This is a genomic window from Bradyrhizobium sp. 63_E2_N1_3, from assembly GCF_052076005.1.
GTDB classification, from domain to species: domain Bacteria; phylum Pseudomonadota; class Alphaproteobacteria; order Rhizobiales; family Xanthobacteraceae; genus Bradyrhizobium; species Bradyrhizobium barranii.
In genome coordinates this window covers 7412440-7527782 of record NZ_CP197235.1, presented here as the reverse complement: position 1 = coordinate 7527782, position 115343 = coordinate 7412440, and the positions used below count along the sequence as shown (strand labels likewise).

Sequence of the window (115343 nt, the reverse complement as noted above, 5' to 3'; positions counted from 1 at the left end):
GAATCTATTTTTCGGCGGTGACGCCCGATCTCTATAAGCCGATGTACCGCGCCAAAGTTACAGCTTTCTTTGACAAGCTCTTAGATCAGAAATTCGCTGACAGGCCATTCATGCAGCATTACCTCGACCACTATTTCGACCTCTATTGGGACCTTCACCTTGGACTTGTTGGCAGCGATATTCCCCGTGAGGTTCGTGAAATAGGAGAGGCGTTCAATACGGTCTTTGCCTATCGGGATCCGTTGCTGCCAGTTACCTACCAAAACTATATGAAGGTTCGTGAGCTTCAGGATTTTCTCAAATCGTGGATCGGCAAACGCATCGACGATATCCAATCGGGCAAAATCAAAAATCCCGAGAGAACCATGGCTTGGCATTGGCTGAAGAATGCCCAGGACGGCGGTCATTTCAGCAAGAAGGACATGGTCATTGAGTGCCTCCACGATTTCGTCGCGCTAAGCCAATGGGGCAATGCGATTTTCCGGGTCATGTCGCTCCTGTCGGAAGACCGCGGCGACCAGGCCGTGCGAGCATCATTTCAGAAGACAATGAGCGGAAATTTCGACACTGCCGGAGGTGCGTCTTTCTCGCCACTTGAGCTATTCGTAATGGAATTGTTTCGCGTGATTTCGCCGAACGGTGGCAGCGTCTCCGCCATCCATGATGCGAGATTAAGCGTCCGCGGGGAGGCTCCGCAGCAAAAGCTCGGCATGCCGTTTGAAAGAGACAGCTATGTATCCACGCCGCATGCCAGCACCAGCCTGGATCCGGTTCACTGGACGGATCCGAATACGTTCGATCCGCAACGATATCTCCGCGTCCCGACCAGCGCGCAGATCAACGATGACAAGTGTCGGCAAATCGGCCTGGCACGGTGCCCGTTCGACATCACCAATTTCAAGGTCAAGGACGGACGAAACGCCCATATTACAAATAGCGGCTTCGGCACCTTATTTGTCGTTGCGGACGAACGAAGCTACCCGGTTTGTGACTATGCCGGCTTTGCTCCGTTCGGCTTTGGATACCGACGATGTGCGGGTGAACAACTGACAATTCTCGTATTTGAGGATTTTTTGCGAAAGGTCTGGCGCGACAAGATCGTGTTTCGGAAGCTTGATCTGGCAAATCCTGCTCGCGTACCAGTCGGACTGGACGCGGTGATCCAAGACGATATCGGGTTCTACAGATCCGCCTTGCGATAGCGTATCGCGCCGCTGGCACGCGGTTTTTAGCCGTCGCAAGCGGACTGGCGCCGGCGTGGGGAGATCCAGCAGGTCGCCAACTACCGGCAGCAGCCCCTGTCCTGTACACGCAATACAATATAGTCTATTAGACAGAACCAGAATGCGAAGTCGGTCGAGCAAATGCCAGGCAAATGCTATGGATCGAAAAGCGCGGTCGAGGACTCGGGGCTCTCTCCCCCGGGGGCGTCGCCGCTGTCGCGTTTGCCGGGACTTGCCGATGCGGCTGGCGTCCAAACCGGGGCGGCCCAAAAGCGCGGCCTTCTTCGACAGCCTTCTGACGCGCTTCAATCGGTACGCCAAAACGCTGCGCGCTCGGGAGACTCCTCGGTGCGGCAGGCGGCGCCTTGCGCCCCCCCCTTGGTGACCAATCCCGGCGATCTCATTGCGCGCGCACTCGAAATCCTCGCCGAGGAAGACGAAGCATGGCGGATGCGCAGGGGTCTCGATCTCACGCCGCGGAGCGTCCCGTGAATTCCCCGTCGCGCGGATTCGTCAATAGACGGCCGTGCGTTTTTGCGGAAGCTGCGGCAAAGCCCTCACCTATTCCGGCGTGTGACCGGTTTCTTCCGGCGCCTTCCCTGACGCTGCAAACGGATGAAGCTCAAGCTAAGGCAGCATGCATGCCTTCGATGCAGCGCGCACGGGACGGCTCGGAGCTGCGATGGGGCGAGGCGGATACGCCCGTGCCCGCTGCAGTGATTTCTCCGGGAACCCCGGCATCGGTCACGGTAGCGGTCTCTCCAGTGCGGCCGGGTCACGCTGTCACGGTAGAGTACCGGGTGAACGGAGGCCCGGTCCGCCAGGCAATCGGGCAATCCGCGCCGCGCGTCCACGGTGCGAACGGTCGGCTATTCCGGGCGCTCCTGCCGGGCCAATCCGGCGGAACGGTGGAGTTTCTGCCGGTGCTTGGCTTTGCCGGCCAGCCGATCTCTCCGCGCCTACGGGAGTCCGCCAAATGTCCCCGGTATCAGGTGGGTTGCGGAGCGGCCCCGGTCGAGACCGCTGCTCTACCTGCGGGCGAGCCTCGCTGGGACTGGGATGCCACGTTCCTCTGGGCCGGCACGGTGGCCATCCGTACGGAGGTAATAGGCGTTATGCCGGATGGACTGCGGGTCAACTTGCACGTCACGGAAGGACGCTTCGTTGGGCCGCGCTTCGAGGGGATCGTCCGGCCCGGCGGGATCAACTGGCTGCGCATCCGCAAGGACGGTGTTGGAATAGTCAATGTGACGGAGTGTCTGCAGACGCGGTCTGGTGCGCGGATCGACTGCTTGTATGATGGCATCCTCGACCTGGGTGCGGACGGCTACGCACGTGCCATCCGCGGCGACTTCGGTATACTGCCGCCGTTCGTTCTTGCTCCGACCTACGCGACCGCTGACAAAGAACTCGCTTGGCTCAACCGCGCCCAGTGTATTGGCGTTGGCAGGGTGGACATGAAGAAGCTGCGCGCCGCGTACGACATATACGTCGTAACAGCGGGGGCCGCAAAACATGTGGAGTGAAGACTCAATAGAAGCCGCACTCGTGGAGTGCGCGCCAACGGTGTTCTGAGCTCAAGATATTTGCGTTCGTGCGCAAGGACGAACGACATCTCGTTCCCGATGTATTAAATTAGGGGGGCCTTTGAGATGACAACCGATAACCCGCAAGTGCCTTGGACCGACGAGCAGTGGGCTCGCGTCAACAAAGTCGTTCAAGAGGAAGCTAGCCGCGTACGGATCGCGGCGACGTTCCTTCCGCTGCTTGGACCGCTGCCCGGAGATACCGACTTCGTGAGGGAGGAAGTTGTCCAGGTTGCTCCGCGGCCATTACGTATCCAGGACAGGGATGTCATCCAGTTGGCGACCTTACAGGTAAGAGTGTCCGTGCGGGGTGCGCAGATGGCCGATCCGGAGATGACCAGCGTGCTGGCCTTATTCCGGCGCGCTGCCAACGTACTGGCTCGTCTTGAGGACGCCGTCGTCTTCAGGGGATTGGTGCCAGACCCGGCATTCCTGGGACAGGATAGGTTTGCCCCTCCCATAAATGTCGGCCCACGGCAAAGGCTCTGGGAAATCACCGGCGGGGGGGTAAGCCGTGGACTTTGGACAAACTCAGCCGCCGTTCAGGCGCAGCAGGTTAATATTCAATTGCAGCAGCCAGACAGAGACGCGCGGCTGGTGGCCGGGATAGCCGACGCCATTGGCCGCCTGGAAGAGCGGGGCCACTTCGGACCGTTCGCGGTGGTTCTTGACCAGCAGATGTTTCTCGTCGCTCAGTCGCCAACGGAAGCTCTTGTATTGCCGCAAGATCGCATCCTCCCGTTCCTGGGCGGCGGTCCGCTGCTCCGCTCGTCCACGCTTGACGTCGCTCCCGGTCTGCGGTCCGGCGTGGTTGTGGCGCTTGGCGGCGAGCCAGTCGAGCTAGTCATCGCCACAGATTTATGCGTCCAGTTCCTGCAGGTCACAGCCGAGCCGAATTTCGTCTTCCGTGTGTGCGAGAAGATGGCGCTGCGCATCAAGGAACCCGATGCGATCATACGGCTGACGGCATAGGCGCCACGAAATTTCGAGGCACCGTAGCGATTGAGATTTTCCGATGATCGCGGCGTGTACGGAGAAATGTCTCGGGGTCGCTTGATCGCTACTTCACCTCGGCAAAAGACTAGGGAGGAGATGCAAATGAAAATCCCAATAGACATTGAAGTTTTGAAATCTGTCCTTCGGATCGATGACGAGGCCGCCCAGCAGAAAATTAATCAAACCAAAGCAGTGAGCGTCGATGATGAACCTCCAATCGTATCGAAGCGCCAGAAAGACGAGTTCACTGTGGAAGCGTCGACCAACCGCAGTGACGGTGTATCGGTCATTAATTTACTTGACGAGCACGGGGGGATCATCACTCCCCTCGCAGTTGATCTGAAAACAGGAAAATTCCGTCAACTTGAGCCAGACCCCAAACCCGCGGCTTCCGCTAAGGCCAATCCGCAGGCCGATCCAGGGCGCGACCTTGGGCTCGCGCTGCAGATCGGTAACAGGACTGCGGTCACAGCGTTTTTGAAACATCATCCCAAGGGGTTCTACGCCGACCTGGCAAAGGCTCAGCTTGAGAAGATCGAGACCGAGGAAGCCGCAGCCAAGAAACCGTGAGCTTTTCTACTTGGTCAAATACAGATGGCTGCTGACGTACGTTTGGCAACTTTGGGTGAATGAAGCTCATGCTTGAAAGGGCTCGGGAGATCGTCGAAACTGATCCGATGTATCGCGTCCCGCGCGCTCGGTGACGCCTCCAAAGCTGGCTAAAAGTCGGACTAAGTGGTCATGGCTCGGTGAAGCATGCCTACTAGGGTTATCGTCTTGGGCGGTGGTGTCGCCGGCATGAGTGCCGCGCACGAGTTGGTCGAGCGCGGCTTTGATGTCGTGGTGCTCGAGAGTGGCGATATTGCGGGAGGCAAGGCCCGCAGCATTCCCGTCTTCCACGAGGGCGAGGACACCAGCGGACATCAGGTCGCCGATGGCGCTGGGAGTTCGGTTCAGCATCGGGTGCCCGGCGAGCATGGGTTTCGATTCTTCCCAGGTTTCTACAAGCACGTAATCGAGACAATGCGCCGCATACCGTCGTTTGACGGGAGCAAGGTTGCGGATCACCTGGTGCCGACCACGCGACTGGAGTTCACGCAATACGACGAGCCCCCGTTCGTCGTACCCGCCGGCTTTCCGCTCTCGCCCCGCGATGCCGGCACCATGTTGCGGGACATCCTGCTGTTGTTCGAACACTCCACTGGCCTCACACCCGACGATCTGGCATTCTTCGGTGCGCGCGTCTGGCAGATACTCACTTCGTGCCACCAGCGCCGGCTCGCAGAATACGAGCGCACGAGCTGGTGGGAGTTCGTCGGCGCCGAGCAGCGGTCGGAGTCATACCAGAAGTTCCTCGCCACCGGCATTACGCGCTCGCTGGTGGCGTCCAAAGCGCGCAAGGCCAGCGCGCGCACCATCGGCGACATCTTTGTGCAGCTGGTGCTCACGATCCTGAACCCGATCGCGGGATCGACTGATCGCGTGCTCGATGGGCCAACGAATCTCGTCTGGATCGACCCGTGGCTTGCGTATCTCGAATCGAGAGGGGTGCGGTACGTCAAGAACGCGCGGGTCGAGGAGATCCTTTACGAGAACGGACGGATCACCGGCGTCGTCGCTCGCCAGCAGGGCCAGCAAGGTCAGCGCATCATGGTGCATGGCGACCACTACGTGGCGGCGCTCCCGCTCGAGGACATCGCCCCCCTGGTGAGCGACCGCCTGGCGGCAGCCGACCCGACGCTCGCCAACCTGCGCGCGCTGGCTCCGAACCTGGAGTGGATGAACGGCGTGCAGTTCTATCTGCACCGCGCGGTGCCGTCGGCGCACGGGCACGTGATTCACATCGACACCGAATGGGCGCTCACGAGCATCTCGCAGCTTCAGTTCTGGCGTGATGTGCCGTCTGAGCTGTTCCGAGACAGCGATGTGCACGGCATCCTCTCGGTCGATCTTTCTGATTGGACGGCGCCGGGATCGGACGGACGCCCAGCCATGCGGTGCTCGCGTGAAGAGGTGGTGCGCGAGACATGGAATCAACTCAAGCGCTCGCTCAATGATGCCGGTGATGAGGTGCTGCGCGATGAGGATTTGCATTCGTGGTTCCTCAGCGCAAACATTGAGAACGATCCCGCACGCCCGGGCTGGCTACGGAATTCCGAGCCGCTTCTGGTGAACCAAGTCGAAACCTGGGCCTTGCGTCCCGAGGCGACCACCGCCATTCCAAACCTTTTTCTGGCGTCGGACTACGTTCGCACGCATACCGACCTCGCGACGATGGAGGCAGCCAATGAGGCAGCTCGGCGCGCAGTGAATGGCCTGCTTGACGCCGTGAAATTCGACGGAAGCCGCTGTGAGCTGTGGCCGCTGCACGAACCTGAAATCCTCCTGCCATGGCGGCTGCACGATGCTGCGCGATACCAGGCCGGCCTGCCGTGGGACGCTTCACTCGCGCAGGTAGCTGCCCACGCCTTACGCGGTGCGTCGCCGCTGCTGGAGCTGGCGAGCTCCCTGCTCGAGCAGGTATCGCCGTTCACCCATGCCGTCGCCGACACGCTCGACTCGCACAGTGCCGCCGCGGATGATGTCGGCGCGCTTGATGCGGTCGACCCGGCGACGATGGCGCGCCGCTTGGTTGATGTGCCCACCCTGCAGGATGCGTTGATCAAGGTCGCGGATACTGTGCCATTGGCCGGCGAGATCGTAGGCCCGGCCGGCTTTCTGGACCGCCTGGTGTGGTATCGCGACATGCTGGCCGATATGCTCACAGAAGGTGTACCGACGTGGGAACCGCAGCGCCACCTGTATGGGCTCGTGACGGATTTCATGGGCCGGTCAGGCAAGGGCCTTCGTCCTGCCCTCTGCATCGCGACCGCGAGAGCGCTGGGCGGCCGCGCGGAGGATGCGTTTCCTGCCGCCGCCGGCCTGGAAATGCTGCACAATGCATTTCTCGTGCACGACGATATTGAAGACGGTAGCGACTGGCGGCGTGGCGTTGCGACAATGCATCGTCGTGCCGGGATTCCAATTGCCGTGAACACTGGCGATTCCATGAACGCACTCGCTATGCGCCTTTTCCGCAAGACCGGCGAGCGGCTCGGCCCGGTGACGGCGCTGCGCATCTTCGACGAAGTCGATCACATGGTCGTCGAGACCTTGGAGGGGCAGGCCAACGAACTAGGATGGGTACGAGACAATGATCTCACAGTTACGACAGACGATTATCTGCGGCTCGTGCTCAAGAAAACGGCCTGGTACAGCTTCATTCACCCCATGCGGATTGGTGCACTCGTTGCCAACGGCGAGGACCAGAATCTCGGTCGATTTGATCGGTTTGGCTATCTGCTTGGACTGGCTTTCCAGATCACCGACGATGTTCTTAACCTGGTTGGCGACATTGGGCGTTACGGCAAGGAGATCGACGGAGATCTCTGGGAAGGCAAACGGACGCTTCTGCTCGCGCACGCCCTGGGTCGGGCGAATCCCACTGACCGTGCGTGGATTAGCACCTTTCTGGCGCGGCCCCGCGAGCGACGTTTGCCGCGTGAAGTGCTGAGGCTACATCAGATCATCGCGGAGGGCGGGAGCATCCCATGGGCGCAGCGAGCGGCAGCCGAATTTGCAGAGGCTGCAGCGCGCGAATTCCACAACTCGGCGTTCGCCGGTGTGCCTGCAGGTCCAGACCTCGAATGGCTGCGCACTTGCATAAACTTCCTGACCCAGCGCGACGCGTAATCGGGTTCAGGTTGGAATGAATGGGGACATCGTAACCCGATTGCTCTTAGATCCCTTGATTGAGTCCCGCCAGGAAAGCTGCATCTGCGCGCGACCGCGGCACAGCCGTCCTACTGCAATTTTCCAGGGTTATAGTAGGTTGTCGCGGAACGTCTGCGCGACAACGTTCGGCAGCACCGGAGAATCGTATGGAGCGCCTCAGCAAGCCAATCGATGCGGACATCCCGTTGCTTGAGAAAAGCGCTGATCAGCTCGGCTATGTGGTGCCCGATCTTGAGCAAGCCATCAAGAGCTGGATAGACCAGGGTATCGGGCCCTGGCTCACGGTTGGTCCGGTGGTGGTCACTGATAACAAGTATCTGGAGAGGCCCTCACGCCCGCTGATCATGTTCGGATTCTGCCAGGTCGGCGGGGTGCAGCTGGAGCTTATTCAGCCGCTCGACAATGAGCCGTCAAGCTGGCGCGCCTTCCTTGCGGCCGGAAGGAGCGGTCTTCAGCACTGCGGTTTTTGCGTCGAGCCGCACGATTATCAGCGGTCCGTCGCGCAGACCAAGGCGTGTGGCGCGACGATCCAGCAGATGATGTCTTTTTCGGGCGCCCGCTTCACCTATTTTTCCCTGCCTGCTCGCGCCGGTCCTCTGATGGAACGAATTCGTCTTGGAGAGGTGGCGCCTGAAAAAGCTAATGCAGTGCGCAATTCCATCGCGGGGGGGTGCGAGATCGTAGAACTGATCGAGTTCCAGCCCCGTATCCGCGAGATGTTCGCAAAAGTTACGCAAGCAGCGGCCACTTGGGACGGCAAGGCCAGGCCCGTTCGTCACCTGATAGGGCCTGTCGCAAAGGCAGCAATCGGTTCGCACTTGCTCCGAACTATGCGATTCCGGTGATGTATTTTCGTGGCGGCGCGACGCACGGTATGTGGCGGCATGCTCGCCTTTGACGGCGGCGCATTGGCCTTGATCGCGATCCGCTGCACCGGCATCACGCCGAACGAGCGCGGCCGGTTTGCGAGGCTTGGCGGCCAAGCTCGATCCGCCGACATCGCGCGGCGATCCTTTGAAATCGATGGTTGCGGTCATGGCGGCGTCGATGCGCGCGCCTGTTCGAGCGATCAATTGCGCGACGTTTCGCTGCTCTCGCTCATGCCTTGAGCTGCTCCAGCAGCGATTTGGCCTCCTTCAAGTCCAGCGTGTCGAAACCCTCGGTGAACCAACCATAGACCGGGGCGAGAATATCGTGGGCCTGCTGTCGTTTGCCCTGATCGTACCACAGCCGCGCCATGCTCACAGCCGCACGCAGTTCCCAGGACTTTGCCTGCTGCTGACGAGCGACCGCCAGCGCATGTTCGAAATATTCTTCCGCTTTCGTTGCGTTTGGGTTGGGCGACGATAGCTCGATTTCGCCTGCCATGCGCTTGATCTCGGCCTCAAACCAACTTTCCTTGGTTGTTTCTACCTGGGTCATCGCTTCGCGAATGCAGTCCCGTGCATCATCGAAGTGGTCGAGTTCAGCATGAGCGCCCGCCAGATACGACAAGCAGAATGGCACTAGCGCTGTTGCCGCCGTTGACCGACGTGCTCTGATACCCGAGTCGATCACATGGACCGCGTCTGAGGCCTTCCCAGTGAGGGCCAAGACGCAACCTTGGACCACCATTCCGAGCGACCCCCAAAACAATGAACCTCTCTCGTCTGCCAGGGGGACAAGTTCATTAGCTTCGGCGCTTGCTGCCGCATAGTTTCCGCAGCAGATATGGGTAAAGGATGTATGGAACAGGGCATACATCAAAGTGGCTGCTTGGCCGATCTCGCGCGCTTCCTTGAGCGCCTGTTCAGCGTCTCTGCCTGCAGCCTCGGGGAAGCCAAGAAGCCATAGAGCCCAGGACCGATAGGATAGGGCTGCGACCCTAATGTCCTGGCCAAATCGAGCCGCCAGCGTACGATGCTCGGCGGGTTCGTAGATCGCGATCGCCTGATCGTAATGTGCCAGACTTTCTGCAAGGACGCCCGTACACGTCAGAGACGTAGCCATAATACGATGCCCAAGCATGAGCGGAACCATCGTTCCCTGCTTCTCGGCAAGCGCCAAGCACTCTGTCGCAAGGTCGAGGAGAGCGTCGCTTTTGAACTTTATATAGTTCGTGACCCAGAACCCATAGAGGACTGAAAACAGGAGCAACGGGTCTTCAGGGGGCTCTCCGAGTGACTCCGCTTGCTCGATGAAGGCGCGGGCTCGATCGAGAGATGCGATAGTCTCAGGGGCCGCGTGGCCCTTGGTGTTCATCAAGGCATTCACAAGCGCGACCTCCAGTTTGATCTGGTCGCCACGCAGCGCTGGTGTGCCCGGCAGCGTCGCAATCTGTGAAAGAGCGCGGATTAGCTGAACCGTCGCCTCTACTAGCGCTGAACGCGCTAGCGACCGCTGTCCCGCCTTGCCCCATAAGGCCGCCGCCCTCTCGATCAGCCCGGCCTCAGTGCAGTGATGTGCTAGCCGTTCCGGCTGGCTCTCGGCTGTTTCGGCGAATTGGCTTTCAATTGCTTCGGCAATGCGTGCATGGAGCGCGCGGCGGGGCTGGCGCAGCAACGTGCTATAGGACGCGTCCCGCACCAAAGCATGCTTGAATAGGTAAGTTGCATTCGGCGGCGAGCCTAACCTGAAAAGCAAACCAGCCTTTATGAGACGGTTCAGCACTGATCCCAGTTCCGCCGCTGGCACGCGCACCACCGCCGCCAGGAGAGCATGCGAAAACTCCCGGCCGATCGCCGCGCCAATCTGTGCCACTTCTTTGGCGGGGCCGAGCCGGTCGAGCCGCGACATCAATGAGGCGTGCAAACTTGCGGGGACTGCCCAGGCCGGGGACGGAATGACGGCAATCGTGCGTTCGACTGCGCCGTGGCCCTCCGCCTCCAGCACTGCCTTCGTCATCTCCTCCACGAACAGGGGGACGCCATCGGTACGTTCGATGATGTCCTGCCTGATGCCCGCCGGCAGCAGCTTGCTGCCGACTACGCCGTCGATCATGGCGCCGACTTGGTGTTTCGTCAGCCGATTGATCGTCATGGCGGTCACGTGCTGCCGCCCGATCCAGGGCGGATCGAATTCCGGGCGGAATATCACAATCATTAGCGCGCGAAGGGTCTCAATCCTGGCCACGATCCGGCCGAAAGCTTCTAGGCTCGTAGGATCGGTCCAATGCGCATCCTCAAAGATTATCAAGACTGGGCTTTGCCGTGTAAGCGCTTCTAATTGTGAGATGAGCGCTTCGAATGTTCGCTGCCTGTGCTGCTGCGGGGTCAATTTGAGGGCGGGATAGCGTCCATCATTCGGAAGCGACAGCATCTCGGCAAAGAGCGAAGCGTCCCCGATCGAGGTCGAGGTCTGAGCGAGCAGGGTATCAAGCTTGTCGAGCCTCGCGTGCAGTGTATCGTCGTGCGCCAGCCCGGCGGCACGTTCCATCTGCCCGATGATCGGATATAGCGCGCTGTCGGTGTGCTGCGGCGAGCAGACATAGCGCAAACGCGTATGCGGCTCTCCGGCGAGTCGTTCCAGAAGCGCGGCAGTGAGACGCGACTTGCCGATCCCAGCCTCACCGGCGATCAGGACCGCCTGGCCTTCACCTGTCTTTGCCCTGGCCCAACGCTGTAGAAGCAATTCGAGTTCTTCCTCCCGCCCGACGAGGGCAGTCAGGCCAGTTGCGTGTAGCGCCTCGAAGCGGCTCTCCACGGAGCTCGCCCGCAACGCCACCCAGGCCCGCGTTGGCGCGGCGATGCCCTTGAGGTCCTGCGGCCGGAGGTCTTGTAGCTCGAAGAGGTTTCCGAGCAGCCTTCGGGTGCCTTCGGCGATGACAACCGTGCTCGGCTCAGCGATCCCCTGCAGACGAGACGCCAGGTTCGGCGTCTCGCCCACCACCCCGCGTTCCTGGGCCTCGCCGGCACCAACGAGATCGCCAACCACGACCAAGCCTGTCGCGACCCCGATACGCACCCGGAGCGGCTCCTGGATACCCAGATTGCCGATCGCCTCGATGATCGCCAGTCCTGCGCGGACGGCACGCTCGGCATCATCCTCATGAGCGTGGGGATAGCCGAAATAGATGAGCACCCCATCGCCCATGTACCTGGCCACGAAGCCGTCGAACCGGGCGACCGTCTCCGCGACGCACTTATGATAAGCGCCGATTACCGAACGCAGATCCTCTGGGTCGAGCGTGGTCGAGAGCGCGGTCGAGCCAACGAGGTCGGTGAACATCACCGTCAGTTGGCGACGCTCGGCGTCGTCTCGCCGAGTTGGCTCGATATCCACGAGTGCAGAAGGTGCCGTTACGGCAGCCGAGACGTTGCTGAGATCGCGGATCGCATGCAGCATTTTCAACCGGTGGCCGAGCGAAACGCCAAGGTCTTTGAGATGTTGGTCGGTCAAGTCGGGGAGAACGGCCATATCAATGTCGTTCTCGGCGAACCTCTGCGCATACTCGGACATGCCGAGCTTTTTGAGCCAGTCCGCAATTTGTTGCACCGCGGTCACCGTGATCCGTGCGTCGCCTATCTAAGTGTTGGCCCGACGACTACAGAAAGAGATTACACAAGAAAGACCGCGAAAGCACGTCCTCACGGGCGCGGAATCGCGATACCAATCGAGCCCTGAATGCCCGCCCTGTGCGCTAGCGATTGGTATAGAGGACCAACAAATCAATGCATGACGTACCGACGCTCGACATGGAGCAGGCCCGGGCGCTATTCCGACAGTTTGTCGAATCCGTGCCCGCGCGGACCTCGGACCAGCGAATTGCTGATCGATGCGCTGGCGAAGATCGCCTGCCCGGGCCCCCCGGCAAAATTGATTTGCCGCTCGGGGCACCGGACCGTTCTCTGGAAGTCGACGACCTTGCTTCACGCAGTCGATGCAGATGAACACCGCATCGATCCAAGAGCGCAACTGCGTCCGCCCACACCCGCCGCAGTAGCGAACATGTTGCCCGCTAGACTAGGCAAATCCGCCGAGGCGCTTGGCGATGCGGTGCGGATGGCAAGTGATTTTGCTCAGCGCGTCGACATTGTCGAGCGCTGGGTCGGGTCGATGCTCGAAAGCGGCACGCAGGACTGCGCGATCGGCCTCTCGTCCCGGATGATGGTCGCCGCCGGCGGCCGCGCGCGGATCAAGGACTGTGTTGCAAAATCCGGCCTTAGCCAGTCAATTCCAGCGCCGGTTTGCGACGCAAGTCGGAATGGCACCAAAGCTGTTCGCACGCACCATCCGGTTCGACCGGGCGCTGGCGTCTCGTCGCAATACCCCGAGCCGTCGAGCCTCTGGTCCGTTATTTGCGCAATGATCTGAAGGCTGCGCGTACCTCATCTGAAAACAGCTTCGGCTCCTCCCAGGCGGCGAAATGTCCGCCACGTTCGACCTCGCTGAAGTAGGCGAGGCCGGGGTACATAATCTCGACCCAACTTCGGGGCGCAGCAAAGATTTCGCCGGGGAACGTCGAAAATCCCACGGGAACCGCGACCGCAGGAGGAGACTTGCCGGCCGCACGGGCTGCGGCCTGTCCGGCCTCCCAGTACCACCGTGCGGCCGAGGCCCCAGTGCCCGTCAGCCAGTACAGCGTGATGTTGTCGAGGATGCTGTCCCGGGTGAGATTGCCCGCGGGCTTACCCTCCACGAACGCTTGGGAAATCTTGTAGTAGCTGTCCGTGTCATGGTCGAGCATCCAGCTCGCGAGCCCGAGGGGTGAATTCAGCAGGGAGTAGCCGATCGTCTGTGGCCGCGTCGACTGCTCTAGGAAGTAGCCAAAGCCACTCGCCCTAAACGTCGCGGCCGCCTTCTGCGCCGCGCGTTCCTTCTCGGATTCTGCGGGCAGCTTGTCGGACATTGCCGCCACACCCGCGAGCAAGTTGACGTGGATGCCGAGAAGTCCCTTGGGTGCCTGGCGCCCCATCGCATCCGTTACTGCCGCTCCTACGTCGCCACCCTGGGCGACGTAGCGCGTGTAGCCGAGGCGATCCATTAGCCCCGTCCACGCACGCGCGATGCGCGCGGCGTCCCATCCGAGTTCGGTCGGCTCACCCGAGAAGCCGTAGCCTGGCAAGGACGGCAGCACCAGGTGGAATGCATCGTCGGGAGTGCCACCATACTTGGTCGGGTCAGTCAGGGGACCGACGGTATCGAGGAGTTCGATGACCGAGCCAGGCCAGCCGTGCGTCATGATCAGCGGCAGCGCGTTCTCATGCCGGGACTTGACGTGGATGAAATGGATCTTCACCCCGTCGATCACGGTCGTGAACTGTGGCAACGCGTTCAGCCGTGCCTCGCACTTGCGCCAGTCGTACTCAGTCGACCAGTAGCGGGCGAGCGCCCGCAGCGTCGCCAGTTGCACACCCTGCGACCGATCCTCAACGAGCTCTTTGGTGGGCCAGCGCGTGGACGCGAGGCGCCGGCGGAGATTAGCGAGGTCTTCACCCCGGACATTGACGCGGAAGGGAAGAATTGCGTCGGCTTTGGTCGTACCAAACGGGGACCCTCCTTGCTTCGATTGCGCGCGTGCGGCGACGAAATGTATTGGCAGCAAGCTGACGGCACCAGTTGCGACTGACCCTGCGAGGAGGCTGCGCCGGGTGGGTGAAGAGGAGATTGCAGTCATGTTCGGCCTCCTTGTTTACAAGCCCGCTCCTAGACTAGTGAACTGCGATGCGTCGCTCTGACCCACAAAAGGTTGGCCGAGACATAGGCCCGGTAGGCTCGCACATAGTCGCGGAACTCTCGAACCCACTCACGCACAGGGCTCTAACGCCTGATGTTTGCCGCTCGCCTTGACGATTTTACTCTACTTGCGAACGGCACGCCGCCAAATTCAGCGATCCTTGCTCGGCGCAGCTTGTTGAACCAGGGCCCCAGCGCTCGGCCATCGAAGTGATCCGCGATTAGCGCGCGACCTCCCTGTGATGCCCCAGGTTCGTCGGCATGGTAGTCAGCGAAAGTGAACTCACGGTCGGTATTGGCCCGAACGCGAAGCCCTGGAATCGAATCGGACCCAATTTGGCGCGACAAAGCGAGCGAAGGCTGGTGGGCCCGGCAGGACTCGAACCTGCAACCAGACCGTTATGAGCGGCCGGCTCTAACCATTGAGCTACAGGCCCCGCCGCGGGACGGCCGCGGATGTGCGGCCAGCAACGGTGCGCGGTTCGTTTACAGGGATGGAGGCGGGGGTGCAATGCTGGCTCCGGCGGACGGAAACCCCTGGCGCAGCATTGCCGGTGATTTTTGAATTACCGAAATTGACGATGGTGCCCTTATGCTCCTGTTTTGCCCGACGAGTCAAATCGGCTCGCGAAGGCCCTTTTTTCGCTTCCGTAACCCATTGTGATTACGTGGCTTTTCTACTGTGCATGGGGTTGTTTTCGCACATTGTGATTCCGGAGGGGCCTGCAGGTCCCTCCGAATGCTTTGCTGGCGCGCTACGGGCGCCGCGCAGGGCCACCCCTAGTCCACCGAAACCCCGGCGAACTCCACCACCTTCTTCCACTTCTCGGTCTCGTCGGCGACCAGCTTGCCGAACTCGGCTGATGTCATCGGCTTCGGGATGCCGCCGTTCTCGGTCAGCCGCGCGATGACCTTCGGGTCCTTGAGGACTTCGCCGACGGCCTTGTTGAGGATCTCGATCACTTCGGGCGGCGTGCCCTTCGGCGCGGAGATGCCGTAGAAGCCGACCGATTCGAAGCCCGGCACGGTCTCGGCGATCGCCGGCACGTCGGGCACGGTTGGCCAGCGCTGCGGCGAGGTGACGCCGAGGGCGCGGACAGTGCCGCCGCGCGACTGCTCGAGCGCGGAGGGGAGGTTGTCGAAGATCAGCTGCACCTTGTTGGAGATGATGTCGGGGAAGGCGATCGCGGAGCCGCGATAGGGCACGTGCACCATGTCGCATTTGGTCATCACCTTGAACAGCTCCGCCGACATGTGCACCGAGGTGCCGTTGCCGGACGAGGCAAAGGAGATCTTGCCGGGATTGGCCTTGCAGTAGTCGATGAACTCCTGAACCGTCTTCACCGGCATCGCATTGGAGACGACCAGCATGTTGGTGAGCTGCATGATGCTCGCGACCGGCACGGTGTCGCGCAGGAAGTCGTAAGGCAGCTTCTTGTAGAGCGAGGTCGAGATCGCGTTGTTGGGCGCGACGAACAACAGCGTATAGCCGTCGGGGGCCGCGTTGATCGCGGCGGCGGCCGCGATGTTGCCGCCGGAGCCGGCGCGGTTCTCGACGATGAATTGCTGGCCGAGGCGATCCGAGAGCGCTTGCGCCATGATCCGCGCCACGATGTCAACGGGGCCGCCGGCGGCGAAGCCGATCATCCAGTGCACGGGGCGGTCGGGGTAGCCGGCGGCGGAGGCGGGAGGGGAGGCGTTGAGGAGAGTTGAAAGAAACAGCAGCCCAAAAACAGTGTTACGCAAAATTCGCAACATGACGTCTCCCATTGTTCTATTGTCGTTGGGCTGCATGCTTTCACAAAAACCGCCCGCTGCCTACATCGCCGCAAGTCGATGTTGACGCGGGGCGGCCGGGACTCATCATGAGATTCGCAATCACAATTCTTCTCGGCGCGGCGCTGCTCGCAAATCCACTCGCAAGCCCCGCCGATGCTCAAACCGGAGGCAAGGCCATTCCGACCACCACACTCAGCCTGGGCACCGCGACGCCCGGCGGCGGCTTTCCGCTCTATGGCAACGCCTTTGCGGAAGCGATGAACGCGGCCGATCCGCAAATCACCATCGCGCCCCGCAACACCAAGGGCAGCAACGAGAACATTCCGCTGCTGGAGACGGGCAAGCTCGATCTCGCACTGGTCGCGGGCGAGCCGGCCTATGAGGCGTTTGCCGGCATCGGCCGCGTGCCTGTGCGGTTGAAGATACTCACCGCGATCTATTCCAACCCCGGCATGTTCGTGGTGCAGGCGGACAGTCCGTACAAGACCATTCGCGATCTCGTCGGCCAGCCCGTCGCGTTCGGCGCCAAAGGCTCGGGCCTGCCGATCCTGGCGCGCTACGTGCTCGATGGCCTCGGCCTGAAGCAGGACGAGGATTTCAAGGCGATCTATCTCGACCGCGCCGGCGATGGCCCCGCGATGGTCGAGGATGGCCGCGTCGCCGCGTTGTGGGGTGCCGGCATCGGCTGGCCCGGCTTTGCCGCGGTGGCATCGAGTGCGTCAGGCGCGCGCTTCATTGCGCCGACCGCTGAGGAGATCACGCGCATTCGCGCCAAGCATGCGTTCCTGAAGCCGCTCACCGTGCCGGCCGGCTCCTATCCGAAGCAGGCCGAGCCGATCGCCTCGCTCGGCTCGTGGAGTTTCGTCCTCACGCGCGAAGACCTGCCCGATGACGTCGCCTATCGTCTCGCCAAGACGCTGCACGGCGCCGAGGCGGCGTTCTGCAAGCAGCTCGCGCAGGCCTGCGAGACCACGGCGTCGAACACGGTCGCGGCGGCGCCGAAGCCGGAGCTGATCCATCCAGGCGTGAAAAAATACTTCCGCGAAATTGGTGTCATGAAATAGGACACGACTGCATCGACAATCGTCGTGCCCGGGCTTGTCCCGGGCATCCACGTTCTTGGCGCCGTACGAAAGATCGTGGATGGCCGGGACAAGCCCGGCCATGACGACGACCTCTCGCTACAGCATCACTTCTTCACCAGCGGACACGCCGGGTCCGGTGGACCAAACGCCTTCTCGCCCGAGATGGTCGTGAGGATCTTGTAATAGTCCCACGGATATTTGCTCTCCTCCGGCGTCTTCACCTGCACCAACCAGAGGTCGTGCACCATCAGATTGTCCTCGCGCAGTTTGCCGTTGCGGGCGAAGAAATCCTCGATCGGCTTTTCCCGCATCTTCGCCGCGACCTTGAGCGGATCGTCGGTGCCGGTCTCCTTGATGGCGTTGAGATAGTGCATCACGCTCGAATAGACGCCGGCCTGCCACATCGACGGCATCTTGTTCATCTTGGCGAAATAGCGCTTCGACCATTCGCGGGTCTTGTCGTCCATGTCCCAATAGAACGACGTCGTCAGCAACAGCCCTTGGGCGGCCTGCAGGCCGAGGCCGTGGATGTCGGTGATTAGCGCCAGCAGCGCCGCCATCTGCTGGCCGCCCTTGAACACGCCGAACTCCGAGCCGGTCTTGATCTCGTTCATGTTGTTCGGGGGACCTGCGGCAATGCCGATGATCTTGGCCTTGGAGGCCTGCGCCTGCAGCACGAAGGAGGAGAGGTCGGGGGTTGCCAGCGGCGGCCGCACCGAGCCCAGCACCTTGCCGCCATTGGCGGTGACGACGCTGGAGGCGTCGCGCTCCAGCGAATGGCCGAAGGCGTAGTCGTCGGTGATGAAGAACCAGCTGTCGCCGCCGCGCTTGACCACCGCATCCGCGGTGCCGACCGCGAGCGCGCGGGTGTCGAACACCCACTGGATCGCGTAGGGCGAGCAGAACTTGCCGTGGAAATCCGCCGTGCCGGTCGAGTGGGTGATGAACAGCCGCTTCTTCTCGTTGGCGATGTTCTGTACCGCGAGCCCGACCGCGGAGACCGGCACGTCGACGATCAGGTCGACCTGATCAACGTCATACCAGCGCCGCGCGATGCCGCCGCCGATATCGGCCTTGAGCTGGTGGTCGCCGATCACGATGCTGATCGGCTTGCCGAGCACCTTGCCGCCGAAATCGTCGATCGCCATCTGCGCCGCCGTCACCGATCCCTGGCCGGTCGGCGCGGAGGCGGGGCCGTTCATGTCGGTGAGCACGCCGATCTTGACGATGTCGTCGGAAACCTGCGCCGACGCCGTACCCGGCAGCAGCGCCGCCGCCAAGAACGTCGCTGCAAAGCCGGCCGCAACCGGCAGTCCAAATCTCGTTGGATTCACGCTTGTCCTCCCCTGATCCGGCTCGTTGGCCGGTGTTGCCCGGGTATGGCCCGGCTGAATTGGTTTCTTTTGCAACTATTTGGGGTCGGGCGTCAACGTCAGGCCGCGAAGCGGATCTGTCCCGCCGGCGAGGGATCGTAGCCGGTCAGTTCCTCGGCGCGCTGTCGCAGCCGCCTTTCGCTGAGGAACCGGATCAGGGCCTGCATCGGCGGGCGGAAATAGCTGCGCTGCCGCATTGCGAGATCAAAATTCTCCCAGACCAGCGGCACGAAATCGAGCCCGGCCGAGCGCGCCGCCGCACGCGTCGCGATTCCGCAATCGGCCTGTCCGGCGCGGACGATCTCGGCGAGATCCGGCCCGGTGAGGGCCGGCGTCTCGATCCGGCGCAGATCGCGGGTCGAGGCGCCGGCGCGCTTCAACAGCACGTCGAGCAGCATCTGCGCGCCTGTGCCCTGTTGTCGCATCGCCATCCTGACACCGAGCGCAAGCACGTCGGAGAGGCCGCGCAGCCGTTTCGGATTGCCCGGCGGCAGCACGAGACCCTGCTCGCGGCGCACGAATGCGACCAGCACCGCATCATGCAGGTCAGGCGCGTCACGCAGCGTCGTCGCACTGGCGTCGGAAGCAAGATTGCCGTCGGCCTCCAGGCTGTGGAAGTGCACCGCCGCCGCCATCACCTCGTCGCGTTGCAAGCGCTCGAGCCCGCGCGCGCTGCCCTCGCTCATCGATCCCAGGCCCGAGCCGGATTCACGCAGGCTCCAGTCCAAAAGCTCGTCCTGGCTGCCGCCCACGACCGGCGGCGGCTCCGCAGTCAGCATGCCGGCCGGACGCGCCAGTCCCGACAGGACCCAGAGGTCGAGCTCGTGCCGCGGGAAGAGCCACTTCCCGGTCACCTTGGTGCAGGGAATCGCGCCGGTGGTGACGAGTTCGTAGAGCTTGCGTTCGCCGAGCCGAAGGTAGTCGGCGGCTTCGCTGGTCGTCAGGAATTCCATCCTGCATTCCTATGCAAATTCTTGCTTCTTTTTGGCGTTCGACGCAGGTGGAATTCTGCATTTCAATTTACGTCCGCCAGGACCATGCCCGATCATCTCGCTGCTTTGCAACACATCCTCACGCGCGATCTCTGCTTTGGTGAACGATCCTGAAGCACCCGCGTGGCGCGGGCCTTGCGGCCATCGCGCTCGCAATTGCAATGGGCGCACCGCGCGGGCCGCATTGCCGAAATATCCCGAGTGGGGAGCGCAACGCGCAAACGCGTCACGAGTGTGGCGCAATCGATCATCATGATTGCGTCATAGCCAATGGGAACCCGATCATGGTCGTCCGCCGCCTGTCCGTTGCACTCGCGCTTCTCTGCGGCCTCGCCGCGGGCGTGGCGGCGTCATTTGCGGAGGACCGCGCGATCGTGCTGGCCTCGACCACGGCGACACAGGAGTCCGGCCTGCTCGATCATCTGCTGCCGATCTTCCGCGAGAAGACCGGCATCGAGGTGACGGTGATCGCGCGGCGTGCAGATGAAGTGCTCGACGGCGCGCGCAGGGGCGAAGTCGACGTCGTGCTGATGCACGCACGGCCGCAGGAAGAGAAGTTCGTCGCTGACGGTTTTGGCGTGAAGCGCTTTGACGTGATGTACAACGACTATGTGCTGATCGGACCGAAGAGCGATCCCGCCGCCGTGAAAGGCAAGGACATCGCCACCGCGCTGAAGGCGATCGAGGCCAAGGGCGCGCCGTTCGTGACGCGCGGTGACCGGTCGGGCACCCATGGCGCGGAGCTCGCGCTCTGGATCGTCGCCGGCATCGATATCGCCGCCGCCAAGGGCGCATGGTATCGCGAAGTCAAGCAAGGGATGGACGCAGCCCTCGACGCGGCGCGCACGGCGAACGCCTATGTGCTGTCCGACCGCGGCAGCTGGATCGCCTTCAAGGATCGCGGCGATCTCGACATCGTCGTCGAAGGCGACAAGCGGCTGCTTAATCAGTACGGCGCGATGCTGGTGAATCCGGAAAAGTTTCCGGACGTGAAGAAGGAGCTGGGGCAGACCTTCATCGACTGGCTGATTTCGCCGGAGGGGCAGGCGGCGATCGCCGGCTACAAGGTCGACGGACAGCAGCTGTTCTTCCCCAATGCGGCCAAGTCCGGCGGCTGAGCTTCGCGTTGCCAGCGGTTGCCAAACCGGACGATGCATGGTCCATCATGGCGCATGACCCAGCGCCTGCCGCCAGCACTGACGCCGCTCGACACTGCGCTCGCCGCGTTGCTGCGAGGCGTTGATCCGATCGCGACGATCGAGTTGCCCCTGACGGAGGCCGCCGGCTGCATCGCGGCAGGGACGCCGCCGCTTGCGGCCTGTCCGTCGTGCGACATCGCCGCTGCGGACGGCTGGGCGCTCTGCGCCAACGATATTGTCGGTGCGTCCGCCTATTCGCCGCTGCCTCTGACGACGGCGCCCGTTTGGGTCGATGCCGGCGACGCGATGCCGCCGGGATGTGATTGTGTGCTCGATGCCGACGCAGTCGAGGTGTCGGGTCCACTCGCCCAGGTGCTGGCGGAGGGCGTGCCCGGACAGGGCGTCAGGCGCGCCGGAAGCGACATCGCCGGGCGGGCGCCCGCCGTGGCGGAAGGGCATTTGATCCATCCTGCCACACTGCTGCTCGCGCGCACCGCCGGTGTTGAAAAGCTAAGCGTACGGCAGCCGCGGCTGGGCATCGTCAACGTCCCGGGTGCGGCTTTGACGGCGCACATGATTGCCGAGATCGCGCGCGCGGCAGGGCTGCAGGTGCAAGCGCGCGAAGCTGCCGCGCGAGATGCGGCATCGATCGCGGAAGCGCTCGGCGATCTCACTTGCGATCTCACTTGCGATCTCGTCGTGACGATCGGCGGCAGCGGCGCCGGCCGCCGGGATGCCGCGGTCAGCGCGCTGGCCCGGCATGGTGACGTGCTCGCCCATGGCCTCGCGCTCCAGCCCGGACGCACCGCCGCGGTCGGGCGGCTCGGACCGGTTCCAATCGTCGCCTTGCCCGGCTCGCCCGATCATGCGCTTGCCGCCTGGCTCGCGCTCGCGCTGCCGCTCGTCGATCGGCTGTCGGCGCGGCAGTTACGCCGACGCATGACCTTGCCGCTTGCGCGAAAAATCGCATCCAGTGTCGGCATCGCCGAAATCGCCCTGCTGGCCGAGGAACATCATGCGTGGCTCCCGCTTGCGGTGGGGGAATGGCCGCTTCAGGCCATTGCCCGGGCCGATGCATGGCTGCTCGTTCCCGCCAGCCACGAGGGATTTGCGGCAGGAACGCCGGTCGATGCCTATCTGATGCGGGAGTGATATGAGTTTGGCATGACGATGATCCCGCAATCCCAAGACCGTAGCACGCTCGAACAGGAGCAGTTCCTCAAGATCCTCTCGCGCGAGGACGCGCTGGCGCGCTTTGAAGCTGCGTTGTTCCCGCGCGCGGTCCCGAGCGAGACGCGCAAGCTTGCCGATGCGCTCGGCGCGGCGCTGGCCGAAGACATCACGGCGCCCCTCGACGTTCCGCCGTTCGACCGTTCCAACGTTGACGGCTTTGCCGTGCGCTCGGCCGATCTCGCCGCGGCCGGCGAAGGCGCGCCCGTTCGCCTTGCGCTGAACGGCGAGACCATTCACTGCGGCACCGCGCCGAAGCTGCAGGTGGCGACGGGAACCGCAACGCCGATCGCAACCGGCGGGCCGCTACCGCGCGGCGCCGACGCCGTCGTCATGGTCGAGCATACCCAGCCCGCCGGATCCGATGCGATCGACGTCCGGCGAGCCGTTTCGCCGGGACAGTTCGTGTCCTACGCAGGCTCCGACATCGCGCGCGGCGAGGCGCTGCTGCGCGCCGGCACGATCATCGGCTCGCGCGAGATCGGCATGCTGGCGGCCTGCGGCATCGCCGAGGTGACCGTCGCGCGCAAGCCGCGTGTTGCCGTGATCTCCACCGGTGACGAATTGGTTCAGCCCGGCGAGGCGCTCGCGCCGGCTGCGATCTACGACACCAACGGCGCCATCGTCGCCGCCGCGATCGACGAGAACGGCGGCGAGGCCGTGTTCCTCGGCGCCATTCCCGACGATGAGGCAAAACTCGAAGCCGCCATGCGCCGCGCGCTGGCGGACGCCGACATGCTGGTGCTCTCGGGCGGCACCTCGAAGGGCGCCGGCGACGTGTCCCATCGCATCATCGGCCGGCTCGGCCAGCCCGGCATCCTCGCGCATGGCGTCGCACTTAAACCCGGCAAGCCGCTGTGCCTTGCGGTGTGCGACGGCAAGCCGGTGGTGATCCTGCCGGGCTTCCCGACCTCGGCGATGTTCACCTTCCACGACATGATCGTGCCGGTGCTGCGCAGGATGGCCGGGCTGCCGCCGCGCTCCGATGCCAAGGTGAACGCGACCGTGCCGGTGCGCATCGTCTCCGAGCTCGGCCGCACCGAGTTCGTCATGGTCTCGCTGGTCGGCGGCAAGGACGGCCTGATCGCCTATCCCTCCGGCAAGGGGTCCGGTGCGATCACGTCGTTCGCGCAGGCCGACGGTTTTCTGCGCATCGACGCGCTCGCCGACCAGATGCCGGCCGGGACCGACGCCGAGGTGACGCTGTTCACGCCGCATGTGCGGGTGCCCGATCTCGTCATCGTCGGCAGCCATTGCACCGGCCTCGATCTCGTCACCGCACGGCTCGCGCATGCGGGGCTGACCGTGCGCTCGATCGCGGTCGGCAGCCTCGGCGGACTTGCGGCGGCGAAGCGCGGCGAATGCGATCTCGCGCCGATCCATCTGTTCGACGACAAGAGCGAGACCTACAACACGCCTTACCTCGTTGAGGGGCTCGAGCTCGTCCCCGGCTGGCGGCGGATGCAGGGCATCGTGTTCCGGAAGGGCGACAAGCGTTTCGAGGGGCTCGGTGCGAAGGAAGCCGTTGCCGCCGCGCTCGCGGACCCCGCCTGCATCATGGTCAACCGCAACCAGGGCGCCGGCACGCGCATCCTGATCGACCGGCTGCTCGGCGGTGCGCGCCCGGAAGGTTACTGGAACCAGCCGCGCTCGCACAATGCCGTGGCTGCGGCTGTCGCGCAGCACCGTGCCGACTGGGGCATGACCATTGCGCCGGTCGCCCATGCGGTCGGCCTCGGTTTCATTCCGTTCGCGGAAGAGCATTATGATTTCGCGCTGGTGACGGCGCGCAAGCAGCGGCCGGCGGTGCAGGCCTTTCTCGACGCACTCGGCTCGGATGAAGCGCGTACTGCGCTGGAGCGGGCGGGCTTCCGGCCTGCGTAGAGGCGACGACGCGGCGTTCAAGCCGCGCGACAGGGTGGGGGACGCGATGGCGAGGCCGCTTTCGGTTGCGATCGTCGGTGCCGGCATGGGCGGGCTTGCGACTGCTGCGGCGCTTCGGCGCGTCGGTATCGATGTGATGGTCTACGAGCAGGCCTCCCAGTTCGCCCGCATCGGCGCCGGCATCCAGATCGGCTGCAACGCGATGAAGGTGTTGCGCGAACTGGGGCTGGAGGCGCGGATGCGCGAGCACTCGTTCTATCCACGCTCCTGGAACAACCGCGACTGGAAGAGCGGCGACATCAAGTTCGACATGATTTTTGGCGAGAGCGCGGAAGAGAAGTTCGGCGCGCCCTATCTGCTGGCCCATCGCGGCGATCTCCATGCGGCGCTGGCGAGCGTGGTGTCGAACGAATTTGTGCGGCTCAATCACAAGCTCGTTGGCCTCGACGAGACCGGCGATGGTGTCCGGCTGAGCTTTGCCGATGGCACGCGTGCCATCGCCGATGCCGTGGTCGGCGCGGACGGCGTCCATTCGACGGTCCGCGATCTCCTGTTCGACACCTCGCCGGCCAAATTCACCGGCCGCATCGCCTATCGCACCACCTATCCTGCCGCGCTGCTCGGCGGCGCAGGGATCGACGACTGCACCAAATGGTGGGGCGAGGACCGCCACATCGTGATCTATTACGTCAAGCCTGATCGCAGCGAGGTCTATCTCGTCACCAGCCAGCCCGAGCCGGACTTTCGCATCGAGTCCTGGTCGGCGAAGGGCGACGTGCGCGACCTGCGCGCATCATTCGAAGGCTTTCATCCGCAGGTCACTCGGGTGCTCGCGGCATGTCCTGACGTGCACAAATGGGCGATCATGGACCGCGACGCGCTGGAGCACTGGGCCGACGGCAAGGTGACGCTGCTCGGCGATGCCTGCCATCCGATGACGCCCTACATGGCGCAGGGTGCGGCCATGGCGATCGAAGACGCCGCCGTGCTGTCGCGCTGCCTCGACGGTGTCGGCCGCGACGGCGTCGCCAATGCGTTCCGCCGCTTCGAGGCAACCCGCAAGGTGCGCACGACGCAGGTGCAGGAGACCTCGCGCGCCAACATCTGGCTCAAGGAGAGGACCGATACGAGCTGGGTCTACGGTTACGACGCCTGGTCGGTGCCGCTGGCGGCTTGAACTGCCTGCTCGCGCTTGCGCCGACGTTTCTTGTCAGGAGGCGGCATCCAGCGCGGCCAGCCGCTCGGCTTCGGCGATGTCCTCGACCGTGTTGGCGTTGAAGAATGGATCGAGCGGCGCGGTCGGCCACGTCACCGTCGCGAGCGGATAGCGCGCGGTCCAGCGGTCGATCTTGCGGAGGTCCTCGACGACCAGCGCGTGACGCAGCTCGTCGCGCAAGGCGACGCGCCACAGACCGATCACCGGATGCGACTGGTCGCCTGATGCGGCGACCGCGAGCTGGGCGTTCTCGCGCTCCCGCGCCTCGTGCAACTGCGCCACGAGATCGCGCGGCAGGAACGGGCAGTCGCCTGCGGCGCTCAGTACCCATTCGATGTCAGGCCGGTTCGCCGCCGTCCAGTCGAGCGCGGCAAGGATGCCGGCGAGGGGCCCGGGGAAGCCGGGTACGTCATCGGCGACAACGGGCAGACCGAACGCCGCGAAGCGTGCGGGATCGCCATTCGCGTTGAGGATCAATCCGCTGCATTGCGGCGTCAATCGCGCGATCACGCGCTCAAGGATGGTGCGGCCGCCGATGGTCCGCATCGGCTTGTCGCCGCCTCCCATGCGCCGCGCGAGGCCGCCTGCGAGCAGCACGCCCTGCGTGGCTGGAATGTCAGTCGTCACCACCTTCACCCTTGCGCTTGTGCTTCGCCGATTCCTCCTCGACGTAAGCAAGGTTCTGGTCGTAGACGATCCGCTCTTCGCCCGCGAGCACGATGAAGCGCTTTCCGCGCGTGCGGCCGACCAGCGTCAGTCCGACCTGGCGAGCGAGATCAACGCCCCAGGCGGTGAAGCCGGACCGCGATACCAGGATCGGAATGCCCATGCGCACGGTCTTGATCACCATTTCCGAGGTCAGGCGTCCCGTGGTGTAGAGGATCTTGTCGGAGGCATCGACGCCGTGGCGGTACATCCAGCCCGCGATCTTGTCGACCGCGTTGTGACGGCCGACGTCCTCGGTGTAGCAGAGCGGTTCGCCCTCTCTGCACAGCACGCAGCCGTGGATCGCGCCGGCCTCCAGATAGAGCGAGGGCATGGTGTTGATGGTCTGCGTCATCTGGTAGAGCCAGGAGGTGCGCAGCTCTGCCTTCGGCAACGCGACGCTCTCGACCGCCTCTAACAGGTCGCCGAACGCGGTGCCCTGCGCGCAGCCCGAGGTCTGGGTTCGCTTCTTCAGCTTGGCTTCGAAATTGGTGTGATGTGAGGTGCGCACCACCACGACCTGGAGGTCGTCGTCGTATTCGACCTCGGTGACCTCGTCATTATATTTCAGCATGTTCTGGTTGAGCAGATAACCCAGCGCCAGATATTCCGGGTAGTCGCCGATCGTCATCATGGTGACGATCTCCTGCGAATTCAGGTAGAGCGTCAGCGGCCGTTCCATCGGCACCTTGATCTCGACCTTGGCGCCGGTCTGGTCGGTGCCGGTCACGCGCTCTGTCAGGCGCGGGTCGTCAGGGTTCGGAACGATCAGGGGCACCGGGGCTTTGTCGATCTTCATCATGGCCGCGACGTTAGCATGACATTCGGGTCAAGCCGATATAAGCATGCTCACGACGATGGAGAAGGCGGTTCCGGCCGCATGACACGGCTGGCGGAGATCGAGTTGCGATGAAAGTCATCGGCCTTGCGGGCTGGAGCGGTGCGGGCAAGACCACGCTGTTGACGCGGCTGATCCCGCATTTCAACGCGCAAGGCCTGCGCGTCTCCGTCATCAAGCATGCCCATCACCAGTTCGACGTCGACGTGCCCGGCAAGGATTCCTGGCGCCACCGCGAGGCCGGCGCGGCCGAGGTGCTGGTTGCGTCATCGAACCGCTGGGCCCTGATGCATGAATTGCGTGGCGCCGAGGAACCGCGGCTGCCGGAGCTCCTGGGCAAGCTGTCAAGCGTCGATCTCGTCGTGGTCGAGGGCTTCAAGCGCGAGCCGCACCGCAAGATCGAGGTGCATCGCGCCGCCAACGGCAAGCCGCTGCTGTTTCCCGATGATCCCGGGATTGTCGGGATCGCGACCGACATCGCCATTGAAACCCGCCTGCCGACCGTCCATCTCGATGATATCGAGGCTGCCGCGGCGTTGCTGCTGCGTGCGGCGATGCCGGTCGAGGAAGCGGTGGCAAAAAGCGCCGCGATACGCTGACGAGGCACCATGGCGCAACTGTCGGACGATTGCTTTGCCTTCGGCGGACCGATGATGTCGGTCGACGAGGCCGTTGGTCTGATCACCACGCGCGTCAATGCGATCGCCGATATCGAGACCGTGGCACTCATTGACGCGGACGGACGCGTGCTCGCGCACGATATCGCGGCGCCCCTGCCGCTGCCGCCCTTCACGAACTCCGCCGTCGACGGTTACGCCGTGCGCAACGCCGACCTTCCGGAAAGCGCGGAACGGGCATTCCCGCTCGACGGCCGCATCCAGGCCGGCGGCCTTGCGCAGGCGCCGATCAAGGCCGGCCACACTGCGCGCATCTTCACGGGCGCGCCGATGCCGCCCGACGCGGAGACCGTCTTCATGCAGGAAGACGTTCGCCTCGATGAGGCCGGCAGAATCGTGCTGCCGCCGGGGCTGAAGCCCGGCGCGAATGTCCGCCCTGCGGGCGAGGACATTCCGCAAGGACACGTCGCGCTGCGGGCCGGCCAGCGGCTGCGGCCGCAGCATGTCGCGCTTGCTGCAGCATTCGGCCTGACCCGGCTCGACGTCGTCAGGCGCATCCGCGTCGCCGTGTTCTCGACCGGCGACGAGCTGGCTTCGCCCGGCGAGCCGCGCGCGGCCTCACAGCTGTTCGATTCCAACCGCTTCATGCTGATGGCGATGCTGCGCCGGCTCGGCTGCGAGGTCTCCGACCTCGGCATCTTGCGCGACGAGCGCAATGCGCTCGCGGATGGATTGAAGCAGGTTGCAGGCAGCCACGATCTGATCCTCACTACCGGCGGCGTCTCGACCGGCGAGGAGGACCACGTCAAGGCGGCTGTCGAGAGCATCGGCTCGCTGGTGCTGTGGCGGATGGCGATCAAGCCCGGCCGTCCCGTTGCGATGGGCATCATCGGCGGCACGCCGCTGATCGGCTTGCCCGGCAATCCCGTCGCCAGTTTTGTCACCTTCGTCCATGTGGTGCGGCCGACGGTGCTGGCGCTTGCGGGCAGTCTGCCGGAGCCGCTGTTGCCGATCCCGGTGCGTGCCGCGTTCACCTACAAGAAGAAGATCGGCCGCCGCGAATATGTTCGCAGCTCGTTGCGACGCGGAGAGGACGGTGCGTTGGAAGCGGTCAAGTTTCCGCGCGAAGGCGCAGGCCTGTTGTCGTCGCTGGTCGAGACCGATGGCCTCATCGAACTCGGCGACGACATCACGCGTGTCGAGCCGGGCCAGAGCGTGGGTTTCTTGTCCTATGCGGATTTGCTCTGAGCCTCGCGTTGACGCCATCGCCTCACCCCGCCATGTTGCGCCCATGACCAGAACCACGCTCGATCTCACCGGGTTGAAATGCCCGCTACCTGCCCTGAAGACGCGCAAGGCGCTCAAACCGTTACAGCCGGGTGATCAGCTCGAAGTGCACTGCACCGACCCCTTGTCGGTGATTGACATTCCGAACCTGATCCGCGAGACGGGCGACACGGTGGAGATCACCGAGCGCAACGAGGCGCGCATCGTGTTCTTGATAGAAAAGATCAATGGATCGATAGAGAAAACCAATGGTGCGCTGCGTTCGTAGTGCACGGTCACTCTGCTGATACCTACCTTTTGTCTATCGACATCAATCGTGGCTTCTGCCCCAATTGACAACCTCCGTGCAGGCGCGGAGGTTGAGTCTTGTCTGCGATACGCGGATGAACGGGCCAAGCTCACGAAGCCTGCACGGTGTATCGGCATAGAGCCCCGCTCGAGGGGTTAACGACTCGGACGCGCGTGACGATCCTGGCGCGCGTCGAATGATTGTGCGGAGCAGCAGGGACCGTTGGCTGCGTCGCGAGGGCTGAGGACCAGGATTGCAGCGGCAGGCTTGCTCAGAAGGGCAACTGCAGGGGAGGACTACATGGCAACAATCGAGAGCGCTGGAACACTTTCGGGTGCCGGCGCAGGTTTTCTGGATCGCGAGCGAACCATCGCGACCGCCGGCTTCAATCGCTGGCTGGTGCCGCCGGCTGCGCTCTGCATCCATCTCTGCATCGGCATGGCCTACGGCTTCTCGGTGTTCTGGCTGCCGCTGTCGCGCGCGATCGGGGTGACCGCGCCGAAGGCGTGCGCAGACATGTCGCTGTTTCAGGAGCTGTTCACGACCAGCTGCGACTGGAAGGTCGCCAGCATGGGGTGGATGTACACGCTGTTCTTCGTGTTGCTCGGTATCGCGGCCGCGGTTTGGGGCGGCTGGCTGGAGCGCGTCGGTCCGCGCAAGGCCGGCTTCGTCTCGGCGCTGTGCTGGTGCGGCGGCCTCTTCCTCGGTGCGATCGGGGTCTACACCCATCAGCTCTGGCTGTTGTGGCTGGGTTCGGGCGTGATCGGCGGCATCGGTCTCGGCCTTGGCTATATCTCGCCGGTGTCGACGCTGGTGAAGTGGTTTCCGGACCGCCGCGGCATGGCGACCGGCATGGCCATCATGGGCTTCGGCGGTGGCGCCATGATCGGCGCGCCGCTGGCGAACCTGTTGATGAACTACTTCAAGACCCCGACCTCGGTCGGCGTCTGGGAGACCTTCGTCGCGATGGGCGTCATCTACTTCGTGTTCATGATGATCGGCGCGTTCCGCTATCGCTTGCCGCCGCCCGGCTGGCAGCCCGAGGGCTGGACCCCGCCGTCCAAGGCCAACGCGATGATCTCGAAGAGCAACGTCCATCTCAACGACGCGCACAAGACGCCGCAGTTCTGGCTGATCTGGTGGGTGCTGTGCCTGAACGTGTCGGCCGGCATCGGCGTGATCGGCATGGCCTCGCCGATGCTCCAGGAAATCTTCGCCGGTAAGCTGATCGGCCTGCCGGACGTCGGCTTCAACGCGCTCGACGCCGGGCAGAAGGCGCAGATCGCCGCGATCGCCGCGGGCTTCGCCGGATTGCTGTCGCTGTTCAACATCGGCGGCCGCTTCTTCTGGGCATCGCTGTCGGATAAGATCGGGCGCAAGAACACCTATTACACGTTCTTCATCCTCGGCATCGTGCTCTACGCGCTGGCGCCGACGTTTGCAGCGATGGGCTCGAAGCTCCTGTTCGTGCTCGGCTTCGGCATCATCCTGTCGATGTATGGCGGCGGGTTCGCCACCGTGCCGGCCTATCTTGCCGACATGTTCGGGACCCAGTTCGTGGGCGCCATCCACGGCCGGCTGCTGACGGCGTGGTCCACCGCGGGCATCATCGGTCCCGTCGTGGTGAACTACATCCGCGAGTTCCAGCTCGCGGCGGGCGTGCCGCGCGATCAGCTCTACAACACGACCATGTACATCCTGTGCGCGATGCTGATCGCGGGCCTGATCTGCAACTACCTGATCAAGCCGGTCGATTCGAAGTGGCACATGAAGGACGCCGACGTCGCCAAGCTGCAAGCGGCGAGCGCCAGCGCCGCTGCCGCGGGGCCGCACGGCTCCTACGGCATCGGATTTGGCGGGCTTGACGTCAAGGCGGCGCTGTTCTGGGCCTTCGTCGGCGTGCCCCTGCTTTGGGGTGTCTGGAAGACACTGGAGAGCGCGGTCAAGATCTTCTGATCGCCGTCGAGACTGCCGCGGGATGCTGATCATCGGCGTCCCGCGGCGTTCGCCTTTTAGACATCATCGAGAGTCGGACTTAATCAAGAGTGGGACTTAGGGGGATTGAAATGCTTCGCACCCGAATTTGCCTTGTGGCCGTGTTGCTTGTCGCCGGCCTTCATGCCGCATCCGCGCAGACGACGCCGCCGGCGGCGCCTGCCGCAACGACCGAAGCCAAGCCGGGCAAGATCAAGCTCACCATGCAGAAGCTGAAGGACATGAAGGCGAAATGGGCGGCCAACAAGCCGAAGCTCAAGGCCTGCCGCGCCGACGTGAAGTCCAAGGGCCTCGCTGGCGACGACCGCTGGTTCTACATCGAAGAGTGCATGAGCAAGACGTGAGGCCGCGCCGCAAATCGGGTCGATGAAGGGGCATGAAGCTGGGCGGCTGCATGCCCCTTAAATGCTTATCGGAACGCATGAATTCTCTTGGCATCTGGTATGCCAGGGGCTAGAGTTGGACTCGTTCTAAAGAAGAGATACGAGACGCATCGATGAGTCACGACGTGCACGAGGTCCGCCCGTTCGAACATCCGGGCGAGGGACGGAAGCGAGCCAAGGCCACGCCCAAGGGGCGGCAGGTCGATCCCACCGCCGCGCACGAAATCGAGCAGCTGCTCGGCGACAAGCCGCGGCGGCGCGATCTCTTGATCGAATATCTGCACCTGATCCAGGACAAATATCACCAGATCTCGGCCGCGCATCTCGCCGCGCTCGCCGACGAGATGAAGCTCGCCTTCGCCGAGGTGTTCGAGACCGCGACCTTCTACGCGCATTTCGACGTGGTGAAGGAAGGCGAGCCTGATATCGCGCCGCTGACGATCCGCGTTTGCGATTCTCTGACCTGCGCGATGCTGGGCGGCGAGAAGCTGCTCGCCGACCTGCAGAGCACATCGGGTCCGGGCATCCGCGTCGTGCGCGCGCCCTGCGTCGGCCGCTGCGATACCGCGCCGGCGGCTGAGGTCGGTCACAACTTCGTCGATCACGCGACCGTGGCCAATGTGATGGCGGCGGCGAAGGGCGGCGACACCCACGCGCATCTGCCTGAGTACGTTGACTACGACGCCTATGTCGCCGGCGGCGGCTACAAGCTGCTCAATCGCGTGCGCTCGGGCGAATTGCCGAAGGACGATCTGCTGAAGGCGCTCGACGACGCCTCGCTGCGCGGCCTCGGCGGCGCCGGCTTCCCCACGGGCCGGAAATGGCGCGCGGTGCTTGGCGAACCCGGCCCGCGGCTGATGGCGATCAATGGCGACGAGGGCGAGCCTGGCACGTTCAAGGACCGCGTCTATCTCGAAAGCGATCCGCATCGCTTCATCGAAGGTATGCTGCTCGGCGCGCATGTCGTGCAGGCCTCCGACGTCTACATTTATCTGCGCGACGAATATCCGGCATCGCGCGAGATCCTCGAGCGCGAGATCGCAAAGCTTCCGCCAGGCGGTCCGACGCTGCACATGCGCCGTGGCGCCGGCGCCTATATCTGCGGCGAGGAATCCTCGCTGCTCGAAAGCATCGAGGGCAAGCGCGGATTGCCCCGGCACAAGCCGCCTTATCCGTTCCAAGTCGGCCTGTTCGGCCTGCCGACGTTGATCAACAACATCGAGACGCTGTGGTGGGTGCGCGACATCGTCGAGAAGGGCGCGGACTGGTGGAAGGGCAACGGTCGCCATGAGCGTCACGGCCTGCGCAGCTTCTCGGTCTCGGGCCGCGTCAAGAACCCCGGCATGAAGCTGGCACCCGCCGGCATCACCGTGCGCGAATTGATCGACGAATATTGCGGCGGCATGGCCGACGGGCACCAGTTCTATGCGTACCTGCCGGGCGGCGCGTCGGGCGGCATCCTGCCGGCGTCCATGGACGACATCCCGCTCGATTTCGGCACGCTGGAGAAATACGGCTGCTTCATCGGTTCGGCCGCGATCGTGATCCTGTCGCAAAAGGACAGCGTGCGCGCGGCGGCGCTGAACCTGATGAAGTTCTTCGAGGACGAGAGCTGCGGCCAGTGCACGCCGTGCCGTGTCGGAACCCAGAAGGCGGCGCAGCTGATGCAGAAGCCGGTCTGGAACCGCGCACTTCTGGAAGAATTGAGCCAGGCGATGCGCGATGCCTCGATCTGCGGGCTCGGACAGGCGGCATCGAATCCGCTGTCTACCGTGATCAAATATTTCCCTGACGAGTTCAAGGAAGCGGCCGAATGACCAAAATTACGTTCGAGCTCGACGGCAAGCAGGTCGAGGCCAAACCCGGCGAGACGATCTGGCAAGTTGCAAAACGCCAAGGCCGCGAGATTCCGCATCTGTGCTATTCGCCGGCGCCCGACTACCGCCCCGACGGCAATTGCCGCGCCTGCATGGTCGAGATCGAGGGCGAGCGCGTGCTCGCCGCGTCCTGCAAGCGCACCCCGTCGGTCGGCATGAAGGTGAAGACCGAGTCCGCGCGTGCGGTGTCGGCGCAAAAGATGGTGATGGAGCTGCTCGTCGCCGACCAGCCGGCGCGCGAGACCTCGCACGATCCGGATTCGAAGTTCTGGCACTGGGCCGAGACCACAGGCGTCACCGAGAGCCGCTTCCCCGCAGCCGAGCGCTGGGCGACCGACGACAGCCATCCGGCGATGCGCGTCAATCTCGATGCCTGCATCCAGTGCGGCCTCTGCGTGCGCGCCTGCCGCGAGGTCCAGGTCAACGACGTCATCGGCATGGCGTATCGCAGCCATGGTTCGAAGATCGTGTTCGACTTCGACGATCCCATGGGCGAGTCCACCTGCGTCGCCTGCGGCGAGTGCGTGCAGGCCTGCCCGACCGGCGCGCTGATGCCGGCCGTCATGCTCGACGAGAAGCAGACCCGTGTCGTCTACGCCGACAAGAAGGTGGATTCGCTCTGCCCGTTCTGCGGCGTCGGCTGCCAGGTGACCTACGAGGTCAAGGACGAGAAGGTGATCTACGCGGAAGGCCGCGACGGCCCCGCCAATCACAATCGTCTCTGCGTCAAGGGCCGCTTCGGCTTCGACTACATCCACCATCCGCATCGTCTGACCAAGCCGCTGGTTCGGCTGCCGAATGCGAAGAAGGATTCCAACGACCAGGTCGACCCCGCCAATCCCTTCACGCATTTCCGCGAAGCGAGCTGGGAAGAAGCGCTCGACATCGCAGCCAAGGGCCTCGTCAGGATCCGCGATGAGAAGGGCGTGAAGGCGCTGGCCGGCTTCGGCTCGGCCAAGGGCTCGAACGAAGAGGCCTATCTGTTCCAGAAGCTGGTGCGCACCGGCTTCGGCTCGAACAATGTCGATCACTGTACGCGGCTCTGCCACGCCTCGTCGGTGGCGGCGCTGTTCGAAGGCCTGAGCTCGGGCGCGGTGTCGGCGCCGTTCTCGGCTGCGATGGATGCCGAAGTCATCATCGTGATCGGCGCCAACCCGACCGTGAACCATCCGGTCGCCGCGACCTTCATCAAGAACGCGGTCAAGCAGAATGACGCAAAGCTGTTCGTGATGGATCCGCGCCGGCAGACGCTGTCGCGCCATGCGACCAAGCATCTGCAATTCAAGCCGGGCTCCGACGTCGCCATGCTGAATGCGATGATCAACACGATCATCACCGAGGGTCTGACCGACGACCAGTATATCGCCGGCTACACCGAAGGATTTGAGGACCTCAAGGAGAAGATCAAGGAATTCACGCCGGAGAAGATGGAGGCGATCTGCGGCATCCCGGCGCAGACGCTGCGCGAGGTCGCGCGGACCTACGCGCGGGCAAAGTCGTCGATCATCTTCTGGGGCATGGGCATCAGCCAGCACGTCCACGGCACCGACAATGCGCGCTGCCTGATCGCGCTCGCGCTGATCACCGGCCAGGTCGGCCGTCCCGGCACAGGTCTGCATCCGCTGCGCGGCCAGAACAACGTGCAGGGCGCCTCCGATGCCGGCCTGATCCCGATGTTCCTGCCGGACTATCAGCCGGTGAGCCGCGACGATCTGCGCGGCGCGTTCGAAAAACTGTGGCACCAGGATCTCGATCCCGTCCGCGGCCTGACCGTGGTCGAGATCATGAACGCGATCCATGCCGGCGAGATCACGGGCATGTATATCGAGGGCGAGAATCCCGCGATGTCCGATCCCGATCTCCAGCATGCGCGCCAGGCGCTCGCCATGCTCGATCATCTCGTCGTGCAGGATCTCTTCGTCACCGAGACCGCGTTCCATGCCGACGTCATCCTGCCGGCCTCGGCCTTTGCCGAAAAGGACGGCTCGTTCACCAACACCGATCGCCGCGTGCAGCTCGCGCGCCAGGTGATCAAGCCGCCGGGCGATGCGCGGCAGGATCTCTGGATCATCCAGGAGATCGGCAAGCGGATGGGCCTGCCCTGGAATTATTCCGGCCCCGGCGACGTCTACACCGAGATGGCGGAGTTGATGCCCTCGCTCAAGAACATCAGCTGGGAGCGGCTGGTGCGCGAAGGTGCCGTGACCTATCCGGCCGACGATCCGAACAAGCCCGGCAACGAGATCATCTTCACCACGGGCTTCCCGACCGCGAGCGGCCGCGGCAAGATCGTGCCGGCCAAGGTCATCCCGCCGGATGAGCTGCCCGACGCCGAATATCCGATGGTGCTCTCGACCGGCCGCGTGCTCGAGCATTGGCACACCGGCTCGATGACGCGCCGCGCGCAGGTGCTTGACCAGATCGAGCCGGAGGCGGTCGCATTCATGTCCCCGAAGGACATGCACCGGAAGAAGCTCGCGCCCGGCGATTTCATCCGGCTGGAGACCCGCCGCGGTGCGGTCGAGGTCAAGGTCCGCTCCGATCGCGATGTGCCCGAGAACATGGTGTTCATGCCGTTCTGCTACGCGGAGGCGGCGGCCAACTTGTTGACCAACCCGGCGCTTGATCCCTTCGGCAAGATCCCGGAGTTCAAGTTCTGCGCGGCCAGGGCCGAGCGTGCGGAGATGCGGGACGCGGCGGAGTAATACTCCGCCGTCGTTGGGCGGCGTAGCACCGTCAACGCCCACTGTCGTCCCGGCGAACGCCGGGACCCATACCGCGTGATCTCGCGATTGCGGACGGTCGCAGCCCCTAACGACTAGGCTTCGCCAAACTCCTTCCTGTGGTTATGGGTCCCGGCGTTCGCCGGGACGACACTGAAGGTGTGGCGCGTATAGACATCCTCCTTGCCATGGCTTCGCTCCTCGCAATGACGGTGGTAAACATCGTGCATGTCCAAAGTCACCCCAGCCACGCGCGCGCTTGCAGCCGCCGGCGTTGCCTTCACTGTCCACACCTACGACTACGATCCTGACGCCGAGAGCATCGGGCTCCAGGCGGCGTCGGCCCTCGGTGAAAATCCGTCGCGCGTGCTGAAGACGCTGATGGCGCTGGTGGACGGCAAGCCGATCTGCGTCGTCGTCCCGTCCGACCAGGAAGTCTCCATGAAAAAGCTCGCCGCTGCCGCGAGCGGCAAGTCGGCGCAGATGATGAAGCCGCCGGAGGCCGAGCGCGTCACCGGCTACAAGGTCGGTGGCATCAGCCCGTTCGGGCAGCGCAAGCCGGTGCGCACCGTGATCGAGCAGAGCGCGCTCGCGCATGATCAGGTCTATCTCAACGGCGGCCAGCGCGGCTTGCAGGTTCGGCTGAAGCCGGGCGACGTGCGGGATGTCCTGAAAGCGGTCGTCGCGGATGTGGTCGCGTGAGCGCCGCGCGTTACTGCTTCTGCAGCAACTTGAGCCGGCAGCGCAATGCCTCGCGGATATGCGCCCGCGCAAGCTGTTCGGCCTTGTCGCCGTCGCGCGCGGCGATGGCGTCGATGAGGGCCTGATGCTCGCCGTGGCTGGTCGAGGGTCGGCCTGTCACCGTGAAGGTGGTCGGGCCCAGCAGCGCAATCCAGTCCTGCAATTCGCGCGAGGCGTTGTCGAGATAGCGGTTGCGCGCGGCGCGGCAGATGGCTTCGTGGAAGGCGCGGTTGAGCCGCGCCATCTCGGCAGCGTCTGGCGCCGACGCCTCGATAAAGGCTTGCTCGATATCCCTGAGCGCGTGGACTTCGGGCGCTGAGGCGTGCTCGGCGGCCAGGCGCGCTGCAGCACCTTCCATGATCTCGCGCATGGCGTAGAGCTCGAGCACCTCGGAAATGTCGAGGTCGCGCACGATCAGCCCGCGGCCGCCGGCGGGCTCGACGAAGCCGCGGGCCGCGAGACGGCCAAGCGCCTCCCGGACCGGCGTGCGGCTGACCTTGAGCCGCTGCGCGACCTCTTCCTCGCGCAGCCGGTCGCCGGCGCGGTAACTGCCGGCCTGAAGCGCCTCGCACAGCGAGCGGAACACGGCTTCGCCCAGTGCCACGCCGCCGCCGCGTGCGATCGATCCGCCTGACTTTGCCGCGCGCTTGGCCATGTTTCCTCACGGCGCATCCTGCCCATGCAGAGATGGCACTTGCAGTACCGATGTATATCTTTGTATACAAACGTACGCAATGGCTGCCCTGGGTCGATCGGGGTCCTCGGCGGCAGAATGTCTCTAACTTCGTCGCATCGGGCAGACGGGATGAGCAGCAAATACGACGTGCTGGTGATCGGCGGCGGCAATGCGGCACTGTGCGCGGCGATCTCGGCGCGCCGCGGCGGGGCCTCGGTGCTCGTGCTGGAGGGCGCGCCAAAATTCTATCGCGGCGGCAACACGCGTCACACCCGCAACATGCGCTGCGCCCACGATGCGGCGACTGAGATCCTGACCGGTCCCTACACCGAGGAGGAGTTCTGGCAAGATCTGCTGCTGGTGACGGGCGGCCAGACCGACGAGGACCTCGCGCGCCACATGATCCGGGAGTCCAAGGACATCCTGAACTGGATCGTGGAGCAGGGCGTGCGCTGGCAGCCCTCGCTCGGCGGCACGCTGAGCCTTGGCCGCACCAACTCCTTCTTTCTCGGCGGCGGCCGCGCGATGTTGAACGCGCTCTATCTCACCGCCGAGCGGCTCGGCGTCGACGTCGAATACGACGCCGAGGTCACCGATCTCGTGATCGAGGACGGCATGTTCCTCGCCGCGCGTCTCAAGCGGCCGATCAAGGGCGAGACCGAGATCCGCGCGACGTCGCTGGTCGCCGCTGCCGGCGGGTTCGAGGCCAACATCGAATGGTTGAAGCAATATTGGGGCGAGGCCGCTGACAACTTCCTGATCCGCGGCACGCCCTATAATCGCGGCTCGATCCTGAAGATGCTGCTCGACAAGGGCGTGCAGGAGGTCGGCGATCCCACCCAATGCCATGCGGTCGCGATCGACGCCCGTGCGCCGAAATTCGACGGCGGCATCATCACCCGCCACGACTCCGTCGTGTTCGGCATCGTCGTCAACAAGCATGCCCAGCGATTCTACGACGAAGGCGAGGACATCTGGCCGAAGCGCTACGCGATCTGGGGCCGGCTGGTCGCGGCGCAGCCCGACCAGATCGCCTATATCATTTTCGACTCGACCGTCGTCACCAGCTTCATGCCGACGCTGTTCCCGCCGATCGCCGGGCAGACCGTCGCCGAGCTGGCCGGCAAGCTCGAGCTCGATCCGGCCGCGCTGGAAAAGACCATCACCGAGTTCAATGCGGCCGTGCGGCCCGGCACCTTCGATCACACCATCCTGGACGATTGCGTGACTGAAGGCATCACGCCGCCCAAGACGCACTGGGCAAGGCGGATCGAGACGCCGCCCTATCTCGCTTATCCGGTGCGGCCCGGCATCACCTTCACCTATCTCGGCACGCGCGTGAACAAGGAGGCGCGGATGCTGATGGCTGACGGCAAGCCGTCCGCCAACATGTTCGCGGCCGGCGAGATCATGGCGGGCAACGTGCTCGGCAAGGGCTACGCGGCCGGCATGGGCATGACCATCGGCAGCGTGTTCGGGCGGATCGCGGGACGGGAAGCGGCGAAACATGCACGGAACTAGAATTCTGGACGAAGCCGACCGTCTGATGACGGTCTGTAATTCCTGCCGCTACTGCGAGGGTCTTTGCGCGGTATTTCCCGCCATGGAGATGCGGCGCGCCTTCTCCGATGGAGATCTCAACTATCTCGCAAACCTCTGCCATTCCTGCGGCGCCTGCTACGTCGATTGCCAGTTCTCGCCGCCGCACGAGTTCAACGTCAACGTTCCGAAGACGCTTGCGGTTGCGCGTGCCGAGTCCTATGCGGCCTATGCCTGGCCGCTGGCGTTGTCCGGTGCCTTCGCCCGCAACGGGTTCGTCATCAGCGTCATCGCCGCGCTCAGCATGGCCGCCTTCATCCTCGGCTTTGCCGCCCTCAACGACCACAGCGTGTTGTTCGGTGTGCACACCGGCCCTGGTGCCTTCTACAAGCTGATGCCGCACAACGCGATGGCCGCATTGTTCAGCGCCGCCTTCCTCTACGCGATCCTCGCGCTGGTCATGAGCGTGCGTGCCTTCTGGCGCGACATCGGCACCCCCATTGGCGGTCGCGCCGACGGCGGCTCGATCTTCCAGGCGATCCGCGATGCCGGGGAACTGCGCTATCTCCACGGCGGCGGCGTCGGCTGCTACAACGAGGACGACAAGCCGACCGACCGGCGCAAGCTTTTCCACCACCTGACGTTCTACGGTTTTCTGCTGTGCTTCGCCGCGACGTCGGTGGCGACGCTCTATCACTACCTCTGGAGCCGGGAGGCGCCGTATCCGTGGTGGGATTTGCCCGTGGTGCTGGGGACACTCGGCGGCATCGGTCTCATCGTCGGTCCGATCGGCCTGTTCGTTGCGAAAACGCGGCGTGCACCGGAGTTGCTCGACGAGCAGCGCTACGGCATGGACGTCGGCTTCATCGCCATGCTGTTCCTGACCGGCTTCACCGGCATGGCGCTGCTAGTCCTGCGCGAGACCGCGGCCATGGGGCCGTTGCTGGCCCTGCATCTCGGCGCAGTGTTCGCGCTGTTCATCACCATGCCCTATGGCAAGTTCGTGCACGGCATCTATCGCTTCGCGGCGCTGGTGCGTTATGCGCAGGAACGGCGCAGCGAAGCCGGCTCTTGAGAGGCATGCGCGGCTGACGTATTTCTTGGGCCGTTCGCGCACAGCGCGAATCGCTTAGGGAGCCCGCGCTCATGTACATGTTTCTGCCTTTCCTGCTGGCGCTCGCGGGCTGCGCGAGTGCCTGGCGTTCGCGTGCGGGACTGAGCTATGCGCTCTGGAGCGCAACAATCGTGGTCACGGTCGCATGGTTCTTCCACCACGCGACCGATCCGCTCAAATTCTCGTTCTGACGGTGTCGAGATGAGCCCTGCAGAGCTGAGCGAGCAACGGCCGGTCGGCGCGGTCCTGAACATGCTTGGGCTGCTTGGGATCTCGTTGATCCTGACGGTGGCGTTCGCCTATCAGCTTGCGCTCGGCGAGCTGCCTTGCCCGCTTTGCCTGTTGCAAAGGGCCGGGTTCATCGCGGTCGGCATGGGGTTCCTGTTCAACCTGCGCCTCGGCGAACGCGGGTCTCATTACGCGATGATCCTCGTGGCCAGCCTCGTCACCGGCTTCATCTCGATGCGGCAGGTATCGCTGCATCTTGCGCTCGGCGATCCCGGATACGGCTCGGCGCTGTTCGGGCTGCATTTCTACACCTGGGCGCTGATCGCGGCGATCGGGATCGTGTGTTATGTCGCGCTCGTCTTCATCCTGAAGGATGTGACCGGCAAGCGAGACGGGGACGCGCCTTTGAACGGTGCGGCATCGAACACGGTCTTCGCGATCTTTGCGTTGCTGGTCGCCGCCAATCTCTTGTCCACCGTGCTGGAGTGCGGCGCGGGGCAGTGCGACGACAACCCGGTTCGCTATCTCCTGCTCAAGTGATCGGATTGAAGCGGCCTTCGTGCAGGAACGCGATCGTCTGCTCGATCGCGACGGCATTTCGTGGAAGTCCGGTGTGCGATGCCTTGACGACGATGTGGTCGGCCATGTCGGCCAATTTCGCGCTTTCGACGGAAACGCGTCCGTCATTGGGCCGCGGCAGGACAAAGGCCGAGGTGATTGGCGCGGTGGTGCGGCATCCCGCGATGACGCCGATCGCATAATCGGGCGACGGCAGGGCGGCGAGCACAGGGGGCTGGGCTGTCGAAAGCTGCGAGCCGGCCGGACCGAAAACAGCGCGGTAGAGCGAAAGGTCCTTCAGGAGATCGGCGACTTCGCTGCCGCCGTTGGGCGTGCCCAGCATCACGACACGGCCGAGCCGCACCGGACGATATCTCGCGATGTAAACCCGGGCGAGTAGCCCGCCCATGGAATGGGCGACGAAGTGGATAGCGCCGTCGCATTGCGCTGCAAACGCGGCGACCGGCGCGTGGATGTCTTCCGCAAGCTCCTCGAGCGGCTTCTTGCGGCTGGGGTAGCCGAGATTGAGCGTGGCGAAGCCGTGACGCTGCAACGCCCGATCCAGCCTCTTCAGCGTCCAGGCACCGACGCCGATGCCGTGAAGCAGGACGACGCCGTCGCACCGGGCTTCCGCCGGAGCGACGGCCGTGGACTTGTCGTCTTTACGCAACCTCGCGCTCCGGCGAGGATGCCTGCTCACGGGCCATCGTCGTTGCCGTGACATAGTCGGTCTTGCCGGTGCCGAGCAACGGCACCTTGTCGACCACCATGATCGCCGCGGGCACGGTCAGCTCGGACGCGCCAATCGCCTTGGCCTGGCCCTGCATCGCACTGCGCTCGGCGGTCTTCTCCGTCGTCAGCAGCACGATGCGCTCGCCCTTGCGCTGGTCGGGGATCGACACGGCGACCGAGGCGGCTTGCGGCCACAGCGTCGTCGCGATGCTCTCGACCGCCGACAGCGAGACCATTTCGCCCGCGATCTTGGCGAAGCGCTTGGCGCGTCCCTTGATGGTGATGAAGCCGGCCGCGTCGATCGCCACGATGTCGCCGGTGTCGTGCCAGCCCTCGGCGAGCGGTTCGAGCACGCCGGGGTTTTCGGCCCTGAGGTAACCGAGCATCACGTTCGGTCCGCGCACCGAGAGGCGTCCACCTTCCTCGATGCCGGGGACCGGATCGAGGCGGCTTTCCATCAGCGGCGAGAGGCGGCCGACGGTGCCGGGGCGATTGGCCATCGGCGTGTTCATCGCCAGCACCGGCGCGGTCTCGGTGACACCATAGCCTTCCAGGATGCGGATGCCGTAGCGCTCCATGAACACCTGACGTGTGCGATCCTTCACCGCCTCCGCGCCGGCGATCACCAGGCGCAGCGTGCGGAAGTCGTAGGCGTGCGCCGAGCGCGCATAGCCGGTGAGGAACGTATCGGTGCCGAACAGGATCGTGGCGCCGGTCTGGTAGATCAGCTCTGGCACGATGCGGTAGTGCAGCGGCGAGGGGTACATGTAGATCGGAATGCCAGCGAGCAGCGGCATCATCATTCCGCCGGTGAGCCCGAACGAGTGGAACACCGGTAGCACGTTGAACACCTTGTCATTGGCGTTGGCGTCGACTCGCGCCAGCGCCTGTGCGGCGTTTGCGAGGATATTGCGGTGGGACAGCACCACGCCCTTGGGCGTGCCTTCCGAGCCCGACGTGAACAGCACGACGGCCGGATCATTCGCCTCGCGAGCGACACGCGGCGCGGTGCCTGCGAGCAACCCCTTGATCTTGTCGGCCGTACCGATCGAAGCGCGGACATCCTCGAGATAGACGACGCGGGCTTCCGCGGAGATCGCGGCCATCAGCTTGTCGAGCTTGCCCTTCTCGATGAACGCTTTCGAGGTCAGCACGGTCTTGACCTGCGCGGCCTTCATGGCGGCGAGGACGTTGACCGGGCCGGCGGAGAAGTTGAGCATCGCCGGGACGCGGCCGATGTTTTGCAGCGCCATGAAGACGACGGCGACGCCCGCGGAATTCGGCAGCAGCACGCCGACATTCTCGCCGGCTACCGTGCCGGCTTCGAGCTTGCGGCTCAAGACCTGCGCGCCGAGGATCAGCTTGCGATAGGTCAGCTTGGTGCCGAGCGCGTCCTCGATGATGACCTTGCCGGTATCGCGGTCGCGATAAGCATGTCCGAGCGCTTCGAACAGCGTGTGATCGAGCATGGCGTTCTTGACCATGGCGTCGATCATCACGTCCTGGAGCGCGGCGCCCGCGGCATTGCGGCGTGCCTTGCCCTTCAGCGACGGATCGACCGGAAGCTTGACCGGCGGCAGGATCGTAACCGTCACCCGCGGAAACCACGAGCGCTTGATCTGGCTGCCGTTGAGATAGCTGAGATGCGAGCGCTGCGCGCCCTCGATGCGAATGGGCACGACCACCGCGTCGGCCTTGTCCGCGATCATCGCGGTGCCGTCATAGACCTTCATCAGCGAGCCGGAGACGGTGATGCGTCCCTCCGGGAAGATGACCACCGGCTCGCCGGCGGCGACGAGCTTGATCAGGTCGCGTGCGGCCAGCGGCTTGGTCGGGTCCATGGTGTAGTGCTTGACCACCCGCAGGAACGGCTTGGCCCACCAGGCCTTGGAGATGCCGGTATCGACCGCGAAGCTGGCATCGATCGGGAGCACGGCGTGCAGCAGCGGGCCATCGATCAGGCTGACATGGTTCGGTGCGATCAGCATGCGCGTGCCCGGAGGCGGCAGGTTCTCGAGGCCACGAACCTCGGTACGGAACAGCGCGCGGAACAGCAGCCCGCCGAAATCGCGTACGCCTTCCTTGCCCCACTTGGTCAGCACGAACCACACCGCGCCGAAGCTGGCGACGCCGAGGCCGAAGAAGATCCAGCCGATATGGAGGCCAGCTGCCTGGAGCAGTGCGACGAACAGCGAGCCGACCACCATGAAGGCAGCCTGCAGCACGTTGCCGGCGGCGATGATGCGAGCGCGCTCGGTCGGTTGCGACCAGGCCTGGACGGCAGCAAAGGACGGAACGACGAACAGGCCACCGCCGAATGCGAAGGCGACGAAGTCGATCAGCATGCGCAGGCCGGCGAACGAGGTTGCGAAGTCGACCGCGGCGATGTCCTGCCCCTTGGCGGTCACACCGATGGCCCAGGCGAGATCAAGGCCGGCAAACCCCATGATGATCGCGCCGATCGGCACCAGCGCGAGGTTCGGGCGGACGTGGCTCAGGCTGGCCGCGAACAGCGAGCCGATGGCGATGCCGATCGCGAAGGTCGCAAGACACAGCGTCACCACGCCTTCGGTGCCACCGACGACCTCCTTGACCAGCGCCGGCAGCAGCGACAGCACGATGGCGCCGACCAGCCAGAACCACGAGACGATCACGGTGCCGTCCCACAGCCGCTTGTCCGCGTAGAGCGTCTTCAACAGGCCGACCGTCGAGGTCCAGGGATTGGCGGTGACGGGCAGGTCGGGGGCGGATGGCGTCGTCTGCGGAATGCGGGAGGCGAAGGCCCAGGACAGCAGGGCCAGCAGGACCACGGCCGATGCAACCCAGCCCATATGCGCGGAGCCGGCCACGAACTGGCCGCCGGCGACGGTGCCGAGCAGGATGGCCATGAAGGTGGCGCCTTCGACCAGCGCGTTGCCGGTTGCGAGCTCACCGAGCTCGAGCTGGTCCGGCAGCATGGCGTATTTCACGGGACCGAACAGGGCGGCGATGACGCCGAACAGCGCGAGCGCCGTGAACAGCAGCGGCACCGAGTGCAGGAAGAAGCCGGCGGCGGCAAAGGCCGCCGCAAAGATCTCCGCGAATTTGAGCCGCCGAGCAACGACGGATTTGACGTATTTGTCGGCGAGCTGGCCGCCGAGCCCCGACAGGATGAAATAGGGGAAGATGAAGACGGCGCCTGCGACCGTCACCAGCGCGTCGCCGTGGCCGGTCGCGGCACTGTAAAGCAGGATGATGACGAGTGCGTTCTTGAGCACGTTGTCATTGAGCGCCGAGAAAAATTGCGCCCAGAACAGCGGCGCAAAGCGGCGTGACGACATCAATTCCCTGATCATGACAAGTCCTGTTTTGGGAAGGCAGCCTGAGATTGTTACGTTGTCGGTGAGGCGTCACGACCGGAAGCTTACGGGACGAACGATGGCTGGATGACGACGGTCGCCGGCCTGCTCTGTCCCCTCGACCCTTCCGATCCTGTTGGTCTCCAAATGGTCTCGTTAGGTTCGCAAATATCTGGTCGCAGCCGTGGTTCGGACGGACTGGCCGCGCTTTTCCGGATACCGCGCGGAGCGATGAGGAAAAGTTGAACCGCATCGCCAAAGGCCGCGACATCGGCTGCGAATGTCGGGACATGGTAAGTCCTTCCTTGCAACCGGGTCTTGCATTCGAGCCGACCGGAACGTCCCGGGTGCGCACGCCTCAGGTGAGATGAGCGAGGTGGCGAAAGGGCGAGAGGCGGCCGAGCAGGCTGAACCGACGGCCCGCGTGACGGCTACGGGCGCGGCTCGCCCGCCACATCCGAAAGGTCGCGCGGCGCTCGGTGAGCACGCCAGCGATGTCGCAGGCATTTGCGATGCGATCGATCGGTTGCATCGCGAACTTGAGGACGGCCCGGCCAAGGCCGGCCACGAGAGCTGCGGCGTCGTCGACGAAGGTGGTGGCGATATCAACAGCGAGGGTTTGCATTTTGCAGATCTCCGGGTTAATTTGAACAATGTTCACATGAGTAGCTTGAAAATGAACAATGTTCAAGAAGAATCGCCACGCGACCAGAAAAAAAATCGGCGGAGGCTCCAGATCCTGGAGATCGCCCGCGACATTATTTCAGCTAAGGGGCTGAGATCATTGAAGGTTCGTGACGTTGCGGAGGCTGCCGGCTGCTCGGTGGGCAGCGTCTATAACGAGTTCGGCGACTTCGACGGGGTGATCCTGACGGTCAATCGGGAGACGGTTCAGGCGCTCACGGTGCGGCTTGGCGAGGTCCCGGGGGAAGATCCCGTTCGCCAGCTCTACGGGCTGGCCGCGACCTATCTCGAATTTTTCGCCGAGCACGCAAACCTGCTGCGCTCGTTGTTCGAGCATCGGATGGAGGACGACCGTCCTTATCCCGACGACATCCTTCAGATGGTGATGGACGCTTTCGCGCTGATGCATCCACCCCTGGTGCGGCTGCTACCGGCTGCGGACGACGTGCGGATCGCGCTGCTGTCGCGCACGCTGTTTTCCGCCGTGCACGGAATCATCTCGCTCGGCCTCGAGGAGCGCATGGTGGCGGTGCCGCCCCAGATGCTGCGCCAGCAGGTCGAGCAATTCGTCGATACGCATCTCGCCGGCCTCGGGATCGTGCCGGTCGGCGCACGGTCGCCTTGAGGAGGCCAAGCGGCTACCAAGCGTATCGCAGGCTCGCGGTGCCGGAATAAGTGGTGCTGCGCGCCGCGAACTCGCCGTCGAACTTCGCCGACAGGGCAACGCCGTTCGAAAACTTCAGCTCGGCACCGGCAGATGCGAGCGCGGTGTTCTTGGCCGGCGTTGCGCCATTGACGATGAAGCTCGCGCCGGGCAGCGTCTGGAATGCGGCGACGAGCGTCGGATCGCTCACCCAATCATGGGCCCAGGCCGCGCGGCCGCGCAACGTGAGGACCGAGTTCGGCGTGACCAGCGTCGCGCGATCGAAGCGCGCGCCGAGCTCACTCCGTGTGTCGGAGGCCGTGCGTCCCTGATAGGTCAGGCCAAAGCCGCTGCCGGCCAGATCGGCCTCGGTATAAGTCGGTGTGCGAAAAGCCTGCGCCTGCGCCGCCACGTACGGCGTGAAGCCGCCAATCGGCGTGGCGAAGCGATAGCCGCCCTCGATGCGGCCTCCGACGGTTTGCGCGTCGAATTTGGCGGTGAGCTGGTTGCCGAACGGAGCGAGCCGGTCTGTCGACATCCAATGATTGGCCACGGCGAGAGAGGCGGCGAAATAGGCCGGCCCTGTACGCACGGCGGTGTAGACGCCGGCCTGGATTGCATCGCTCTTGCCGCCGCCGATCGCCTGCGCGAGGTCCCATTTGGTGCCGCCGCCCGACAGCGCGAAACCGACCAGCGCATCGCGGCCGAAATGATAATCGGCGCCGGCCGCGACGCCGCCGGTGCGCGCGCCGAGGTCGTGACTGCCGATCACGACGGGGTCGCCGCTGGTGCGGTTGGTACCGCCGAACGCCGTGCCCCAAGCCGTCCAGCGCTCCGCAAAGACCGGCGCTTTCATGGCAGGCGTCCCCAGCACCTTGTTGTAGGCGAGGGCGATATCGTCCGGCAGCGCGGCGCGTTCGGGGCTGAAACCAAGCGCCGTGTCGCCGGTGCTCATGCCACTGCGTCCACCTACGAACGGATCAAGCATGAGGCCGAGGAATTGGCTCGTGAACTGGAAGGCGCCCTGCTGGGCGCCGGTGGCGGCTTCACCCGAAAGCTGGTCCAGACTGTAACGGAGTTGGGCGTCGCTCTGGCCTGCGAAGGAGGAGAGGAAAGGCAGGTTGGGACCGAACGCGCTCAAGGCGCCGGCCACGGCCTTCTGGTTCTGCGTCTGGGCGAGGGAGAGGAATGCGGCGTTGTTGTAGTTGAGCGTCAGGAAGACGCTGAACCCGTCATAGCTGAGGGAGGAAGCGAAGAGCAGCGGATTGTATCCGCTGACAGTCACGCCCGAGAAGCTGCCGGTGACGCCAGTCGTCGTGCTCAGGATCGTGTATTGCGTCGAGGGGTTATAGGCGCCGGCGATCGTGTTGACTGCGACGGTGCCGCCGTTCAACGCTGCGCTGACCGCGAGGATCTTCTCGGATTGTCCGGTAGCGGTGACGGAGATCGCGTAGGTCGAGCCGGCGTTGAATGTGACATTGCCGGAGCTCGTCAGCGTACCGAGATTGCCGGGCAAGACCGTGCCGCCCGATAGCACCGTGATATTGCCGATCGCGCCGTTACCGCTGAGGATGCCCGCGCTGACGGTCGTCGCGATGTTGGGCATCGAGCCGTTCACCTCGACGGTGCCGGCCAGGACATTCATGGTCGCGATCTCCGTCGTCGAGCCGTTCATCGTCCAGGTGGAGCTGCCGGTCTTTTCCAGCACCTCGAATTCCCGGAACTGACCGGCCGCGCCGAATATGCTGAGATTGAACGCTGCGTTGGTGGCCCCGCCCAGGCGCAGCGTGTCCGTTCCGTTGCCGCCGAGGACCCATCCCGTGATGCTCGATCCCGCTCGCAACTCGAAGACGTCGTTGCCTCCCTTCAGGTCGACAGCCGTGCTGACGCCACCGCTGATGATCGTGCCTGAGTTGATGATGGTGTCCTGATTGGCCGAGCCGATGATTGCCGTGCCCGAGGCACTCGAGATCGTGCCGGCGTTGCTGACGACGTTGCCGTCGGCCGCGCCGCTCAGATCGACGGCCGCGACATTGATGGCATGGACAAAGCCGCTCGACAGGATGTTCGCCTGATTGTTCGCCGACCCGGCACCGATGCTGATGCTGATGGCTCCGGTGACGCCGTTTCCGACCGTACCTCCGATCACGATGATGTTGTTGCTCGAATTGGCCAGTGCGAGCCCCGACGTGCCGAGGCTCGATGACCCAACCATGGCGCCGGCATCCACGGTGATGGTGTTGCCGCCGCCGCCGATCACTGCAATGCCGTCGCTGTTGGCGGATGTGACCGTTGCGTTGCCGAAGACCTTGGCCGCGCTATTGGATGCCGCCTCGAGGACAACGCTGGCAAAGGTCGGGTCATTCAGAGAGGTCGCGGTGCCGTCTCCAATGTTGACGGTGACACCGCTGACCACGGGCGCCGTCTTGATCTGGGTGTTGCCCGCTCCGGTGCAGGTGATCGAATCGCCTGACTGCAGCGCTGCCTGCGCGCCGCTTCCAGTCACCACACAGGCCGCCTCTGCCGGCGTCGCGAGCCACGGCAGCGCACCACCTGCGGCAACAGCGCCGATCGCGGTGCTCAAGAGAAACGCACGCCGCCGACACGTCTTCGCGCGACGGATCCGGGGCGGGGGCAACAAACCATTCCAGGGCACCTGCAAACTCCTCTTTCGGCACGGTCCGGGCGGAATTCGGACCGCAACGTTGGCTGGTGCCATGCTTAGCGAGGGAGGTTCTGGCCATCGTGGATCAGCGCGCAAGGCGGTGTGGCGGAAAGCGAAAGACGCAGTTTTTTGGGAGCAATGTGGCCGCGGCGTCACATAGCCGCGCCGCTGCGACGCCGTTGGACGATGTCTGCAATCGGATGCCGGGGTTGAGAGGGCGCCGGCGCCTGTCAACCTCGCGCTGCGACGGCCTCGCGCGGACGGGCTGCAACGACGACGACGTCCGGTCTGCCATTGTCGACCTGTACCCGGTTGCGCCCCTTTTCCTTGGCGCGGTAGCAGGCGGCATCCGCGCGCCGCATGGCGTCCTCGAGCGTGGTGTTGCCGTCCGCGATACAGGCGACGCCGATGCTGGCAGTCACCGCGAAGCAACGATCGTCCCAGGCGAAGGTGAACAGCTCGAGCGATCTGCGCAGGCGTTCGGCGATATCGACGGTGGTCGAGGGCGAGCACTGCGGCAGGATCAGGCCGAATTCGTCGCCGCCGAGCCGGGCCACCAGATCATGCGGCCCCCGGTCCTGTTGCAGCAGGCGCGAGACCTGGCAGAGCAGGCGGTCGCCGGCGAGGTGGCCGCAGGTGTCGTTGACGCTCTTGAACTGGTCGAGGTCGAGCAGGATCAGGCCCAGCGAACCCGCCGCGGTGGTGTCCAGCACGCTTTGCAGGCGCGCCTCGAAGGCGCGGCGGTTGGACAGGCCGGTCAACCAGTCGTGCGATGCCTGCCATGCCAGGCGCTCCTTCTCGGCATGCAAAGCATCCTCGAACGCCTGTCGTTGCAGCATCAAGCGCCGCGTGTGCCAGATCAGGAGCAGGATCAGCGTCGCGGCCGCCACGATGTTGATGCACGTCAGCGTGACCTTGATGGCGCGCGAGCCTTCGCCGAGGACGGTCGAGAACCGCTTTGCATGCACCGTGAACTGCGTGTTGAGTTCCGAGAGCCGCGACGACAGCAGCCGCAGGCGGTCGCGGTCCTCAATGGGTCCGTGCGCCAACTCGGACCGGATGACCTCGCCGAAGACGCTGAGCTCCAGCAACATGGGATCGGTGGCCGCCCACTCGTGGATCGCTTCCTGGAGGAAGCTGACGCGGTTGAAATAGCGGAACAGCCAGATCAATCCCGGAACGTCATCGGGATGGTTGCCGCCTTGCAGAAACCCGACGCGGGCGGCCTCGACGTCGACCGGATCGCGCTCGAGTGCCCAGCGCGCGAACTCATCGCCGATGGGAACGGCGAGGGACGCCTGGTAGTGGGTGAACTGGCTCGGTTCGCCTGAATGCAGATAGAGATTGAGGAAATAGACCGCGTTCTTCTGTGACCGCGACCACATCGCTTCGCCCGCGACATAGGCGCGGACCGATGACATCACCTCGAGGCTGAATCCCGCGATCGTTGCCTGGAGCACGACGACCATCACGAATGGCGAGACAAGTTTGATGACGTGAAGGAAACTACGCCCCTTCGTCGACGTCGCTGTTCTGCGAAACACCCTGCATTCCCCAAATCGATCAACGACCCCACCGGAGCGTCGCGCCTGCAACGCCAAGTAGAGGGGAAAGTTGCTTAACTCGACCCCAAGGACGCAGGCGACTGCACTGCAGGGTGAAAGCGTCGTGAAGCGGATGCCCGCAGATCGTTGCAAATGCCGACCAACCGGAACCGATGCGGTCGTGGCGAACCAATGCCTCGCATTCGTCCTGCGCGGTTTACCTGATCGAGAGAGTTTGGTCCGGCGCTAGACCAGCACCGGCTTGCGCACCCGGCCAGCGTCGCCGAACACGCGCAAATAGCGTTCGATCTCGGAGGGCATGCCGGTCGCCTTCTCCGGATTGTCCGAGAGCTTGACGGCCGGGTGGCCGTCAACCGACGACACCTTGCAGACCAGCGAGATGGGATCGAGATTGAACGAGCCGTCCGGCGGGCAGCCGACGAAATCATTGGTGAGGTTGGTGCCCCAGCCGAACGAGAGCCGCGAGCGACCGGAGAAGTGGTGATAGGTCTCCTCAATCGAGCCGACATCCATCGCATCGGAGAAGACGAGCAGCTTGTCCTTGGGGTTGCGGCCCTTCTTTTCCCACCAGGCGATGATCTCCTCGCCGGCCTGGATCGGTGGCGCGCTGTCGGGGCGGAAGCCGGTCCAGTCGGCGACCCATTCCGGCGCATCGCGCAGGAAGGATTTGGTGCCGAAGGCGTCGGGCAGCGCGATCAGGAGATTGCCGCCATAGGTCTGGCGCCATTGGTCGAGAATGCGATAGGGCGCCCAGCGCAACTCCTCGTCGTCCTTGGCAAGCGCAGCCGCGACCATCGGCAGCTCATGCGCATTGGTGCCGATGGCTTCGAGATCATTGTCCATCGCCAGCAGCACGTTGGAGGTGCCGATGAAGGACGGGCCCAGGCCTTCCTTCACCGCCTCGACGCACCAGCGCTGCCAGAGGAAGCCGTGGCGGCGGCGGGTGCCGAAGTCGGAGAGCCGCAAATTCTCGAGCTGGCGCAGCCGCTCGACCTTGGTCCACAGCTTGGCCTTGGCGCGGGCATAGAGCACGTCGAGCTCGAAGCGGCCGCGGCCCTTCATCGCGGCGCGCGACCGCAACTCGTTGAGGATGGCGAGCGCCGGAATTTCCCACATCGTGGTGTGGGTCCAGGGGCCGTGGAAATGCAGCTCGTACTGGCCCTCGACCTTGCGCAGCTCGTATTCGGGCAGCCGGAATTCGGCCAGCCAGCGGATGAAGTCCGCCGAGAACATGTGGGTCTTGCCGTAGAAGGTGTTACCGGCAAGCCAGATCAGCTCTTTCTTGGCGAAGCGGATGGTGCGGGCGTGGTCGAGCTGGGCGCGCAGCTCGCCCTCGTCGATGATCTCGGCCAGCCGCACATGGCGCGAGCGGTTGATGACCGAGAAGGTCACCTGCTGATTCGGATAGTCCTCCCGAATCATCTGCAACATCAATAGCTTGTAGAAGTCGGTATCCAGCAGGCTGCGGATGATGGGGTCCAGCCGCCAGCTATGATTGTAGGTCCGGCTCGCAATATCGGTCACTGTCATGGGACAATTCTAGCGTGGCGGCCCTCGCGCAACCAGTGGGTTTGGCGAAGGGCAGACTTCCCTGAAACCGTAACCGAGGCTCAGTCTCCGGCCGCCGTTGCCGCCACGGTTTCGAGCTGGCCGCGGATCCAGCGATGGGCCGGGTCTTTCTGATAGCGCTGATGCCAGACCATGAACATCGGCAGCTCGGCCAGCGTCTTTGTCCGCGACGCCAGCGGAATCGGTACATGCGCAAAGCCGCGCATCACACCGGAGGCGAGCAGGCTCGGCATGCTGGCCAGCATCTGCGAGCCGTGCAGGAAGGGCGGCACGCCGGAAAAGCTCGGCACGGAGATGGCGATGTCACGAAGAAAGCCGTTCGCCGCCAGCCGGCGGTCGAAGTCGAGCCGCTCGTTGTCGGTATAGACCACCGTGATGTGGCGTGCTGCGAGATAGGCGCTGCGGCCGGCCGGCGCGGTGCGCGCCTTGGGATCGAAGTAGCAGACGTAGTGATCGCTGAGCAGCCGCTTCTGCACGATGTCCACGCCGGATGGCGGCAGCGGCGTGACCATGAGATCGCAGCGGTTTTCGCGCAGCATCGCGGGCGACGGCGATTGCGAGGGGATCACGCGCAGGTTCAGGCTCCTGACCTGTCCCGCGACATGATCGAAGAACCGCGGCAACAGCAGATCGCGCTGGAAATCATTGGCGGCGATCGTCAGCGAAAGCTGCGCGCGCGCCGGCTCGAAGGTGACGCCGCCGGCAAAGCTGCGCATCTCGTCGATCAGCGCCCGCGCTTTCGCAGCCAAGGCCTGGGCATGGGCGGTGGCGACGATGCCGCGGCCGGATTTGGCAAACAGCGGATCGCCCGCGATCCGCCGCAACTTGTTCAGCCCGTGACTGACCGCCGATTGCGTCAGACCAAGCCGCGTCGCTGCCGCCGTGACCGAGCCTTCCTCCAGCACGGCAAGGAACAGTTCGAGGGCGTGGCCGTCGAGCGCCAAATGATCGATTTCCTTCATGTAATTCATTATAATCGATCTATTTATCTTGAGAATAGATCGTCCCATGATCTCCCGATAAGCCGCGCCCCCGGACCCGGGCGCCACAGGGAGAGACAACGCCGATGAACGTCCAGGCGCCAGCCTTGCAGGATCCCCGCCTCAACCGACCCGAGCCGTTCAGCCTTCGCGACGGCGGCTTCTTCCAGCGCGACCGCTCGATCCATCCACCGGCACATGCGCCCGGCTACAAATCCTCGGTGCTGCGCTCGCCGCGCCAGCCGCTGCTGTCGATCGAGAACTCGGTCTCGGAGATCACGGGTCCGGTGTTCGGCCACAACGATCTCGGCCCGCTCGACAATGATCTGATCCGCAACTACGCCAAGGATGGCGATCCCGTCGGCGAGCGCATCATAGTCCATGGCCGCGTGCTGGACGAGACCGGCCGCGGCGTGCCGAACACGCTGGTCGAGTTCTGGCAGGCCAATGCCGGCGGTCGCTACCGGCACAAGAAGGACACCTATCTCGCCCCGATCGATCCGAATTTCGGCGGCTGCGGCCGCGCGCTGAGCGACGACACCGGCTACTATTATTTCCGCACCGTGAAGCCGGGTCCCTATCCCTGGCGCAACTTCGTCAACAGCTGGCGTCCCGCCCACATCCACTTCTCGGTGTTCGGCTCGGGCTTTGCGCAGCGGCTGATCACCCAGATGTATTTTGAGGGCGATCCCCTGATCCCGGTCTGCCCGATCCTGACGACGATCCCGGACAAGGACGCGCTCGACCGCCTCGTGGCGCCGCTCGACCTCAACGCCTCGACGCCGTTCGACTCGCTCGCCTACCGCTTCGACATCGTGCTGCGCGGCCAGCGTTCCACCTATTTCGAAAATCGCACCGCGGGGAACTGAGCCAATGCCGCAGCCGCTCGACTATCTCAAGGAAACCGCCTCGCAGACCGCCGGGCCCTACGTCCATATCGGCCTGATCCCGGCCATGGCCGGCTTCGACATTTTTAAGAAGAACTTTTCTAACGTGCTGGTGACGCCGAACACGCCAGGCGAGCGCATCACGCTGGAGGGCAAGGTGTTCGACGGCAGCGGCACGCCGCTGCGCGATGTGCTGCTCGAAATCTGGCAGGCCAACGCAACCGGCCGCTATAACCATCCGGCCGATCGCCCGGCCGGCCCGGTGGACGAGGAGTTTCGCGGCTGGGGCCGCGCCGGCTCCGATTTCGAGAGCGGGTTGGTGACGTTCGAGACCATCAAGCCGGGCGCGATCACGGACAAGGCAGGCCGCAAAGGCGCGCCGTACGTCAATATCTGGATCGTCGCGCGCGGCATCAACATCGGTCTCAATACGCGGCTCTATTTCTCCGACGAAGAAGCCGCGAATGCCGCCGACCCCGTGCTCAACCTGGTCGAGCCGCCGGTGCGGCGCGCGACGCTGATCGCCACGCGCGGTGAGCGCGCCGGCAAGGTCGTGTACTCCTTCACGATCAATCTGCAGGGGGCGGAGGAGACGGTGTTCTTCGACGTCTGACGATCCGCCGATCGCCCCGCAGGATCATTCCACCTGGTCGCCTCGATTGATCGATCCGCGCGTGGTGGCTTGCGGTGGTTGCGGGCGCATCTCGCGCGATCCCGGCCGCTCGGCCGGGGCGCGCCCCACTCTTGGCTTCAGCTCTGTCAAATCGATGAAGACGTCGGCCTGCCGGCGCAGTTCGTCGGCAACCATGGGAGGCTGGCTCGCAAGCGTGGAGACGACCGTCACGCGGACGCCGCGGCGTTGCACGGCTTCCACCAGTGAACGAAAATCCCCATCGCCCGAGAACAGCACGATCTGATTGACGTGCTCGGCGAGTTCCATGGCGTTCACGGCGAGTTCCACATCCATGCTGCCCCTCATCTTGCGGCGGCCGGTCGTGGCGTCAACGAACTCCTTGGCGAGCTTGGTGACGACGGTGTACCCGTTATAGTCGAGCCAATCGATCAATGGGCGGATTGACGAGTATTCCTGATCCTCGCTCACGGTCGTGTAGTAGAAGGCTCGCAGCAACGTACCTCGGCCGTGAAATTCGCCGAGCAGGCGCCTGTAGTCGATATCGAAACCGAGCGCCTTGGTGGCGGCATAGAGATTGGGGCCATCGATGAAGACCGCAATCTTCTCAAACGAAGACATTATGCACTAATCCCCAGTTCCGCATTGAAGCCGGCAGGTTCAGCCGCCAGGGCTGTGTGCCGGCCGGAAAACGTCGAAGTCGCCGATGGCCCGCGGAAAAAGGCGGCGCAGACGGCCGGAGGGGGGGCCGTCCCGCGCCAGTTAAGGGAGGTTGCTGCTATCAGCGCCAGGATTCCGAATGCAGTCACGTTAATGCGTGCGCATGCCACGCTCAATTGTACGGAGGTAAACGGCGCGTATCCAAAGGGTTGGATGCTCTATACGAAGGTAAGTGGCGCGCTGGTTCGGATCTCGACAGCCCGGCGCGATCGCGGATACGACCGGCCGCAAATGCGCGCCGCACGTCGATGTCTGGATTGTTGCGCGCACCCGAGGACCGGATCATCGACGTGGGATGGCCTCAAGCCTCGCCGCCATGGAGTTGGGCGCGAAAGGCGCGCGGCGACAGGCCCGTGGCCGCGGCATAGACGCGGCTGAAATAGGCGGGATCCTCGAAGCCGAGCGCGTAGGCGATCGTCGAGACCGGCAAATTGGTGTAGACGAGGTTGCGACGCGCCTCGCGGATCAGCCGGTTGAGGATCAGGTGGGAGGCGGTGTCGCCGGTCGCCGCCCGCGTCAGCCGGTTGAGATGGGTCGGCGTGATCGACAGCGCGCCGGCATAGTCCGCAACGCTCCAGCGTTCCAGATGATGCTGTTCCAACAGCGCCTCGAAGCGGCGGAACAACCCGCTTTCCGCCGTGCCGTTGCCGCCGCTCTCGCTGGTGAGCGCGCGGGCCACCAGCCCGATCATGGCCGCCGACAGTGCACGCAGCACGTGCGCGCGGCCGAAATCGCGCGCGGCGTGCTCGGCGAAGATCTGCTTCATGGTGGTGCGGATCTGCGGCGTGCCGCGCACCACGGCCGATCGGGACAGGGCGCCGCGCAGTCCTTCCGAGGCAAGCAGTGCCTCGTCCAGAATTTCCGCAGCGATGGTCAGCACCCAGCCCTGGGTATCGGGCTCGAAGCGGAAGCCGTGGACATGGCCGACCGGCACATTGACGACCTGCATTGGCCGGAGCGGCACCACGCGCCCGTCGAGCGTCGCCTCGCCACCACCGCGCTCGATCAGCAGCACCTGGTGCAGCCGGGCATGGCGGTGCACGGCCAGCGTCCAGTCGTGCAGCACCGAGCGTGACGCGATCGTCTCGCAATGCACGACGTCGGGCAGATCGCCGGACTCGCCGAAGAGGTTGTAGACCCGGATTGCCGGGGCTGAGGCTGCGCTTTTCATGTTCGAATAGTACAAGACAAAGACGAAACCCTCCATCGGTTTGCGGCGGCGGATCTGCAAAAAACGCAGCGACGGGAGGACGTAAAAATGAAAGTTCAGGTCTGCATCATCGGCGGTGGGCCGTCCGGGCTGCTGTTGTCCCAGCTTCTGCACCTGAAGGGCATCGATACGGTCGTGCTGGAGAAATACAGCCGCGACCACGTTCTCGCCCGCATCCGTGCCGGCGTGCTCGAGCACGGCTTCGCCAGGTTGATGCGCGAGGCGCAGTGCGGCGAGCGGATGGACCGCGAGGGCGAGATCCACAACGGTTTCGAGATCGCGCATGACGGCGTGCTCTCCCACATCGACCTGCACAAGCATTCCGGCGGCAATTCGGTGCTGGTCTACGGCCAGACCGAGCTGACGCGCGACCTCTACGAGGCGCGCGATCGCCTCGGCGGCAAGGTCGTGCACAACGCCGAGGACGTGACGCCACACGATCTGACGTCGGACCGGCCCTACGTGACCTATCGATCGATCGACGAGATCGTCCGCATCGATTGCGACTACGTCGTTGGCGCCGACGGCTTTCACGGCGTCAGCCGCAGGTCCATCCCGAAGGACGTGCTGCGCGAATACGAGAAGGTCTATCCGTTCGGCTGGCTCGGCGTGCTGTCGCGCACGAAACCGGTGTCGCCCGAGCTGATCTATGTGAAGCATGAACGCGGCTTTGCGCTCTGCTCGCTGCGCTCACAAGTGCTGAGCCGCTACTACGTCCAGGTGCCGTTGACCGACAAGGTGGAGGACTGGAGCGACGATGCGTTCTGGACGGAGCTGAAGCGTCGCCTGCCGGACGAGGTCGCCGGCCACCTGATCACCGGGCCCTCGATCGAGAAGAGCATCGCGCCCCTGCGCAGCTTCGTCGCCGAGCCGATGAGCTACGGCCGCCTGTTCCTCGCCGGCGATGCCGCCCACATCGTGCCACCGACCGGCGCGCGCGGGCTCAACAGCGCCGCCTCCGACATCTACTATCTCTACCACGCCATGCTTGCGCATTATCAGCACGGCGACGATTCCGGCCTTGCGGGCTATTCCGCCAAGGCGCTTGCGCGGATATGGAAAGCGCAGCGTTTTTCGTGGTGGATGACGATGCTGCTGCATCGTTTTCCCGACCGTTCCGAATACGAGGACCGGCTTCAGCAGACGGAGCTCGAGTACCTGCTCTCGTCCGAGACGGCGCAGCGGCTGCTCGCGGAGAATTATGTGGGATTGCCGTTTTAGCGACGGTTTGTGACCGCTCAGCTGACGTTGCCGCTCCAAAGGGGAGCTCTCCTCGCGGCACGAGGCGAGTTCGCCTGTCAGGCCGGTTCCCTTTCAATAAGTGGTGACGGACGCCGAAATGCTCTGTTGCCTCGTGCGATCGTTCCTACCTCCTCAACCGAACAGGAGGGCGTAGCGATGACGAACACAGCGCTTGTGGTCGGCGCCAGCGGTATTGTCGGCAGCAATCTCGCCCGCCATCTCAGCGATCGCGGCTGGCAGGTGCTTGGGCTCGCAAGGCGCCCACCAAGCGGCCTCGATGGTGTTCGTCCCATCGCGGCCGATCTGCAGGATCCGGCCTCGCTTCGCGACATCCTGGCGAGCCTTCGTCCCACTCACGTGTTTCTCGCCACATGGCTACGTCAGCCAACCGAGGCGGAAAATATCCGCGTTAACGCTGCGATGGTGCGCAACGTGCTGGGGGCACTTTCCGGCGCAGATACGCTTTCTCATGTCGCGCTGGTCACCGGGCTAAAGCATTACCTGGGACCGTTCGAGTCCTACGGTAAAGGCAGGCTGCCCGCGACGCCATTCCGCGAGGAGCAACCGCGGCTCGATGTCGAGAACTTCTACTACGCTCAGGAGGACGAACTATTCGATGCGGCCAGGCGCGGTGGTTTCAGCTGGAGCATTCACCGCCCGCACACGATCATCGGTTATGCGATAGGCAACGCCATGAACATGGGAACGACGCTTGCCGTCTACGCGACGATCTGTCGAGAAACGGGGCGGCCATTTCTCTTTCCAGGCTCGGCGATGCAATGGACCGGCTTGACGGATATGACGGATGCCAGATTGCTGGCGCGGCACCTGGAATGGGCCGCGACGACGACGGTCGCGCGAGACCAGGCATTCAACGTCGTAAATGGCGATGTCTTCCGATGGAGCTGGATGTGGGCGCGACTGGCCGGCTGGTTCGGGTTGCAGCCTGCCCCCTTTCCAGAGGAAATTTCGCCGCTTGAGCGTCAGCTTGCCGATTCAGGTCGTATATGGGCTGATATCGCGCTCAAGTATGATCTCGTCGAAAGAGACCTCTCCGTCCTTTCGTCGGCATGGCACACCGATGCCGACTTGGGCCGACCTATCGAAGTCGTCACCGATATGAGCAAGAGCCGTAAGCTCGGTTTCCTTGAATATCAGGCGACGGACGACAGTTTTTTCGATCTCTTCAGCAGGTTGCGTGCCGCGAACGTCATTCCTTGAGCCTTCTGACGAAGAGTAAACAACCGCTACTTTCCTTCCAGCGTATTGACTGGCGTCCACTCTGGCGATGGTGGATTTGCGGCGAGGGCTTTTGCGCGCTTGGCGAACAGCGCCGACGCCGGGTCGATCTTCGCGACGCCGTCGAACGCCTCGGCCGCCTTCGCAAACTCCCTTGCCCGCCAGCACGCCAGCCCCTCCGCATACGCTGTGGCCACCTTCGTCTGCTCGGCGCTCTCCGCGCCCTTGTCCGCGAGCGGCTCGAACACCTGGATCGCCTCGCCGCGGCCGAGCACCCTGATCGCATCGAGCTCACGCCAGGCGAAAGTGTCGCCGGTCTGCGCCATCGTCGTTTCCGAGGCCATGATGGCGGTGCCGTAATATTTGTTGGCGCCCTCGAGGCGCGAGGCGACGTTCACGGTGTCGCTCATCACGGTGTAGTTGAAACGGCGGCGCGAGCCGATATTGCCGACCACGGCTTCGCCGCTGTTGAGCCCGATGCGGTGCGACAGGCCGTGGCCTGCGAAGGCGGGATTGCTGGCGTTCAATTCCGCGAGCTTCTCGTGGCACTTCAGCGCGGCGTGAACCGCGTTGCGCGCGTGGGCCGGATCGTCGGCCGGCGCGCCGAACATCGCGACGATGGAATCGCCGATATATTTGTCGACATAGCCGCCATGGCTCTCGATGATGTCGGTCATGGCCGAGAGATATTCGTTCATCAGGGTCACCAGCTCGCCCGGCGTCATCGTCTCTGCGATCGAGGAGAAGCCGCTGAGGTCGGAGAAGAACATGGTGACGTTGCGCATCTCGCCGCCGAGCGCCGGCATCTTGCCGGAGGCAACCATGGTGTTGATCACTTCGGGCGCGAGATAAAAGGCGAAGCTCTTGCGCAGAAAACGCTCGTCGCGATCGGCCAGCATGAAGCGGTAGCCGATCATCATCGCGAGCGCCGCCAGGCTCGCGAGCGCGGGCTCTGTCAAGGGCAGCGCCAGGGCATGCACGAACGCGCCGACCGCCACGGCGGCGTAAACGGCGGTGAGGGCGAGCCAGGCGATCACCGCGCCGCCGGGTGCGAGCATGCAGGCCGCGCAGGCGATGATCGCCGCGAACGCAATCGTGAGGACGGTCCGCGCCGGAAAGCCGAGCTCCGTCACGGCGTCGCGCTCGATCAGGTTTCGCACGACGGTAGCATGCACGAACACGCCGGCGATGTCGCTGCGGGCCTTCTGCGCGGTGCCGGCCGGGGCGGGCAGGGCGCAACGCGGTGCGGGCGAGCCGTCATATCCGCCGGAAAGCCGCATCGAGGTGAGCTTGCGGTCCTCGAAGTTCAGGACGGTGCCGAGCAGCACAACCTTGCCGTCGAAGGCGCGGCGGAAGAAATCGCGGTCGCCTTTCTCGACGCAGGCACGCAGGTCGGCGAAAGAATAGGCCGGGACGTCGCGGCCCATGCCACGGTAGTTGAGCGTCAACGTGTTGGGGACCGCGCTCGGGATCGTGTAGCCGGGCAGCTGCATCGCGCCGGATGGTCCGTTCCCGGGCGTCGTGCCGAGCGCACGCGCGGCGAGTTCGACCGCCATCGCAGGGACAGGCTTGCCGTCGATGGCAAAGCTCAGCGGCATCCGCCGGATCACATCATCGGTGTCGGTATGCACGTTGAGGGCGCGGACATTGTTTTTCACCGCAAGTCGTTGTGCGGGGTAGGGTACGTCCGGATGGTCATTGCTGAGGATCTCGCCAAGCACCAGCTTGCCGCCGTCGGAGAGTTGCCGGAGTGCGATGAGGTAGTCCCGGTCAAAGCCCTTCAAGCGGCTGCCGAACGACGCATCGCCGAACGGAATCTCCGATTGCTCGATCGAGCTTGGAAAGATCACGTCGAAGCCGATGACCTTGGCGCCGCCTTCGGTGATGCTTCCGAGCACCCGGCCGATCTCGCGCGTCCAGGTCTGGGTCGGCGATCCCTTGAAAGGGGGAGTGTCGTAGGTCTCCCCGTCGATCGCAACCACGACGACCGGCGATGTTGCGGGATCACGGTGGTCGCCGACCAGCTTGCCGCGCATCGCGGTGAGGATATCGAGCGAGAGACCTTGCAGTGTCTGAAGCGGCGGGGACGTGAAGATCGCGCCCGCAACGAGCGCAATCAGGATGGCCGCAACGATGTCCCGTCCCCCGATCCGCCGCATCGCCCCGTCGCAGACCGCCTATTCGAGCCGCAGCAGCCGACCGACGATCGGCGTCGGCGATGACGTGGCGCTGGCATCGACCTGGAAGGCGTAGCGCTTGGCGCCAAGGATGGCGAGATAGCTGCCGCCCGGGGTCAGTGTCTTTCCGGCCTTGGCAAAGTCGTAGAACTTGCCGCCGACCATGATCTCGCTCTTGAGCGGCACGCTGATCGTGGGCTCCTTGCCGTCGGTACGTTCGATCACCAGCGTGCTGCCGCTCTTGGCCTGTATCAGCGGGGCGACGCCATAGAGCGTCGGCAGCTTGGCCGGCGGCGCTCCCTTGACGTCCGATCGCATGGTGCGGAAGGTCGTTGCGGCGCTCTGGTTGGCCTCGCGCTCGGACAGTTTTGCTGCATTGGTATCGCAGGGCACCTTCTCGCGCTTGACCTCGCCGAGCTGCACGGTGCTCTGCTCGGCGCCGACCAGGACGACGCCTTCGCTGATGGTCTCGCGCTGGCAGGATTTGAGGTAGCTGAGCGTGATGCTGGCCTTGGGCCCGAGCTTGATGATCTTGCCGGGCGCGACATAGTCCATGAACGCGATGCCATCGACCTTGCCCTGGACGTCCTCGACGATCGCGGCAGGGGTCTCCGCCAAAGCGGGGGCCGCAAGACAGAACGCGCCGACACCAGCGCTGATCAGGCTTCTCATGGGAATTCTCATCCAATTCGACCGATAAATCGCCGGTCCCCGTCCTGGTCCGATGCTTAGCAGCGGCGCGTCCAGACAAATGTGACCGGAATCACTCTTGGTTGTTGGTGCACTCTAGCAGGAACAGGTTCAAACCTGCGACCGGAGAAGCGAAGCCGCGGCAAGCTATTTGCCGGATGGATCATGTCAGGCGGCCGGGACGGGCTCAGGCAACCGGTCCTCGACCGCAGGGCTCTCTGCCGCACACTCTATAATGGGCGCGAGAGGGGCTTCGGTCTTCTGATACGGCGTCGCCTGCTGACCGGCGGCGATTTCCACGACCTCGTCCCAGCGCGACAGGAAGGCCTCGACGCAGGCCGGGTCGAACTGCCGGCCCTGGTTCTCGACCAGATAGTCGCGCGCCACGTCGAGCGGCATCGGCTCTTTATATGGCCGGCGCGTCGTCAGGGCGTCGAAGACGTCGGCGACCGCGACGACGCGTGCGGCGACCGGGATCTCGTCTGCCTGAAGGCCGTTCGGATAGCCCGCGCCATCCCAGCGTTCGTGATGGCCTGCGGCAATTTGCGCACCGAGCTGGATCAGCTCGCAGCTGGAGTCCGCCAGGATCTTTTCGCCGATCGTCGCATGGGTGCGGATCACCGCCATCTCATCGTCGGTGAGCCTGCCGGGCTTGAGGAGGATATGGTCGGGGATGGCGACCTTGCCGACGTCGTGCAGGGGCGCGGCCAGATAGATGTCGCGGCAGAGCCGGGGCGGCAGGCCGAGCTGCTCGGCGATGATGCGGCTGTAGCGGGCGACCCGCAGCGTGTGCTCGCCGGTGTCGTTGTCGCGGTATTCGACCGCAAGCGCGAGCCGCAGGATGATCTCCTCCTCGCGCTCGCCGAGCTTCTGGGTCGCGGCCGCGACCGCGCTCGCCAGATCGGCGGCACGGTCGTTCTGCTTGCGCACGGCTGCACCAAGGCGCACCAAGTTGCGCAGGCGCACCGTCATCTCGAGGCTCTGTGGCTGTTTCGGTAAGAAATCGGTTGCACCAACCTGCAGCGCTTCCATCTTGACGTCATCGGTCTGTCGCGACGTGATCATTGCGATCGGGATGTCGGCGCAGCCGGGCAGGGTGCGGAAGGCGCGGATAAAGCTGATGCCGTCCATATGCGGCATCTCGTAGTCGACCAGCACGAGGTCGAAGACGCGCTCGCGTGCGCAAGCCAGCGCCTCGACGGGATCGAGGAACGTCGTGGCCTCGACCAGGCCTTCGGCTTCGATATGACGTTTCAGGAAATTGAGGACAGAGCGGCTGTCATCAACGAGAAGCGCTTGGGTCAGCATCGGCGGCCGGTCTCGTTCGGATGCGAGGCGTGACCTCCACGAATAGTCTTTGCGATTTAACGCGGAGCAAACGCCCGGGCTGCTGCGAACTGACTCAAGACTGCGCACAGCGCATGCGAATTGAGCGAACCATGCACGCCTGCATGCATGCGCGAAGTTCTTCGGTTTGTGACCCGTAGTTGTACGGTGATGCCCATTAGGGGTTTGCACACTCTCCCAAGCGAATAGTCGTCGCGCGAGATTCGCGTCATGCGTGCAGCGAATCCCGAGGAAATCTGGGGGACGAATGCCGTCTGACGTCACTGAGCCGAAGTGGTCCCTACGGCTGCCTGCAGATTGCAGCATCGCTGCGATCCGCAGTGTCTATGACCTGATCCGCGAAGCTTTCGGCCGGCAGGACCGGCTCGAGATCGATTGTTCGAGCGTCGACAAGGCCGACGTAACCTCGATCCAGCTTCTGCTGTCGACCGCCAAGACGGGCGAGGCCCAAGGCCGCCCGGTGGTGCTCACATCGTTCTCCCAGTCTCTGCGCAACACCCTTCGCCGCGCCGGCTTCGCCAGCGATGCGATGATCGATCAGCACTTCCCGCAAAAGAAAGATGGCACCTGATGGCCACGATTCTCACGGTCGACGATTCCCCCAGCATCCGTCAGATGATCAAGGTCGTGCTCGAGCCGGCCGGTCACAACGTGATCGAGGCCGGCGACGGCGCACAAGGGCTCGCCAAGGCGCAGGCCGGCAAGCTCGACCTCGTCATCACCGACCTCAATATGCCCGTCATGAACGGGCTGGAGCTGATCCGGGCGCTGCGCAAGCTGCCGAGCGCGGTCGGCATGCCCATCGTGTTCCTGACCACCGAATCCAACGACACGGTGAAGCAGGAAGCCAAGAGCGCCGGCGCCACCGGCTGGATTACCAAGCCGTTCAAGCCGGAGCAGCTGCTCGCCGTGGTCGGCAAGCTGGTGCGTGCATGAACGCGATGGACCCGACAGAGGTCTTTCGCCAGGAAGCCAGCGAGTTGTTCGAGGTCCTGGAAGGGGCCCTGCTCGATCTCGGCCAGCGTCCCGACGACCGCGAGTTGGTCGATTCCGCCTTCCGCGCCCTGCATACGATCAAGGGCTCGGGCGCCATGTTCGGCTTCGACAAGGTCGCCTCCTTTACCCACGAATTCGAGACCGCGTTCGACCGCGTCCGCAAGGGCGAGATCAAGCCGACGCAGGAGCTGATCTCGGTCGCGCTTGCGGCCAAGGACTATATCCGCGCGCTGATCGAGGATCCGCAGTCGACCGACGACATCATCGGCGAGGCCATCCTCGACGACCTCAAGCGCTTCGTGTTTCCCGACCAGTCCGCCGCGCCCGTCGCCGAAATCGCCGAAGCGCCGCCGCTGGCCCCCGGTGAAAGCAAGCAGGCCGGCTGGCACCTGTATCTGGAATTTGAATCCCACATCCTGCGCAACGGCTCGAACCCGCTCGATCTGCTGGAAGACCTTTGCAAGCTCGGCCCGTGCTTCGTCGTGCCCGTGACCGACGGCATCCCGTTCCTCGACGAGATGGAGCCGGAAGATTGCTATCTGAAGTGGGACGTCAAGCTGCACGCCGCCTGCGACAAGGACGCGATCGACGACGTCTTCATGTTCGTCCAGGACGAGATGAAGCTGACGCTCTCGCCGCTTGAGCAGGTTGAAGCGCCCGCGCCGCTGCCGTTGTTCCAGCTCCTCGACGAAGAGCCGGCTCCCGTGGCCGAGATGGCCGCGCCGGCGGTCGAGGTCGCTGACGCGCCCGTCGCCGCGCAGCCCCTCCTCAAGGCAGAGCCGAAGCCGGAAGCCAAGCCTGAATCGAAGTCTGAACCGAAACCCGAGGCCAAGCGTGACGATCGCGGCATCGCCACCGTCCGCGTCCAGGCCGAGCGTCTCGACGAGTTGATGGACCGGGTCGGCGAGCTCGTCATCGCCCAGGCGCGGCTGACGCAGCTCGCCTCGTCCGGCTCGGATCTCTCGATCAAGATGATCGCCGAGGAAATCGAGCGCCTCGCCTCCTCCCTGCGCGACACCACGATGGGCGCGCGCATGGTACCGATCGGCTCGCTGTTCGGCCGCTTCCGCCGCCTGGTGCACGATTTGTCGCGCGACCTGTCGAAGCCGGTCGAATTCGTCACCACGGGCGAGGACACCGAGCTCGACAAGACCATGATCGAGTGCCTGGCCGATCCGCTGGTTCACCTGATCCGCAACGCCATCGACCATGGCATCGAAGACACCGCGACCCGCTCCGCCAACGGCAAGACGGAGCAGGGCCGGATCGAGCTCGCGGCCGTTCATTCCGGTGCGCAGGTGCTCGTCACCGTGAAGGACAATGGCGGCGGCCTCAACACCGCGCGCATCCGCGCGAAAGCGGAAGAGCAGGGGCTGATCGCCTCCGGCGCCGTGCTGACCGATCACGAGATCCACCAATTCCTGTTCCACCCGGGCTTCTCGACCGCGCAGACCATCTCGGCGCTGTCGGGCCGCGGCGTCGGCATGGACGTCGTCAAGCGCACCATCGAGAACATGCGCGGCACGATCGATCTGTCGACCCGGCCGGGCCAGGGCACCACGGTGACGCTGCGCCTGCCGCTGACGCTTGCGATCATCGAGGGTCTTTTGATCCGTGTCGGCGAGGGCCGCTACATCATTCCGTTGTCGGCCGTGGAGGAATGCATCGAGCTGACCGCCGAGGACGAGCGCTCCCGCGGCCGCAACTTCCTCAACGTGCGAGGCAATCTCGTGCCCTTCCTCAGGCTGCGCGAAATCATGACTGCGTCGGGTACGCCCGACCGGCACCAGAAGACGATCATCATCTCGACCGGTGAGACGCACGTCGGTCTTGTCGCGGACCAGATCATCGGCAACCACCAGACCGTGATCAAGTCGCTCTCCAAGCTGCACTCCGACGTCACGATCTTCTCCGGCGCGACGATTTTGGGTGACGGCACGGCGACGCTGATCCTCGATGTCGCGCAGCTCGTCACGCTGGCGCAGTCGAAGGTCGAGAAACAGCATATCAGCGAGGCGGCCTGATGAACGATGGTTTGACGGGCGAGCATCACGCCGACGCGATGCAGGTCGTAATGATCGGCCTCGGCGAGGAGAAGTTCGCGCTCGACGCAGGCCTCGTGCGCGAGATCATCGATCCCGTGCCGGTGACCAAGGTGGCGGGCGCGCGGGCCTTCGTTCCGAGCGTCATCAACGTGCGCGGCAACGTCATTCCGCTTGCGGACCTGCGCATCCGCTTCGGCATGCCGCAGCTCGACAATTCGGCCGACACGCGCATCGTCGTCATCGAGCTCACGCTCGACGGCGAGCCGGTCCTGGTCGGCGTCACCGCCGACAAGGTCTACGAGGTCACCGAGATATCGCAGACCGACGTGCAGCAGACGCCGCGCGTCGGCATGCACTGGAAGCCGGAGTTCATCCGTTTCATCGCCAAGTGGCGAGAAGAGTTTGTCATCGTTCCCAACATGGAACGCATCCTGAATTGAAATGAGGTCTCGGGGCGAGACTGGGGTAGGGGCTGGAAATGAGATTCACGGTCAAGGCAAAGCTTGCCATCGCGTTCGGTGTGGTCCTATTGCTGTCGATGGCGGCGGGCGGCCTCGCTTATGTGAAACTGAGCGAGATGATCGACACCGCCGACAGTCTGGTGTCGCGTGCCAACCGGATGGACCGTGCGGCGGAGATCGAGAAGGGTATCCTGCTTCAGGTTCGCGCCGAGAAGAACCTCATTCTCGCGCCTGAAGGCGAGGCGGATCGTTTTATCGCCGAAATCGCCAAGCAGCGCGAGACGCTCTCGAAGTTGAAGGAAGAGATCCAGGCCGCGGCTTCCCCCGAAGGCAAGAAACTCATGGAGAATTTCGGCGTCGCGTACGCGCGGATGAACGCCGTTCAGGACGACGCCCTCAAGACCGCCCGGACCGACAAGGCGAAAGCCGCCGAGCGCTCCATGACCGAGGTCCGCAAGGCGGTCGCCGAGGCCATGGAAGCCGCCAACGTCTACGTCACCAACGTCAAGAAGAACATGGCCGCTCAGGCGGCCCAGGCTCACGAGGACGGCAACCGGGCCCAGCTCCTGCTGATCTCGGCCGTGCTGGCTTCGCTTGTCATCGGCCTGATCGCCGCGATCTGGATTTCCTTGAGCATCTCCCGCGGTCTCGGCCGCGCCGTCGGGCTCGCCGGCGCGGTTGCCGATGGCGATCTCAGCCAGTCGATCAAGGTCACAAGCAACGACGAGATCGGCGATCTTGTTACCTCGCTGAACTCCATGGTCGAGAAGCTCAAGCAGATCGTCGCCGAAGCACTCACCGCGGCGCAGAACGTCTCGGCCGGAAGCCAGGAGCTTTCGGCCAGTGCCGAGCAGCTGTCGCAGGGCGCGACCGAACAGGCCTCGTCGGCCGAGGAAGCCTCGTCCTCGATGGAAGAGATGGCCTCGAACGTGAAGCAGAATGCCGACAACGCCAACCAGACCGAGAAGATCGCCGCGCAGTCGGCCAAGGACGCGGAAGCCAGCGGCGTCGCCGTCGGGCGCGCCGTCAATGCGATGCAGACCATCGCCGAGAAGATCACGATCGTGCAGGAGATCGCGCGCCAGACCGACCTGCTTGCCCTCAACGCCGCGGTCGAGGCCGCGCGCGCCGGTGAGCATGGCAAGGGCTTTGCCGTGGTCGCGTCCGAAGTGCGCAAGCTCGCCGAACGCAGCCAGGCGGCCGCGGCCGACATCGGTACGCTGTCGACGGAAACCGTGAAGGTCGCTCGGGAAGCCGGCGACATGCTGTCCAAGCTCGTGCCCGACATCAAGAAGACTGCCGAGCTGGTCCAGGAGATCACGGCGGCCTGCCGCGAGCAGGACGTCGGCTCAGCCCAGATCAATCAGGCGATCCAGCAGCTCGACAAGGTCGGCCAGCAGAACGCCAGCGCCTCCGAGCAGGTGTCCTCGACATCCGAGGAGCTCGCCTCGCAGGCCGAGCAGCTTCAGTCGACCATCTCGTTCTTCCGCATCGAGCATGCCGGCCGCGGCGAGGCTGCCGCGCCCGCGCCGATCGACCGTGCGGTCACCCAGCTCCGCGCCAAGGCCGCGCACATGGCGGCAGCGGACCGCGGCGTCAAGAAGCCCGCGCCCGCCCGCAAGCCGGCGCGCGCGCTGAAGGTCGCCAATGGCGGCGGCTTCGCCTTCGACATGCATGACGGCGAAGACGACCGCGACGCCGAGTTTCAGCGCTGACCGCAACTTGAAAACAATCTGACTCTGGACCGTACCATGGCCGCAACCTCGCAATATCTGACGCTCGGGCTCGCCGGCGAGACGTTCGGCATCAGCATCCGCAATGTCCGGGAAATTCTCGACATGCGGCCGATCTCACGGCTGCCGCATGCGCCGAATTTCCTGCTCGGCATGATCGACGTGCGCGGCAGCGGCTATCCCATCGTCGACCTCCGCACCAAGCTCGGCCTGCCGGCCGTGGAAGCGACTGAAGCGACCCGCATCATCATCCTCGACGTGCCGATGAAGGATCGCCTGGTCGGCGTCGGCTTCGTCGCCGATTGCGTGTTCGAGGTCACCGATATCGACGAGCAGGCGATCGAGCCCATCCCCGAGGTCGGCGGAAAATGGCAGTCCGACTATGCCGCCGGGATCGGCCGCAAGGGCGAGAAATTCGTCGTCATCTTCGATCTCGCCAAGCTGATGGCGAACGACGAGATCCCGGAAGGGCGCGATACCTCTCGCGCCGCCTGAATTTGCAAGCGTGAAGCGTGGTCAAGCGTAAGCACCCCAATTCGAACCAACGAGACTGACATGAGATTCACCGTCAAAGCCAAGCTTGCCAGCGCCTTCGGCGTCGTCATCCTGCTGTCCATGATCGCCGGCGCGGTCGGCTATGTGAAGCTGGCGGACATGGTCGGCACCACCGAGCTTCTGGTCAGCCGTGCGGGCCGGATGGAAAAGGCCGCCGAGCTGAAGGAAGGCATCCTGTTCCTTGTGCGCGCGGAGAAGAACGCGATTCTCGCAGCGTCCGATGCGGAACACGAGCAGTTCCAGGCCGACCTCATCAAGAACCGCGACGCGATCACCAAGTCGAAGGACGAGATCTACGCAGCCGCCAGCGAAAGCGGCAAGAAGCTGATGGAGGTCTTCAACGTCGCCTTCGCCAAGCTCAACGCCTATCAGGACGAGACGGTCAGGCTTGCGAAGACCGACAAGCCGAAGGCCCTGGATCGCTCCATGCATGATGGCCGCAAGGTCGTTGCGGACGCGATCGAAGCGGCCGATGTCTACATCAAGAATGTCAAGAAGAACATGGCTGAGCAGGCCGAGCAGTCAAAGCAGGACGGTGCGCGCGCCGAGATGCTGCTGATGAGCCTGGTCATTGCCTCGCTCCTGATCGCCGCGGTCGCGGCGACCTGGATTGCGCTGAACATCAGCCGTGCGCTGGCGCAGGCGGTGGGCCTCGCTGATGCGGTGGCGATCGGCGATCTCAGCCACAAGATCGAGTCCTCCAGCAATGACGAGATCGGAGATCTCATCAAGTCGCTGAACGCGATGACGGTCAACCTCAACGCGACGGCGGCGCTCGCCAACCAGATCGCGCAGGGCGATCTCATGGTCGAGGCCAAACCGCTGTCGGACAAGGATACGCTCGGCCTCGCGCTCGAGCGCATGGTGGAGAAGCTCCGTCAGATCGTGTCGGAAGCCCTGACCGCGGCGCAGAACGTCTCCGCCGGCAGCCAGGAGCTCTCCGCCAGCGCCGAGCAGCTCTCGCAGGGCGCGACCGAGCAGGCCTCGTCCGCCGAGGAAGCTTCTTCTTCGATGGAAGAGATGGCCTCGAACGTGAAGCAGAACGCCGACAACGCGAACCAGACCGAGAAGATCGCCGCGCAGTCCGCCAAGGATGCCGAGGCCAGCGGCGCCGCGGTCGGCCGCGCCGTCAACGCGATGCAGACCATCGCAGAGAAGATCACGATCGTGCAGGAGATCGCGCGCCAGACCGACCTGCTCGCGCTCAACGCCGCGGTCGAGGCCGCGCGCGCCGGCGAGCACGGCAAGGGCTTTGCCGTGGTTGCGTCCGAAGTGCGCAAGCTCGCCGAACGCAGCCAGGCCGCCGCCGCCGAGATCGGCACGCTCTCGACTGAAACCGTCAAGGTTGCGCAGGAGGCCGGCAATATGCTCTCCAGGCTCGTCCCTGATATCAAGAGGACGGCAGAGCTCGTCGAGGAAATCACCGCCGCCTGCCGCGAGCAGGACGTCGGCTCGGCCCAGATCAACCAGGCGATCCAGCAGCTCGACAAGGTCGGCCAGCAGAACGCCAGCGCCTCCGAGCAGGTGTCCTCGACCTCCGAGGAGCTCGCCTCGCAGGCCGAGCAGCTTCAGTCGACGATCGCCTATTTCCGCATCGAGCAGGGACGCAGCCAGGCCGCTGCGCCGATCGACCGAGCGGTCACCCAGCTCCGCGCCAAGGCGGCGACAATGGCGGCCGTCGAGCGGCCGGCCAAGAAGCCGCAGGCGAGGCCGGCGCGCGCGGTGAAGGCGGCCGGTGGCGGCGGCTTCGCCTTCGACATGAACGACGGCGAGGACGATCGGGACGCCGATTTCCAGCGCTGAGACCCGTCAAGAGGTCGGCCCATCCTTCGCCGGTGGGCCGATCCGCCGTCAGTGATCGTGTAAACGCGTGGGATTCAAGATGGCCCGTTCGGCCCGACATTCAGTGCAGGCGGCCATCGCGGACCGGGGCATTCAGCCATGATGCCCGCCGTGCAGGATACGGTCGTCCATCTGTCCGACCGCCACTTCCGGACCATCGCCGAACTGATCGAGGGCCAGGTCGGCATCAAGCTGCCGCAGGGCAAGCGGCTGATGCTGGAGGGGCGGCTGCACAAGCGCGTGCGCGCGCTGAACTTCTCCGACCTCAACGAGTATGTCGACAACCTGTTCGAGGCCGATCATTTCGACACCGAGCTGACCCATCTCATCGATGTGGTGACGACCAACAAGACCGACTTCTTCCGGGAGCCCCAGCACTTCACCTTCATGAGGGACGTCGCGATCCCGGCCCTGCTCAAGTCGCACGGGCGGAAAAACGCGAACCTGAAGATCTGGAGCTCGGCGAGTTCCACCGGCATGGAAGCCTACACCACCGCCATGGTGCTCGACGACATGACGCGGAACGGCTCGCGGTTTCAGTACCGCATCCTCGGGACCGACATTTCGACCGCGGTACTGCGTCTTGCCAAGACCGCGATCTACACCCGCGACGTGCTGGCGCCGGTGCCGGAGCATTTCCTGAAGCGATATTTCCTGTCGTCACGCGACAAGTTGCGCGGCGAAGTGCGGGTGGTGCCGGAATTGCGGCGCATGACGCATTTCATGAGGATGAACCTCATGGATAAGTCCTACCCCGTCGACCGGGACGTCGACATCATCTTCTGCCGCAACGTCCTGATCTATTTCGAGCGCGAGACCCAGCGCAAGGTGATCGAGCAATTGTGCAGCCATTTGCGGCCCGGCGGCTATCTTCTGGTCGGTCATTCGGAATCGATGATTCACAGTGCAGTGCCGGGTCTGAAGCAAGTTCAGCCAACCATTTTCAAGGTCTAGCCGGAGCGCAACCAGAATGCCGAGGGAGAAAGTTCGCGTACTGATCGTGGACGATTCGGCGTCGGTGCGCCAAATCCTGCAAACGATCCTCAACGACGATCCTGACATCGAGGTGATGGGGGCGGCCTCCGATCCGTTCGCGGCGGCGCGCCGCCTCCAGAACGAAATCCCCGATGTCATGATCCTCGACCTGGAAATGCCGCGCATGGACGGCATGACCTTCCTGCGCAAGATCATGGCGCAGCGCCCGATCCCGGTGATCATCTGCTCCTCACTCACCGAGGAAGGCTCCAACGTGATGTTCGAGGCGTTCGAGGCGGGCGCGGTCGACATCGTGCCGAAGCCGAAGATCGACACCCGGCAGGCGCTGCTCGAATGCTCGACGCGGCTGCGCGAGGCCGTGAAATCGGCAGCGCGCGCGCGGGTGCGCCCGCGGGCGGAGCGCCGTATGATCGAGAGGAAGCTGACCGCCGACGCCATCATCCCGCCGCCGGTGCAGGGTAAGGTCCGGCCGACGACTGAACGCATCGTGTGCATCGGTGCATCGACCGGCGGGACCGAAGCGCTCAACGACGTCCTCGAGATGCTGCCGCCGCACTGTCCTCCCATCGTCATCGTCCAGCACATGCCGGCTGGTTTCACCGCCGCCTTCGCCAGGCGCCTCGACAGCGTCTGCCAGGTCCGCGTCAAGGAAGCCGAGGACGGCGAGCCGGTGCTGCCGGGCTGCGCCTATATCGCGCCGGGCGCCCGTCACATGCTGCTCCAGCGCATTGGCCTGCGCTATCAGATCGCGATCAAGGACGGCCCGCCGGTGTCGCGGCATCGCCCCTCGGTCGACGTGCTGTTTCGCTCCGCGGCCCAGCATGCCGGCGCCAACGCGCTCGGCGTGATCATGACGGGCATGGGCGACGACGGCGCGCGCGGCATGCTGGAGATGCGCAAGCTCGGCGCCTCGACGCGCGCGCAGGACGAGGAGAGCTGCGTGGTGTTCGGCATGCCCAAGGAAGCCATCGCGCATGGCGGTGTCGAGAAGGTCGTCTCGCTGCATCATATCCCGCGCGAGATCATGCTCTGGTATCAGGCCGGACACGTTGCGGTGGCAGGTTGATTGCGATGTCCGCCATTCCGGCCAATACGCTCACCGAGGCGATCGTCGCGATCGAGGATGTCTCGTCGCGGATCGAGGACGTCTTCGCGCGCGTCGGTCACGAGCTCGGTCGCGGTCACCTCATCTTCAAGGAGCTGAACCAGGGCCTCGCGACGCTCTCGGAGGAACTCTCCGGCGCCGAGATCGAGGGCGCCGCCACCGCGCTACAGGAGATCGCCGCGCGGCTCAGCGAGCTGGCAGAGGCGCTGCCGGCCGAGAGCGCCCTGCTTGCGACCATCGGCACGAGTACGGCGGAGGCGTCCGCGCTGCTCAAGCCGCTGTTCAAGCACATCCAGATGATCACCATCATCGCGCGCAGCGCGCGGATCGAGGCGGCCTCGCTCGACGGCGACCGCGAGGGCTTTCTCGCCTTCACGCAGGAAGCCTACGATCTCGGCAAGGCGGTACAAGGTTCGATCGAGGGCTGCGCGCGGGACCAGCAGCGCCTGTCCGAGGCGGTTGCTACGGCCTCCGGTCGGCAGAAGGAGTTCGAGAGCCGTTATCGGAATCAATTGGTGTCGGAGAGCGCCGAGCTCGGCGCAGCCTATTCCGGATTGCGCGGCCAGCGCCGGGACAGCAGCCAGCTCGCCGACCTCGCGAGCACCAGCACCAGGAAGATCGCCGAGGCGGTCGGCGGCGCAATCATTTCCTTGCAGGCCGGCGACAGCACGCGCCAGCGCCTCGAACATGTCTGTCATGGCCTCGGCCAGGCGTCGGAAGCTGCGCCGGGCCTTGTTCCCGAACGGGGCGCGAGCGAGGACGGCGCGCGCGCGATCGGCCAGTTGCAGGCGGCCCTGCTCAGGGACGCCCAGCGCGAATTCGGCGGCGACATCGGCCAGATCGTTCGCGCGCTCACCGCCATCCTGCACGATGCGGGCAATGTCGTCGGCCATGGCCGCAATCTGTTCGGCGGCGCGGATGGCGGCTCGTCATCGTTCCTCGCGCGCATCAAGCAGGCACTGGCACATGCCTCGACCCTGATCGCTACCTGCGAGAGCGCCGGCCGCTCGGTCGACGAGGCGCTGGCCATCGTCGAGGGCACGTTGGCAAAGTTTCGCCAGGCCATCGCAGGACTTGCCGAAGCGACCGTCGACATTACCCTGATCGGAATGAATGCCGGCCTCAAGGCAAGCCATCTGGGCAGCCGCGGCAGCGCGTTCGTCGTGATCGCCAACGAGCTCAAGGCGACCGCCGACCAGGTCTCTGTGGGCGCGGGGCGCCTGCGGCCCGTGCTCGACGGCATCGAGCGCTCTGCGAACGAGCTGAAGGAGCTCCGCGTCCGGGGCGATCCCACGCAGCTCGCCAAGTTCGAGCCGCAGATCCTCCAGGCGCTGCGCGAGGTCGAGGTCGGCAACGAACGGCTCGGCAAGCTGATGAGCCGGCTCGTCGATGAAGGCGCGGAATTCGAGGGCCTGATGAATTCGGCGCAAGGTCTGATGAGCTCGCTAGGCGAGAGCTCCGCGGCCTTGCCTGCGGTTGCCGCGCGGCTCGAGACCGCGAGCGCCGGCGCGCAGCGGCCGCAGCCGGAGGCGCAGGATCAGGCGATGCTCGATGATCTCTTCGCGCGCTACACGATGGAGCGCGAGCGGGACGTTCACCGGGAATTCCTGCAAACGCTTGGCCTTGCGTCGATCGCCGCCACGCGCCGCGTCGAAGCGGTCGAGACCGCGGATGACGGCATAGAGTTGTTCTGACGTTCGCCGCCGGCGTCGCGCGTCGGCGGCAATTCGACGGATTGGGTTTTCCGAGCATTAACCTTGCCCGAAGGGCTGGCCGTTAGGTCATTGTCGCGCCCCAGAGTTGGTCGCAAATACAGGGCGATCTTCACCTCGGAAAATTCCCCATGCTGAGAGACGGTAAATACGCTGCCTGGTTCAGGACCCCACGAGGTCAGGGCACCGGCATCGTGGATCTGGCCGAGGGCCGGATCTCGGGCCGCGACAGCTTCTTTACTTATGGTGGTTCCTACCGGGTCGATGAGCAGCACTTCTCGGCCGTCCTGACCGTGAACCGGCATGCTGACGGTCCGTTGAGCGTCTTTGGGCCTGATGAGGTCGAGGTCAAACTTTCGGGTGTGTGCAACGGCCTGGTGGCGAGCTGTTCGGGAACGGCCAAGGAAGCACCCGACGTGAAGTTCGAGGCGACGCTGATCTACAGCCAGGAAGATGCGCCGGCAGCCGACGCCAAATGCGCGGTCGTGAAGCTCAACGCCGACAAGCTGCCCAAGGGCCTCGACAACCGTTCCCGGCCGCGTCACCCGTTCACGCCGCCCAAGGCGCCTGTGTCGTAAGGTGCCGGTTTTTAGCTTTGCATTGACGCTGTTGTCGCGAAATCACGGCGCGACTGGACTGCGGCAACACTAGTTTTAGAGGTGAAATCTAGGTTGGGGCCCATAACAAAAGGCGGACAGGGACATGCCTCAGATCTGGATGACATATGACGAACTCGCGACCCTCAGCGGCTGCAGCGCTGCCGAGGCCAGGATGCAGGCGATGCATCTGTCGCTCGATCGCCGCAAGAGCCGCGACGGGAACACCCGCGTCAAGCTGAACCTCGCCTTGATGGCCCGGTTCTTCGAGACCGTTCGCGAAGCCGAATTCGACCTCGATGACGCGATCACGGCGCTGCGCGATGCTCACCGGCAGATGTCCGGGGTTCTTTCGACGAGTCAGCCGAGCTTGCGGAGCGGAGTGGCGTAAGTTCTCGCGGCGCCGGCGGCCGCCTCAGGACGGCGGCCTCGGCAGGAAAGCCAGGATGGTTTGGGCCAGAAGGACGCCGACGGTGCCGCCGGCGGCCTTTTGCAGCACATCGATGAATCGTGGATCACGATCCGGCGTCACGGCCTGCAAGACCTCTAACCCGACTGCGACGGCGATCACGAACGCGCAAGCCAGCTTGACGCGCCCCGGTAGCAGGAAGGACAGCAGGAAGCCCAACAGGCCGTAGGCGCTGAAGCGCTCGATCACGACGACCCAGTAGGCCTCCGCGTGGCCCATGAGTGCCGGCCGGCCCGCGAGCTTGGCCAGCGTCGCATAGACGATGAGCACGAGACAGATAACCGCGGCTGCGATGAGATGATTGCGGCGCATTGCGCCAACATAGCCGGTCGACCGGCTGGCCGCTTTCGAAAGCCAAGAACATCGTTAAGGTTCACAAACCCTCGATGGCATGAACCGAGGTTCACGGGCGAGCCGCGCAGCCGTGGCTACGGCCCAATCCGCACGCATGCAGTTGACGTCAAACGTGGCGGTGTAGTCGCGATCTCACGCGGACGGCGCTGAGTTGGCGAGGGCAGGCATTCATCTGCCAGTTCTTCGGCCTGGTGATCCAAAGCCGGACTGCCAAGAACAGGATGTTGATGCCGAACCAGATCGACATCACGATAAGGAAAGAGCTTGCCATGACGGCTCCGCCTCCCGCTTTTCTTTCGAAAACAATGCGGAGCGCGGCTGAGAGTTCCACCGTCAGGGGAACGGGCAGGCGATCGTCCCTGCCCAAATTCTCGTCATCGACAAAACCAGGCCACCCCGGTCAAGCACGAAGCAACGCGCCAGACCGCATGACCAAGCTGTTCGCAGGGACCGACGTTCAACGCCGATTGTAGGTCCAGCCCTTGTCGACATTGGTCGGGTAGTGGGCTGCGAAGTACGGATTCTTGAGGCAGTTGCGCGCGGGATCGAAAATCCAGTCGGCGCATTCCCGGTAATTCAGGAATCGGCAATCGAAACCGAAGGCGCACCACGGCGCGCCGTTTGGAAATCCGAACCCCACGGGGACTTGCGCCGACGCTACTGAGGGCAGAGCCAGGAGCAGAGCTACGGCGAGCGCGCGGGACAACATGGTGCATTCCTCCAACAATCTATCAAACTGAGACCGAAGCCGGTCCGGCGATCGTTCTGCGCCGAAAAGGGACGATGTTCAATCTTCATCGTTGGATAGTCTAACATCCGGGCACGGAGAGATCGAGAGCGCCGAAAGCGATCGGCCCATGTCGATTGGCGGCTGCCATTCATCGATTGATGAGGCGGACGCGCCCGTCCATGACGTGTCGCGCGCGGCCGACGCTAGCCCTTCTTGGGGCCCTTGGATTTCAGCGACAGGCCGAGGCGCAAGGCCATACGCTTGATCGCATCGGGCGAGCGCCCGAGAAGTTTTGCTGCCTCTTCCAGCGAAGTCGAAGACTTGGCCAATTCCATCAGCCGGCGGTCTTCCTTGAACGACCAGGGCCTGCGCGCCATAACCGAAATCATCCTCTCGTCGACACAAAGACAAAGCCGCCAAGCGGACCCACGTTCGCTCGACGGCTTTGCTTGGGTGGGGCCGGGCCTGGGGGAGCCCGGTGAGAAGATGGATATGCGATCCACTAAGGTTCGCAACAAACAACGCGGATTAAGCTAACTGCTCAACCTTACCGCGATGAAATCGGCGCGTTGCGCTCCGTATAACCACGGAGTTTCGCTAACCAAGATCGGTCTGCACGCTTTGATGGTGGGGATCGAGGATGCTCTGCCACGACGTCCGGTTGTCGCAGAACCGGCGCACGGTCTTCGCAAGTCCGCGCTCGAAATCCTTGCAGGGGGCGCCTGCCGATATCGGAAGATCACGACCCCGCGTCTCGGCGCTGCGGCGAGACGCGGCAGCTCCACCAATCCGCGCGGACTGTTCTGACGAGCATGGAAGAAGTGTCGGCCGATCGTCGAGCCGTCGCCGACAGCCGTCGAAACAGTGACCGGTCCTTCGACGTGGTGGCGATGAAGATGTTCCTGATGCCTGCGAGCGTCAGGATGAATCGCAGACACTGGATCATCGGCTTACCGAAGACAGGCAGGAGCTGCTCGGACGCCATGCTGACGATGGAGGCGAGCAGGGAACTTGTTCCCTGCGCCCTCAATGTCCTCCAAGCTCAGGCGGCAATCTCCCCTTGATAATGGATGGCACGGCGTTTCGGCGTCAGCACTTGTGCGCGATTAGGAATTAAGTGCTTCGAGATCACGACATTGTTTGCTTCGAAATCACGACGTCGATTCGAGCGATCAACTTGAATTGAATCGGCGCCGGTTGGTCGCAACGGCTTCGAACGAGAAAAAAATTCAATCGCGATGCATGCGGCAGCGGTTTGACGAGCAGTATTGTGCTTCTCTCGGTTGAGTCGTCACGAGATCGTCGAATTCGTTCGGCTATGGTGCGCGCGCACGAACAAATCAAAATCAACAAAATCAAGAAGACCGAGATGCTTCAAAAGGCGCGAGCGGCACTTCCTCTCACCAAGCTCAGAGAGCGGGCGTTTGAAGGCGCGTTTTTCAGCGTTGCGCTGATCGCGATGGCGGGCTGGGTGTATTTCATCACGCTGATGCTGGTGCGATTGTTCCTCTGGTTTTTCGGTTGACGCACGAGCCCGATCAGTTCGCATGCAGGGTGCTGCCCAAAAAATCCCTGGCATGACGAGAAAATCAGCGGCGGTGATCATGATCTCGACACAACTCGAGGATGAGACTGCCAGTGTCACTGGAACGAATTGCGAATGATGCTGCTCGCGATCCTTGTCTCGCTCCTCGCTGGCTTTGGCGCAGGCTATGCGACACGCGCGCTGCGGCCTCGCGAGCGCACGGAGCGCCATCCGTTCCACCGTCCCTACAGTCCCACCGCGTTCCGGCAGAACAGTTCATTGGCGAGGGCGCGGCGTGCATTCTAAGGATTTACAACCGGCGTGCGGTTCTCGCCGTTGCGACTCGCATGGCGGCGGAGGGGAGTGAAGCATGACGGGATTTCGGGGAGACGCCATGACGAGCCCGACGTACAACGCGCCACGGCGGTATTTCGTCGACGGGGGAGGTCGCCGCGTCCTGATCGGCCTGACGCCCGAGGAGACGTTCGAGTTCGAGCGGCTCGACAGCGAGCAGGCGCAGGTCGCGCCCGATGCCGGCGAGCAGCGCAGGCTCGAGCTCTATGAGAAGCACGAGGGTGCCTGGAGGGCCTGGATGGCGCAAAGCCGCACCGAGCGACGCGAAGGATTCAGCCTTTATTAACCATCGCGGGCCCATTTTCTGGTCTGGCGCCTCGAACCGGAAAATGCACGCATGTTTCAGCTCTTCCTGCGGGCCCGCACCCATAACTTCCTGAAAGACCGCTTCGGCGGCGAGCAGGTGTTCCGCGCGCGCTCGCCCGAGCGCGACGCAGAAACAGATCGCACCCGCATCGAAGCCATCATGATTGCGATCGATGACGCCCTGCATGCGGCGGAGCGCGAGCAGTCAGGTCTCAACCGCCGGGTCGAGGACGTGCTGGCGCGCGCCGCCGTGACGATCGGGAACGGCGACGACGAATATCTCGAGCGCGAGGCGCTCGACAATCACCACCAGGACCTGTTCGACAAGGAAATCCTGAACGGCCAGCGCCGGCTCAAGGAGCTCGGCGCCTCGATCGCCCATTTCAAGTTCCTGAAGGCGGCGATGCTGAGCCGTTTCCCGGACTACCGGCCTCCGGCGAGCCCCACCAACTGACGCCTGATACGGCGCGCGAGCGAGACCGCTAGATCGCGAGCATGCTGTTGCCCTGAATGGACAGCAGCGTCAGGTTTCCGGTGGCATAGGCCCCGGTATCGATGTTGGCCCGGTTCTCGAGCAGCTCGGCCTGCTTCACCGGCGTATGGCCGTGCACGACGTATTTGCCGAAGCGTCTATTGCTTTGCAGGAACTCGTCCCTGATCCACAACAGGTCCTGCTCGCGCTGCTCGGAGAGCGGAATTCCCGGACGCACCCCTGCATGGACGAAGAAGAAGTCGCCGCATGTGAAGGTCGGCCGCAACTGGCGCAGGAACGCGATGTGCTCCGGCGGCATCACGGATGTGAGCTCGCGAACCAGATCGGGCAACTCGTCCTTGCCAAGGCCGGGCGCGGCCGACACGCCGTACGACATCAGGGTCTGGAGCCCGCCGAACTGAAACCATTCGGCGGCGCGGGCGGGATCTTCCAGCACCGAGGTGAAATAGGCCTCGTGATTGCCCTTGAGAAAGACGGTGTTGCGGCGGCGGCTGCGGTTGATCAGGAGATCGAGGGTATGACGCGAGTCCGGTCCGCGATCGATGTAGTCGCCGAGGAAGACCTCGATCGCGCGAAACGGCCGGCTGTTCGCCATGTCCGCATCGATCACGGCGAACATCTGCTCGAGCAGATGCGCGCAGCCGTGGATATCGCTGATCGCATAGATGCGCACGCCGTTCGGTAGCTTCGGCCGGGGCGAACTTCGGGGCGCAATCATGGACATGGGGTGCAACTCTTTCAAAGAGCTTCGCCCGGGATGTCAATATGCTATCGGAGAATTTGGGTGTCCGAGCAGGTTTTTTTCTACCCCTGCCGGCAAGCCTGCGCCTGCCCGATCATTCACCCGCGCTGCGAATCACCTGTCCACAAGCTTGCGCGAGGCTAGCCGAAGCTGCGGCTGTCGAACGAGGGTGCGGCCTTGCCGCGATAGGCCCGCCGCTCGCGCGCGCACCAGAACCGCGCCGCAGAAATAGCCAAGCTGGAGCACCGACGCGAAGACGAGAATCGTCACAACGATGTGAGCTGAATCATGTCCCTGCCACGCGGAGCCCACACCGAGGATCGTCGCACCGAGAACGATGGCGGGCGGCAGGATGAAGATCCGGAATCGGCCTCCCAGCAACGATCCGATCAGCAGACTGAAAATGGCAACCGTACTCACGACGCAACTCCTCGAATTGGTCACGAGTGTTAATGGCCGCGGCCTAATAACGGCTTAAGCGGCATGGTTGAACAGCCGTTCAAATGCGCGCGACAATGCTGTGCGAAAATGACGCGATTTGGTGTGAAACGCGGCGTGATGCCTGCTTAATTGTCACGCGTGTGACAGTAGTTTGAGCATTGTTTTGCTGCGACGCTGCATTGCATGAAAATCGATTTGATTTTTTCGGTGCACTGCCGCAATGTCGCTTTGTTTAGTTAAGATATACTTCGGCGCACATCGAAAAAATTAGATCGATTTGCTCGCAATTCTGATTGCGAGTGGTGACGAGGCAGCGAGGTTCGGATGGCTGTAGCAACTTACGGTTCGGAAAACTATTATTCGGTTATCTCGAACCGACGCGGTGCCCTCCAAAGACCCCTGCAAGTGGCTTTGATCGCCGGAGACTTCGTCGCCGTACTGCTCAGCTATTTCGTGGCGAGCGGCCTGTATCGCGTGCTCGTGATCGAGCAGGACTCATCCGTCGGAGCAGGCTTGGTCGTCGGCGCGGTGTTCGTGACCATCGCTTACTTCCAGGGCGTCTACGATCACCATCGTCTGCTGAGCACGGTCTGGCAGCTGCGCAAGGCCCTGGCGGTCTGGCTGATCTCGCTGACCATTCTCGCCGTCGAGGCGTTCCTGCTCAAATCGTCCGCGGACCTGTCGCGCGGAACCACGCTGCTGTTCGCCGCGACCGGCGGCGTCGCCTTGGGCGGTCTGCGCGTGCTGTGGCGCCTGGCGCTGACCTCGAGCTACGCCAAGGGCCGTCTGGTGGACCGCAAGGTCGTGCTGCTCAGCCTCAAGCCTCTCGATTTCACCTCGACCCGGTTCAAGGATCTGCGCAAGCACGGCTTCAACGTCGTGCGACATTTCGTGCTCGATCCGTCTGAAGAGGGCGCGGGCTGGGATCACGAGATTCGCGACATCACCCGTCAGGCGCGCACGGCGGATGTGGAAGAATATCTCCTGGTCATCGACTGGGACGAGATGCCGCTTCTCCAGAAGCTGAGCCAGCATCTGCGCGTTGTCCCCCAGCCGATCCGCCTTCTGCCAGATTTCCCGATCGCCGATCTGGTCTCGCGTCCGTTCCAGCCCGTCAGCGGCACGGTCGCGATCGAGATCCAGCGCGCGCCGCTCAGCGTGTTCGAGCAGGCGCAGAAGCGCTGCCTCGACATCGGCCTTGCCTCGTTCGCGCTTCTGCTGCTGGCGCCGCTGCTGATCACGGCTGCGATCATGATCAAGCTCGATTCCAAGGGCAAAGTGATCTTCAAGCAGGCCCGGCGCGGCTTCAACGGCAAGCAATTCGATATCTGGAAGTTCCGCTCGATGACGGTGGCGGAGAACGGTCATGTGGTCACGCAGGCGACGAAGAGCGACGCGCGGGTGACCCGTGTTGGCCGTGCGCTGCGGCGGACCAGCATCGACGAACTGCCGCAGCTCTGGAACGTTCTGCGCGGCGAGATGTCGCTGGTCGGGCCGCGCCCGCATGCGCTCGCGCACGACAATTACTACGATCCGATCATCAGCAACTACGTGTACCGGCATCACATGAAGCCGGGCCTGACCGGTTGGGCCCAGGTCAACGGCTTCCGCGGCGAGACGCCGACCATCGATCTGATGGAAAAGCGGGTCGAGTACGACATCTGGTACGTCAGCAATTGGAGCATCTGGCTCGACATCAGGATCATCCTGAAGACCGCGCTGGCGCTGATCCATCAGGAAGCCTACTGAGCCAGGCCGACGTCGGGCGCGCGTTGCCGCGCCCGACCCGCACGCCGCCCGTGCAGAGGGGAAACGGCCTGCATTTTGCAGCATGTGATTCGTTGCTGCCCCTTTGACGATTTGCACCCCCGAAACGCCGAGCCTTGCAGATTGAGCCATCGCCTCGCCAAGTTCGTCGCCGTGCCGTTGCTCGTCACCTGGGCGATCGCTGCCGCCTGTTCTCATGCGAACGCGTTGGAGTGGGGGGTCGGCGGACCGCCGCAAAAACGCAGGGATCTCGCGCCGATCTTTCAGCTCATGAGGGAGCGGGGGCTCACGCAATACAGGACCGGTCTCAACCTGACGCAAGATGCCGAGCCGGGCGAAGCCACGATGTTCCGGCAGACCATTGCGCTCGCCAGAAAATATTCGATCACGCTTCACCCTTTGATCAACTTCCCCTTCCGCTACGGTGACCGCACCGACAAGGGGCGGTACCCCAAGGGAGACCGGGACGCGCTCTACAGGCAGGGCTACGACCGCACCTACGCGTTCGTCCGGCAATTCAAGGACGATGTGTCCGACTGGGAGCTTGAGAACGAGATCAACCTGCTCGCGGTCGATTCCGACGGGAAGAAGCTGTTCGGGCGCGGCATGACCGCGGCGGACTTCGAAATGCCGGTGATGGAAGACTGGGCCCAGGTGTTGCACGGCGCGTCCGATGCCATCGACCAGATCAACCGCGAGACCGGAAGTCGTCTGCGCAAGGTGCTGAACACGACGTCGACGATGCTGGGCTTCCTCGACTTCATGGAGTCCCGGGGCGTGAAATACGACGTGATCTCCTACCACTATTACGAGGTGGCGGGGCAGAACCCGCATCGGCACTGGAATGGACGCAATCCGCCCTTCGACCTCTTCAAGAAGCTGGCGTCCTATCACCGCCCGGTGACGTTCAACGAGGTCAATTGCGCCGAGATCTACAAGCCGGCCTATGGAAATCGGCCCGGCGATCCCCTGACGGAGCAATGCCTCCGCTCACTGCGGGACACCTTCCAATATCTGAAGAACCAGAAAGACGTCGAGATCGAGAGTGTGATGGTCTACGAGCTGTTCGACGAGCCGCAGAAGAAGCCGCCGGAGAACAGGTTTGGGCTGATGTACGAGATCGACAGGCCCAAGGTTGCGCTCTTCCTTCTTTCGGAATTTGCCGGCGGCCGCCTGTCGGCTGAAGAATCGACTGAGTTGAGAACCAGGGGACTGTAGCTTTTCGGTCTCCGTGCGAAGAAAAGAACCTGCAATGCCTTTACCTGGATCTGAGCGCGTCAACACCGAGAAGTCGGGCAGCATCTTGGGCTTCAACGGGCTGCGCGGTCTCTCGGTCGTCCTGGTCTATCTCAATCACAAGTGCGGACTGCAGTTCTACTCGGGCAGCGTCGGCGTCTGGATATTCTTCATCCTGAGCGGCTTCCTGATCATCGGCGAGCTCAACAGGCAGCGAGGCAAGGTCGGGACGGCCGCGTCCCGGCCCGCGGCGGAAATCGTCACCTTCTGGGTCAAGCGGGCGACGCGCATCTTTCCCGCATATTATGCGCTTCTCGCCATCCTCTTCCTGGCCCGGTCCTATTTTCAGCACGCGGGGCCCGATCTCGGCTTCCGCTATCACGTCGTGTACCTGTCGAACTACTGGATCGGCAGCGTCATCGGCGGGACTGCCGGTCCCTTCGGCGTGCTCTGGACGCTCTCGGTCGAGCAGCAGTTCTACGTGATTGCGCCCTTCCTGTTCATCCTGCTTCCGCTGGAGCGCCATTTCGTCACCTGCATGAGCGTCGTCGCCCTCGGGTTGATCGGCCATTTCCTGATGTATTCATCGGGCTTCAATCACACCGCCATCCACACCTTGTCGCCCTGGAATTTCAGCCTGATCGCGTTCGGTGGCGCGATCACGATCCTGCATCTTCGCAGGCAGGGATGGGCCCCGAACGGCAACGGCATATTTGCCTGTCTCCTCATCGTCGCGTTCGCGCTGTGCTCGAACGGCGTGATTTACGAGGCCCCTTCGTATCTTTCTCCCGCGATCGACATTGCGATCGGGCTGTGCCTGGTCGCGCTGATCTGGTGGGTGCGCGCCAACCAGGACAGTGCCTTTGTTCAGGCGCTGGAGTGGAAGCCGCTCGAGCATCTCGGGAAGATCAGCTACGGCTTCTATCTCGTTCACAACTTCATCCCGAACCCGCTGGGCAAGGCGCTGACGCTCTATGGCGGGATGTCGGTGCCCGAGAGCGTGAAGATCACCGCGGGCGCAGCCATCGGTTTCGTGATCTCCTACGCTGTCGCGCATGTGTCCTGGAAGTACTTCGAATCGCCGATCCTGCGCAGCCGTCGCGGCCTGACCAAATTCTTCCTGCAATACCTGCCCGAAAATCCCTCGCAGGGCGTGCCGCGAACCGAGCTGAAATAGCCTAGCGGCTCATCCGAAAGCCATCGCCATCGACTGGATAACAGCGATGGCGAATTCGCAGGCCCTTCTCCGCGACGAAATGCGAGAACAATTCCCGATCGGCTTCGGGCGCGGCGCAGGTGTGTTCGAGCAGCGCGATGCGCGCCTCGGCGCCTGCCGCCTGATAGAACGTAGCTGCGCTTGGGAACAGGCGGGCCTGGAAGATATCGGCGAAGTCCTGGGTGGCGTAATCCCTGAGCTCGGGCGAGGCCGCATTGAAGGCGCGAAGCGCCAGTGGCGCGCGGATGAGCTGGAGCCAGGCCTCGTGTGGTGCGAAGCGATAGGAAAGACCCAGCAGTTCCGCCGTTCGCGGCCCAAAGCCGGCCTGGCGAATTTCGGCCCAGTAGCTGCCGAACCAGCCCAGTGCTTCAGTCGGCGCGCATGCCAGCAAGGCACGGCTCGTCGACGCGACGGCGTCTGCATCGAGGTCGATCTGCTTCAGGTCGCCTGTGCGTGTCGATTCGTCGGCGATTGCGAGCTGGAGCAGCAGGAGCTCGCGCAGCGTCTTGGCGCTGCATAGGCGACGGGCGGATGGCAAATTGTCCGATACGATCCGTCTCAGGCGATCGACTTCATATCGCTCGCCGCGCGCGACGCGTCCTGCAATCTGCGGAACCGCGGGATTGGTCACATCCGGGGCGATAGCCGCGATCCACGCCAGCGCGGCTGCGGCCAGCGCGATGGTCGAGCCGCGCAGAAGCCAGCGATACGCGGTCCCCGCTGCCTGTGCCGCCGGCTCGGTGGCGCTAGGCTCCCTCGACATAGTAGCTGTTGTAGTGCGAGCCCTTATACGCCTCGATCCTCTTGAGCATCTTCGGATTGGCGCGATTGAGCACGGCGCCCAGAAGCTTCTTCTGAATGCCTTCGGAACTCGCCATCGACTCCTGGAGCGCGTTGCGGGTCGTACGGCCCCACTCGATGACGTAAACCATCGCATCGACGAGATGGCTGACAGCCTTGGCGTCGGTGACCGGCATCACCGGCGCCAGATCGATGACGATGTATTCGTATTCCTCGCGCACCACTGCAAGCAGGTCAGCCATCGACTTGGAGGCGATGACGTCCGCCGAGTTCACCATGCGCGATGCGACGACGGAGGGCAGGAAGTCGAGCCCGCTCTCCTTGCTGCGCTGGATATGATAGCCGAACGAGCGCGGATCCTTGAGGGCTTCGACCAGGCCGGTCTTGGAATGGGGGGCCAGCGCCCTCGTCAGCGAGCGGGTATGGAGGTCGCCGTCGATCAGTAGCGTGCGATGTCCGGTCAACGCGGTCAAATGACCGAAATTGGCGGCAACCGTCGTTTTTCCCTCTTTCGGCAAGGACGACAGGATTCCAATGATCTTGACCTCGCGCGACAGGCGCGCGACGTCGATCGACACCTTGATGTTCCGCAGCGTCTCCGCGAACCGCGAGAACGGGTGCTCGACGACGTAGCTGGATATGTTTCCTTCCGGATGATCTGCCGAAGCCCTCGCCGCGCGGATGTCGGGAAGAACGCCGAGGCATTTCACCCCGAGCTGATCCTCGACGTCGCTCGGAGATCGCAGCACGTCGCTCATCAGTTCCTTCGTGAAGGCCGCCCCGAAGCCGAAACAGAGACCGCCGAGCAGGCCGCCGACCAGCGCCAGCAGCGTCTTGGGTGAGCTCTTCTTGTCGGGTTTGACCGCCGTGCCGATGATGCGCGCTTCGCTGATCGGGAAGCTCTGGTTCTGCGTCGCGTTCTGCAGCTTCTCGAGGAAGTTGTTGTAGAGGTTACGATAAGTATCCGCCGCGCTTTCGAGGTCGCGCAGCTTGACCTGCGCCTGACTCGTGCTGCCGGCCTGGGATACGAGATTCTTGAGATTCTCCTCAAGCGCCGTCTCGCGGCTCTTGGCGATCTCGTACTCGCTGCGATATGCGTCCGCGATACGACGGACCTCGTCCGCGATCGCCTTGCGCAGCTCTTCCATTCGGTTGGCGAGGTTGACGGCCGCCTGGTGGGTCTTGCCGTAACGGCTCGACCAGTCGGCATATTGCGCCGCCAGGTCGAGATATTGGGCGCGCAGGCGCGTGATCACCGTGTTGTTGAGTGCGTCCGTCACGGTCGGCTGCACGAGATCCTTGTCAAGCAGCGCCTCGATCCGGTCGAGGCGGGCCTTGGCCTCGGCGGTCGCGGCATGAGCGGCAATAAGCTGAGAGTTGACGTCCGCAAGCTGTTGCTCGCTCATCAGACCCCGGCTGGTGCCCACGATGTTGTTTTGCGCCTTGAACGTCTGCACGGCGCGGTCGCTCGCCGTCGCCTGTTCACGCAGCTCGGCGCTGCGTTGCTGGAGCCACTCGCCGGCGCGCTTGGTCGACTGATATTTCGCCTCCAGCGCGCCGACGATGTAGGCGTCTGCAATCGCGTTGGCGATCTGCGCAGCCTTGTTCGGATCGATCGAACGGTAGTTCATCGAGAGGACATAGGTCGTCAGCACGCGCTCGACCTTAAGGTTCTTCTGGAGAAGCTCGACCGCGCCGCGCTCGACCCGCTCCTTGCTCGGAGGACCGTCCGACCCGAACATCGAGATGACCTTGCCGATGACCAGCGGAATCAACCCGGGATCCGAGCCGTTGAACTCCGGATCCTCGGTGAGCTTCAGGCGACGGACGATCGACAGGAGGAGGTCGTCAGACTGGAGAATCTCGACCTGGCTGTCGACGAAGCCCGGGTCGATCAGCGCGTTGGCGGTTCCGCTGTCCTTGTCCAGTACCTGGGTTTGGCGTGTGTCCATCAGGATGCGCGCATTTGCCGTGTACATCGGCGTTGCCACGATCAGGTAGACGAGAACGATCGCGAGCGTACCGGCCACGATGGCGACGATCAGCGGCCATTGGCGGCGTACGATGTCCAGAGCGCGCTCGGCGCTGAGCGTCGTGCCACCGACCTCGATGGCATATCTCGGGCGTTGCGGAAACTGATCTCGTGGCTGAAACATCTCTGGGAATCTTGAGGTTGTCACTCGGGAAGGGGAACGGGTTTGAACGGGTCGGCGAGTTCGGTCTTCCACTCACCCGACATCAGACCGGCGCTTGCACCCGGACCCGCCGGTGCATTGCTGGCCGTGGCGGGAGCCGGGCTTCCCGGAACGGGCGCAGCCGCGGCGTCCTGATCCGTGAGATATCCTTTGAGGACGGACCCGTCGTGCAGCTTGGCAACGAATTCGCTGATCCGGCGCGCGACGTCGGGCTTGGTCGCGATGCAGCGTTCTTCGGCACGGTGAAGCCCGGCGCCGATTGCGACACGGTCGGCCTGGCTCGCCTGGCGCAGCATGTCCCGAACCGGATCGAGCGCGGCTATGTCGGTCACCAGCAATCCGGTGAGCCGGCCCGAAAGCTTGTCCCTGTCGTTCTTCGACTGTCGCAACAAAACCGAGGGGTCCGAGACGAATGCGCTGACCGCGGACGACGGCGCTCGTTCGGCGCGATCGACGCATTGAGCCTGTGCCGGCGCCGACAGCGTCGCAGACACGGCAACGGCGATCACTGCCGCGATCCGTAAAACCGGCAGGGAGCCACGCAACAAGCTATCGAGTTTGATTAGGATCGCGCTCATATCTCGTTGCAAACTAGCGATGACGTATGGATTTAGGCCCTAGGTCCTTGATGACCCAAAACTATGTCAAATTCTTGTGCGGCGCAAAATATAAACCAGTACGGACCAAATTGCCATACTTGCCCGCTCTGCATCCCCGTTTCGCATGAACGAAATTCTTGCTGCGATCAGGCGCGGATTCGGCGAATGGTTGCGCGCGCTCGTATGCGATAAGCACGAATTTTAGGCAAGCGCCATGCCAAGGCCAAGCACCATGCCAAGGCAAAGGCGCGAGGGACGGTCTGGCAGACCATCGCCTCGCGCCTGTCGCAACCTGCGATTGAGGGCGGTAGAGCGAAACTTCGCGCGGTCTATTCGGAGGTCCGCAACATCGCGAGACGCGTGGCGCGCAGGCGCTCGCCATGCTCGCCGATCGCGACCCAGAAGCGCGGATTTCCGCCGGACTGCATCGAGATCCACTCGTAATCCGCGGCGTTCCAGGGGCGCACCGAAGCGGAAAGATTGTCCAGGACGAAGTCGCCGTCGGCAAGTCGCGCCACCAGCACGAGATGGCCCTGGCCGCCATTTGTCAGGACCACTGCGAGGCGCAGTGCCGACTTGGGCCAGCCCATCTCGATCAGTTGATGACGCTTGGTGACCGCGTAGTCGTTGCAATCGCCGGCGGACGGCGAAAGGCTCCAGCGCGCCACCATCGGATTGGTCGATTTCTGCATCGGTGTGATCGACGCGTTGACCGAGCTGTTCACCTCGCGCAGCATGCTCATCGCCCGGTCGCCCGAAGGCAGTGTCCGGTCGGCGGCGTCGCTCGCGCATTCGCCGTCGTTGTTCATGCAGAACTTGACGAATTGCAGCGGCGCGAGCGCATTGTCGTACTCGCGGATGAACGCGCTCTTCGCCTGATTGAGCGAACTGTCGTTCAACATCTCGGCCTTGGCGGCGGTGCCGGTCGACGCGATCCCGATCGCGACCAGCGATTTGATAATCCAGCTCATGACATCCCCGTCTCGCGTTTTCTTTTTTGACGCTACGGGTATCTCACAAACGATTTGAGCTTTGGTTCCGCGGAAATTTACAATTGTAGCTAAATAGGCCGGTCACGGGACCGGCCTGGGAGGGGTGGTTAACGGTTCCAGCCGTCAGCGCGACGGGCTTACCGAGGTCAGAACGGCGGTCGACGTCGCCGCAAACAGCGTCTGCGTCTGTGACGCCGCACCGGGCCCGCTCTGGTTCACGACCGTGGGTGCGGTCGAGCTTGCTCCGCCACCGCGTGCCTCCGCCGCGGTCGAACCAGGTCCGCCGCCGGCTGTGGTCTCGCCCGTCGGATCGGCGCCGTTGGTCGCTTCGGTCGGGATATCGCCGGTGATGCTGGTGAACGATTGGATCAGGTCGGGATTCTCGGTCTTGAGAACCGCCTCCTGGATCAGCTGGGCAACGCCGGGCTGCGACAGGACGCAAACCGAAGCGGCGGTGCCGAGACCAGCGCCAATGGCGCGGCTTTGATCGGTGCTGCTGGCCTTCGCCAGCGAGACAATGCCATCGACTGTCTCGGGACGCGCGGTCAGAAGGTCGCGCACAGCCGAGGCGAGGCCGCCTTGTCCGTCCTTGAACTGGTCGAGCAGCCCGCCGGGATTGGCCAGAAAGTCGGTGGCGCGCTCGGCTGAAACAACGCCCGTGTTGGCAACGCAGCCCGAGCTGACGCCCGTTGCGCCGAATGCTGCCGGCATTCCGGCGAAAATTGCCAGCGCTCCGACGACCACGGTGAAGCGCCTACCAGAATTCCAGCTCATTGCCCTGCCCACTTCAATCAATTTGGCTTTAAACTTCAATTAATTTGACTTTAGCTCGACTTGCACGGATTTGCCACGTTCTTTTCGCATCTGTGATGGTAGCGATTGCGCGAGGCCGCACCCGACGATGGCTGCGAAAAACACGCCGTAACCGGGTATCTGCAACGAGAAATCGATGCAGCTATGTGCAACTCCCAATACAGCGACGCTGGCGCCGATCACGGGTATGTAGCGGTCGCGTTTTCGGCGCAAGCTTCCGGTAAACAGATGGTAAAGATACCAGAGGCAGGCCAGCGCGATGACGGCGAAGGCGGGGATGCCTAATTCGACGGCAATTTCCAGCGGCGTGCTGTGAGCGCGGTCCCAGATGCCGAGACTGCCGAGCGTTGCGGGTCTGATGGCGGGAAAAACAGCTTCGAAATTGCCCAGCCCGACACCGAGCAGCCGATGATCAGCGATGATCCCCAATGATGCCTGGTACGCAGCAAGCCGCTGCGGATCGACCAGCCCGTGTTCGACGATTCGCCCCGCCACGAGGCCGCCTACGAGCTGCAAGAGCACGAGCCCTGCTGCCGCTGAGCCGCCGAGGACCAGCCACTTCCGCGATCTGCCGAGCTCGAGCGGCACGAGATAAAGGATGATGGCCAGCACGAACGTGCCAACCGACAGCAGCAGACCCGCCCGCGATCCGGTCATGGCAAGCGCGATCGTGCAGATCGCGAATCCCGCACCGAGCGCCACCGGCGCGGAGAGGATTTGCTCGAGCCGCGATCGCCAATCCGGTTGTTCCGGCGGCCCGCCTTCCTGGCGGTGCATGGTGCGCAGAAGCGGCACCAGAAACAGCAGGGCGCAGCTGCCCCAGAACGTCGCCGCCGTGTTTCGATTGACGAAGGTCCCTGTGGCAAAGCCCAGGTAGGCTTCTTTCTGCCTGAACAGCACCATGTCCGGTGCGATCAGCTCCGCCAGAATTCCGTACAATGCATACAGGCATCCCGCCCATGCCAGTATGCGTAGCAGCGAACGTGCGGCTCCCGCATCGCTTGCAAGAATCACGGCGCGCGTGAAGGCGAGCGACAGCAGCAAGACCGATCCGAACGCCAGCCACGTTCCGCGTGCGGTGACCGAGAGGCGGTCAGGCAACACGAGGCCGAAAAAACGCCGCGGCAGTTCCCAGACCGCTGCTGATTCACTGGACGGATCGCTCCACGTTTGCAACGCCACGATGACAACCACCGCCGCGATCGCCACTGCCAATGGAATGAGCAACATGGCATTGCGACGGCTCACGGCCGAAAGATCGGCGGTCAGCAGGCTGCAGACGAGCAGAAAATTCCAGAAGCAAATCCACGCGAGGTCGAGGGATCCGAGCGGAAGTGGCGCCAGCACAAACACGGCTGTGGCGAAAAATCGCGATATCGCGCCCAAAGGCCCCCTCTGTCATTCAACTCAGCCGCGATGGAGCTATCAGAACTTCGCGCGAGATCAAGTTAATGCGAGGCTAGGTCGTTGATGGCCATTCGCAACATTGCAAACAAGGCCGCAGCTCGCGCGTGCAGCCCTGATCTGTTCCAAACGCAATGCCCGTTGCCTCACGAAAGCTGAATTGAAGTCTATGAGCATGTCGTCGGAGCAAAGATGCCGACCGGCGTCTTGCTGCCGCATCTGTCGTGCACTGTCCTGGTCGAGATCGGCGCTTCGCGGCTCTTTTCAGTTGAATAAACCACCCGGTGGAGGCATTATATTGCACCGCAGCATTTCGCTTTGGTCGAATCGTAGAGCCTCTATCAAGTGCTAGCTCATCAAACAAAGGCGCACTACGTTCCGCTGGACAGCGTTCGTGGCCTCGCCGCCCTCTGCGTGGTCGTCCATCACTTCGTCGGATCGGATCCGCTCGCCGCTGCGCTACCTCATCGCGCCTGGATCGACGTCGCGTTTTTTCACAATTCCTGGCTCTTCGTCGATTTGTTCTTCGTGTTGAGCGGCATCGTGATTTCGATGAGCTATGTTCAGTCCGAATTCAGCGGGTTCGACTTCCGAACGTTCACCTTGCGTCGTATCGCACGCATCTATCCGCTGCACATCGTCATGCTGTTCGCCTTTCTGGCGTTTCGGCTGATGCGGCTCACGCTCACCGAACTGGACCTGCTGCACTTCTCGACCAACGAGACGGCGGATCTCCAGGTTAACAATGTGTACTCGTTTGTCGCGAATGTGTTCTTGCTCCATGCTATGGGCGTGCTCGACTATCTGAGCTGGAACGGCCCGAGCTGGAGCATCAGCGCGGAGTTCTACACCTATCTCGTGTTTGGCGCCGTCGTCGTCCTGTCGCAGCGCCTTGGCTACATCAAGCTCGTCTATGTTTTCAGCGCCGTGCTGGCCGTGATGGGCGCGGCTCTCATTATCTTCGTGCTCAAGAATGAAACGCTCGACTTCCAGACCAACGCCTTCACCCGATGCTTCCTGGGCTTCTTCGTCGGCGTGCTCACGCTTCGTTTCGTCTCGGGAAAAGGTCGTTCAGTGAGCCCCTTCGTTCAGTCGGCCTGCCAGATCGGCGCGGCCGTCGTCGCCATCGTGCTGGTTTCAGTCGTCGGCTTCGACGAACGGCTCAGCTTCGTGGCGCCGATCGTTTTCGGCGCCCTGCTGGGCTCGCTGATGGCGTTTCCGGAGCGGCTCCTGCCGAGGCTGCTGTCCGTCCGTCCGCTGGTCTGGCTGGGCAAGCGCTCCTATTCGATCTACATGACGCATGCGCTGATACTTGTCCTCATCCAGTACTTCGCGCGTGGCGTGGGCACCGAGCGCCTGCAAATCGTGGACAACATTCTTCCCGGACTGGCAGCCTCGCTGCTGCTCGCCGTCTTCGTGGCCGCCGTGCTCGTGCTCTCCAACCTCACCTACCTCTGGGTCGAGATGCCGGGGTCGCGGTTCGTGCTTCGGCTTTTCAATCGCCGCGCCGTTCCCGCTGTGGTCGCGGCGGAGTGACGGGCATGTCCAGCAGCTCTTCGGCTCTACCGAGGTCGGACTGGCGCATGGTCGATCCGGTGGCCTTGCCCCGGCATCACCAGCAGGAGGGCAGTGCATTCTTCAGTCTCGAGGCAATCGCGCTCTTGCTTTATTTCTACCGCGATGCGCTCGCAGGCGCGTTGCGCTATTATCTGGCCGTTCTCAAGATCAGCCCGCTGTGGTTCCTGCCTGACATTTTCGCGCTGGTCTGCATTTTTGCCTTCGTGCAGCGCTACGTCCTGATGGGACGTAACCTCGTCGCGATCCTCACGCTGTTCTACATCTGCTTTGCGCTTTACCTCGGATACGTGTTCCTGGGCTATTTCAGCGGCATGATGTCGTCGTTCAAGATGATCGCGCCGGTGTTCGTCGGCTTCTGCTTCTGCGGGCGCAATTTCGGCGACTACGATCGACTGCTGCGGTGGCTTCACCCGATCTTCTACCTGACGATCGTCGGGATCATATTGTCGTCCCGCATGCAGTTGCCTTGGGTGGGATATGCCTACGAGACTTTCGGCACGACGCGGCAGGCGACGCGGCTGTGGTGGTCGGCGTCCGAGACGCGCCTCGCCGGACTTGCCGCCGACAGCACGATGGCCGCATTCTTCGTGTTCATTTCGTTCACGATCAGCTCGGTGCGCCGGAGCCTGCTGTGGTGCCTGTTCTGGGCGCCCATCGGTCTCTACGCCATCAAATTGACCACGAACAAGACCTCGCTCGGCGTGATGGTGATCTACATCGCTTGCCTGATCATCGTTCGCCTCGTTCCCGAGCGTGAGAAGTTTCCCATGCTCCGGCGCATGGCGCTGCTTTCGTTCCTGTCGATCCTCGTGCCTGCGGTGCTGATCGCCCTGTTCTCCGGCAACGGGCTTGTCAGCATGTCGCGCGGCCTGTTCAGCCTGCAGGACCGCGTCAACAACAGCTGGCAGTTGCCGTTCGTCTACATGGCTGAGCTCATGCCGGTCGGCTTCTTCACCGGCTGCGGCCTCGGTTGCTTCAACTATCCGCAGCTGCTGTTCTCGAACAAGCTCAGCTATTACGTTCCGGTGGATAATTTCTACCTCGGCACCTACCTGATGTTCGGGCCGATCTTCGTGTTGTTCATGGTCATGGTCATCCTCGCGGTCGCAAGGACCAGGGACATCTACAAGCTGTCTTTCGCGGTCGCCATGAACCTCTTCACCATCACGGTTCTGGCCTATGGTCCCGCAAGCGGCCTGATCATGCTCGGCGTCGCCTTCAGCGAAGTCTTCGCCCGAGAGAGACGTGACGAGACCGTCGCGGACGCGGTGCCGCTCGCGCCTGACGTCGACGATCTGGTCTCTCGGCCGGCATGATCGCGATGTTGCCGCATGCAATGAGCTGCAATGCGCAGCACGGGCTCTGGTCCGCAACTTTCCTTCGTCTTGATATCGGATCGCGGCGGTGAGCGCAGACAGCAAGAATTTCGTGGAGGCGATCCAGGGGCTGCGCGGCGTCGCCGCGCTCACCGTGCTGATCGTCCATCTTCAGGACATGCCGCTTCTGGCGGGCTTCCTGCCTCCGATCTGGCCGTGGCTGGAAGCGACGGTCAACATGGGCGGGCACGGGGTCGAGCTGTTCTTCATGATCAGCGGCTTCCTGATTCCGGCGAGCCTGATGCGTCACCGCAGCGTCGGGAAGTTCTTTCTCGATCGCGCCCTGCGAATCCTGCCCGTGTTCGTGATCCTGCACCTGATCCTGTTCACGGCAGGCCCCCTGGTTGGCTACAAGTTCTTCAAGGGGATCGACCTGCCGACCTATCTCAAGCTGTTCTTCGTCAATCTGGCGTTCCTGCCGGACGCGCTGGGATTGCCGATCGGCCAGCAGAATGCATGGACACTGAGCTACGAATGGGCGTTCTACATTCTGTTCGCGGTGATCTTCGTGATGTTGGTGCGGCGGAGGAACTGGCTGCTGGCGGCGCCGTTCATCCTGCTCGGTCTCGCGGGCATTGCCTTTCGGCCGATCGCCGCGTTCTTTCTGGTCGGGCTGTTGTTCAGCCTGATCGATTTGCGAATCCGCGTCGTCGGCTGGCCCGGATTGCTGGCGGGCATCCTTTGCGGGATCGCGATGTACGTGTCGATCGAATATGCGCATCCGCTGGTCGGGCTGCTGCCGGGCGCGCTGCTGTTTGGAATGGTCCTTGCTCCGGACTCCGGTATTGCCGCCGCTTTGAGCGGCAAATTCCTACAGTTCCTCGGAAAGATCAGCTATAGCCTCTATTTGGTCCATCCTTTCGCGCTATTTCCGTTGCAGGTCATCGGAGTGAAGCTGGCCGCGCATGGCGTCAATCTCTGGCTCCTCTGGGCCGGGTTCGCGGGCCTCGGCCTGATTGCCGCGCTGATAGCGGGAACGGTCAGTTACGAGCTGATCGAAGTGAGACTCCGCCGCTTGCTCGATCCGGTGCTGCGGGGCCTGTTGTTCGGAGTGCGCCGTGAAGCTCGCTATGTCGCCTGAGCGCATCCCTTCGCAATCGTTTCAGCCGGATCACGTACGAGAGATGTCATGATCATCAAGAATCTGCTCTCGATGTCGAGCGTGAACGTCGTGAAGTCGGCCGTTCAGTTCCTCATCACGCTGCTGATCACCTATTTCGTGACGCCCACGGAATTCGGGCTCGTTGCGTTTTCGCTGCCCTTCATCGCCTTCATCTCCATGCTGACCGACCTTGGGCTGTCGAGCGCGATGATCCAGCGGACGTCGCTCACCAGGGAGGAAGCCGGCGCGGCGACGACTCTGATGGTCGCGATCGGGATTGGTTGTGCCCTGGTGCTGGCCGCCGCCTCGAAACCGCTGGGGGCTGCCGTCGACATGCAGGGGCTGCCGTCCGTGCTGGCTGCTCTCTCCGGTTCGGTCGTCTTGTCCATTTCCGCGATGGGGCCGCGCGCGGTCCTGGAGCGCTCCCTGCAATATCAGACCATCGCCTTGATCGAGGCCGGCGCGGCTCTAGCTTCCGCGACGGTGGGCGTGGCCGGAGCCCTGCTCGGATGGGGGATCTGGGCGCTGATCGCATACTATGTCCTGATGCAGGCGGTGCGCGCCGTCGCCTTCTATGTGAACACCAGGCGCCATATCCATCTGTCCTTCAAATGGCGCGGCGTCGCGCTGATGCTGTCGTTCGGCGGTTGGGTGCTGGCCTCGAACGTCCTCAACTTCACTGCGAGAAACGTCGGCAATCTCATGATCGGCGCCAAGCTGGGCGCGGCGGCGGTCGGCCTGTTCGGTCTCGCCTTCCAGTTCATGACGCTTCCGCTGATGATCCTGTCGTGGCCGGGCGGCGGCGTTCTGATGGCCACCCTGAGCCGGATGAACGGCGAACGGGAACAGGAACGGCGCCGGTCGGCGATCTGCGCGGTGCTCGGCATGACCGCGATGATCACATTCCCGGCGATGATCTATCTGACATTCGGGCTGAAATATCCCGTTGCGACGTTCCTCTCGCCGCATTGGCAGGAAGTCCTGCCGCTGATTGCCATCCTCGCGCCCGCAGGCGCGGCACAGTCGATTGCGGCCTATGCCGGGCCGATTCTGCTGGCTCACAACAAGGCCCGGCTTCAGTTCTGGGTGAGCACCGCCAACAGTGCCAGCATGATCCTTGCCTTTGTCGTGGCGTTGCCGTTCGGGCTCACGGCCGTGGCGGTCGTGTACCTGATCGTATCGATCCTCGTTTGCGTCCTGATGCTGATGATTGGAGCCCGCAACTGCGCGATCTCCTATGCCTCTTTGTTGGGCGCCCTGATGCCGGCCACCGTCGCCACCGCGCTCGGCGCATTGTGTGCGCTCGTCGCCACGAAGGCAGACGTCGCAAGCCTGTCACATTGGCTGTTGGCGACGGCCGTCTATGCGCTGATCGTGCTTGGCAGCTACGTGATATTCAGGCGTCGTATCTGGAACAGCATGCAGTCGCTGCTCGGCGGCTCGGTTCCGCCGATCCAGGCGAATGTCTCCTCGGCAGGTTAGTAGAGAACGTTTGATGTCATCAGTTGAGGGAATGAGCGGCAAGTCCCAGGCGGGATTTCCGTGGCGCGAGGACCTGATGGCAAACACCGGCAGGTCCGGTGTTGGTGCCGCTTTCGTCGCCATGCTGACGAGCCCGGGCTTTGCCGTGATCACGACCTGGCGCATCGCCAGGATGCTGCGATTCCAGACACGCTGGGGACATCAGATCACCTGGCTGCTCGTGCGGGCGCTAATGCGGCGCGGCTGCTACATCTCGGTTCTCGCGGAGATCGGTCCAGGGCTGATCTTGCCGCATCCGACCGGCGTCGTGATCGGCGAGGGGGCGCGGATCGGTCGTTCCGTGATGCTTTATCACAACGTCACGCTCGGCCGGCGTGCCTGGGATGAACCGGGTTGCCCGACCATCGGCGACGGCGCCGTCATCTACACCGGTGCCGTGATCGTTGGCCCGACTTCGATTGGTGCGGGAGCAAACGTTGCCGCCAACGCGGTCGTGACGCGTGACGTCCCGCCGCATTCCGTCGCCGCGGGAGCACCTGCGCGGATCGTGCGCTCCGAAGCACCAGGTCGCCTGCGCGCCTGACCGGCCGCGAACCGACGGCGAGGTTCCGGCGATCCGCGGTTGGTCCGCCGGTTCAACCCGGTCACAATTCTGATTGCTTGCCATGTATAGTTGTGTCTGGAAACGTCTCGGACACAGGAAGCAAGCCCATGTCGTCGATCATTACCGATTTTTCGCAGGTCTATCCCTATCTCGACGGCTCGAAGTTCAAAGACACCATCGTCGTGCAGTATCGGGGCGACGGCGACGTCAGATACAGATGCGACGTCCTCGTGGACATCTGTCGGGGCAAGCGAGTCCTGCATGTCGGATGCTGTGATCATCTGCCGCTCATCAAACGAAAGATCGACAACCGGGACTGGCTGCACGGCCTGATCACCGAGTGTTCCGAATACACCGTCGGCGTCGACATCGATGCGGATGCGGTGCGGGAGGCGTCGCGGATTTCCGGGCTCGACAACATGGTCGCGGGCGACGTGACGTCCGGCCAGAAGATCGAGGCAATATCCGGCCGGAAGTTCGACATCGCCGTGTTTGGCGAAGTCGTCGAGCACATTCCGAATCCGGTCTCGTTCCTGTCGCGCTTCAGGGAGAATTACGGCGACGTCGTCGATCAGATCGTGATCACCGTTCCGAACGCCTTCAGGGGTGGCAACATCAAGGGCATCTTGAAGAACGTCGAGACGATCAACAGCGATCACCGGTTCTTCTTCACGCCCTACACCATCGCCAAGGTCGCAATCGACGCCGGCTATGCGCCCGTCGAGGTGAAGATGGCCACCTTCATGCGCGCCGGAAAGCTGAAGTCGATGCTGCTGCGGCGGCTTCCGCTGCTGGCCGAGGATATCATCTTCATCGGTGCGGCCACACCCGCGCGGCCGCACTGACGTTGCTTCACCCGTCTTCCTATTTCAGCTGGCAGGGGGCACCTGCCAGCTGGTTCGGCATCAGACGAACAGGAAGTTGCCGTGATCCAGGGTGGTCGAATTCACATTCTTCAACAGGATGGAATCGGCCGAGGTGAGCTGGATCAGCGTGTCGGACCCTGATTGCGAAATCTGCAGGTGGCTGTAGTCGGCCACCAGTGATTTCAGGATTTCGATCGTGTCGTGGTTCGCCGCGGTTCCGGCGTGGAAGCTCTTGATCTGGTCGTTGCCGCCGTCGAACATGACGGTGGTCGTGCCCGGCGCCGCGGAGAAGATATCGTTGCCACTGCCGCCCGCCAGTGTCAGTCCCGCAGTCACCGCCGTGACGGCGTGGGTCCCATCGGTGTTGAGGACGTCGATCGAGAGCAGCGAGCCGCTGGTATTGTAGCTGTCGTGCTCGACGGCGCCCGGCAGGCCGGCGACCTTGAACTTGAAGACGTCGGATGTTCCATCGGCGTTGTTGATGGTTTCGGTCGTCTTGACCCCGGTGCTGTCGTAGACGTCGGAGATTTTGCTGCCGTCCGACTTGACCACTTGCGTGTAGTCGAGCGTGCCGTCCGCGTGCGAACGGATGATCGAGGTCATCTTGCCCGCAGCGTCGATGTGCTGCTGCTCCGTGACGTAGCTCTTGCCGGTGATGTTGTAGATCGTGTTGTCGTGCGAGCCGTCGGCGTTATTGGCGTAGACCGCGGTCTTGACGCCCGACGTGAACACGGTGGTCGAGTTGGAGCCGTCCTTGTTCAGCACGTAGTCGCTGGTGAGGCTGCCGCTGCCGTCGAACAGCTTCGTTTCCTTGGAACCGTCGGCGTTGACGACGTAGATCGACGAGTTCAATCCGTTCGCGTAGTTTGTCGTCGTCACGTCGCCGCCCGCCGTCTTGTGAACGTCCTGGACCAGAGCTCCCGACGAATTGTACGTGTCCGTCGTGGTCGATCCATCGGCGGCATTCAAGATCTCGCTCATCTTGTGGCCGGTGCTGTCGTAGAGGTCGGTGACCTTGCTGCCGTCGCTATTGATCACCTGCTTGTAGGCAAGCGAATCATCGGCATGAAGGCGGGTCAGGGCCGTAAGCGCGCCGGCGGCGGTGAGGTGTTGGATCTCGGTCGTATAGCTCTGGCCCGTGATGTTGTAGAAGGTGTTGTCATGGCTGCCGTCGGCATGGGTGACATAGAGCTTCGTCTTGACGCCGGCGGAGTAGACCGTGTTCGAGGACGAACCGTCCTTGTTCTGGACCAGGTCGCTGGCGATGATCCCGCTGGAATCGTACAGCTTGGTGTCCTTTGACCCGTCGGCGTTGACCACGTAGACCGACGCCAGCTTGGCGCCGTTGTAGTTCGTCGTTGTGGTGTCGCCGGAGTTCGTCTTGGAGATCTCCTGCTTCAATGCGCCGGTCGATGCATCGTAGATGTCGGTCGTCGTGCCCGACGACGTGACGGTGATGACCGAGATCTTGTGGCCTGTGGAATCGTACTGGGTCGTGACCTTGCTGCCGTCGCTGTTGACCACCTGGCTATAGGCCATCGAGCCGTCGGCATGGGTACGGCTGACCAGAAGCAGCTTTCCGCTCGGATCGATGTGGTCGTGCTCGTTGGTATAGGACTGGCCGGTGATGTTGTAATAGTAGTTGTCGTGGCTGCCGTCGGCATTGGTGCCATAGACCTTGGTCTTGACGCCGGCCGTGTAGAGCGTGTTCGAGGACGAGCCGTCCTTGTTCTGGATCAGGTCGCTCGCGATGAGGCCGTTGGAATCGTAAAGCTTCGATTCCTTCGACCCGTCGGCGTTGACCACGTAGACCGACGCCAGCAGCGAGCCGTTGTAGTTGGTCGTGGTCACGTTGCCGGAGGTCGTCTGCACGACCTGCTGCTTGAGCGCGCCCGCGGTGGTATAGAAATTGGTCGTGGTGGCCGTCGACGTTATGGTGACGGCCGAGGTCTTGTGGCCGGTCGAGTCGTACTGGGTCGTGACCTTGCTGCCGTCGCTGTTGAACACCTGGCTGTAGGCCATGGTGCCGTCCGCATGGGTGCGGCTGACCGACAGCAGCTTGCCGCTCGCGTCGAGGTGATCGTGCTCGCCGGTATAGGACTGGCCGGTGATGTTGAAATAATAGTTATCGCGGCTGCCGTCCGCGTTGGTGACGTAGGCCTTGGTCTTGACGCCTGCCGTATAGAGCGTGGTCGACGACGAGCCGTCCGCGTTCTGGACCACGTCGCTCGCGATGACGCCCTTGGCGTCGTACAGCTTGGAGTCCTTCGAGCCGTCGGCGTTGACGACGTAGACGGACACCAGCAGCGAACCATTGTAGTTCGTGGTGGTCACGTTGCCGGAGGTCGTCTGCACGACGGTCTGCTTGAGAACGCCGGCTGTGGTGTAGAAATCGGTGCTGGTCGCCGTCGATGTCACGGTGACGACAGAGGTCTTGTGGCCAGTGGCGTCGTACTGGGTCGTAACCTTGCTGCCGTCGCTGTTGTAGACCTGGCTGTAGGCCATCGAGCCGTCGGCATGCATCCGGACGACTGATAGAAGCCTCCCGCCCGCGTCGAGCTGGTCGTGCTCGGTGGTATAGGACTGACCGGTGATGTTGTAATAGTAGTTGTCGTGGGTGCGGTCGGCATTGGTGACGTAGACCTTGGTCTTGACGCCGTTCGAATAGAGCGTATTCGAGGACGAGCCGTCCTTGTTCTGAACGAGATCCGCGGTGAGATTGCCGCTCGTATCGTAGGTCTTGGTGTCCTTGTCGCCGATCGCCGAGACGGTGACGTCACGCACCATCTTGCCGCCGGTATAGGCGATGTTCTCCGACGAGCCGTCGGTATTGAGCGTCACCTTGCTGGTGATGACGCCGTCGGTGAAGTTGGACGTGCTGGTCGACAGAAGCTTTGCGGAGGAGTCGTAGACCCTGGTCACGCTCCAGGTGTCGGTCGAGTTGGTGACGGAGAACTGGTAGCCGCCCTGGATGGCTGCGAGCGCCTTCCCGTAATGCGAGATCATGTACTCCATGGTGGCATTGGAAGCGACCGGAAGCACGTGGGTGTCGGTGAGCGTGATGGTCTTAAGCGAACCCGAGGCGTTCAGGTCGGACATCTGCGATACGATGTCGGCGGCGGTTCCGCTGACGTCGGTCACGGCGGGCGGTGCAGTGCCGCCTCCTGCGGGAGCGTCGATCTCGATGATGAGCGGGTGGTCCGTGATCGGAACCACGATCTGGCTGACATCGGTGTAGGTCGCGATCGGCGAGCTGCCCTTTAGCGGGTCATAGACGTTGATCAGGTGGTGGACGCTGCCCAGGTTGACGGTAACCGATATCGTCGGATTCGCGATCTCGGTGTCGGTGGCGTCGTTCCAGACCTTGGGTTCCGCCCAGACCACGAGCTCATAGGCGCCGTTGCTCTTGCCGAGAACCATGCTGTTCCCGCTCGCCGGCATGTTGTCGAGCGTATAGTTCAGCGAGGCAGTCGGCGTGTGGCCGCCCTTGCCGTCGTCGGCCAGGATCGTCGTCAGATTGTGGACCGCGGTCGCCGCGAGCTTCGGGGTTCCGTCGGCGTTGAACAGGCCCCAGTGCGATTCGGGATCCGTAGGGTCGTTGCTCGCCGAGGCGTCGAGCAGTTGATAGAGATAGGTGGTGCTGACGCCGTCCTTGTAGGCATCGACCAGCGTGTTCAGGATCGATTTCGCCTGTACGTTCTCGCTGGCGCCGACATACGGGGTATCGCTCTTGGTCGTATAGCCGGTCTCGGTGATCACGACCGGTTTGCCGCCGGTGACCGACGTGGCGTTACCGAGCAATTGCTCGAGGGCGGTTTCGGGTGTCAGGCCGGTGCTGACATAGGCGTGAGAGTTGGCGTAGTCGGTCGATCCCGACATGTTTCCGAGATTGGCGTAGTCGGCCGAGTCATTATAGCCGATCGACAAATTGTAGACGGGGATGTCCTTGAGCGCGGCGTCCGCCTTGATGGCGCTGTAATAGACAGCCTGGAACTGCGCTGCGGCCGAGACGCTCGAGCTCCCATTATAGCTGAAGCCCTGGATGTTGACCTCGTTGAGGCCTTCCAGCGCGATGACGCTGCCGGGATGGCTGGCCGCGAACTCCTTGACGGATTCCAAATAAGACTGGAGCGCAGCCGCGCCGCCGGCCGGAACGCCCGACGGAACCACGAGGTCGAATTTGTAACCGTCCTTCGCAAGTCCCTCGACGATCGGTTGCGCTTCCGGGCTCGTGGCGAGTCCGCCCCGCAGTTTCGTCACCCCGAGATATTTGAGATTGTCCTCGACGAGGGCGAGGTTGTCGTAGGCGCCCCAGGAATATCCAACGTGAACATTGACGCCGATGGAACTGACAAAGGTGCTCGCCGACAGGATCGTCTGATCTGGTGATGCGGTAGTCATCGGTATTTCGGAGCCTTTTCTGAAACGCGAGAGTTCGGTGCCGCCTGCGTCTGTCGTATCGGCCAATCTCTGTTTTTCGAGTTGGTGAGATCGGTAAAAATGGAAGCACCCGGAGATTTTCTCACCGACGCTTCCTGCGCGACGCCCACAGCGCACGAATCTGCGTGGACTGAGATTGATCGATGAAGACCACGGCAATGTGCTTGCAGCGTGACGTTCGAATGGCGATGCAACGACGATGTTCGATCGATGTTGTGCCGGTGCCTAATCGAAACGCATTTGCTTGTCGCGCGAGCAGCCTTGCTTCGAATCTGTTGTGTTAAGCGCCGTTAAGCCTGTGGCGTGGGCGGATCGAGTTGCCTGCGAGTCACGACCGCAAAAAATATCGATCGAACTTCGAATGTGACAGTTGTTCGGGCGTTGAAGGCTTGCAGCGCGCTTCCAAATTTTCCCGCGTGCAGTCGGGAAGCGAGAAAGTAAATCTATGGAACTCGCCACCGGAGTTTTGTTTTCTCTCCTGGTCGCTGCGACATCGTGTCGACGTCAATGCAGAAGGATATCGAGTCTGTCTTTGGCCGATGAAGAAACGCCTCGTTGATGTGCAGGGCCAGTCGAACGAACGACGCCGACCAGATGAGAGGTCCAATCTGTGTGCACGAGGTGCGGCGATCGGTGCGTTGACGGCGGGACAATCGGTCGCGGACCCGGCGGGCAAGGGGCCGGGGGACGTTTCAACCGGGCGTTGCTTGCGGAATTTGAAGGGAACGCCGACTTCCGGCGGAAGGTGCGAACCCGAGAAGCGGACTTCGGACGTCGTCTGCAGTGCCGGGGCGGAGTGTCGCAGATCCGCAACGTCAATATGTTAGGCGCGCAATGCTGTTGCGGGCAAACCGCTGGCACGGCATGGAATTTGCCGCTAAGCACTGACCGAAATGTCGTCGATTGAACGGAGTAAGGCCATTCCCATGCAAGATCCCGCCCCGAATGTCATGTTTCTGGTTGAGGTCGTGAATTGCAATGACGGGATTGCATCCTATTGCGAGACCCTGGCCACGGGATTGCATGGCCGGGGCGTGCAGATCCACCTGGTCTCCGGTGCCGTGCGCTCGGACGACAAGTCTGAATACAAGCGTCAGAAGCTGGCGGCGGCCGTCAAGGAATGGCACGTCATTCCGGGACTTCGGAAGTTGCCCTCGCTGTCGATCTTCATGCAGCTGTTGAAGCTGATCCGGAAGAACAACATCACGGTGATCAACGTCCACGGGCTGGGCATGCTGATGTGGGGCAGGCTGCTCGCGCTGCTCACCGGCGCGCGCTGTGTTGCGACCTATCATCCCTCGGTGCTCGGGAACATCGAGAAGGTGCAGAATGCGCCGCAATCGACCTTCAGCCCGGTCCAGGTCCTGTTCTTCAACCTCTTCTTTCCCCACACCCTCATTCTGATGTCGGAGGAATCGCTCCGGCATCTGCGCCGCTACGTGCTGTTCGGCAAGAACCGGATCGCCAAGGTCTATGGCGGCGTCGACACGGTTCATTTCCGCCCGCCCTCGGATGCCGAGCGCCGCGATGCGCGCGCGAAATTCGGCGTTGGCGACGGTGAGTTCATGTGCCTGTTGGCGGCCCGTCTCGCCTGGGTGAAGGGTCACGACCTCCTCATCAAGGCGGCGCGCAAGATCCGCGACGGCGCCAGTTCTCCGCCGATCGACATCAAATGCTACTTTGTCGGCAGCGGCGGAGCCGAGCGCGAGAAGGAAATCAAGTCGTTCGCTTTCGCCGGCGAGAAGGACAAGGACACCTTCAAGTTCCTCGGTTTCATGGGCGACGTCCGCGAAATTCTCTGGGCCGCCGACGTGTTCGCGCTGCCGAGCCGGTTCGAGGGATTTCCGCTCGGCGTTGCCGAGGCCATGGCGACGGGCCTCGTTCCGGTCCGGACTCCGGCGGGCGGCGCGACTGATCAGATCATCCAGGGCCAGACCGGCTTCATCGTGCCGTTCGAGGACGTCGACGCGCTCGTCGGTGCGCTCGAGAAGGTGGCCGACCCCGCGATGCGCGCCGCGCTGTCGCGCAATGCTCTTGCGCGCGCCCAACAATATTTCGGTGTCGGGCCGATGGTCGACGAGACTCTCAGGATCTACGGTTTGACCGGCGATACCAGCGGCAACGCGCTGGCTCACGCGGTGAAGGCCTGATCTTAACTGCGTGCCGAGGCCAGCAGATCGCCTCGCCACGTCACCAGAACGACGGCGAGGCCGGCAAAGACGATCTTTCCCGCGAGCCAGGTCAGGGAGTCCGACGGAGCTGCCGCGAGCATCGCGATCGCGGCGGCCGCGACGGTCGCTTCCAGGATCAGCAACACCTTTGGCGCCGCCCTGAACCGGATCAGCGGACCGCTGGCGAAGAGGATGATGAGGGCGGTGGCCAAGGCCGCGCTCGCGATCTGTCCCGCCACCGATATGTGCAACAACGCGCCGATCGAGGACGCCGCCGACACCAGCAGCAGCTGGCACGCGGCGACGACCACCAGCCTCGTCGCCGATTTGGTCAGATGTGGCACGATCGCGAGCGTGGCCTGAAGGTGGGTGTGGAGGAAGTAGAAGATCGCCGCGACCGGCGCCGCGTTGAGGAAATCGACCAGCAGATCGGCGGGCACGAACAGATGCGCCGCGTCGGGCAGGAGGCCGATCAGCCCGCCCAGCATCACGATCGTCGCGCAGAGGATGAATTCGAGCATGCGGGCGGTGGCCTTGCGCGCTTCGCCGTCGACGCCGCGCTCGAACTGGACCACGACATTGGGATAGCAGACGGTGTGAATGGCGGCCACCAGGACCGAGAACGGTCGTTGCAGAAGGTCGATCGCCATCGAGAAGCCGGCCGCTCCGGTCGACGCCCGGCCGAGCGTGGCGATCACGATCAGGCGCAAGGTGACGGGTACGGAGAGATGAATGACGGAGGCGGCCGCAGCCATGATGCCGTAGCGGCAGAAATTGCCCCAATCGGTTAGCATGGCGTGCCGCGACGCGCGCCGTAGCGAGGTGCGATGCACGACCAGGCTCAGGAGAAGCACCGCGCCGTAGCTCGCGGCCATGCCGCACAGCGTCGCTGCAGCCGTGCCGTGGAGCAGCGCGCCGGCGACGGCGCCGGCCAGAAGCACGCTGGCACGCAGGATCAGGAGGACGGACGCGGTCCCCAGCCGGTCGGACACGCGGACGATCATGAAATAGAGGTCGGTGGCGCCTTGCAGCACGGCCATCGCCAGCGCGAGGGCGACGACGCTCGTCTCGAGCGTGCCCAGCAGTCCCGCCACGCCGCCGACGAGCAGCAGCACCAGCGCGCTGAGCAGCCCGGCGCTGAACAGCGAGAACCGCAGGCGCGCGGCCTCTTCTCCGGAAGCTGCGGCGAGGAAACGAACGCCGGCCAGTTGCAGCCATTCGAACACGAAGACGCAGAACAACTGGCTCGTCGCCAGCGCCAGCGAGAACGAGGTGTACTGGGCCGGCGAGAGGATATGGCTGACGGCGAAGATCAGAATGATCGCGGACGCACTCTGGTAGATATAGCTGCCGAATGCGAGCAGGCTGATCATGTCTGGCAATGCGTGAGAAAGAACATGGCGGGATGGTTGAGGGCCATTGGCGGCATCTGCGTCAGCTTCGGCTATGTGCGAGGCGTGCCGCGGCCGCGCGTGAGCTCGTCGTAGACGTTGCGATAGCCGGCGACGACGTCGTCAAAAACCCATTTGTCGATGCCGGACTTCAATCGCTCGCTCATCTCCACGATCTGCTGCGGCGCTTCGATGATCGCCGAAATGCTCTTGGCGATCGAGGCGGGATCGGGCGACGTCAGCCAGCCGGTCACGCCAGGCTTGATCGCCTCCTGAATGCCGCCGAACGGCGTGCCGAGCAGGGGTTTGCAGGCGGCCTGCGCGTCGGCGACGACGAGCGGGCAGGGATCTTCCCAGACCGAGGGGACGACCACCACGTTCACCTGTTCGTAAAACTGCTTCGGCTGTACGAAGCCGAGAAATTCGATCCGTGCATTCGGAGCGAGCGCCTTGAGCTGCTTCTGCTGGCTCTCGGTTGTGTGGCCTGCGATGACGAGCCGAAACCGGTCAGGCGGAATCGTCGCGATGGCGCGCACGAGATTGTAGATGCCCTTCTCTTCGGTCAGGCGTCCGATGAAGCCGAACGTGACGGTGCCGTCGACCATCGCGGTGTCTGCGTTGCCGACGTCGGCGGTCGAGGCGTTTCGAATGACGATCTTCAGCGGTGTCTGCGTGAACAGGCCGAGCTGGGTATGGATGTCGAGAATGCGCTGGCTGACGCCGACGACGGCATCCAGATGTCGCGTCGCCCCGCGACGGCGAAGGGTCAGGATCTGACAGCTCATGCAGCTCGATTCGCAGGCATGTCCGTCCGAGAAGCGCGAGCAGCGCGGGCAGGTGAGATAATAGTCGTGAAGCGTGTGCAGGACCGGAATGCCGAGCTCGGCGGCGGTCCGCCACACCGCGGTCGTCAGGCCGGAGAGATTGTTCGAGTGCAGGATGTCAGGCTTGAAGGCCTTGATGCGCGCCGCAACGAGCTCCGACATTGTCTGCCAGTCCTCGATCGCGTGCCAGATGCCGCGCACCGGCGAACTGTGCTGCTTGGCGAAAGGGAAATAGATGTTGTGTACGGGCGCCGAATACACGTCGATGCCGTTGCAGGTCTCCATCTGCTGGTTCGATGCGGACGCGGCACGTATCACTTCCACGCCGTCGTTCTGCCCGACCAGGGTCTCGGCGAGGCGGCGGACGAACGTTTCCGCGCCCCCGACCACCTTCGGTGCCAATGGCGTTGGATAGAGGGATGACGTGATAAGGATCTTCATCGAAAAGGTCTGTCCAGCTATCCTGCCAAATGGCTTTGCTGAAATCTCCGTTTCGGCTTATTGCCGGTTGGTTCGATTGTTGTTCAAATAGACGTCCAAATATTGTCCTGTCACTGAATCCGCCGAAAACCTCTCGGCGAATCCTGGCTGCGGAGGCCGGGAGACTTTCCAGTGTGACCTTTCGTTGACGGCCTTCAGCATCAATTCTCCCAGTCGCCTATGATCGCTGGGCTCGTAGGACCCAACCATATTGGAAAACCCCGCGATCTCGGGAATCCCACCGGCCGTCGAGCAAATCGTCGCCCGGCCGGCGTTGATGCTTTCGATCAACGTGCGCGGCAGCGGCTCCGGCCAGACCGAACTCACCAGGCAGACGTCGATGCTGGCATAGAATTCAGCTGCCTTGGCAAAGCCAAGCCATTCGATCTTCTTTCCGCTGCGGCTTTTTAGCCCCCGCACGTAATCCTCAAGCCCTTTTCCTGCGATTTTCAGTTGCCAGCCCTCGTCGGGAAGCTGCTCGGCCGCCTTGAGGACTACCTCGATACCTTTTTCAGCCTCGAGCCGCCCGATGAACCCGAATATCAGATCATCCGAGCTCGAAGCTGGTGACGGCACCACGGAGCTTGGATCGGCGATGTTGAAGATGACGCGGCCATCGGTGCCGGGGAAATATTTCAGCCTGGTGTGCTGGTCGAGCACGAATTGGCTGTTCGAGACCACCGCATCGACCATACGCGAGGCCAGCAGATAAGGCGACGTCATGGCGGCGCAGACGGTGCAGCGCTGCGCGCATGTCGCATCGCCCCGAAACAGCGTCGAGCGTTTGCAGAGCAGGGAATAGTCGCGCAGGGTGTGCACGATCCTGATGCTGCGCCGCCTGGCTTCCGACCACAGCGAGACCGAGAAGCCCGTGAGGTTGTTGGTGTGGACGACGTCGGGCTTCTCGATCTCGAGAATTTCGGCGAACCGCGCCGCGGATTTGCGATTCCATGTGTCCTTGAGATGCCACTTCAGGCGCTGGACCGAGGAGGGCTTCCTGTCGTTGCCGAACGGCCAGTAATCGTTGTCTATCGGCACGCGGTATACGCGCACGCCCTTGAGTTCGTCGATCGTGCGTTCCTGCTTCTTCTGAAGGCAGACCACCGACACCTGATGGCCGCGCTGGACGAACGCCTCCGCGAGCAGCGACACAGACACTTCGGCGCCCCCGATGATCTCGGGCGGATAGAGCGTGTTAACGATCAGTATTTTCAAGGATAGCCTCGGATTAGCAGCCCGCCGCAGCGTCAGTTCGATGGCCGGATCTCGAAATCCGGCACGGCCGTGCCCTTGACGCTGACAAGCAACGGCGTTGTCGATAACGCCGTCCAGGCGCCGGCGGCAGGGCCCGGCGCTTGCTGACATACATATCTGATCTCGGCATTCGGTTCCGCATTTTTTAATCGAACTTCGAAGCGCTTCGACGCAGTCTCCGACCAAAGCGCGAGTTTCGTTTCCGATCCACTGTCACTGCGAATCTGCACGACGCCGGGCGCCGGCGTGGTTCGCGTTGCCTTCAAGCTGGTGCGGATGAAGGCCCAGCTTTCGCGAATGGAACACACGGCAGGCTTCGGCGAATTGTCGAAATGATAAATGCCGAAATTGTCCTCCAGTTCACCAGGCTTCGTCCCACTGTCCTTCAGCTCGTAGAGCCATATCCCCTTGAGCCAGGGACCGGCGGTCGAGGCCCAGAGGATGATCTGCGCCATGTTGTCGGCGGCAAGCTGCTCGGTCACGCCGCATTTCGCGCTTGGTGTCGGCCAGCCCGTTTCGGTCAGATAGATCGGATAGTCGGGATTGCCGGTCGCCTGTGCGACGCGTTGATGAAGATTTTGCAGCCGTTCGATCGCCTCGGCTGCGGTCCGCCCGGCCGGTGACAGGCAATGGTTGTAGATGTGAATGGACATCCCGTCCGCGATACGAAGCAGGTCGGTCTTCAGCAGGGCGTCGGTCCATTTCCAGCCGGGATCGTCGCCCAGCGCTCCGACCACGAAAGGCGCGGACGGCACCGCCTGCTTGACCGCGGGCTGCACCGATCGGGCGAGCGTCACATAATTTTCGACGGTGAACAGCGGCTCCGCGCGCGCTCTGAGATTGTACTCGTTCCACAACTCGAAGATCGGCTGCCGCGATGCGACCGCTTGCGCGGCTGCCGCGGCATAGGTGACGAATCTTTGGCGCGCTTCGTCGGTCGTCGGCGGATCGGAATTCGGGACGAGATGATGGCCGGTCCCGAGAATGAGCAGCGGGATTCCGACGCCGGACCTGATCTGGGTCTCGAGGCGGCCGTTCAGGGCATTGAAGCCGAGCCGCTTGCCGGGCAGCTCGAAATCCGACCAAGGGAAGTCGTCGCGGAACGAGGTGACCCCCAGCTCCTTCATCTGCTTGATGGCGGTCGCGGGCACATAGCCGCGGGCGCTGGTGACGCCGCCGAGGCCCTGGTGCGTGCCGACGCCCAGCAGGAAGCGCTGATCGAGCGGCTGCGCGTTCTGTGCGTCTGCAGGATATGAGAGGCCGGCCGCGACGCAGAGCCCGCACATCAACATCCGGAAACGACGCAGGGCGCGTTTCCTGTTTTGCTCGGTCACGCTCGTGTCCACTCCTGCTCGCGTCAACCCGACAAGGCTAATACTCTTCTGTGGCCCCAATGGGGTAGGGCCGCCTTGTCTGCACGCTCGTCATTGAGCGCGCTGAGTTGGGCTATTTGGAGTTCACGACCACCGAGCTGATGTTGTCCGCGTTGGCGGTTGCCGCGTTCAGCGGGGCCATGAGCTTGATGAATTCGATCGACGGCGATTCCGCCACCGAGATCACGTCGTGATCGCGCATCCTGAACGTATCCGCCTGGAACCAGCCGTCCGGCTTGCTCATGTCGAACTTGTAGACGGCAGGGACCGACTTGGTCGGGAACTGGGATACGGCGATGCCGATCCTCTCCAGCAGCGGCTTGGGCTCGAAACGGTAGACGTAGATCGACTTGGAGTCCGCACGGGCGCCGTCGAGACCGCCTGCCTTCGCGATGGCTTCAGCCAGCGACATGTTGTCGTTCTCGAACGTGAAACGACGGTTGTTGGTGCCGCCGATCGATCCCGGAGACGGCGTCGAACCGAACACCATGTAGACGCGCGGAATGCGGGTCAAGAAGACGACGTCGCCTGGAGCGAGCAGCGCGTCCTCGTTGGGGTTGTGCACGACCGAGGACATCGTCTCGCTGTAGGTGCGGCCCTCGCGCTTGATCGTGATCGTGCTCTCGTAGGACGGATATTTCGGGCCGCCGGCGCGCGCGATCGCGCCCATCAGGCGAATCCCGCCCGGATCGACCGGGAAGCGGAGCGGCGAGTTGACTTCGCCGAGCACGCTGATCTGGTTGCCGCGCTGTTCCGCCACGCTCACGACGGCCTGCGGGTCGATGGCGCGGTCCTTGAGACGCTCGCGGATGATGTTCGACACGGCGCGCGGCGTCAGCCCTGCGACCTTGATCGATCCGGCGTAGGGGATGTTGATGTTGCCGGACTGGTCGACCTGCTGGCGCGGAATGTCGACGAAGTTGCCCGGCCGCACGCCTGCTTCGCGCGGAATGAACAGGCCGCCTGCCTGCGCTTCATACACGGTCACGGTGACGATGTCGCCGATGCCGATGGTGACGTCGCGGTAGTTGCCGCCGGGAAGGCGGGAGAACACCATTCCGGCGGAGTCCGTGAACGCGTTGGTCGCCTGCAGGATCGCCGGATTGACCGGCATCAGGGCATAGGCCAGCGGCGCGCTCGGCTCGGTGATCAGCGCCGCATTTGTTTGCGTTGCGACGGCATCAGGAGCGTCTAACGGAATGAAGCTACCGCAACCCGCCAAGGAGAAGCTGATCGCAGCAACGGCCAGGATTCGGCTAATACCGAAATCAAAATCAAAACGTTCGGTCTTAGCCACCACTATTCCCTCGCACTCATCTAAAATCGGAATCACCGTACAAATCCCGTGCTGCGGAGTCACTGCTACGTCTTCGACTTTATGGTAAAGCACTTGTGGCTGTGACCTTATTGCCACTTGTGAACGTGGATACACGCCGAAATCTCTGTCCAAAATTTGTGCGGAACATCCTCTTAAATAAGCAGTTCGCAAACCATACATACACGTGTCAGATCGATGTCACGATTGAGACTGCGATCGAACCAATGAGCAGCGTGCGGCGACGGACATGCAGATGCGACGGCATTGTCGCGAGATGACATCGCCATAAACTTCAAGTGTTGGATCCCGTCCTGAGTGATTCTGCGTTGTGTTTTCGTCGTCCTGCGGCGGGCATCGCGCCCGAGCGGACGTTCTCGCCGGGGCATCGGACCAATGTTTCTGCGACGGGATTCCACCTCCGTTAACGCTTAGATTTGGAAGCTGGCGTCACGCTGGCGTCCGTAAGGTCTTCCTAATCCTGATCCGGCTAGTGGTCGGCCAAACAAAAGGAAGGCGAAGACGATGTTGCACACCGGATCACTGCTGTTCGCGGCCCGCTTTCTCACCTGCGCGATGATCGTCGCATCGGCCATTGCTTGGTCGTTCTCCGATAAACGCGTGAATGACGGCGAGTTCGCGCAGGGCGATGCCCGCCGGCTGGCCTGATCAGCCGGTCGCTACGATCGCAGATTGTTCGGGAAATCGGACTGCAACTTCGCCTGCTGCCCGGATTCGCTCATCCGCACATGCACGACGTCGGCATAAACCTGACTGAGCGTGCGGTGGGTCTGTTCGATGTCGTAGAGGCGGGTGAAACGCTCATATCCGGCACGGCCGACCGCAGCCAGGTCGAGCCTGGTTGCGCGTTGGAAACCTTCAACCAGCTTTTCGGCCGAGACTTCGTCGCACAGCACGCCCGTCGCATTGTCTTCGACGATTTCGGGCAGGGCGCCGATGCGGAAGGCAATGATCGGCTTGGCCGCCCGCATCGCCTCGATTGCGACCAGGCCAAACGCCTCCCAGCGCGAGGGAATCGCGACCATGTCGGCCTGGTCGAGCTCGGCCTCGATCTGGTTGCGGTTCATCCAGCCCAGAAAAGAGACGTTGGCGGGCAGATCGCTTCTGCGGAATTTGCTGACGACCGAGGCGCCGATCAGGCGCACGTCGAGCTTGTCTCCGAGTGCGCGCGCCGCCTCGATCAGGAGATCGTAGCCCTTCTGACGGTCGAGGCGCCCGATGAAGAGGACCTTGATCTTCTCCGACCGCCATTGCGCTGCGCCCTTGTCGAGCGCAGGACGCTGCTTGGAAATCCCGTTGTGCACAAGAACCAGGCGATTCGCCGCGATTCCGACCTGCTTGGCGTCGGCCTGCTCGCTTTCCGAGATGCAGACGATGCGATGGGTGAATTTCGACAGCACGAGCTCGGTGAACTTCGTCACCTCGCGGCTGAGGCGGCCGGTTTCGCGGCCGAAGGCCCAGCCGTGCGGGCAATAGACGATGCGCGAGCGCCGATAGGTGAGCCAGAGCACCGGGCGCACCACGAGCCCGGCGAACGACGAGTGCAGGTGGATGACGTCAGGACGAAGCTGCCGGACCGCGCGCATGGTTGCAAACAGCATGCGAAACAGGCCGACCGCGTTGCGTCCGTCGCGCGGAAACGTGGTGACCGCGTCGTCCTCGATGTTCACCAGGTCGCTGCGATGGTCGGAGGGAACGACATAGTTGACGTTGCCGGGGCCGAAGCTCGCGCTCTGGTGCGGATGCAGCTCGTTGAGGTAGGTCGCGATGCCGCCACGGACCGTTTCGGCGACATGCAGAATCTTCAGGCCGCTGGACAACGGTCATTCCTTCCTTGTCTTGAAGGCGCCAGATACTGGAGACGCCGGATCTTGCAGGCGCACGTCTAACCTCGCTAAGCAGCAATAATCGGGCCGCGTCATTGTTTCGCACGGTCGGATGTGGATCGGGATGCCGGTTTGGCGAGGAATTCGAGCATCGCTGCGGCGGACTTGGCCCAGGAATATGTCATAAGGCGCTGCCGCTGCTTCTCCTGTTCCGCCGGCGATATCCTGCCGAGTTCAATTCTTTCGCGCATCCGCGCCGACAGCTCGTCCGCGTCGAGCGGATCGAAATAGACGGCGGCATCGTTGCAGGTCTCGCGCACGGCATCGGCGGAACTCGCGATCACCGGACAGGCGAAGAACATCGCCTCAAGGGGAGGCACGCCGAATCCCTCATAAAGGCTCGGAAACACGAACGCGGCGGCCTGGGAGAACAGCGCGGCAATCTCCTCGTCCTTCAGGCGCCCGGCGATGACAACGCCGGACCTCGATTCCGTGGCCGCGCCTCCGAACACTTTGCTGTTATCGCCTCCGACCACGACCAGCGGAAAGTCGGCGCGGCCAAGCTGCTCGGCGGCGCGAATGGCCGTATCGACATTCTTGTTCTTCGTCATCGAGCCGACGAAGAGGAAGAATTGATGGGGCGCAAGACGCAGCTTGTCGATGATCGAGAAGTCGGGCGCGACGGTCGCAAAATGTTCCGCGCTGTTCGCAATGACGGGGATCGAAGCCGGATCCAGCGACAGCACCTCGGCAAGTTCGTTGCGTGAAAACGCCGAAACTGTTGCGATCGTTGCCGTGCGCGCCAGCAGATGGCCGAGCGTCCGGTGCAGGGCGAGGTAGCGCCAGCTGAAGAAGTCCGGCCGCCGGAAAACCTGCGCGTCGTGAATCACGACGAGATGGTCGCGGTGGAGTACGGGGCCGGAATTGGCGAGACTGACGAGACGGGTGCCGGCCGCGGCGCGCGCCAGATCGATCTGGTCCCACGCGTGCCCCTGCAAAGATCCGATCTGCTTGATGGCGATGCGGCGAAGACCTGGAAGCGTCTGCGCATTCGGCGGCGCAAGGATTTGCCACTCTGCATCCAGCAGTTGTCGCGGGGCCTCTCCGCTCGCGAGCAAGCGGTCCATCGCCTTGACGATCTCGGCGGCGTAGCGCTGCACGCCCGTGAGCGATTGTGACAGGAACCTGCCGTTGATGGAGAGTTTCAAAGTCGATCTTTTTCTTTGCGGGTTCTTGCGCGAACAATGCTCGAAGACTGAGCATCAGGCGCCGAATATACGTTCTATGACGTCTAGCACATGTGGCGCTATCGTCCGAGCATCCTTGCAGGCGGATAGCATGCGATCGTGCATGACGCCATCATGTTTCCTACACATTTCGATGCGCTTACATGGGCCGACTGATTTGATGATTGTCGTGACTGTCCAAACCTTGCCTCTCATGTCCTGGTCTGGCAATGCTCCGCGGAATGAACGAGATGACAACTTTGCGGCCAGTGATCGTTACCGGTGCTGCCGGCTTTATCGGAATGCATGTTTGTGAACGGCTGTTGGCACGTGGCGAGCAGGTCGTCGGCATCGATGCAATCACTCCGTATTACGATCCCGCGCTGAAGCGTGCGCGTCTCGCAACGCTCGAACACCATCCAGGGTTCAAATTCCACAAGATCGATCTCGCAGACTTCGCCGCAGTGACGCGCGTCTTCGACGAGGTCTCGCCCGATCGCGTCGTGCATCTGGCGGCGCAGCCCGGCGTGCGCGCGTCGATCGACGATCCCATCACCAGCATCCGGGCCAATTGTGACGGCTTTGTCACCGTGCTCGAAGCCGGCCGGCGCCATGGTCTGGCGCATCTCGTCTACGCCTCGTCGAGTTCGGTGTATGGCGCCAACCGCACCTTGCCGTATTCGACCGAGCATTCGGTGAACCATCCGGTCAGCCTT

97 protein-coding genes and 1 tRNA gene (2 of these 98 only partly in view) are annotated in these 115343 nt (G+C 63.3%); 58 read left to right on the top strand and 40 right to left on the bottom strand.

Annotated elements, in window-relative coordinates:
• The 7 genes from AB7531_RS35690 to AB7531_RS35660 all read left to right on the top strand — a co-directional run.
• Nucleotides 1-1202: the end of a DUF3237 family protein gene (locus tag AB7531_RS35690; RefSeq protein ID WP_187387806.1), read on the top strand. 2017 nt of this gene lie to the left of the window's left edge; the window shows 1202 of its 3219 coding nt (coding positions 2018-3219); the start codon falls outside the window, past its left edge; the stop codon is at nt 1200-1202.
• Between the two features lie 464 nt (nt 1203-1666).
• Entirely contained in the window at nt 1667-2749 is a 1083-nt protein-coding gene (locus AB7531_RS35685; protein WP_084795288.1) for a DUF3237 domain-containing protein, read from the top strand.
• A gap of 126 nt (nt 2750-2875) precedes the next feature.
• Nucleotides 2876-3781 carry an encapsulin gene (locus AB7531_RS35680; RefSeq protein WP_063985281.1) on the top strand — a complete coding sequence of 302 codons (906 nt, stop codon included), beginning with the start codon at nt 2876-2878 and terminating at the stop codon, nt 3779-3781.
• Nucleotides 3782-3907: 126 nt separating this feature from the next.
• Nucleotides 3908-4375, top strand: a complete 468-nt coding sequence (locus tag AB7531_RS35675) for a hypothetical protein (protein ID WP_187387804.1) — start codon at nt 3908-3910, stop codon at nt 4373-4375.
• Nucleotides 4376-4561: 186 nt separating this feature from the next.
• A complete protein-coding gene (locus tag AB7531_RS35670; protein ID WP_084795287.1) occupies nt 4562-7537 on the top strand; it encodes an FAD-dependent oxidoreductase in 2976 nt (991 codons plus the stop codon).
• 188 nt (nt 7538-7725) lie between these two features.
• Nucleotides 7726-8424, top strand: coding sequence for a VOC family protein (locus AB7531_RS35665; RefSeq protein WP_063985278.1), 699 nt, complete (start codon nt 7726-7728; stop codon nt 8422-8424).
• Nucleotides 8425-8433: 9 nt separating this feature from the next.
• Nucleotides 8434-8688, top strand: a complete 255-nt coding sequence (locus AB7531_RS35660) for a hypothetical protein (protein ID WP_231144284.1) — start codon at nt 8434-8436, stop codon at nt 8686-8688.
• Here the strand turns inward: AB7531_RS35660 and AB7531_RS35655 are convergent.
• Nucleotides 8678-12061, bottom strand: a complete 3384-nt coding sequence (locus AB7531_RS35655) for an adenylate/guanylate cyclase domain-containing protein (protein WP_084795286.1) — start codon at nt 12059-12061, stop codon at nt 8678-8680. The genes AB7531_RS35660 and AB7531_RS35655 overlap by 11 nt on opposite strands.
• A 261-nt stretch (nt 12062-12322) precedes the next feature.
• On the opposite strand from AB7531_RS35655, the gene AB7531_RS35650 reads away from it, so the two are divergent.
• Entirely contained in the window at nt 12323-12871 is a 549-nt protein-coding gene (locus tag AB7531_RS35650) for a hypothetical protein (protein WP_187387803.1), read from the top strand.
• Here AB7531_RS35650 and AB7531_RS35645 read toward each other — a convergent pair.
• From AB7531_RS35645 to AB7531_RS35635, 3 genes are all read right to left on the bottom strand, one after another.
• Complete coding sequence (locus AB7531_RS35645; protein WP_231144285.1) at nt 12852-14174, bottom strand: epoxide hydrolase family protein; 1323 nt, start codon at nt 14172-14174, stop codon at nt 12852-12854. The two genes, AB7531_RS35650 and AB7531_RS35645, sit on opposite strands and share 20 nt — an antisense overlap.
• Nucleotides 14175-14594: 420 nt before the next feature.
• A tRNA-Ile gene (locus tag AB7531_RS35640) sits at nt 14595-14670 on the bottom strand.
• Nucleotides 14671-15013: 343 nt separating this feature from the next.
• Nucleotides 15014-15991, bottom strand: a complete 978-nt coding sequence (locus AB7531_RS35635) for a Bug family tripartite tricarboxylate transporter substrate binding protein (RefSeq protein ID WP_063986651.1) — start codon at nt 15989-15991, stop codon at nt 15014-15016.
• A gap of 107 nt (nt 15992-16098) precedes the next feature.
• Between AB7531_RS35635 and AB7531_RS35630 the strand changes: the two genes are divergently transcribed.
• Nucleotides 16099-17076, top strand: a complete 978-nt coding sequence (locus tag AB7531_RS35630) for a TAXI family TRAP transporter solute-binding subunit (protein ID WP_063985275.1) — start codon at nt 16099-16101, stop codon at nt 17074-17076.
• A gap of 125 nt (nt 17077-17201) precedes the next feature.
• Here AB7531_RS35630 and AB7531_RS35625 read toward each other — a convergent pair whose 3' ends face one another.
• Entirely contained in the window at nt 17202-18431 is a 1230-nt protein-coding gene (locus AB7531_RS35625; protein WP_063985274.1) for an ABC transporter substrate-binding protein, read from the bottom strand.
• 98 nt (nt 18432-18529) lie between these two features.
• Nucleotides 18530-19423: a helix-turn-helix transcriptional regulator gene (locus AB7531_RS35620; RefSeq protein WP_063985273.1), complete on the bottom strand. Its 894-nt coding sequence runs from the start codon at nt 19421-19423 to the stop codon at nt 18530-18532.
• A 323-nt stretch (nt 19424-19746) separates the two neighbouring features.
• On the opposite strand from AB7531_RS35620, the gene AB7531_RS35615 reads away from it, so the two are divergent.
• From AB7531_RS35615 to AB7531_RS35600, 4 genes are read left to right on the top strand one after another with little or no spacing between them, the layout of a single operon-like run.
• Nucleotides 19747-20580: a substrate-binding domain-containing protein gene (locus tag AB7531_RS35615; RefSeq protein WP_063985272.1), complete on the top strand. Its 834-nt coding sequence runs from the start codon at nt 19747-19749 to the stop codon at nt 20578-20580.
• Between the two features lie 54 nt (nt 20581-20634).
• On the top strand, nt 20635-21753 hold the full coding sequence (locus AB7531_RS35610) for a molybdopterin-binding protein (protein ID WP_063985271.1): 1119 nt from the start codon (nt 20635-20637) through the stop codon (nt 21751-21753).
• A 12-nt stretch (nt 21754-21765) separates the two neighbouring features.
• The gene (locus AB7531_RS35605; protein WP_063985270.1) at nt 21766-23715 is read left to right on the top strand and encodes a molybdopterin biosynthesis protein; all 1950 of its coding nucleotides are present in this window, start codon (nt 21766-21768) and stop codon (nt 23713-23715) included.
• A gap of 46 nt (nt 23716-23761) precedes the next feature.
• Nucleotides 23762-24892 (top strand): FAD-dependent monooxygenase, encoded by a 1131-nt coding sequence (locus tag AB7531_RS35600; RefSeq protein ID WP_063986650.1) that lies wholly within the window; start codon nt 23762-23764, stop codon nt 24890-24892.
• 33 nt (nt 24893-24925) lie between these two features.
• Here the strand turns inward: AB7531_RS35600 and mobA are convergent, their stop codons facing one another.
• Nucleotides 24926-25561, bottom strand: a complete 636-nt coding sequence (gene mobA, locus AB7531_RS35595; protein ID WP_063986649.1) for a molybdenum cofactor guanylyltransferase MobA — start codon at nt 25559-25561, stop codon at nt 24926-24928.
• Nucleotides 25548-26438 carry a formate dehydrogenase accessory sulfurtransferase FdhD gene (fdhD, locus tag AB7531_RS35590; RefSeq protein ID WP_063985269.1) on the bottom strand — a complete coding sequence of 297 codons (891 nt, stop codon included), beginning with the start codon at nt 26436-26438 and terminating at the stop codon, nt 25548-25550. The genes mobA and fdhD overlap by 14 nt, the downstream gene beginning before the upstream one ends.
• Nucleotides 26439-26545: 107 nt before the next feature.
• On the opposite strand from fdhD, the gene mobB reads away from it, so the two are divergent.
• The 8 genes from mobB (at nt 26546) to ybaK (ending at nt 36347) form a co-directional block, all read left to right on the top strand.
• A complete protein-coding gene (mobB, locus tag AB7531_RS35585) occupies nt 26546-27073 on the top strand; it encodes a molybdopterin-guanine dinucleotide biosynthesis protein B (RefSeq protein ID WP_063985268.1) in 528 nt (175 codons plus the stop codon).
• A 9-nt stretch (nt 27074-27082) separates the two neighbouring features.
• A complete protein-coding gene (locus tag AB7531_RS35580) occupies nt 27083-28339 on the top strand; it encodes a molybdopterin molybdotransferase MoeA (RefSeq protein WP_063985267.1) in 1257 nt (418 codons plus the stop codon).
• Nucleotides 28340-28382: 43 nt separating this feature from the next.
• Nucleotides 28383-28646: a sulfurtransferase TusA family protein gene (locus AB7531_RS35575; RefSeq protein ID WP_014497569.1), complete on the top strand. Its 264-nt coding sequence runs from the start codon at nt 28383-28385 to the stop codon at nt 28644-28646.
• A 321-nt stretch (nt 28647-28967) separates the two neighbouring features.
• A complete protein-coding gene (locus AB7531_RS35570) occupies nt 28968-30623 on the top strand; it encodes an OFA family MFS transporter (RefSeq protein WP_063985266.1) in 1656 nt (551 codons plus the stop codon).
• Between the two features lie 110 nt (nt 30624-30733).
• On the top strand, nt 30734-31006 hold the full coding sequence (locus tag AB7531_RS35565; RefSeq protein WP_063985265.1) for a hypothetical protein: 273 nt from the start codon (nt 30734-30736) through the stop codon (nt 31004-31006).
• Nucleotides 31007-31158: 152 nt separating this feature from the next.
• Complete coding sequence (locus AB7531_RS35560; RefSeq protein WP_063985264.1) at nt 31159-32862, top strand: NADH-ubiquinone oxidoreductase-F iron-sulfur binding region domain-containing protein; 1704 nt, start codon at nt 31159-31161, stop codon at nt 32860-32862.
• Nucleotides 32859-35627, top strand: a complete 2769-nt coding sequence (gene fdhF, locus AB7531_RS35555) for a formate dehydrogenase subunit alpha (RefSeq protein WP_063985263.1) — start codon at nt 32859-32861, stop codon at nt 35625-35627. Before AB7531_RS35560 ends, fdhF begins: the two co-directional genes overlap by 4 nt.
• A gap of 246 nt (nt 35628-35873) precedes the next feature.
• Nucleotides 35874-36347: a Cys-tRNA(Pro) deacylase gene (ybaK, locus tag AB7531_RS35550; protein ID WP_063985262.1), complete on the top strand. Its 474-nt coding sequence runs from the start codon at nt 35874-35876 to the stop codon at nt 36345-36347.
• 10 nt (nt 36348-36357) lie between these two features.
• Here the strand turns inward: ybaK and AB7531_RS35545 are convergent, their stop codons facing one another.
• On the bottom strand, nt 36358-37041 hold the full coding sequence (locus AB7531_RS35545; protein WP_063985261.1) for a GntR family transcriptional regulator: 684 nt from the start codon (nt 37039-37041) through the stop codon (nt 36358-36360).
• Nucleotides 37042-37191: 150 nt separating this feature from the next.
• On the opposite strand from AB7531_RS35545, the gene tcuA reads away from it, so the two are divergent.
• The 4 genes from tcuA (at nt 37192) to AB7531_RS35525 (ending at nt 40483) form a co-directional block, all read left to right on the top strand.
• Nucleotides 37192-38583, top strand: a complete 1392-nt coding sequence (gene tcuA, locus AB7531_RS35540; protein WP_063985260.1) for an FAD-dependent tricarballylate dehydrogenase TcuA — start codon at nt 37192-37194, stop codon at nt 38581-38583.
• Complete coding sequence (gene tcuB / locus AB7531_RS35535) at nt 38570-39676, top strand: tricarballylate utilization 4Fe-4S protein TcuB (RefSeq protein ID WP_063985259.1); 1107 nt, start codon at nt 38570-38572, stop codon at nt 39674-39676. The genes tcuA and tcuB overlap by 14 nt, the downstream gene beginning before the upstream one ends.
• Nucleotides 39677-39747: 71 nt before the next feature.
• Nucleotides 39748-39906: a DUF5993 family protein gene (locus AB7531_RS35530; RefSeq protein WP_187387802.1), complete on the top strand. Its 159-nt coding sequence runs from the start codon at nt 39748-39750 to the stop codon at nt 39904-39906.
• Between the two features lie 10 nt (nt 39907-39916).
• Nucleotides 39917-40483 (top strand): disulfide bond formation protein B, encoded by a 567-nt coding sequence (locus AB7531_RS35525; RefSeq protein ID WP_063985258.1) that lies wholly within the window; start codon nt 39917-39919, stop codon nt 40481-40483.
• Here the strand turns inward: AB7531_RS35525 and AB7531_RS35520 are convergent.
• The 3 genes from AB7531_RS35520 to AB7531_RS35510 all read right to left on the bottom strand — a co-directional run bounded on the left by AB7531_RS35520 (nt 40476) and on the right by AB7531_RS35510 (nt 45196).
• A complete protein-coding gene (locus AB7531_RS35520; protein ID WP_063985257.1) occupies nt 40476-41171 on the bottom strand; it encodes an esterase/lipase family protein in 696 nt (231 codons plus the stop codon). The genes AB7531_RS35525 and AB7531_RS35520 overlap by 8 nt on opposite strands.
• The gene (locus tag AB7531_RS35515; RefSeq protein WP_063985256.1) at nt 41164-44568 is read right to left on the bottom strand and encodes an acyl-[ACP]--phospholipid O-acyltransferase; all 3405 of its coding nucleotides are present in this window, start codon (nt 44566-44568) and stop codon (nt 41164-41166) included. Before AB7531_RS35515 ends, AB7531_RS35520 begins: the two co-directional genes overlap by 8 nt.
• 361 nt (nt 44569-44929) lie before the next feature.
• Nucleotides 44930-45196, bottom strand: coding sequence for a hypothetical protein (locus AB7531_RS35510; protein ID WP_063985255.1), 267 nt, complete (start codon nt 45194-45196; stop codon nt 44930-44932).
• Between the two features lie 51 nt (nt 45197-45247).
• On the opposite strand from AB7531_RS35510, the gene AB7531_RS35505 reads away from it, so the two are divergent.
• The gene (locus tag AB7531_RS35505; RefSeq protein WP_231145213.1) at nt 45248-45880 is read left to right on the top strand and encodes a TetR/AcrR family transcriptional regulator; all 633 of its coding nucleotides are present in this window, start codon (nt 45248-45250) and stop codon (nt 45878-45880) included.
• A gap of 13 nt (nt 45881-45893) precedes the next feature.
• On the opposite strand, the gene AB7531_RS35500 is transcribed toward AB7531_RS35505, so the two are convergent.
• The 4 genes from AB7531_RS35500 to AB7531_RS35485 all read right to left on the bottom strand — a co-directional run bounded on the left by AB7531_RS35500 (nt 45894) and on the right by AB7531_RS35485 (nt 52668).
• Nucleotides 45894-48482 carry an autotransporter outer membrane beta-barrel domain-containing protein gene (locus AB7531_RS35500; protein WP_231144288.1) on the bottom strand — a complete coding sequence of 863 codons (2589 nt, stop codon included), beginning with the start codon at nt 48480-48482 and terminating at the stop codon, nt 45894-45896.
• Between the two features lie 311 nt (nt 48483-48793).
• Nucleotides 48794-50107 (bottom strand): GGDEF domain-containing protein, encoded by a 1314-nt coding sequence (locus AB7531_RS35495; protein WP_041955081.1) that lies wholly within the window; start codon nt 50105-50107, stop codon nt 48794-48796.
• 246 nt (nt 50108-50353) lie between these two features.
• Nucleotides 50354-51658: a nicotinate phosphoribosyltransferase gene (gene pncB / locus AB7531_RS35490; RefSeq protein ID WP_028159033.1), complete on the bottom strand. Its 1305-nt coding sequence runs from the start codon at nt 51656-51658 to the stop codon at nt 50354-50356.
• 80 nt (nt 51659-51738) lie between these two features.
• Nucleotides 51739-52668, bottom strand: a complete 930-nt coding sequence (locus AB7531_RS35485) for a LysR family transcriptional regulator (protein ID WP_063985254.1) — start codon at nt 52666-52668, stop codon at nt 51739-51741.
• A 95-nt stretch (nt 52669-52763) separates the two neighbouring features.
• Here AB7531_RS35485 and pcaH point away from each other — a divergent pair, with 95 nt between their 5' ends.
• Nucleotides 52764-53546: a protocatechuate 3,4-dioxygenase subunit beta gene (pcaH, locus tag AB7531_RS35480; RefSeq protein WP_063985253.1), complete on the top strand. Its 783-nt coding sequence runs from the start codon at nt 52764-52766 to the stop codon at nt 53544-53546.
• A gap of 4 nt (nt 53547-53550) precedes the next feature.
• Entirely contained in the window at nt 53551-54177 is a 627-nt protein-coding gene (gene pcaG / locus AB7531_RS35475; RefSeq protein WP_063985252.1) for a protocatechuate 3,4-dioxygenase subunit alpha, read from the top strand.
• A gap of 24 nt (nt 54178-54201) precedes the next feature.
• Here the strand turns inward: pcaG and AB7531_RS35470 are convergent, their stop codons facing one another.
• Both AB7531_RS35470 and AB7531_RS35465 read right to left on the bottom strand, forming a co-directional pair.
• Nucleotides 54202-54816 (bottom strand): LabA-like NYN domain-containing protein, encoded by a 615-nt coding sequence (locus AB7531_RS35470; protein ID WP_063985251.1) that lies wholly within the window; start codon nt 54814-54816, stop codon nt 54202-54204.
• Nucleotides 54817-55216: 400 nt separating this feature from the next.
• Nucleotides 55217-56122: a helix-turn-helix domain-containing protein gene (locus AB7531_RS35465; RefSeq protein WP_063986646.1), complete on the bottom strand. Its 906-nt coding sequence runs from the start codon at nt 56120-56122 to the stop codon at nt 55217-55219.
• A gap of 51 nt (nt 56123-56173) precedes the next feature.
• Here AB7531_RS35465 and pobA point away from each other — a divergent pair, with 51 nt between their 5' ends.
• Nucleotides 56174-57346 carry a 4-hydroxybenzoate 3-monooxygenase gene (gene pobA / locus AB7531_RS35460; RefSeq protein ID WP_441280243.1) on the top strand — a complete coding sequence of 391 codons (1173 nt, stop codon included), beginning with the start codon at nt 56174-56176 and terminating at the stop codon, nt 57344-57346.
• Nucleotides 57347-57523: 177 nt separating this feature from the next.
• Nucleotides 57524-58588 (top strand): SDR family oxidoreductase, encoded by a 1065-nt coding sequence (locus tag AB7531_RS35455; RefSeq protein WP_063985249.1) that lies wholly within the window; start codon nt 57524-57526, stop codon nt 58586-58588.
• Nucleotides 58589-58614: 26 nt separating this feature from the next.
• On the opposite strand, the gene AB7531_RS35450 is transcribed toward AB7531_RS35455, so the two are convergent.
• From AB7531_RS35450 to AB7531_RS35440, 3 genes are all read right to left on the bottom strand, one after another.
• On the bottom strand, nt 58615-60765 hold the full coding sequence (locus AB7531_RS35450; RefSeq protein ID WP_063985248.1) for an adenylate/guanylate cyclase domain-containing protein: 2151 nt from the start codon (nt 60763-60765) through the stop codon (nt 58615-58617).
• Nucleotides 60766-60783: 18 nt separating this feature from the next.
• Nucleotides 60784-61455, bottom strand: a complete 672-nt coding sequence (locus tag AB7531_RS35445) for a hypothetical protein (RefSeq protein WP_283018482.1) — start codon at nt 61453-61455, stop codon at nt 60784-60786.
• A 186-nt stretch (nt 61456-61641) separates the two neighbouring features.
• Nucleotides 61642-62781 (bottom strand): response regulator, encoded by a 1140-nt coding sequence (locus tag AB7531_RS35440; RefSeq protein ID WP_063985246.1) that lies wholly within the window; start codon nt 62779-62781, stop codon nt 61642-61644.
• A 286-nt stretch (nt 62782-63067) separates the two neighbouring features.
• Here AB7531_RS35440 and AB7531_RS35435 point away from each other — a divergent pair, with 286 nt between their 5' ends.
• The 12 genes from AB7531_RS35435 (at nt 63068) to AB7531_RS35380 (ending at nt 75252) form a co-directional block, all read left to right on the top strand.
• Complete coding sequence (locus AB7531_RS35435; RefSeq protein WP_063985245.1) at nt 63068-63391, top strand: STAS domain-containing protein; 324 nt, start codon at nt 63068-63070, stop codon at nt 63389-63391.
• Nucleotides 63391-63756, top strand: coding sequence for a response regulator (locus AB7531_RS35430; RefSeq protein WP_008142319.1), 366 nt, complete (start codon nt 63391-63393; stop codon nt 63754-63756). Before AB7531_RS35435 ends, AB7531_RS35430 begins: the two co-directional genes overlap by 1 nt.
• Nucleotides 63753-65840, top strand: coding sequence for a chemotaxis protein CheA (locus tag AB7531_RS35425; protein ID WP_063985244.1), 2088 nt, complete (start codon nt 63753-63755; stop codon nt 65838-65840). The genes AB7531_RS35430 and AB7531_RS35425 overlap by 4 nt, the downstream gene beginning before the upstream one ends.
• Entirely contained in the window at nt 65840-66301 is a 462-nt protein-coding gene (locus AB7531_RS35420) for a chemotaxis protein CheW (RefSeq protein WP_166350025.1), read from the top strand. Before AB7531_RS35425 ends, AB7531_RS35420 begins: the two co-directional genes overlap by 1 nt.
• A gap of 38 nt (nt 66302-66339) precedes the next feature.
• Nucleotides 66340-68037 (top strand): methyl-accepting chemotaxis protein, encoded by a 1698-nt coding sequence (locus AB7531_RS35415; RefSeq protein WP_063985242.1) that lies wholly within the window; start codon nt 66340-66342, stop codon nt 68035-68037.
• Between the two features lie 36 nt (nt 68038-68073).
• Nucleotides 68074-68550, top strand: coding sequence for a chemotaxis protein CheW (locus AB7531_RS35410; RefSeq protein ID WP_063985241.1), 477 nt, complete (start codon nt 68074-68076; stop codon nt 68548-68550).
• Nucleotides 68551-68610: 60 nt separating this feature from the next.
• Nucleotides 68611-70413 carry a methyl-accepting chemotaxis protein gene (locus AB7531_RS35405; protein ID WP_063985240.1) on the top strand — a complete coding sequence of 601 codons (1803 nt, stop codon included), beginning with the start codon at nt 68611-68613 and terminating at the stop codon, nt 70411-70413.
• A 138-nt stretch (nt 70414-70551) separates the two neighbouring features.
• Complete coding sequence (locus tag AB7531_RS35400) at nt 70552-71406, top strand: CheR family methyltransferase (RefSeq protein ID WP_063985239.1); 855 nt, start codon at nt 70552-70554, stop codon at nt 71404-71406.
• Nucleotides 71407-71422: 16 nt separating this feature from the next.
• A complete protein-coding gene (locus AB7531_RS35395) occupies nt 71423-72514 on the top strand; it encodes a protein-glutamate methylesterase/protein-glutamine glutaminase (RefSeq protein ID WP_063985238.1) in 1092 nt (363 codons plus the stop codon).
• 5 nt (nt 72515-72519) lie between these two features.
• Nucleotides 72520-74247, top strand: coding sequence for a chemotaxis protein (locus AB7531_RS35390; RefSeq protein ID WP_187387801.1), 1728 nt, complete (start codon nt 72520-72522; stop codon nt 74245-74247).
• Nucleotides 74248-74396: 149 nt separating this feature from the next.
• A complete protein-coding gene (locus tag AB7531_RS35385; RefSeq protein ID WP_028150364.1) occupies nt 74397-74843 on the top strand; it encodes a hypothetical protein in 447 nt (148 codons plus the stop codon).
• A 124-nt stretch (nt 74844-74967) separates the two neighbouring features.
• Nucleotides 74968-75252 carry a hypothetical protein gene (locus AB7531_RS35380; protein ID WP_063985237.1) on the top strand — a complete coding sequence of 95 codons (285 nt, stop codon included), beginning with the start codon at nt 74968-74970 and terminating at the stop codon, nt 75250-75252.
• Between the two features lie 24 nt (nt 75253-75276).
• Here the strand turns inward: AB7531_RS35380 and AB7531_RS35375 are convergent, their stop codons facing one another.
• The 3 genes from AB7531_RS35375 to AB7531_RS35365 form a co-directional block, all read right to left on the bottom strand.
• Entirely contained in the window at nt 75277-75642 is a 366-nt protein-coding gene (locus AB7531_RS35375; RefSeq protein ID WP_014497531.1) for a VanZ family protein, read from the bottom strand.
• 499 nt (nt 75643-76141) lie between these two features.
• Entirely contained in the window at nt 76142-76393 is a 252-nt protein-coding gene (locus AB7531_RS35370) for a hypothetical protein (protein ID WP_063985235.1), read from the bottom strand.
• A 224-nt stretch (nt 76394-76617) separates the two neighbouring features.
• A complete protein-coding gene (locus tag AB7531_RS35365) occupies nt 76618-76791 on the bottom strand; it encodes a hypothetical protein (protein WP_187387800.1) in 174 nt (57 codons plus the stop codon).
• A 435-nt stretch (nt 76792-77226) separates the two neighbouring features.
• On the opposite strand from AB7531_RS35365, the gene AB7531_RS35360 reads away from it, so the two are divergent.
• The 4 genes from AB7531_RS35360 (at nt 77227) to AB7531_RS35345 (ending at nt 79053) form a co-directional block, all read left to right on the top strand.
• On the top strand, nt 77227-77478 hold the full coding sequence (locus AB7531_RS35360; protein WP_063985234.1) for a hypothetical protein: 252 nt from the start codon (nt 77227-77229) through the stop codon (nt 77476-77478).
• A gap of 254 nt (nt 77479-77732) precedes the next feature.
• Nucleotides 77733-77939: a hypothetical protein gene (locus tag AB7531_RS35355; protein WP_283018484.1), complete on the top strand. Its 207-nt coding sequence runs from the start codon at nt 77733-77735 to the stop codon at nt 77937-77939.
• A gap of 394 nt (nt 77940-78333) precedes the next feature.
• Nucleotides 78334-78579: a hypothetical protein gene (locus tag AB7531_RS35350; protein ID WP_063985233.1), complete on the top strand. Its 246-nt coding sequence runs from the start codon at nt 78334-78336 to the stop codon at nt 78577-78579.
• A gap of 51 nt (nt 78580-78630) precedes the next feature.
• The gene (locus AB7531_RS35345; protein ID WP_028159056.1) at nt 78631-79053 is read left to right on the top strand and encodes a hypothetical protein; all 423 of its coding nucleotides are present in this window, start codon (nt 78631-78633) and stop codon (nt 79051-79053) included.
• Nucleotides 79054-79081: 28 nt separating this feature from the next.
• On the opposite strand, the gene AB7531_RS35340 is transcribed toward AB7531_RS35345, so the two are convergent.
• Nucleotides 79082-79816, bottom strand: coding sequence for a metallophosphoesterase family protein (locus AB7531_RS35340; protein WP_063985232.1), 735 nt, complete (start codon nt 79814-79816; stop codon nt 79082-79084).
• A gap of 132 nt (nt 79817-79948) precedes the next feature.
• Nucleotides 79949-80254, bottom strand: a complete 306-nt coding sequence (locus AB7531_RS35335; protein ID WP_245328482.1) for a hypothetical protein — start codon at nt 80252-80254, stop codon at nt 79949-79951.
• A gap of 345 nt (nt 80255-80599) precedes the next feature.
• Between AB7531_RS35335 and AB7531_RS35330 the strand changes: the two genes are divergently transcribed.
• The 3 genes from AB7531_RS35330 to AB7531_RS35320 all read left to right on the top strand — a co-directional run bounded on the left by AB7531_RS35330 (nt 80600) and on the right by AB7531_RS35320 (nt 84455).
• Nucleotides 80600-82024 carry an undecaprenyl-phosphate glucose phosphotransferase gene (locus tag AB7531_RS35330; RefSeq protein ID WP_063985231.1) on the top strand — a complete coding sequence of 475 codons (1425 nt, stop codon included), beginning with the start codon at nt 80600-80602 and terminating at the stop codon, nt 82022-82024.
• Nucleotides 82025-82165: 141 nt separating this feature from the next.
• Nucleotides 82166-83260 (top strand): hypothetical protein, encoded by a 1095-nt coding sequence (locus AB7531_RS35325; RefSeq protein ID WP_063985230.1) that lies wholly within the window; start codon nt 82166-82168, stop codon nt 83258-83260.
• A gap of 34 nt (nt 83261-83294) precedes the next feature.
• The gene (locus AB7531_RS35320; protein ID WP_063985229.1) at nt 83295-84455 is read left to right on the top strand and encodes an acyltransferase family protein; all 1161 of its coding nucleotides are present in this window, start codon (nt 83295-83297) and stop codon (nt 84453-84455) included.
• A gap of 1 nt (nt 84456) precedes the next feature.
• On the opposite strand, the gene AB7531_RS35315 is transcribed toward AB7531_RS35320, so the two are convergent.
• The 6 genes from AB7531_RS35315 to AB7531_RS35290 all read right to left on the bottom strand — a co-directional run bounded on the left by AB7531_RS35315 (nt 84457) and on the right by AB7531_RS35290 (nt 91280).
• Nucleotides 84457-85257, bottom strand: coding sequence for a hypothetical protein (locus tag AB7531_RS35315; RefSeq protein WP_441280242.1), 801 nt, complete (start codon nt 85255-85257; stop codon nt 84457-84459).
• Complete coding sequence (locus tag AB7531_RS35310) at nt 85241-87451, bottom strand: GNVR domain-containing protein (protein WP_063985227.1); 2211 nt, start codon at nt 87449-87451, stop codon at nt 85241-85243. The genes AB7531_RS35315 and AB7531_RS35310 overlap by 17 nt, the downstream gene beginning before the upstream one ends.
• Before the next feature lie 20 nt (nt 87452-87471).
• Nucleotides 87472-87999, bottom strand: coding sequence for a hypothetical protein (locus tag AB7531_RS35305; protein WP_245328480.1), 528 nt, complete (start codon nt 87997-87999; stop codon nt 87472-87474).
• 419 nt (nt 88000-88418) lie between these two features.
• A complete protein-coding gene (locus AB7531_RS35300) occupies nt 88419-89060 on the bottom strand; it encodes a transglutaminase-like cysteine peptidase (protein WP_063985225.1) in 642 nt (213 codons plus the stop codon).
• 144 nt (nt 89061-89204) lie between these two features.
• On the bottom strand, nt 89205-89855 hold the full coding sequence (locus AB7531_RS35295) for a hypothetical protein (RefSeq protein WP_063985224.1): 651 nt from the start codon (nt 89853-89855) through the stop codon (nt 89205-89207).
• Nucleotides 89856-89894: 39 nt separating this feature from the next.
• A complete protein-coding gene (locus AB7531_RS35290; protein ID WP_063985223.1) occupies nt 89895-91280 on the bottom strand; it encodes an O-antigen ligase family protein in 1386 nt (461 codons plus the stop codon).
• 363 nt (nt 91281-91643) lie between these two features.
• Between AB7531_RS35290 and AB7531_RS35285 the strand changes: the two genes are divergently transcribed.
• The 6 genes from AB7531_RS35285 to AB7531_RS35260 all read left to right on the top strand — a co-directional run bounded on the left by AB7531_RS35285 (nt 91644) and on the right by AB7531_RS35260 (nt 98285).
• Nucleotides 91644-92834, top strand: coding sequence for an acyltransferase family protein (locus AB7531_RS35285; protein ID WP_283018487.1), 1191 nt, complete (start codon nt 91644-91646; stop codon nt 92832-92834).
• A 5-nt stretch (nt 92835-92839) separates the two neighbouring features.
• The gene (locus tag AB7531_RS35280; RefSeq protein WP_028152415.1) at nt 92840-94192 is read left to right on the top strand and encodes a hypothetical protein; all 1353 of its coding nucleotides are present in this window, start codon (nt 92840-92842) and stop codon (nt 94190-94192) included.
• 88 nt (nt 94193-94280) lie between these two features.
• Nucleotides 94281-95333, top strand: coding sequence for an acyltransferase family protein (locus tag AB7531_RS35275; protein WP_063985222.1), 1053 nt, complete (start codon nt 94281-94283; stop codon nt 95331-95333).
• Nucleotides 95334-95381: 48 nt separating this feature from the next.
• Entirely contained in the window at nt 95382-96836 is a 1455-nt protein-coding gene (locus AB7531_RS35270) for a lipopolysaccharide biosynthesis protein (RefSeq protein ID WP_063985221.1), read from the top strand.
• A gap of 31 nt (nt 96837-96867) precedes the next feature.
• Complete coding sequence (locus AB7531_RS35265; protein WP_063985220.1) at nt 96868-97419, top strand: serine O-acetyltransferase; 552 nt, start codon at nt 96868-96870, stop codon at nt 97417-97419.
• A 128-nt stretch (nt 97420-97547) separates the two neighbouring features.
• Nucleotides 97548-98285, top strand: coding sequence for a class I SAM-dependent methyltransferase (locus tag AB7531_RS35260; RefSeq protein ID WP_063985219.1), 738 nt, complete (start codon nt 97548-97550; stop codon nt 98283-98285).
• A 60-nt stretch (nt 98286-98345) separates the two neighbouring features.
• On the opposite strand, the gene AB7531_RS35255 is transcribed toward AB7531_RS35260, so the two are convergent.
• Entirely contained in the window at nt 98346-102707 is a 4362-nt protein-coding gene (locus AB7531_RS35255; protein WP_063986644.1) for a hypothetical protein, read from the bottom strand.
• A 965-nt stretch (nt 102708-103672) separates the two neighbouring features.
• On the opposite strand from AB7531_RS35255, the gene AB7531_RS35250 reads away from it, so the two are divergent.
• Complete coding sequence (locus tag AB7531_RS35250) at nt 103673-104896, top strand: glycosyltransferase family 4 protein (RefSeq protein ID WP_283018488.1); 1224 nt, start codon at nt 103673-103675, stop codon at nt 104894-104896.
• Between the two features lie 2 nt (nt 104897-104898).
• Here the strand turns inward: AB7531_RS35250 and AB7531_RS35245 are convergent, their stop codons facing one another.
• From AB7531_RS35245 to AB7531_RS35225, 5 genes are all read right to left on the bottom strand, one after another.
• A complete protein-coding gene (locus tag AB7531_RS35245; RefSeq protein WP_063979723.1) occupies nt 104899-106290 on the bottom strand; it encodes a hypothetical protein in 1392 nt (463 codons plus the stop codon).
• 71 nt (nt 106291-106361) lie between these two features.
• Entirely contained in the window at nt 106362-107573 is a 1212-nt protein-coding gene (locus tag AB7531_RS35240; RefSeq protein ID WP_166350071.1) for a glycosyltransferase family 4 protein, read from the bottom strand.
• Between the two features lie 57 nt (nt 107574-107630).
• A complete protein-coding gene (locus AB7531_RS35235; RefSeq protein WP_245328409.1) occupies nt 107631-108977 on the bottom strand; it encodes a glycosyltransferase family 4 protein in 1347 nt (448 codons plus the stop codon).
• Nucleotides 108860-110152, bottom strand: coding sequence for a hypothetical protein (locus tag AB7531_RS35230; RefSeq protein WP_063979727.1), 1293 nt, complete (start codon nt 110150-110152; stop codon nt 108860-108862). The genes AB7531_RS35235 and AB7531_RS35230 overlap by 118 nt, the downstream gene beginning before the upstream one ends.
• Nucleotides 110153-110312: 160 nt before the next feature.
• Entirely contained in the window at nt 110313-111536 is a 1224-nt protein-coding gene (locus tag AB7531_RS35225; RefSeq protein ID WP_245328408.1) for a polysaccharide biosynthesis/export family protein, read from the bottom strand.
• A 543-nt stretch (nt 111537-112079) separates the two neighbouring features.
• On the opposite strand from AB7531_RS35225, the gene AB7531_RS35220 reads away from it, so the two are divergent.
• Nucleotides 112080-112223: a hypothetical protein gene (locus AB7531_RS35220; protein WP_441280241.1), complete on the top strand. Its 144-nt coding sequence runs from the start codon at nt 112080-112082 to the stop codon at nt 112221-112223.
• A gap of 11 nt (nt 112224-112234) precedes the next feature.
• Here AB7531_RS35220 and AB7531_RS35215 read toward each other — a convergent pair whose 3' ends face one another.
• Nucleotides 112235-113395 (bottom strand): glycosyltransferase, encoded by a 1161-nt coding sequence (locus AB7531_RS35215; RefSeq protein ID WP_081369340.1) that lies wholly within the window; start codon nt 113393-113395, stop codon nt 112235-112237.
• Nucleotides 113396-113493: 98 nt separating this feature from the next.
• Nucleotides 113494-114609 carry a glycosyltransferase family 4 protein gene (locus AB7531_RS35210; protein WP_063979720.1) on the bottom strand — a complete coding sequence of 372 codons (1116 nt, stop codon included), beginning with the start codon at nt 114607-114609 and terminating at the stop codon, nt 113494-113496.
• 269 nt (nt 114610-114878) lie between these two features.
• Here AB7531_RS35210 and AB7531_RS35205 point away from each other — a divergent pair, with 269 nt between their 5' ends.
• Nucleotides 114879-115343: the start of an NAD-dependent epimerase gene (locus AB7531_RS35205; protein WP_038960118.1), read on the top strand. 555 nt of this gene lie beyond the right edge of the window; the window shows 465 of its 1020 coding nt (coding positions 1-465); its start codon is at nt 114879-114881; the stop codon falls past the right edge of the window.

Coding starts and splice junctions, on each gene's coding strand:
- AB7531_RS35435 (WP_063985245.1), top strand. CDS start 63,068: ATGCCGTCTGACGTCACTGAGCCGAAGTGGTCCCTACGGCTGCCTGCA.
- AB7531_RS35675 (WP_187387804.1), top strand. CDS start 3,908: ATGAAAATCCCAATAGACATTGAAGTTTTGAAATCTGTCCTTCGGATC.
- AB7531_RS35610 (WP_063985271.1), top strand. CDS start 20,635: ATGACCCAGCGCCTGCCGCCAGCACTGACGCCGCTCGACACTGCGCTC.
- AB7531_RS35600 (WP_063986650.1), top strand. CDS start 23,762: ATGGCGAGGCCGCTTTCGGTTGCGATCGTCGGTGCCGGCATGGGCGGG.
- AB7531_RS35230 (WP_063979727.1), bottom strand. CDS start 110,152: ATGTGCGGGCTCTGCGTCGCGGCCGGCCTCTCATATCCTGCAGACGCA.
- tcuA (WP_063985260.1), top strand. CDS start 37,192: ATGAGCAGCAAATACGACGTGCTGGTGATCGGCGGCGGCAATGCGGCA.
- AB7531_RS35530 (WP_187387802.1), top strand. CDS start 39,748: ATGTACATGTTTCTGCCTTTCCTGCTGGCGCTCGCGGGCTGCGCGAGT.
- AB7531_RS35645 (WP_231144285.1), bottom strand. CDS start 14,174: ATGACTGCAATCTCCTCTTCACCCACCCGGCGCAGCCTCCTCGCAGGG.
- AB7531_RS35425 (WP_063985244.1), top strand. CDS start 63,753: ATGAACGCGATGGACCCGACAGAGGTCTTTCGCCAGGAAGCCAGCGAG.
- AB7531_RS35470 (WP_063985251.1), bottom strand. CDS start 54,816: ATGTCTTCGTTTGAGAAGATTGCGGTCTTCATCGATGGCCCCAATCTC.
- AB7531_RS35455 (WP_063985249.1), top strand. CDS start 57,524: ATGACGAACACAGCGCTTGTGGTCGGCGCCAGCGGTATTGTCGGCAGC.
- fdhF (WP_063985263.1), top strand. CDS start 32,859: ATGACCAAAATTACGTTCGAGCTCGACGGCAAGCAGGTCGAGGCCAAA.
- AB7531_RS35235 (WP_245328409.1), bottom strand. CDS start 108,977: ATGTCAGCAAGCGCCGGGCCCTGCCGCCGGCGCCTGGACGGCGTTATC.
- AB7531_RS35355 (WP_283018484.1), top strand. CDS start 77,733: ATGGTGCGCGCGCACGAACAAATCAAAATCAACAAAATCAAGAAGACC.
- AB7531_RS35430 (WP_008142319.1), top strand. CDS start 63,391: ATGGCCACGATTCTCACGGTCGACGATTCCCCCAGCATCCGTCAGATG.
- tcuB (WP_063985259.1), top strand. CDS start 38,570: ATGCACGGAACTAGAATTCTGGACGAAGCCGACCGTCTGATGACGGTC.
- pncB (WP_028159033.1), bottom strand. CDS start 51,658: ATGACAGTGACCGATATTGCGAGCCGGACCTACAATCATAGCTGGCGG.
- AB7531_RS35315 (WP_441280242.1), bottom strand. CDS start 85,257: ATGTCGAGGGAGCCTAGCGCCACCGAGCCGGCGGCACAGGCAGCGGGG.
- AB7531_RS35270 (WP_063985221.1), top strand. CDS start 95,382: ATGATCATCAAGAATCTGCTCTCGATGTCGAGCGTGAACGTCGTGAAG.
- AB7531_RS35580 (WP_063985267.1), top strand. CDS start 27,083: ATGGCGCAACTGTCGGACGATTGCTTTGCCTTCGGCGGACCGATGATG.
- AB7531_RS35400 (WP_063985239.1), top strand. CDS start 70,552: ATGATGCCCGCCGTGCAGGATACGGTCGTCCATCTGTCCGACCGCCAC.
- AB7531_RS35240 (WP_166350071.1), bottom strand. CDS start 107,573: ATGAAGATCCTTATCACGTCATCCCTCTATCCAACGCCATTGGCACCG.
- AB7531_RS35405 (WP_063985240.1), top strand. CDS start 68,611: ATGAGATTCACCGTCAAAGCCAAGCTTGCCAGCGCCTTCGGCGTCGTC.
- AB7531_RS35415 (WP_063985242.1), top strand. CDS start 66,340: ATGAGATTCACGGTCAAGGCAAAGCTTGCCATCGCGTTCGGTGTGGTC.
- AB7531_RS35310 (WP_063985227.1), bottom strand. CDS start 87,451: ATGTTTCAGCCACGAGATCAGTTTCCGCAACGCCCGAGATATGCCATC.
- AB7531_RS35390 (WP_187387801.1), top strand. CDS start 72,520: ATGTCCGCCATTCCGGCCAATACGCTCACCGAGGCGATCGTCGCGATC.
- AB7531_RS35575 (WP_014497569.1), top strand. CDS start 28,383: ATGACCAGAACCACGCTCGATCTCACCGGGTTGAAATGCCCGCTACCT.
- AB7531_RS35620 (WP_063985273.1), bottom strand. CDS start 19,423: ATGGAATTCCTGACGACCAGCGAAGCCGCCGACTACCTTCGGCTCGGC.
- AB7531_RS35505 (WP_231145213.1), top strand. CDS start 45,248: ATGAACAATGTTCAAGAAGAATCGCCACGCGACCAGAAAAAAAATCGG.
- AB7531_RS35440 (WP_063985246.1), bottom strand. CDS start 62,781: ATGCTGACCCAAGCGCTTCTCGTTGATGACAGCCGCTCTGTCCTCAAT.
- AB7531_RS35245 (WP_063979723.1), bottom strand. CDS start 106,290: ATGATCAGCCTGCTCGCATTCGGCAGCTATATCTACCAGAGTGCGTCC.
- AB7531_RS35250 (WP_283018488.1), top strand. CDS start 103,673: ATGCAAGATCCCGCCCCGAATGTCATGTTTCTGGTTGAGGTCGTGAAT.
- AB7531_RS35375 (WP_014497531.1), bottom strand. CDS start 75,642: ATGCGCCGCAATCATCTCATCGCAGCCGCGGTTATCTGTCTCGTGCTC.
- AB7531_RS35350 (WP_063985233.1), top strand. CDS start 78,334: ATGACGAGCCCGACGTACAACGCGCCACGGCGGTATTTCGTCGACGGG.
- AB7531_RS35615 (WP_063985272.1), top strand. CDS start 19,747: ATGGTCGTCCGCCGCCTGTCCGTTGCACTCGCGCTTCTCTGCGGCCTC.
- AB7531_RS35295 (WP_063985224.1), bottom strand. CDS start 89,855: ATGAGCTGGAATTCTGGTAGGCGCTTCACCGTGGTCGTCGGAGCGCTG.
- AB7531_RS35420 (WP_166350025.1), top strand. CDS start 65,840: ATGAACGATGGTTTGACGGGCGAGCATCACGCCGACGCGATGCAGGTC.
- AB7531_RS35345 (WP_028159056.1), top strand. CDS start 78,631: ATGTTTCAGCTCTTCCTGCGGGCCCGCACCCATAACTTCCTGAAAGAC.
- AB7531_RS35395 (WP_063985238.1), top strand. CDS start 71,423: ATGCCGAGGGAGAAAGTTCGCGTACTGATCGTGGACGATTCGGCGTCG.
- AB7531_RS35560 (WP_063985264.1), top strand. CDS start 31,159: ATGAGTCACGACGTGCACGAGGTCCGCCCGTTCGAACATCCGGGCGAG.
- AB7531_RS35565 (WP_063985265.1), top strand. CDS start 30,734: ATGCTTCGCACCCGAATTTGCCTTGTGGCCGTGTTGCTTGTCGCCGGC.
- pcaG (WP_063985252.1), top strand. CDS start 53,551: ATGCCGCAGCCGCTCGACTATCTCAAGGAAACCGCCTCGCAGACCGCC.
- AB7531_RS35670 (WP_084795287.1), top strand. CDS start 4,562: ATGCCTACTAGGGTTATCGTCTTGGGCGGTGGTGTCGCCGGCATGAGT.
- AB7531_RS35605 (WP_063985270.1), top strand. CDS start 21,766: ATGACGATGATCCCGCAATCCCAAGACCGTAGCACGCTCGAACAGGAG.
- AB7531_RS35300 (WP_063985225.1), bottom strand. CDS start 89,060: ATGAGCTGGATTATCAAATCGCTGGTCGCGATCGGGATCGCGTCGACC.
- pcaH (WP_063985253.1), top strand. CDS start 52,764: ATGAACGTCCAGGCGCCAGCCTTGCAGGATCCCCGCCTCAACCGACCC.
- AB7531_RS35410 (WP_063985241.1), top strand. CDS start 68,074: ATGGCCGCAACCTCGCAATATCTGACGCTCGGGCTCGCCGGCGAGACG.
- AB7531_RS35370 (WP_063985235.1), bottom strand. CDS start 76,393: ATGTTGTCCCGCGCGCTCGCCGTAGCTCTGCTCCTGGCTCTGCCCTCA.
- AB7531_RS35630 (WP_063985275.1), top strand. CDS start 16,099: ATGAGATTCGCAATCACAATTCTTCTCGGCGCGGCGCTGCTCGCAAAT.
- AB7531_RS35265 (WP_063985220.1), top strand. CDS start 96,868: ATGAGCGGCAAGTCCCAGGCGGGATTTCCGTGGCGCGAGGACCTGATG.
- AB7531_RS35260 (WP_063985219.1), top strand. CDS start 97,548: ATGTCGTCGATCATTACCGATTTTTCGCAGGTCTATCCCTATCTCGAC.
- AB7531_RS35255 (WP_063986644.1), bottom strand. CDS start 102,707: ATGACTACCGCATCACCAGATCAGACGATCCTGTCGGCGAGCACCTTT.
- AB7531_RS35450 (WP_063985248.1), bottom strand. CDS start 60,765: ATGCGGCGGATCGGGGGACGGGACATCGTTGCGGCCATCCTGATTGCG.
- AB7531_RS35220 (WP_441280241.1), top strand. CDS start 112,080: ATGTTGCACACCGGATCACTGCTGTTCGCGGCCCGCTTTCTCACCTGC.
- AB7531_RS35545 (WP_063985261.1), bottom strand. CDS start 37,041: ATGGCCAAGCGCGCGGCAAAGTCAGGCGGATCGATCGCACGCGGCGGC.
- AB7531_RS35685 (WP_084795288.1), top strand. CDS start 1,667: ATGGCGGATGCGCAGGGGTCTCGATCTCACGCCGCGGAGCGTCCCGTG.
- AB7531_RS35380 (WP_063985237.1), top strand. CDS start 74,968: ATGCCTCAGATCTGGATGACATATGACGAACTCGCGACCCTCAGCGGC.
- fdhD (WP_063985269.1), bottom strand. CDS start 26,438: ATGATGAAGATCGACAAAGCCCCGGTGCCCCTGATCGTTCCGAACCCT.
- AB7531_RS35570 (WP_063985266.1), top strand. CDS start 28,968: ATGGCAACAATCGAGAGCGCTGGAACACTTTCGGGTGCCGGCGCAGGT.
- AB7531_RS35385 (WP_028150364.1), top strand. CDS start 74,397: ATGCTGAGAGACGGTAAATACGCTGCCTGGTTCAGGACCCCACGAGGT.
- AB7531_RS35465 (WP_063986646.1), bottom strand. CDS start 56,122: ATGGAGGGTTTCGTCTTTGTCTTGTACTATTCGAACATGAAAAGCGCA.
- pobA (WP_441280243.1), top strand. CDS start 56,174: ATGAAAGTTCAGGTCTGCATCATCGGCGGTGGGCCGTCCGGGCTGCTG.
- AB7531_RS35510 (WP_063985255.1), bottom strand. CDS start 45,196: ATGCAAACCCTCGCTGTTGATATCGCCACCACCTTCGTCGACGACGCC.
- AB7531_RS35635 (WP_063986651.1), bottom strand. CDS start 15,991: ATGTTGCGAATTTTGCGTAACACTGTTTTTGGGCTGCTGTTTCTTTCA.
- AB7531_RS35515 (WP_063985256.1), bottom strand. CDS start 44,568: ATGATCAGGGAATTGATGTCGTCACGCCGCTTTGCGCCGCTGTTCTGG.
- AB7531_RS35525 (WP_063985258.1), top strand. CDS start 39,917: ATGAGCCCTGCAGAGCTGAGCGAGCAACGGCCGGTCGGCGCGGTCCTG.
- AB7531_RS35365 (WP_187387800.1), bottom strand. CDS start 76,791: ATGGCGCGCAGGCCCTGGTCGTTCAAGGAAGACCGCCGGCTGATGGAA.
- mobB (WP_063985268.1), top strand. CDS start 26,546: ATGAAAGTCATCGGCCTTGCGGGCTGGAGCGGTGCGGGCAAGACCACG.
- AB7531_RS35320 (WP_063985229.1), top strand. CDS start 83,295: ATGCCTTTACCTGGATCTGAGCGCGTCAACACCGAGAAGTCGGGCAGC.
- AB7531_RS35330 (WP_063985231.1), top strand. CDS start 80,600: ATGGCTGTAGCAACTTACGGTTCGGAAAACTATTATTCGGTTATCTCG.
- AB7531_RS35665 (WP_063985278.1), top strand. CDS start 7,726: ATGGAGCGCCTCAGCAAGCCAATCGATGCGGACATCCCGTTGCTTGAG.
- AB7531_RS35280 (WP_028152415.1), top strand. CDS start 92,840: ATGTCCAGCAGCTCTTCGGCTCTACCGAGGTCGGACTGGCGCATGGTC.
- AB7531_RS35485 (WP_063985254.1), bottom strand. CDS start 52,668: ATGAATTACATGAAGGAAATCGATCATTTGGCGCTCGACGGCCACGCC.
- AB7531_RS35360 (WP_063985234.1), top strand. CDS start 77,227: ATGGAAGAAGTGTCGGCCGATCGTCGAGCCGTCGCCGACAGCCGTCGA.
- AB7531_RS35680 (WP_063985281.1), top strand. CDS start 2,876: ATGACAACCGATAACCCGCAAGTGCCTTGGACCGACGAGCAGTGGGCT.
- AB7531_RS35340 (WP_063985232.1), bottom strand. CDS start 79,816: ATGTCCATGATTGCGCCCCGAAGTTCGCCCCGGCCGAAGCTACCGAAC.
- AB7531_RS35445 (WP_283018482.1), bottom strand. CDS start 61,455: ATGAGAAGCCTGATCAGCGCTGGTGTCGGCGCGTTCTGTCTTGCGGCC.
- ybaK (WP_063985262.1), top strand. CDS start 35,874: ATGTCCAAAGTCACCCCAGCCACGCGCGCGCTTGCAGCCGCCGGCGTT.